The organism is Pantoea sp. T14, assembly GCF_036663535.1.
Taxonomy (GTDB): Bacteria; Pseudomonadota; Gammaproteobacteria; order Enterobacterales; family Enterobacteriaceae; genus Pantoea; species Pantoea phytostimulans.
The window spans coordinates 228242-311073 of record NZ_JAWUEB010000022.1 but is presented as its reverse complement, the minus strand read 5'-3'; the positions used below and the strand labels follow the sequence as shown (position 1 = coordinate 311073).

82 protein-coding genes and 5 pseudogenes (1 of these 87 cut by a window edge) are annotated in these 82832 nt (G+C 48.0%); 36 read left to right on the top strand and 51 right to left on the bottom strand.

Annotated features, from left to right (window positions below; all coding sequences use genetic code 11):
* Positions 1-703: 703 nt before the first annotated feature.
* The 3 genes from SC127_RS11005 to SC127_RS10995 all read left to right on the top strand — a co-directional run bounded on the left by SC127_RS11005 (position 704) and on the right by SC127_RS10995 (position 3857).
* Positions 704-1102 (top strand): DUF3757 domain-containing protein, encoded by a 399-nt coding sequence (locus SC127_RS11005; RefSeq protein WP_332626389.1) that lies wholly within the window; start codon positions 704-706, stop codon positions 1100-1102.
* A gap of 870 nt (positions 1103-1972) precedes the next feature.
* Positions 1973-3022, top strand: coding sequence for a tyrosine-type recombinase/integrase (locus tag SC127_RS11000; protein WP_332626387.1), 1050 nt, complete (start codon positions 1973-1975; stop codon positions 3020-3022).
* Positions 3023-3455: 433 nt separating this feature from the next.
* Complete coding sequence (locus tag SC127_RS10995) at positions 3456-3857, top strand: H-NS family histone-like protein (RefSeq protein ID WP_215844846.1); 402 nt, start codon at positions 3456-3458, stop codon at positions 3855-3857.
* Positions 3858-3955: 98 nt separating this feature from the next.
* Here the strand turns inward: SC127_RS10995 and SC127_RS10990 are convergent, their stop codons facing one another.
* A complete protein-coding gene (locus tag SC127_RS10990) occupies positions 3956-4447 on the bottom strand; it encodes a DMT family transporter (RefSeq protein ID WP_243079666.1) in 492 nt (163 codons plus the stop codon).
* A 9-nt stretch (positions 4448-4456) separates the two neighbouring features.
* Positions 4457-4891 carry a DMT family transporter gene (locus SC127_RS10985; protein ID WP_215844847.1) on the bottom strand — a complete coding sequence of 145 codons (435 nt, stop codon included), beginning with the start codon at positions 4889-4891 and terminating at the stop codon, positions 4457-4459.
* A gap of 97 nt (positions 4892-4988) precedes the next feature.
* Between SC127_RS10985 and SC127_RS10980 the strand changes: the two genes are divergently transcribed.
* Entirely contained in the window at positions 4989-5924 is a 936-nt protein-coding gene (locus tag SC127_RS10980; protein WP_332626383.1) for a LysR family transcriptional regulator, read from the top strand.
* 133 nt (positions 5925-6057) lie between these two features.
* Here the strand turns inward: SC127_RS10980 and SC127_RS10975 are convergent, their stop codons facing one another.
* Together SC127_RS10975 and SC127_RS10970 are read right to left on the bottom strand one after the other, a co-directional pair.
* Positions 6058-6273, bottom strand: coding sequence for a YdgH/BhsA/McbA-like domain containing protein (locus tag SC127_RS10975; protein ID WP_215844848.1), 216 nt, complete (start codon positions 6271-6273; stop codon positions 6058-6060).
* A gap of 207 nt (positions 6274-6480) precedes the next feature.
* The gene (locus SC127_RS10970; RefSeq protein WP_332626381.1) at positions 6481-6870 is read right to left on the bottom strand and encodes a RidA family protein; all 390 of its coding nucleotides are present in this window, start codon (positions 6868-6870) and stop codon (positions 6481-6483) included.
* Between the two features lie 130 nt (positions 6871-7000).
* On the opposite strand from SC127_RS10970, the gene SC127_RS10965 reads away from it, so the two are divergent.
* A complete protein-coding gene (locus tag SC127_RS10965) occupies positions 7001-7588 on the top strand; it encodes a TetR/AcrR family transcriptional regulator (RefSeq protein WP_332626378.1) in 588 nt (195 codons plus the stop codon).
* Positions 7589-7687: 99 nt separating this feature from the next.
* Here SC127_RS10965 and SC127_RS10960 read toward each other — a convergent pair whose 3' ends face one another.
* Entirely contained in the window at positions 7688-7897 is a 210-nt protein-coding gene (locus tag SC127_RS10960; RefSeq protein WP_215844851.1) for a DUF1471 domain-containing protein, read from the bottom strand.
* Between the two features lie 817 nt (positions 7898-8714).
* Between SC127_RS10960 and SC127_RS10955 the strand changes: the two genes are divergently transcribed.
* On the top strand, positions 8715-10241 hold the full coding sequence (locus SC127_RS10955) for a recombinase family protein (RefSeq protein ID WP_332626376.1): 1527 nt from the start codon (positions 8715-8717) through the stop codon (positions 10239-10241).
* Between the two features lie 1523 nt (positions 10242-11764).
* On the opposite strand, the gene SC127_RS10950 is transcribed toward SC127_RS10955, so the two are convergent.
* The gene (locus SC127_RS10950; protein ID WP_332626374.1) at positions 11765-12142 is read right to left on the bottom strand and encodes a RidA family protein; all 378 of its coding nucleotides are present in this window, start codon (positions 12140-12142) and stop codon (positions 11765-11767) included.
* Positions 12143-12339: 197 nt separating this feature from the next.
* Positions 12340-13251, bottom strand: a complete 912-nt coding sequence (locus SC127_RS10945) for a LysR family transcriptional regulator (protein ID WP_332626372.1) — start codon at positions 13249-13251, stop codon at positions 12340-12342.
* A gap of 115 nt (positions 13252-13366) precedes the next feature.
* Here SC127_RS10945 and argC point away from each other — a divergent pair, with 115 nt between their 5' ends.
* Positions 13367-14287 carry an N-acetyl-gamma-glutamyl-phosphate reductase gene (gene argC, locus SC127_RS10940; protein ID WP_252515133.1) on the top strand — a complete coding sequence of 307 codons (921 nt, stop codon included), beginning with the start codon at positions 13367-13369 and terminating at the stop codon, positions 14285-14287.
* A 257-nt stretch (positions 14288-14544) separates the two neighbouring features.
* On the opposite strand, the gene SC127_RS10935 is transcribed toward argC, so the two are convergent.
* Positions 14545-15126, bottom strand: a complete 582-nt coding sequence (locus SC127_RS10935) for a hypothetical protein (protein WP_215844992.1) — start codon at positions 15124-15126, stop codon at positions 14545-14547.
* Positions 15127-15722: 596 nt separating this feature from the next.
* Here SC127_RS10935 and SC127_RS10930 point away from each other — a divergent pair.
* Positions 15723-16196, top strand: a complete 474-nt coding sequence (locus SC127_RS10930) for a hypothetical protein (RefSeq protein WP_332626369.1) — start codon at positions 15723-15725, stop codon at positions 16194-16196.
* 192 nt (positions 16197-16388) lie between these two features.
* Here the strand turns inward: SC127_RS10930 and SC127_RS10925 are convergent, their stop codons facing one another.
* Positions 16389-16694, bottom strand: a complete 306-nt coding sequence (locus SC127_RS10925; protein WP_332626367.1) for a hypothetical protein — start codon at positions 16692-16694, stop codon at positions 16389-16391.
* 246 nt (positions 16695-16940) lie between these two features.
* Entirely contained in the window at positions 16941-17360 is a 420-nt protein-coding gene (locus tag SC127_RS10920) for a hypothetical protein (RefSeq protein ID WP_332626365.1), read from the bottom strand.
* A 1473-nt stretch (positions 17361-18833) separates the two neighbouring features.
* Here SC127_RS10920 and SC127_RS10915 point away from each other — a divergent pair.
* Together SC127_RS10915 and SC127_RS10910 are read left to right on the top strand one after the other, a co-directional pair.
* The gene (locus SC127_RS10915) at positions 18834-19268 is read left to right on the top strand and encodes a hypothetical protein (RefSeq protein ID WP_332626363.1); all 435 of its coding nucleotides are present in this window, start codon (positions 18834-18836) and stop codon (positions 19266-19268) included.
* Between the two features lie 46 nt (positions 19269-19314).
* A pseudogene (locus SC127_RS10910) lies at positions 19315-19604 on the top strand (mechanosensitive ion channel domain-containing protein); the annotation flags it as partial.
* A 422-nt stretch (positions 19605-20026) separates the two neighbouring features.
* On the opposite strand, the gene SC127_RS10905 reads toward SC127_RS10910, so the two are convergent.
* A complete protein-coding gene (locus SC127_RS10905) occupies positions 20027-21310 on the bottom strand; it encodes a globin domain-containing protein (protein WP_031377865.1) in 1284 nt (427 codons plus the stop codon).
* A gap of 888 nt (positions 21311-22198) precedes the next feature.
* Here SC127_RS10905 and SC127_RS10900 point away from each other — a divergent pair.
* Positions 22199-22465, top strand: coding sequence for a hypothetical protein (locus SC127_RS10900; RefSeq protein WP_176035893.1), 267 nt, complete (start codon positions 22199-22201; stop codon positions 22463-22465).
* Positions 22466-22506: 41 nt separating this feature from the next.
* Here the strand turns inward: SC127_RS10900 and SC127_RS10895 are convergent, their stop codons facing one another.
* Together SC127_RS10895 and SC127_RS10890 are read right to left on the bottom strand one after the other, a co-directional pair.
* Positions 22507-22749 carry a hypothetical protein gene (locus SC127_RS10895; RefSeq protein ID WP_332626359.1) on the bottom strand — a complete coding sequence of 81 codons (243 nt, stop codon included), beginning with the start codon at positions 22747-22749 and terminating at the stop codon, positions 22507-22509.
* A gap of 133 nt (positions 22750-22882) precedes the next feature.
* Positions 22883-23881, bottom strand: a pseudogene (locus tag SC127_RS10890) (YsnF/AvaK domain-containing protein); the annotation flags it as partial.
* Between the two features lie 722 nt (positions 23882-24603).
* On the opposite strand from SC127_RS10890, the gene SC127_RS10885 reads away from it, so the two are divergent.
* Positions 24604-24822: a hypothetical protein gene (locus SC127_RS10885; protein WP_069729344.1), complete on the top strand. Its 219-nt coding sequence runs from the start codon at positions 24604-24606 to the stop codon at positions 24820-24822.
* Between the two features lie 435 nt (positions 24823-25257).
* Here the strand turns inward: SC127_RS10885 and SC127_RS10880 are convergent, their stop codons facing one another.
* The 3 genes from SC127_RS10880 to SC127_RS10870 form a co-directional block, all read right to left on the bottom strand.
* Positions 25258-26034 carry a hypothetical protein gene (locus SC127_RS10880; RefSeq protein WP_332626352.1) on the bottom strand — a complete coding sequence of 259 codons (777 nt, stop codon included), beginning with the start codon at positions 26032-26034 and terminating at the stop codon, positions 25258-25260.
* Positions 26035-26358: 324 nt separating this feature from the next.
* Complete coding sequence (locus SC127_RS10875) at positions 26359-27321, bottom strand: DNA-processing protein DprA (RefSeq protein WP_332626350.1); 963 nt, start codon at positions 27319-27321, stop codon at positions 26359-26361.
* A gap of 3 nt (positions 27322-27324) precedes the next feature.
* A complete protein-coding gene (locus tag SC127_RS10870) occupies positions 27325-28263 on the bottom strand; it encodes a phosphoribosyltransferase (protein ID WP_332626348.1) in 939 nt (312 codons plus the stop codon).
* A 678-nt stretch (positions 28264-28941) separates the two neighbouring features.
* On the opposite strand from SC127_RS10870, the gene SC127_RS10865 reads away from it, so the two are divergent.
* Positions 28942-29463: a hypothetical protein gene (locus tag SC127_RS10865; RefSeq protein WP_332626346.1), complete on the top strand. Its 522-nt coding sequence runs from the start codon at positions 28942-28944 to the stop codon at positions 29461-29463.
* 402 nt (positions 29464-29865) lie between these two features.
* A complete protein-coding gene (locus SC127_RS10860; protein WP_332626344.1) occupies positions 29866-30609 on the top strand; it encodes a hypothetical protein in 744 nt (247 codons plus the stop codon).
* A 116-nt stretch (positions 30610-30725) separates the two neighbouring features.
* Here the strand turns inward: SC127_RS10860 and SC127_RS10855 are convergent, their stop codons facing one another.
* On the bottom strand, positions 30726-31328 hold the full coding sequence (locus tag SC127_RS10855; protein ID WP_332626342.1) for a site-specific integrase: 603 nt from the start codon (positions 31326-31328) through the stop codon (positions 30726-30728).
* A gap of 205 nt (positions 31329-31533) precedes the next feature.
* Between SC127_RS10855 and SC127_RS10850 the strand changes: the two genes are divergently transcribed.
* Entirely contained in the window at positions 31534-32271 is a 738-nt protein-coding gene (locus SC127_RS10850; protein ID WP_332626339.1) for an N-acyl homoserine lactonase family protein, read from the top strand.
* A 291-nt stretch (positions 32272-32562) separates the two neighbouring features.
* Here the strand turns inward: SC127_RS10850 and SC127_RS10845 are convergent, their stop codons facing one another.
* Positions 32563-32943 (bottom strand): GNAT family N-acetyltransferase, encoded by a 381-nt coding sequence (locus SC127_RS10845; RefSeq protein WP_332626337.1) that lies wholly within the window; start codon positions 32941-32943, stop codon positions 32563-32565.
* A gap of 275 nt (positions 32944-33218) precedes the next feature.
* On the opposite strand from SC127_RS10845, the gene SC127_RS10840 reads away from it, so the two are divergent.
* On the top strand, positions 33219-34115 hold the full coding sequence (locus SC127_RS10840; RefSeq protein ID WP_332626335.1) for a PhzF family phenazine biosynthesis protein: 897 nt from the start codon (positions 33219-33221) through the stop codon (positions 34113-34115).
* A 199-nt stretch (positions 34116-34314) separates the two neighbouring features.
* On the top strand, positions 34315-34959 hold the full coding sequence (locus SC127_RS10835) for a LysE family translocator (RefSeq protein ID WP_332626333.1): 645 nt from the start codon (positions 34315-34317) through the stop codon (positions 34957-34959).
* Positions 34960-35482: 523 nt separating this feature from the next.
* Here the strand turns inward: SC127_RS10835 and SC127_RS10830 are convergent.
* Complete coding sequence (locus tag SC127_RS10830) at positions 35483-36121, bottom strand: LysE family translocator (protein WP_332626331.1); 639 nt, start codon at positions 36119-36121, stop codon at positions 35483-35485.
* 268 nt (positions 36122-36389) lie between these two features.
* On the opposite strand from SC127_RS10830, the gene SC127_RS10825 reads away from it, so the two are divergent.
* Entirely contained in the window at positions 36390-36668 is a 279-nt protein-coding gene (locus SC127_RS10825) for a putative quinol monooxygenase (protein WP_332626329.1), read from the top strand.
* Positions 36669-36913: 245 nt separating this feature from the next.
* On the opposite strand, the gene SC127_RS10820 is transcribed toward SC127_RS10825, so the two are convergent.
* The 5 genes from SC127_RS10820 to SC127_RS10800 all read right to left on the bottom strand — a co-directional run bounded on the left by SC127_RS10820 (position 36914) and on the right by SC127_RS10800 (position 42247).
* Positions 36914-37711: a hypothetical protein gene (locus SC127_RS10820; protein ID WP_332626327.1), complete on the bottom strand. Its 798-nt coding sequence runs from the start codon at positions 37709-37711 to the stop codon at positions 36914-36916.
* A gap of 22 nt (positions 37712-37733) precedes the next feature.
* Complete coding sequence (locus SC127_RS10815; RefSeq protein ID WP_332626325.1) at positions 37734-38924, bottom strand: OmpP1/FadL family transporter; 1191 nt, start codon at positions 38922-38924, stop codon at positions 37734-37736.
* A 32-nt stretch (positions 38925-38956) separates the two neighbouring features.
* Positions 38957-39250 carry a YicS family protein gene (locus SC127_RS10810; RefSeq protein WP_332626323.1) on the bottom strand — a complete coding sequence of 98 codons (294 nt, stop codon included), beginning with the start codon at positions 39248-39250 and terminating at the stop codon, positions 38957-38959.
* Between the two features lie 165 nt (positions 39251-39415).
* Positions 39416-40207: a hypothetical protein gene (locus SC127_RS10805; RefSeq protein WP_332626322.1), complete on the bottom strand. Its 792-nt coding sequence runs from the start codon at positions 40205-40207 to the stop codon at positions 39416-39418.
* Positions 40208-40276: 69 nt separating this feature from the next.
* On the bottom strand, positions 40277-42247 hold the full coding sequence (locus SC127_RS10800) for an alkyl/aryl-sulfatase (RefSeq protein ID WP_332626432.1): 1971 nt from the start codon (positions 42245-42247) through the stop codon (positions 40277-40279).
* Between the two features lie 937 nt (positions 42248-43184).
* On the opposite strand from SC127_RS10800, the gene SC127_RS10795 reads away from it, so the two are divergent.
* A complete protein-coding gene (locus SC127_RS10795; RefSeq protein WP_332626320.1) occupies positions 43185-43562 on the top strand; it encodes a hypothetical protein in 378 nt (125 codons plus the stop codon).
* Positions 43563-43924: 362 nt separating this feature from the next.
* On the opposite strand, the gene SC127_RS10790 is transcribed toward SC127_RS10795, so the two are convergent.
* The 9 genes and pseudogenes from SC127_RS10790 to SC127_RS10750 form a co-directional block, all read right to left on the bottom strand.
* Complete coding sequence (locus SC127_RS10790) at positions 43925-44509, bottom strand: recombinase family protein (protein ID WP_332626318.1); 585 nt, start codon at positions 44507-44509, stop codon at positions 43925-43927.
* Positions 44510-44819: 310 nt separating this feature from the next.
* Positions 44820-45176, bottom strand: coding sequence for a DUF6404 family protein (locus tag SC127_RS10785; RefSeq protein WP_332626316.1), 357 nt, complete (start codon positions 45174-45176; stop codon positions 44820-44822).
* 75 nt (positions 45177-45251) lie between these two features.
* Positions 45252-45764: a hypothetical protein gene (locus SC127_RS10780; RefSeq protein WP_332626314.1), complete on the bottom strand. Its 513-nt coding sequence runs from the start codon at positions 45762-45764 to the stop codon at positions 45252-45254.
* Between the two features lie 5 nt (positions 45765-45769).
* A complete protein-coding gene (locus tag SC127_RS10775) occupies positions 45770-46396 on the bottom strand; it encodes a conjugative transfer relaxase/helicase TraI domain-containing protein (protein ID WP_332626312.1) in 627 nt (208 codons plus the stop codon).
* Between the two features lie 5 nt (positions 46397-46401).
* Positions 46402-47331, bottom strand: a pseudogene (locus SC127_RS10770) (ATP-binding protein); the annotation flags it as partial.
* Positions 47332-48532: pseudogene (locus tag SC127_RS10765) on the bottom strand (TerB N-terminal domain-containing protein); the annotation flags it as partial.
* Between the two features lie 421 nt (positions 48533-48953).
* The gene (locus SC127_RS10760; RefSeq protein WP_071668522.1) at positions 48954-49253 is read right to left on the bottom strand and encodes an XRE family transcriptional regulator; all 300 of its coding nucleotides are present in this window, start codon (positions 49251-49253) and stop codon (positions 48954-48956) included.
* The gene (locus SC127_RS10755; protein ID WP_332626306.1) at positions 49250-49609 is read right to left on the bottom strand and encodes a type II toxin-antitoxin system RelE/ParE family toxin; all 360 of its coding nucleotides are present in this window, start codon (positions 49607-49609) and stop codon (positions 49250-49252) included. The genes SC127_RS10760 and SC127_RS10755 overlap by 4 nt, the downstream gene beginning before the upstream one ends.
* A gap of 361 nt (positions 49610-49970) precedes the next feature.
* Positions 49971-50708 carry a helix-turn-helix transcriptional regulator gene (locus SC127_RS10750; RefSeq protein ID WP_332626304.1) on the bottom strand — a complete coding sequence of 246 codons (738 nt, stop codon included), beginning with the start codon at positions 50706-50708 and terminating at the stop codon, positions 49971-49973.
* A gap of 194 nt (positions 50709-50902) precedes the next feature.
* On the opposite strand from SC127_RS10750, the gene SC127_RS10745 reads away from it, so the two are divergent.
* From SC127_RS10745 to SC127_RS10730, 4 genes are all read left to right on the top strand, one after another.
* Positions 50903-51202: a VOC family protein gene (locus SC127_RS10745; RefSeq protein WP_332626430.1), complete on the top strand. Its 300-nt coding sequence runs from the start codon at positions 50903-50905 to the stop codon at positions 51200-51202.
* 810 nt (positions 51203-52012) lie between these two features.
* Positions 52013-52198, top strand: a complete 186-nt coding sequence (locus SC127_RS10740) for a general stress protein (protein ID WP_332626428.1) — start codon at positions 52013-52015, stop codon at positions 52196-52198.
* A 794-nt stretch (positions 52199-52992) separates the two neighbouring features.
* Entirely contained in the window at positions 52993-53544 is a 552-nt protein-coding gene (locus tag SC127_RS10735; protein WP_332626302.1) for a diguanylate cyclase, read from the top strand.
* Complete coding sequence (locus SC127_RS10730) at positions 53519-53758, top strand: hypothetical protein (protein ID WP_332626434.1); 240 nt, start codon at positions 53519-53521, stop codon at positions 53756-53758. The genes SC127_RS10735 and SC127_RS10730 overlap by 26 nt, the downstream gene beginning before the upstream one ends.
* Before the next feature lie 287 nt (positions 53759-54045).
* On the opposite strand, the gene SC127_RS10725 is transcribed toward SC127_RS10730, so the two are convergent.
* Both SC127_RS10725 and SC127_RS10720 read right to left on the bottom strand, forming a co-directional pair.
* Entirely contained in the window at positions 54046-54219 is a 174-nt protein-coding gene (locus SC127_RS10725) for a hypothetical protein (RefSeq protein WP_332626300.1), read from the bottom strand.
* Between the two features lie 110 nt (positions 54220-54329).
* Entirely contained in the window at positions 54330-54611 is a 282-nt protein-coding gene (locus SC127_RS10720; RefSeq protein ID WP_332626298.1) for a chromate resistance protein ChrB domain-containing protein, read from the bottom strand.
* A 276-nt stretch (positions 54612-54887) separates the two neighbouring features.
* On the opposite strand from SC127_RS10720, the pseudogene SC127_RS10715 reads away from it, so the two are divergent.
* Positions 54888-55064 (top strand): annotated as a pseudogene (locus tag SC127_RS10715) (metal-sensing transcriptional repressor); the annotation flags it as partial.
* A gap of 34 nt (positions 55065-55098) precedes the next feature.
* Complete coding sequence (locus tag SC127_RS10710) at positions 55099-55449, top strand: DUF3147 family protein (protein ID WP_332626295.1); 351 nt, start codon at positions 55099-55101, stop codon at positions 55447-55449.
* Positions 55450-55980: 531 nt separating this feature from the next.
* Here SC127_RS10710 and SC127_RS10705 read toward each other — a convergent pair.
* Complete coding sequence (locus SC127_RS10705) at positions 55981-56463, bottom strand: cold-shock protein (protein WP_332626293.1); 483 nt, start codon at positions 56461-56463, stop codon at positions 55981-55983.
* Positions 56464-56765: 302 nt separating this feature from the next.
* Positions 56766-57011, bottom strand: coding sequence for a YmjA family protein (locus SC127_RS10700; RefSeq protein ID WP_215844911.1), 246 nt, complete (start codon positions 57009-57011; stop codon positions 56766-56768).
* 277 nt (positions 57012-57288) lie between these two features.
* Between SC127_RS10700 and SC127_RS10695 the strand changes: the two genes are divergently transcribed.
* Entirely contained in the window at positions 57289-57987 is a 699-nt protein-coding gene (locus tag SC127_RS10695) for an RluA family pseudouridine synthase (RefSeq protein ID WP_332626290.1), read from the top strand.
* A gap of 117 nt (positions 57988-58104) precedes the next feature.
* Here SC127_RS10695 and SC127_RS10690 read toward each other — a convergent pair whose 3' ends face one another.
* The 3 genes from SC127_RS10690 to SC127_RS10680 form a co-directional block, all read right to left on the bottom strand.
* Positions 58105-58644, bottom strand: coding sequence for a DUF2058 domain-containing protein (locus SC127_RS10690; RefSeq protein ID WP_215844913.1), 540 nt, complete (start codon positions 58642-58644; stop codon positions 58105-58107).
* Positions 58645-58917: 273 nt separating this feature from the next.
* Positions 58918-59442: a VOC family protein gene (locus tag SC127_RS10685; RefSeq protein WP_243079627.1), complete on the bottom strand. Its 525-nt coding sequence runs from the start codon at positions 59440-59442 to the stop codon at positions 58918-58920.
* Positions 59443-59484: 42 nt separating this feature from the next.
* Positions 59485-60051: an NADPH-dependent FMN reductase gene (locus SC127_RS10680; protein ID WP_332626287.1), complete on the bottom strand. Its 567-nt coding sequence runs from the start codon at positions 60049-60051 to the stop codon at positions 59485-59487.
* Between the two features lie 127 nt (positions 60052-60178).
* Here SC127_RS10680 and SC127_RS10675 point away from each other — a divergent pair, with 127 nt between their 5' ends.
* The gene (locus SC127_RS10675; RefSeq protein WP_332626286.1) at positions 60179-61108 is read left to right on the top strand and encodes a LysR family transcriptional regulator; all 930 of its coding nucleotides are present in this window, start codon (positions 60179-60181) and stop codon (positions 61106-61108) included.
* A gap of 161 nt (positions 61109-61269) precedes the next feature.
* Entirely contained in the window at positions 61270-62439 is a 1170-nt protein-coding gene (locus tag SC127_RS10670) for an MFS transporter (RefSeq protein WP_332626284.1), read from the top strand.
* A gap of 711 nt (positions 62440-63150) precedes the next feature.
* Here the strand turns inward: SC127_RS10670 and SC127_RS10660 are convergent.
* Positions 63151-64434, bottom strand: coding sequence for a DUF1173 family protein (locus tag SC127_RS10660; RefSeq protein ID WP_332626282.1), 1284 nt, complete (start codon positions 64432-64434; stop codon positions 63151-63153).
* Between the two features lie 168 nt (positions 64435-64602).
* On the opposite strand from SC127_RS10660, the gene SC127_RS10655 reads away from it, so the two are divergent.
* A complete protein-coding gene (locus SC127_RS10655) occupies positions 64603-65349 on the top strand; it encodes an HNH endonuclease (protein WP_332626280.1) in 747 nt (248 codons plus the stop codon).
* Between the two features lie 915 nt (positions 65350-66264).
* Positions 66265-67623: an esterase-like activity of phytase family protein gene (locus tag SC127_RS10650; protein WP_332626276.1), complete on the top strand. Its 1359-nt coding sequence runs from the start codon at positions 66265-66267 to the stop codon at positions 67621-67623.
* A gap of 292 nt (positions 67624-67915) precedes the next feature.
* Here SC127_RS10650 and SC127_RS10645 read toward each other — a convergent pair whose 3' ends face one another.
* Positions 67916-68827: a LysR family transcriptional regulator gene (locus SC127_RS10645; protein ID WP_243079621.1), complete on the bottom strand. Its 912-nt coding sequence runs from the start codon at positions 68825-68827 to the stop codon at positions 67916-67918.
* A 165-nt stretch (positions 68828-68992) separates the two neighbouring features.
* Here SC127_RS10645 and SC127_RS10640 point away from each other — a divergent pair, with 165 nt between their 5' ends.
* Both SC127_RS10640 and SC127_RS10635 read left to right on the top strand, forming a co-directional pair.
* Complete coding sequence (locus SC127_RS10640) at positions 68993-69691, top strand: glutathione S-transferase family protein (protein ID WP_332626273.1); 699 nt, start codon at positions 68993-68995, stop codon at positions 69689-69691.
* 202 nt (positions 69692-69893) lie between these two features.
* Positions 69894-70265 (top strand): DUF427 domain-containing protein, encoded by a 372-nt coding sequence (locus SC127_RS10635; RefSeq protein WP_332626271.1) that lies wholly within the window; start codon positions 69894-69896, stop codon positions 70263-70265.
* Positions 70266-70472: 207 nt separating this feature from the next.
* Here SC127_RS10635 and SC127_RS10630 read toward each other — a convergent pair whose 3' ends face one another.
* Positions 70473-71204 carry a 2-phosphosulfolactate phosphatase gene (locus tag SC127_RS10630; protein WP_332626269.1) on the bottom strand — a complete coding sequence of 244 codons (732 nt, stop codon included), beginning with the start codon at positions 71202-71204 and terminating at the stop codon, positions 70473-70475.
* Positions 71205-71481: 277 nt separating this feature from the next.
* Positions 71482-72624: a zinc-dependent alcohol dehydrogenase family protein gene (locus tag SC127_RS10625; protein ID WP_442955744.1), complete on the bottom strand. Its 1143-nt coding sequence runs from the start codon at positions 72622-72624 to the stop codon at positions 71482-71484.
* Positions 72625-72667: 43 nt separating this feature from the next.
* Here SC127_RS10625 and SC127_RS10620 point away from each other — a divergent pair, with 43 nt between their 5' ends.
* Positions 72668-73573, top strand: a complete 906-nt coding sequence (locus SC127_RS10620; RefSeq protein ID WP_243079616.1) for a LysR family transcriptional regulator — start codon at positions 72668-72670, stop codon at positions 73571-73573.
* Positions 73574-73816: 243 nt separating this feature from the next.
* On the opposite strand, the gene SC127_RS10615 is transcribed toward SC127_RS10620, so the two are convergent.
* The 3 genes from SC127_RS10615 to SC127_RS10605 all read right to left on the bottom strand — a co-directional run bounded on the left by SC127_RS10615 (position 73817) and on the right by SC127_RS10605 (position 76943).
* On the bottom strand, positions 73817-74932 hold the full coding sequence (locus SC127_RS10615; RefSeq protein WP_332626267.1) for a serine hydrolase domain-containing protein: 1116 nt from the start codon (positions 74930-74932) through the stop codon (positions 73817-73819).
* A 127-nt stretch (positions 74933-75059) separates the two neighbouring features.
* On the bottom strand, positions 75060-76034 hold the full coding sequence (locus SC127_RS10610; RefSeq protein ID WP_332626265.1) for a GlxA family transcriptional regulator: 975 nt from the start codon (positions 76032-76034) through the stop codon (positions 75060-75062).
* 129 nt (positions 76035-76163) lie between these two features.
* The gene (locus tag SC127_RS10605) at positions 76164-76943 is read right to left on the bottom strand and encodes an MBL fold metallo-hydrolase (protein ID WP_332626263.1); all 780 of its coding nucleotides are present in this window, start codon (positions 76941-76943) and stop codon (positions 76164-76166) included.
* A gap of 606 nt (positions 76944-77549) precedes the next feature.
* On the opposite strand from SC127_RS10605, the gene SC127_RS10600 reads away from it, so the two are divergent.
* Positions 77550-78452 carry an alpha/beta fold hydrolase gene (locus SC127_RS10600; RefSeq protein ID WP_332626261.1) on the top strand — a complete coding sequence of 301 codons (903 nt, stop codon included), beginning with the start codon at positions 77550-77552 and terminating at the stop codon, positions 78450-78452.
* Positions 78453-78761: 309 nt separating this feature from the next.
* On the top strand, positions 78762-79421 hold the full coding sequence (locus SC127_RS10595) for an NAD(P)-binding oxidoreductase (protein ID WP_332626259.1): 660 nt from the start codon (positions 78762-78764) through the stop codon (positions 79419-79421).
* Between the two features lie 242 nt (positions 79422-79663).
* Here the strand turns inward: SC127_RS10595 and SC127_RS10590 are convergent, their stop codons facing one another.
* From SC127_RS10590 to SC127_RS10580, 3 genes are all read right to left on the bottom strand, one after another.
* Positions 79664-80251: a TetR/AcrR family transcriptional regulator gene (locus SC127_RS10590; protein WP_332626258.1), complete on the bottom strand. Its 588-nt coding sequence runs from the start codon at positions 80249-80251 to the stop codon at positions 79664-79666.
* Positions 80248-80844, bottom strand: a complete 597-nt coding sequence (locus SC127_RS10585; protein ID WP_243079610.1) for an NAD(P)H-dependent oxidoreductase — start codon at positions 80842-80844, stop codon at positions 80248-80250. Before SC127_RS10585 ends, SC127_RS10590 begins: the two co-directional genes overlap by 4 nt.
* A gap of 144 nt (positions 80845-80988) precedes the next feature.
* Positions 80989-81621, bottom strand: a complete 633-nt coding sequence (locus tag SC127_RS10580) for a TetR/AcrR family transcriptional regulator (protein WP_332626256.1) — start codon at positions 81619-81621, stop codon at positions 80989-80991.
* Between the two features lie 78 nt (positions 81622-81699).
* Between SC127_RS10580 and SC127_RS10575 the strand changes: the two genes are divergently transcribed.
* Entirely contained in the window at positions 81700-82425 is a 726-nt protein-coding gene (locus tag SC127_RS10575) for an SDR family oxidoreductase (RefSeq protein WP_243079608.1), read from the top strand.
* Positions 82426-82667: 242 nt separating this feature from the next.
* On the opposite strand, the gene SC127_RS10570 is transcribed toward SC127_RS10575, so the two are convergent.
* Positions 82668-82832, bottom strand: the final stretch of a protein-coding gene (locus tag SC127_RS10570; protein WP_332626254.1) for a hypothetical protein. The gene runs 894 nt beyond the window's last position; only the last 165 of its 1059 coding nucleotides appear in the window; its start codon lies off the right edge, out of view — the gene reads right to left on this strand; its stop codon occupies positions 82668-82670.

Sequence of the window (82832 nt, the reverse complement as noted above, 5' to 3'; positions counted from 1 at the left end):
CGCGGCTCTGACGTGCCCGTCGCCGGAGACAACGCCTTCTGGGGCGCGCTCGGCTGCAGCTGCTTTGCGTTTTAATCGCTAAGGTTTTATCAACAGCCTCGCATTGATGCGGGGCTTTTTATTGCCTTGAGTTAATGAACATCGTCATAGAGGGAAGAGTAAGTAAACGCTGCCATCATTTTTATTTGCTCATTGCTCTGCATCCAATTTAGATCAGAGAAGGTTTTATTCTGTCATTCCCTTTAATAATTAACGCTAAATTATTTTCAGTGGCAAAAACAGTGAGTGATAACATTACTATCGAAACAGACACCCAACTCAGCCGTTTTAAAGCATGCACGATAACAATGAATAGTTGTTAATGGGCCCGATTGATACTGTGCATACCACCAATAATGGCCGCGGTTAATAACGCCACTAACATTGCAACACCAGATATTAAAAATGCGACAACCTTCATACGTATTGGAATCAATGCAGTGAATTTACAAATCCGGGCATAGGACATCACTCTCTCGCCCGGACCACAATATATTTAAAGCCCGGGATTTTATTGCGAAACGCCTCGCATTGAATGAATTTTAAGTCTATAAAACCTAATGCTGACTTGTGCCAGCCAATATCGGGGGATATAAAAGGGAGGAATTTAAAAATAAGGAGCATTTGTAATGAAGAATTTAATAGCGTTAACAATTGCTGTAGCGTGCGTGAGTTTTTCAGCGGTATCTCAGGCAGCGGAGCATTGCCCCGAATAAAGGAAATTGATGAGATTGGCAGTGGCGTCTACCGTGCTGATGGGCAAAAAGGGGAATGGACCGGCGTTTTGCAGGGAATTGTCGCGGACAAAGTGCCCATCGACTCGTTTCAGATGGCTCTTGCTATTCAGGAGAATGAATCATCCCCCATTAGATTACAGTACTGCACTTATAATGTTGGCGCTGATAAGACGCTTGATATGCGTTTTATTAGCAAAAATGAACAAGCATTTTTTATCCAGCCCGACGGAAACACCTGGAAAAAGGAAAACGGGCCTTTTGGGCTAATTTATAATATCTGTGAGAAAACCTTACCGGAAAATTGTAAGTTTATTGTTTATCTATAAGTGTTAATCGCTAACATAAATTTAGAAAGAAACCTGATGCAGTTTTACTGATTTTAATCTGAGATTATATTCGATTTTTCGGCACATTCCGTAACTGGGACGTGCCTTTTTCCAGCGAATGCTTCCGGCAAAAGCGCTACACGCCTCTTAATTTATCGCGAAGAACGCTAACAGTGACAGGCATGAAAAAGTTATTTAAACCTCACAACAAATACCCCAGCATCAATATTAACAAACAAACTTTTTTCATTTAAATTAATACACGATTTTATGTAAAAATAGCAGGCATACGTTCATTTGAGACTGAGTCTCTATTTAATGTGTAGCAGTTATAAATATAACCTATCTCTCAATTGTTCTTATTTTTATAGTACCGCTTTCTGCGTTAGCCGATAAATTCCTGCAATCACTGTTGCGCTGATATGCCAGAAGTCATCCATTATCATTTTGAAATTGAGTTACTGTTAGCTTTAAACCCTTGCTTCTGATGCATCTCAATATATCGGCCGCACCAAAATCTACATTATGAGCCTTAGAATTAACTCGTGCAGGCCTCTCGCCTGCTGGCTTCTTACTGTTGTCTTTGATCCAACACGAATCGCTATCATGTACAGTTCTAACTTTACATAATTAGTGTTATGTAAAGTTAGGATCCATGTTAGATCCCCGGTATGATGAGCACTTTTAGCGAGATCTAACAGAAAGACGAATAAAACAATGTATTTGCGCTGTTCTGAATTTGAATCTGTAGGGTAAATATCAGACACAAAATGACAGCGCTACGTGAATTCTGGCGGGTTATCCCCCTGCGGTTTCTTCAGAATTCACGTAGCGCGATCACCTTATAAATTGATTATATAACGAGCAAATATGCGTGAAACTGTTCAAAAAACGGACCTCATTATCTCCTTTCAGGCGGATGAAGATATTTCTGCGCGACTGAGAGAATTTGTTCAAGACAAGGATGCCTTTTCATCCAATACCTGGTCTCAGTTGATGAGTGTGATGGCGGTCTGCTGGCGCTGGTCAAAAGAACATCAACGTAGCTTTTTACCGATGCTTTCAAGCGATCTTCGTGACTACCTTTCCTGGCTACAGGCCTCCGGGCGAGCTTCGACCACCATTTCAACACATGCATCCTTGATCTCGATGTTACACCGTAACGCCGGAATCACACCGCCTAACGTTTCTCCACTGATTTACCGCGTGATGAAAAAGATAAATCGCACGGCAGTGGTGTCTGGAGAGCGAACGGGCCAAGCCGTACCGTTCCGGCTTTCTGATTTAAACAAAATTGATCACTGCTGGGCTGGCTCCTCCCGCCTGCAAGAATTGCGTAACCTTGCCTTTCTTCACGTGGCCTACAGCACGCTGCTCCGCATCAGTGAACTGGCGCGCATCAAAGTGGGCGATATTTCGCGCGCCGAGGATGGCCGAATCATTTTGGACGTTTCACATACCAAGACCATCGTCCAGACGGGCGGACTGACTAAAGCGCTTAGCACCTTTTCCACTCGCCGGCTGGATGAATGGATTGACGCTGCCGGGCTCAGCAATGAGCCAGATGTATTCCTTTTTTGTAGGGTGCACCGCTCAAATAAAGCGCTTCCGTCGCCCGACCAGTTATTGAGCCGACCGGCCATTGAGGAGATTTTTAGAAAAGCCTGGCAGGTTGCGGGAAATGAAAAGCCTCTGAGAGCGAACAAAAACCGCTACCGCAACTGGAGTGGGCACAGCGCGCGCGTAGGCGCAGCCCAAGATATGACCCGCAAAGGTTATCCGGTTGCTCAGATTATGCAGGAAGGCACGTGGAAAAAGCCTGAAACCCTGATGCGTTATATTCGTAATGTGGATGCGCACAGTGGCGCTATGGTGGATCTGATGGAGCAATCCGCACGTCCACGTGATGAGACAGATTAATCGGCTATCAGATAAGGTGCCCCTTATTGATCGGTAAGCACTCAACACTGCAGAAAACTTATCCACAGAAAATGTGAACAGCCTGTGCATGAATGGGTATGGTTTTAGCCCGTGGTGGGTGTTTCCCTTTTTTCACTCTTCCCATTTATTCGATAATTTACGTGATATCAAAGGGCTATATGGCTCTGAGTATTCTTTCCCTTCAGCCCTGTTGCGGCTCTTTATCGTAATAAGCCAATCAAGCATGAATCGTGACCGGCGCTGTAGGGCATTTTGACAAAATGCAGAGGCCTGTCAGCTCGATTAGCTAACATTGCTTTACTTTCAATCGATTAGCCACCGCAGACTTTATAATTCAGGTTTATCAATGTTACCCTTACCACTTACAGTGAATTCTTGCTGTTGTTCCATTTGAGTATTTGAGGAAGTATCTATGAGTGAAAGTCTGAGCAGCCTGAAAAATATCCGTACGCTACGGGCACATGCGCGCAATATGTCTGTTGATGTACTGGAAGAGATGCTGCAAAAGTTGGATATGGTTGTGGCCGAGCGCCGCGATGAACTGAAAGCCTCAGAAGCTGAAGAGCGCGAGAAGGCAGAGAAGTTGGCGATGTACCGTGAGCTGCTTCAGGAAGATGGCATTAGCGTGGAAGAGCTGTTGAGCGGAATGCAATCAACCAGCGTGGGAAAAACGAAACGCGCCCCCCGGCCGGCTAAATACAAATACACCGACGAGAACGGTGAAGTAAAACACTGGACCGGCCAAGGCCGTACTCCTTCTCCAATCAAAACCGCGATTGAAAACGGCCAGTTGCTTGATGATTTCCTGCTGTAATTTGCAGTAACTGAAAACGGATTAACGAATAAGCTATTCCGTTAATCCGTAAGTTGCAGGTTATTGCTGAACACTAAAAATCTTCAGGTTCACTTCTCTTAGCGATGTGCCGATGCTTTTTTTAGTTTTTTGACCGCAGGTGTTGCACTGCTTTTACTGCTTGAATAGATGAAGAACAGTGCAATACCCAAGCAGATCACTGCACCCAGGCGTGTAGCAGAAAAATGAATCGCTTCATTCCCTAACCAGCCAAAATTATCGATAAGCATGCTCATCGCCAGTTGACCAAAGATAACGGCGACCGTAGCAACCGCTGAACCGATACGTTGCACGGCCAGCACCATAATCACGATATAAGGTACGCCACATAAGGCGCCAAGCAGTTGCCATTTAGGCACATCCATCAAGGTGAGCGTCTGCTTGGGTTCAAAAAAGAAAATCAGCAGTGCAGTTACTAATGCACCCAGTGCGAAGGTCAAAAATGCACTCCGAAACACACCCACTTTGCTTCCCAACTGCCCATTAATCGCGGCCTGAATACTCAGTACGGCGCCACCAACAACAGCCAGAACGATCATTAAAATAGTCATTTGTTAATCTCAGCCTTTAGCCACAAGAACAAGGGCAGCAATAATGAAAATAAGCGCGATAATACGTTTGCTGTCAATTTTGCGATGAGCAGTACCGAACAAACCGTAATGGTCAATCACCAGACTTTTGAAAACCTGTCCAGCAAGAATGCCGATCATCGTCATGGCGATACCAATAGTGGGAACCGCAACAGTCAGGATGACCACGTAAATGGGTCCCAATATGCCGCCCAACAAAGTCCAGGAAGGTTGGGCAAAAAAGGATGGGCTATTACGTGGGCTGAAAAACAGCATCAGCAAAAACGTCAGCGCAGCACCGACGCCGAAAATACTGAACGTCGCCCATAAGTCCCCTACTTCGCTTCCCAGTGGCCCTAATAAACCGGCTTCTACGGACAATCCCATCCCGCCAGCAACAACAAGTAATATAAATAAAAGCTGCATCAAACAGTCTCCAGTGGTTTAGGCGGCGGATCATAGTGCAGCTTCCAATAATGAAAAACGGTATAATTCGGGAAACACCTTTGCAGGAATCGAGATAATGTATGATCCCAGCGCCATCAATTTTCGGACACTGTTATTTTTTATTGGTGTTTTTGAAGCGCAAAGCTTCTCTGTTGTCGCCAGGCGCGAGGGTGTTTCAGCATCCATGATTTCACGCGTTATTCTTCAATTAGAGGACAGGCTGGGTCAGCAACTTTTTTATCGAAACACGCGGGCGGTTATTCCGACAGAAGCCGGTAAGTTATTTGTAGAGTACGCCCGCACTATCACTGAGCAACTCAGCGAAGCCCAAAGAGAACTGCTGGACCGCTCGCTTGAGCCAGCCGGATTGATCAAGATAAATGCGCCGGTATTTTTCGGCCAACGCCACATAGCTCCCTGGCTGACGGCGCTTTCCGTTCGCTATCCGCGTTTGCTCATTGAGCTGACGCAAACCGATGACTATATCGATCCTCACAGAGATGCATCCGATCTCATTTTCAGGATTGGCACTCTGACCGACTCATCTTTTCACGCGCGGATATTTGGCACTCAGCATTATCATTTGGTTGCCTCTCCCGGCTATATCAAAAATCATGGCAAGCCGGAAAAGCCGGTTGAATTGGCTCAGCACAAATGTCTGGTCTACAGAGGTTCATCCGGCCCGAATCGGTGGCTGTTCCGTGAACCCGACAACAGCTGGATTCATTATCCGGTTTCGGCGTTACTCATCTCTAATAATGCTGAATCTTTGCTGACTGCGGCACTAGGGGGAATGGGCATGGTGCTGTTTCCAGACTGGCTGATTGGCGACAGCATTAAAAAAGGGGAGTTGGTCAGAGTAATGACGAATTTCGAGGCAGCAATTAAAACGGAGCCACAACATATTGCTGCCATTTACCCTAACGCTCGCCACCCTCCGCTCAACGTCCGGGCAGTGATCGATTACTTTGTCGAGGTTTACGGTTCGCCACTTTACTGGCAGTTCGATTAAAGCCTGGCTGAAAATATTGCAACCTTTGCTGGGCTGTCGCGATCGCATCAGCAACCCTTTTATAAAGTGAGCAGATGCAAAAAAGGCCGCCCACTGGGCGACCTCTTCCGGCACTTCCTTATGCGACCATACGTTATTTGTACAGTTCTGCGGTCATATGCACGCGGTTATTGGTGTTAGCTTCGGTAATTTTATACTGCGCACCCTGCTGCTCTGCCTGGGCGGCGATTTTTGCTTCTGCACCGTCCAGCGTTGATGAGGTAACAGACACGCTCTGAGCGAAGCTACCAAATGAGATCAGCGACAGAGCGGTTACAGCGGCAAGTGATAATGTTTTAATGGTTTTCATGGTCATATTCCTTCATTTATGGTGAGGAGGTTGTTTGCCTCCGATGGGAATAATAATAACTATAGTTACCATTAGCATATTAACAATACGTGCTGGTATTGTGATCATGCTAACTATCACGGCGATAGGAAACAACAATATTGATATGTGCACCGCTACTTTAGGTTCAGCGAAAACTTTATCTCGTCTGTATGTCGGCCTGTCATTTTAGGGAATGCGCGCAATAACTTTGATTTCAAAATCAAAGCCAGCGAGCCAGTTCACTCCCACGGCGGTCCAGTTGGGATAAGGTGCTTGAGGGAAAATTTCCGCTTTGATTTCCATAACCGATGGAAACTGCTTTTCAGGATCGGTATGAAAAGTGGTTACATCAACCAGATCATCTAATCCGCATCCTGCGGTAGCCAAGGTTTCCTTTAGATGAGTAAAAGCGAGTCTTACCTGCGCAGCAAAGTCAGGTTCCGGTGATCCATCATTGCGACTGCCTACCTGCCCGGATACGAAGAGCAGGTCGCCAGAGCGTATCGCGGCAGAGTAGCCATATTGTTCATACAAATTATGGCGATTGGCTGGGAAAACAGTTTCGCGCTTGATCATGATTCACCTTTACAGTAATCGGTTTGGTTGAACACATATAAGTGGTTTAAGATACATCACGTATATGAAATTAGTTGCATACGGTGCGTATGTCAAATGTGTGCGCACTGTTTAGTGCTTTGAGGAAAACATGGCAACCAAACGTCGTGCAGAAGCAATGGAAGAAAATCGCAAAAAGCTGATCGCTGCTGCACGTAAAGCCTTTGCTGAAAAAGGATTTGCCGCCGCTTCGATGGATGAATTGACCGCAAGCGTGGGCCTGACCCGCGGCGCGCTTTATCATAATTTTAATGATAAGCGCGGCCTGCTGGCTGCGGTGGTGGCTCAGGTTGACAGTGAAATAGCGCAGCGTGCGAAAGAAATTGCGAAAGAAGCAGAAGAGGGTTGGGATCAATTACTGGCTGAAGGTGTAGCTTATATCCAGATGGCACTCGATCCCGAAGTACAACGCATTGTGCTGCTGGATGGCCCTGCATTTTTAGGTGATCCATCGCACTGGCCAAGCCAGAATGCCTGCCTTGAGGCAACAAGAGCCACGGTTGCAGAGATGATAAATAAGGGCGTACTCAAAACTGTAGATGCGGATGCAGCTGCACGTTTGCTCAGCGGCACGGCTCTGAATGCGGCCTTGTGGGTGGCGGCAAGTGATAACCCGCAAGAAAGGCTACCAAAAGCTATCGAAACATTTACGCTTATGGCAGGCGGGCTACGCGCTTAACTGAGATGACATACCTCTTTGTCAGTTTCATTACGCGGCGGCTACAAACGTAAAAAAAGGCCGCCTGATAGGCAGCCTTTTCGGTAGGTCATGGCAAAATTATTTAATCAGCTCGGCAGAAATATAGGCGCCATTATCCACGCGGGCTCCGGTAATTTTATATGACGCGCCGGCCTTATGAGCCTGAGCCGCAATTTTGGCTTCAGCACTGTCCAGGGTAGAAGCAGAAGCGGTAACGCTCTGCGCAAAGCTGCCGAAAGAAACCAGTGTAAGGGCCGCAACTGCAACAAATGTTTTGATGGATTTCATGGTCATTTCCTTGGGTAATTAAAGTGAATGTGAGACGTTTTGTCTCGATGTGAAAAGGATATGCCCTTCACGCCCCAAGGAACAGCGGATATACTTGCTGAAATAAATCAAAAAATTTGAATATGAAAAAAGATACGTAATCTTATACTTACTTTTCATTGCTGCTGGAGTTGCAAGCGAATCTGGCAGCAATCCCTTCAACTAAACGCCCATCATTATCCAATGATCCAACACCTTTTAAAGGCTCGCGCTTCATTAAGTCTTTCAAAGAACAGTGAAACATCCCAATACAATGGCCTTAAGTTAACTCACATGCCACGCTGATTTCAATGTTACACCGTAACGTCAGACTGAAGCTTCCTAACTCTTCACCACTCGTTTTCCAGACGATAAAGAAGATAAACCGCATGGCCGTCACGCGGGCGGGCGCGCCGGGAAGACCTTTCCCTTCCGGCTGTCCGATCTGCTGGCTTTGAATGCGCAGTGGTCAAACTCCGTAAGGCTTCAGGAACCTGCTGCAACGCGGCGAAAGAGCGCTGCGGGCATCTCACGGCAGTGCCGTCTGGCCAACTCCGGCTGATGTAATGATTAGCGTTGGTGCTGCAAATGAATAATAAGAGTTTCCTCCTTTAAATCTAAAATTCGAAATGTCTGTCACTAAACAACTGCTAGTTACTAAACAACTGCTAAACGCTTTTCACAAACAGGCTGCCGAAATTATTTCTATTTTAATACCGTGCTGCGAGGCAGCGAGCAGAAGCGGAGACGGATACCTGTTAAAAGTTCTGCTCTCACCACATTGATAAGGGAGTTATGAGTGAAAAACGCAATCGCTTACCTTCGTTTCTCATCTCCCCAGCAGGTCCACGGGGACTCCTTCAGGCGTCAGCAGAAGATGATTGCCGAATGGCTTTCGGCACATCCTGACTATTTCCTTAACCCCGTAACTTACGAAGACCTGGGTCTCAGTGCATTTCGAGGAGTTCATGCAGCCCGCGGCGCATTCTCAGTATTCATGGAAGCCGTGGAACTCGGGCATATTCTGAGCGGTTCTGTACTATTGGTGGAAAGTCTGGACAGACTCTCAAGAGAGAAAATCGGAGATGCTACAGAGCGGCTCAGGGCTATTCTAAAAGCTGGCATTGACGTGGTAACGCTGAGTGATGGAGCGCATTATACCTCTGATTCTCTCAATGACCCTTTTTTGGTAATTAAAGCCGTCCTTATTGCACAGCGCGCCAATGAGGAGAGCGAAATCAAATCCAGGCGGATGCAGTCGGCCTGGGCAGCTAAGCGTAAGTTGGCTGTTGATGCCGGCGCGGTGATGACTACCCGCTGCCCCGCCTGGCTCACGGTCAGATCGGACAGAAGCGGTTTTGACGTCAATAATGAGCTTGCTGATACCATCCGCTACATTTATATGCTTAGGCTTAAAGAGTACTCTTATGGAAAAATAAGGTTAATCCTTAATCAGGAAAACAGAAAAAATCTCAAAGGTGTAAAGGGAGCGTGGAGTTCCAGCTCAGTTGACCAGCTTCTGAATAAGAAATCAGTTACCGGCATCCTTGTGCCCTCCCGTTACAACACCTGCAAAGGGATTGAGGAGTTGCCCGGCTATTATCCGGCCATAATTGGGGCTGATGTTTTCAGAGACGTTCAGCTGATGAGAACCGAATCAGAAAGCAAACTCCGCTCGAAAGATAATCCCCTTTACATCAACTTATTCAAATCAGTGATGATCTGTAAAAACTGCGGTCACCATATTGTACTGTCATCACTGGTTGAGAAAAAATACGGCTATTACGTCTGTACTATGCGCAGAGAAAAACGCTGCACGGCCAGTGCAATTAACCGGGAACCCGTTGACAAATTTCTCACTCAGGGTCTGTTGCACAGCCTTGAATATTTAATAGGGGAATCCCCTAGGAAAGTCTCCATCGAAGATCTCCTCAACCGGCACGTTGAGCTCTCCATGAGAATGAATAATATACTTGAAGCGGTTGAAGTAGCGCCGGACGTAAAGGAACTAACCGTGCGGGCAAGAGATATGGCAAAGCAGCTTCGGGAAGCAGAAACAGACATCGACCGCTTTCGGAGCCGGCCCGCAATTAAGACTAAAGCACTTCGGGAGTTTAATCTGGCCCTCTGGGCCGAGCGCAAAGAATGTCAGGCTGTTGTGAAGCATCTGGTGAAGCAAATCGTTCTTGATACCGGGCATAAGTGTTGCGACATCTGGCTCATGAACGGTATCAGAATTCTAAACTATCCGCTTGATCGCAGGACTGACGCGGGATCCCTTGTCAGCGCCATGATGTATATGCAGGACAACATGCTTATTCTTTAAGCGCTGAAAAATCCGATGAAGACCGCGTATCCGGTAAAGAAATATGGCCGATGGATTACTTTATCTGACAACCACTCAGGTAAGACGTAAACCTGTATTTACGTGGTAAGCTTCCTGTGACACTGATATTACCGTCAGTAATACGATTTTTCAGACCCCTATCTGCGGTCCTGAAACGATATTGTTTGTCAGTTTACCCGCACATTTGTCAGTCAGCACACCGTCTTTCCTTCTGGCTTCTATATAAGTCCAGCGCTGTACTTGTGATCATCCTGCAGTGTCAATCCTTATTCAGGCGAGTTACCAGAGAAGAATGACGGGGTTGCTTTCAGCTTTGCGAAAGAATCGCTTCACGTTACGCGTGAGCTGCCTGTAAAAAACCGGGTCAGGTTAACACGCTCAACTTCATTGAATGACGAAACGGTATGACTACTGTGGAAGTGACCTGTATGGAGGCGTTAACCCGAACGACATGTAACTCAGACGCCTCATGGCGCCGTTAGCCCGCCCTGCCAGACGCCGTCGGCCTTTCAACAGCTGATATGCCAGACTATCGCAGACTAACAGAAGACAATGCGGCTGACACTGACAGCGACACCGAAGTCAGTAGTTGCGCCATTCATTATCAGCAACTGCAGTACCGTCTCTGCGGGCCGGACGGCGGGGGCTGTTCAGTGGGGGCAACCGGGCTTCAGGTACGGCGCGGGGCTGGGTTGAGAGGAGCGATGGGTTTCAGAGACGTGTCAGGGAGGGGCTTTGAGGGTAAGGTGGAGTGTTGGATGTTAGCTAGAGAATTACTGGATGATGTAACTACAGACGATAAGACAGCACTGCTGTGTTAAACGCTGACGTACAGTGGTATCTGTTGGGAAAGTTGCACTCGCTTTTTTTTGCCGGGCATTATTTCTGCCCGGTAAAGCCGCCTTTTATTTATAACAAGGCGAGAATAAAAAGTATGGCAGATGTAAAGTTTAATTATGATGAACAGGCAATCATGGCTTCTGCCCGAAAGAAAGGTTCAGTGTCCGTCCCGTAACCACAATGGTCTGATAAATGGGGTCCGCTTGGAAAACGGAAATTATCCTACGCTAAGCGCGTTATTTGTTCTTGATTCAATCGACGGTTCGCACCTGCAAAACGTTACGCAGTCATGCAGTATATAGCCTCGGCACCGAGACTATATACTGCATGCCCTAAGGACGACTAATCAGAGACATTTAAGTTATGACATTCACACGCATGACAAATAAGTGATGACATTAGGGGCTTTCAGGGGGGATTTACCCTGTGACATTTGGGTATACTTTAATGTCATAGACAGGCTTCAGCAAAAGCGGAAAAACAGTTAAGGAAGTCAATAAAAATTTTGTTGGCGAAAATTTTGAATGGTCTTACGGCAGTGGATTAGTAAGTAGTCAGCTAACGTCCGCTATGAGCGAGAAGCGGAAGTTATTTCTTAGAGAAGGTTTGATAAAACGGCGTTAGAGCCGAACAGTTGTCACTATCCGGCTATGAGCAATGAATCAAAGGCCGAATATAGCCTCAATTTCTATCGAGAGGTCAGGTGAGAACAGGCGGCTGACTTCTACGAGCGAGCTGGCAGGCAAGTCATCGCCGTAATTTCGGTACAGCACTTTGCGTAGCCCGTTTATCTCCTCAAAAGAGGTGATGAATATAGTCACTTTGATTAGTGCTGAAAAATCTATCTCTTCTACGCTGGCAATTTTCCTGATTTGGCTGAATATTTCTTCGGCCTGCTCAACAATGCCTTCATGTTGTGCCGCTGTGCCAAACGCGGTCAGGCCGGAAATATAGAGCGTGTTGCCATGCTTTACTGAATGGACGTAAGGAGCCTTAACTTCACCCAACTCAGGGTAATTCTTTCTTACCAGATTACTCATGTCGATGGCCTATTTGAGAAGAAACAAGACGCAACTTTAACATTCGACTGTGAATGCTCAACGTCCATTGGCGTATCTTAAAGTAAGCAACGTCCGCTTTTGGCACAGAGCCGCCTGCCGTGGCCCCATGTCCGCTATGAGCGAGAAGCGGACGTTACTATCAGCATTCCGTGTGAATCAATGGGAAGCAGGTCACACTATCTATAATTTTGATTTAACCTGGTGTTCCCTGCAAATGCACTCAAGACATTAAGCAGTTGTTGTACTGAAAGGTCGTTTTCACTATCTCGACAGGCTATTCCTAACTCTCTCCACAACGCAGGTTGTAATGGACGAATGGTAAAGCGCTCACCATTGTAAAATGATGCATAAGATTCAAGAGGTAACAACGTGGCTCCATAATCCGCGGTTACCAGGCTCTTAATCGCATCATTGTAATCAAGTTTAATACGAGGTGTCGGACAATGGCCGCTTAATGCAAACCAGCTGTTTATGAGTTGTGATAAATGGGTGCCAGAGCCATTAAGAATCAGAGGTTTCTCAATAATCCAGTCAGGTGTCACTTCATCCGGGACTTTCCATTTTGAGGGCAGAAAAGCGACAACAGGATCACGGCTCCATGCATTAATTCGCAGACCGTTGACCCGAGTTTGTGGTAAGGCCACGATGCCTATATCCAGTGAACCAGTCTTTAGCTGTTCAAGGGTTTGTTGAGAGGTAAGTACACTAATTTGTACATCAATATGGGGATGAGACTGAGCAAGTATCTTAATCGCTTGAGGAAGGAGATGTGCGATTGCTCCGGTAGATGCACCGAGTCTGACCCTTCCTGTTAGCCCCTGAGCTTGACGAGAAATGTCATCTAGCGCAAAAGCCGCATCGGCAAGTAATTTTTGCGCATGCCTGACCAGATTTTCTCCAATTGCTGTCGGTCTGATTTTACCTCGAGCTCGTGACAGTAATTTAGTCCCGACACGGCTTTCGAGTTCAGAAATATGCAGGCTGACTGTCGGAGGCGACAGATGCAGGCGCTGAGCTGCCTCAACAAAGGAGCCCGTATCGGCAATAGTAATCAGTGTACGTAGTTGATCAAGATTAATTTCACGCATGCAAATACATCAGAAAAAATGAATTTGACATTAATGTAATTCAACTTTACCCACACTTAAACCTGAAACATCATCAGTGCTCTGACATACATATTTCAAGTTTCAGGAGATGACAATGACACATGTTTTCATTGATGGAGAGCAGGGCACAACAGGACTGCAAATACACGAGCGCTTGCGCCACCGTTCTGATATTACATTAATGACCTTGCCTCCCTCGCAGCGTAAAGACAAACGTCTTCGTGAGGATATGCTGAACAGTTGCGATATCGCGATCCTGTGTCTTCCCGATGAGGCCGCACGTGAAGCTATAGCGTTAATCAATAATCCTCAGGTACGGGTGATTGATGCCAGCTCAGCACACAGGGTTTCAAATGGATGGACATATGGTTTCCCTGAAATGAGAGCGGATCAACCTGACAGAATCAGGGAGGCTAAACGGGTGACGAATCCTGGGTGCTACCCAACAGGCGCAATAGGACTGCTTTTGCCTTTGATCAGTGACGGCCTGGTATCTGCGGATTATCCTGTTTCAATTCACGCAGTGTCAGGTTATTCAGGAGGAGGAAGAGCGGCAATAGATTTCTACGAAGGAAATAATGCAGAGGCCGCTTCTTTCCAGGTTTATGGTTTAGGGCTCAAACACAAACACGTGCCAGAAATCACACGTTACGCGCATCTCACATTTGCGCCCTTCTTTATGCCTTCTTATGGTGCGTATCGTCAGGGAATAGTACTGAAAGTCCCATTACATCAACGAATGCTTGCTGGAGGAGCTGATGCAGCGATGGTGCATAACTGCCTCTCTCAGCATTACGCCAACAGTAAGTATGTAAAGATAACGCAGCATATCAATTCAGGGGAAGCAGAACGTATAAACCCCGAATCTCTTAACGGGACTGACAACATGGAGCTCGGTGTGTATTCAAATCCTGACAATGGTCAAATATTGCTGACAGCAGTATTCGATAATTTGGGCAAAGGGGCATCGGGAGCTGCGGTTCAAAATTTAAACCTTATGACTGGCGTTGTATAAAGTGGCCAATGTCCGCTTTGAGCGATCAACAGACATTGATAACAGCGCTCTGTGTTAATTAACCGGGGGTGGTCAATTGGTTAATTTGACCCATCCTGACGTAGTCAAAATTTGTGTATGGCACTGAAGCGCTCAAAACGCTGACGAACTAAATCTACGCAATATTTCGAAAAAGCCCTAAAAATCGTCAAATCTGAAAATGTTTAGGGCATTCCCTTTTAAGTTGAATAGTAAAAGAGCAGGTCCAGATGCTTTAATCAATATCTTGAGAGGGAGTATGTCAATGTTGTCGCGTCAAAACCTATGATCATAACATTCACGTTACCCAGTCGCAGTTGCTGCTGACTTGGTGGAATAGCAAATGTCGTTGCATTTGGAGGCAGATACGAAGTATGTCCTTCAGGAGCATTTAACGTTGTGACTGTTCCCGTGGTGTTGGTCTGATAGCTACCTGAACCATAATAATTGCTGCCTGACATCCGACCATATGTATTGCCATTAGTGTAGCTCTGCGCATTGATGGTGGATGTCGACATGCCATAGCGACTCATGGTTGATTCGTTCGAGCGTGTTTCCATTTCAACCACAGCAAATCCCAGATATCCGTTTTGCTGAATTCCTAGATAACGTAATTCACTAAAACCCCTGTCAACTTTACCGCCAAACACATCGGCGTGACCAAAGGCGTTCGGCAAGTCAGAAGATTTATCAGTTTTGAAAACTTCACCACCTACATATGTTTTGAGAGGAGTGTTGGTCGGTTGTTCTAACGACTCATAGTTTTTTATGGAACTGCATCCTGATAGAAATATTGCTACTAGTAGCCATCCCTTACGCATGTTTTTCTCCTGATGCATTTAGCCATCAGATAATACTGAAATATTGAAATTTATCGATTGTTACAATAATTGATTATTTCGTGCCGTTATTTTTGTGGGTTTTCACTTTTGCTTGATAGCGTTTGGCGTTATCAATTTCCGCTACTGGCACAAAGCAGACAGGTGCTGGTCGATCGGGAAACGGACGTTCGGCATGCGTTCTGCCTAGTGAAAGTAATGCCAATTCATGGAGTAAGCACGTAGCCGCTCGTATTGTCGGCCCTACTCCCAGATGATTATCGCTGAGGTTTGGCCTAGCAATTAAGTGCGGTCCACTTCCGTCATTTCTGCTGTCTCAAGCCGTTCATCTATACTGACTCTTGCCGTGGTCATTTGCATAGGAGGCCGCGCCGCAGTCAACATTTTCATTCTGCTGACACAGTCAGACGCGTACCGGCTGCAAAAATCCTTATGGCATTGCAAGAGGCAACCCAGCGCAAAGGAAAAGCGTTTAAATGACGTGACCGTGTAAATGCAATAATTAAACAGATTGTTCCTGGTTTATATCCCAATAAAGCCTAAAGAATAAAAACTTTTATTTATCCGGAAGATAACTAATGAAAATAACCGAGTTTGTCTATTCCGCCTTAATTGGACTTGTCGCCAGCTGCCGTTCCATGACGCCGATGGCGGCTCTCGCTGCAGCACGTGTTGCCGGGCGCGACACATCGGGCAGTCTCCTGCTGCTGGACCGTCCGCTATTCAAATACGGCGCGTTAGCGATGGGTGTAGGTGAACTATTTGGCGACAAGATGAAATCCGCGCCAGACCGCACCGTGTTGTTGGGCTTATCAGCACGCGTGGCCAGCGCAGGGATTGCGGGCGCCGCGTTGGCACCCAGCGGAGAAGAAAAAACCGGGGCAGTGATCGCTATCTCTGCCGCTGTGCCACTTGCCTATGCCACGCTTGCGGCACGCAAAAAGGCCATGGCAGGGATGGGGCAGACCAAGAGTGGCCTGATCGAAGATACGCTCATCGTCGCTATCGGAACAGCAGTTGTCTTCTTCGCCACGCGCCCAAATCGTAGTTAAACGCACTCAGGCTTCAAAGGATGATCCCGGCGAGCCATCATGAAAAGGTCGGTGACGGCGTCTGGTACAGCGCGGACTGACTCCCAGGCTGATGTCCGCTATGAGCGAGAAGCGGACGTTGTGTCAGGAGTAGTAATGAAAGAGAAGCGTCTGGATTAAACCTGACACTTCACTGTTACTCAAAAAGGTGCATTAGGTTTTGTTATTACTTTTTTTATTTGACTCAGATGTGAACAGATAATCGAATAATGTGGCTGGTTTATATGAATTACTTTCTTCTGATTTATTTAGACTCACAAAGTAATCCAGTAACATCGAGGCCGTCATCCCGGCCCCGGACTGCATGTCAGCCACGCTGAAGTCCTTATCCTGTACTACGTCATTACCTTCTAACCTGAATCCATTTTTTTTGCCGGTTTCTGTGACGGTGAACACTCCATCTTTACTGATAAAATCCGGTTCTTCAGTTTTAAACGTTACTTCGCTGGCTGTAATCAAAATGTAGTTATTTTGTCCCTGACTTACGTAAGACGAGAATTGAGATGTCTGGTTCGTAATATTATTACCAGTGTTATTAACGACGGACTCCAGCTACTCAAAATTAGCGGTATGGCTAAATGAATAGCCGGGATCGAGTTCGTATTTCAAAAAAGCGGGGTCAAGGCCGGAACTGGAAAGATTGCCGCTGTTGAGAATACGGGAAGCAGTCGCAGCATCCTTTTCCGTGAACTCTACAGTCTGTACTCACCCGCTGTTATCGTAAATTTTGCCGTCATTATAATTCCCTTCAACACTACCAAATTTTCTGTAATTTCCTAAGTCACGTGCTAAATCATCTACATAGCGCAGATCAGTGCCTTGTGCCTGTGCCTGTGCATAGAGGTCTGACAGCGCATTAAGATCGCTCTTCGTGAGGAAGTTAGATGCATCCATGTCCTGCGTATTCTTAGTCAACTGCGTCTGCACCTGAGGAAGAGTGGTTGTGTTGCCAAACAGGCGTGACATCATCAGTCCCTGCCCGCTGATCGTCGCCTGGCTTGAAGAGGCTGACTGCGCTGCCGTAGCGCTGCTGTCTGTTGCAGGCTGGGGGCTGGAAGTTTTAGCAACATTTCCAGAAGTATTCTGTACATAGCTATAAGCACTGGTTGATGTATTGACGTTCATAGTTGGGTTCTCTCCGGCCTAAACATGAATCATTCCGTGATTACTACTGATGTCTATAGCTACAGGTAACGGCAGTGAGAGTAAAAGCTTTAGCAAGAGTGATGTTTAAGATTCCCCACTATTAACTACATCAAAATGGCACAACGTCCGCTTTTGGCACAAAGCGGACATTGAGTGAATGTCATCATTCGATTGTCACTGACTTAAAGGTCAACCTAAATATCAGGGGTGCTTTCAACAAGATGATATAGCCGGAATTTTATATGCATTACAGCGCTACTTTCTTATTGTCATCAGTTTAGTAGCAGTTATGCGGCATAACCTAAAAGTCACTTTCAGCAAAACCAGTAATGGTCTAAAAGGCATAACATTAATGGCAGCGACAGTCGGGCATACCCTAATGTCACATACGGGTGCGTAAAAAGAATGTTCTAACTTTCAGAATCCAAGGAAATTAAAATTTGCGGGGAAAATTCCTAATTTGAAGATATTCGCTACACGCCTGATTTTACTGAAGACCACTGCGGGAAAGCCTGAACGTTTTGCCCTGGTGTTGGCCGTCCGGCTTCCCCGCAACCGCTATACATAGTATCGGCAGCAGATGATAAAGCTATACCTGAAGCATCCTTTCTTTTGCTTTGTAAACAAAGTTGCTTATGCTAACTGGCGCCGGCGGCTGTGAGCGGAGAATTGGCCTGGCATTGTGAAATGTTAAGCAAACGACAGAAGAACCGCTCAGTAAATTTTTCCGGTTATCCAAAAAATTGCAGCTTCTAAATTACTGAAAGACTTTGCGTATTATTAAACTAAATATTCGATTTATATTATGCTGAGCGATCAAGGATATTAATGGATTTATCTTATTTTTACCGGAAACCAAACCAGTTAAATAATTCTTATCTTTCAGGCGGATGGGAGCATTAATATATATAATACTTCTGGGAGATCTGACGTAAAGTAAGATTTAAGCTTGTTATTCCATTAGTTAGCGGTAATCATTCCCTCAGGCATAGCAAACGGAATTGAAGAAAATGAAGACTGGCTTTAAAGCTGGCAATTATTAGCTGAATACCCTGGCATTTTAGGGAATGCCTGAAATTTTACTAAAATAAAAAGTGCGTAAAAAATAATCGTCTTTTCTGACGTACTGGAAAATGTAAAGTTGCAGTTATAGCATTTGACAATCATTTTCTACAAAAGTGTGCTTCTGGTTTTTTAAATTCCTAAGGAACTATCGACTCACTTTAAAGTGATTCGTAAGCCAGCAAGAAATTACAGCTCCTGAAATATTGTGTCTTTTACGATCACAGGGCGTGGCACTACTAATTTTAGTGGGTTGGTTAATTGCCTGACTATGTGTAGTATGGAATGCGTCAAAAAATAAGATTTTATTGCTGCACCAGGGAAATCAACGCACTACCAAATTAATCTTTTTATATTCAAGGTTACACACAGAACTTAAAGGAAATAACGGTGATAAAGTCGTATTATTACTATGCCTGTATTGATCCTTTTTTAGGGATAACCGTGCATTGCAAGGGTTGTAAAAAGCTGCGGCAAGAAGGACAAATATTCCTGGGCTCGTTTTATGAATATCATCAGGCTGTGGCCGCGGCTAAACGCCGTTACAGTGATATCAGCCAATGCCTTGACTGCTTAAAAGGGAAGCACAGCATCCCTGGACCGATAGTTATGGTTGAAGCTGTTAAACCGAAAGCCAGACAGGAAGCCATTACCGTTAAGCCGCGTATCTGTGCTGCACCACCTTTAACGGTTAAACCTGAGAGCGAGCCTGTCAGGATGCGTCAAAAACCTGAGGCGCGTCTCTCCCTTGTGCCTGTTCCTGAGTTGAGGGCTAAAAGTAACGTTCACCGCGTACCCAGAAAGCACTCGCCGGGCAACTACTGACAACTTAACTCCTCTCAGGCTCTGCTCTCATATTAAAATTGCTCTTGCCGTTCTGCCAGGTGCAGATTCGCTGGCGTTTGAAGATAAGCGCTTTCTTCGGCCTGACGCTAACACCAGGCTCTGCCGGCGTGATGAACCACGCCATGAGTGAACTGGTTCTGACCTGTTCCCGTGCGCTACGTACAGGCGAGGTGATAAGGATTGCCGATCATGAGGGTGTGGTCAGCGGGTGGGTATGCTGGCAACCAAAATCCTGCCCGAGAGAACTATGAGGTGACGGTTCCCAATGCCGTGGTGGTCAGTGGCCGAGTGGTAACGCACATGAAGAAACGGCCGTCAGCTTAACGGTAACATTGTGGCATTAGTCCCTTTCCCCGTTGTGACGCAAGCTGTTCGAACAGCAAATCAAAGAAAAACAGGTCAGCATCCTGTTTAGCTTCTGACGGCAGGGGTGGTCAGTCGGCGAGCATAACCATTTCAAATATGCATTGTGGTGAAGTCCCGTTACCGGACACCTGCCGTGCTGCTCCAGACGACGCCTTTAAGCCCAGGAAGAACCTTCGCAGAAATACAGAAAGTTTTGTATGTTCAGAAAGCAACGCTGCAAACGGGACTTCTGGCCTGAGCCCGGATGACGGAGGAGCAGCAAAGCCAGCAAAACAGCTGCTGGCTTCGGGTTCTGTACGTTTAACGAAAAGCGGTTAAGAGAGCTAAAGTAAATACGGAAAAGGACGTTTAATACCGTCATAAAGACGGACCTACAGATGCAGCCCGCCAGTCCCGAAAGCTTCACTGAATATCTTCTCCTCCGGCACGCCCAGACTGATCAAAGAGCGATATTGTTCCTGCATAAACGGAACCGGTCCGCATAAATAGTAATCAGCCTCTGCGGGCAGATATGCCGCCGGAAGAGCGTTTAAATCGAGCCTTCCCTTCACCTGATAATCTTTACCGGGGACCTCATCTTCTTTTACATTTTCATAGGCAATAAAAACGTGAAGATTATCATTCTGGCTGGCTAAGTTTTTCAGTTCCTTACGCAATGCATGCACTTCAGAACTGCGCGCCGCATGAATAAAGTATATTTCTTTTTTCAGCGCCCGGTATTCTCTGGTTCCGGCATTTATGCCTTCACGTAATGCCGGTTTAAAGTTTGGATCGGCATGCTCTGCAAGCAAATGATTAACCATAGAAATCATCGGCGTCAGCCCGACGCCTGCGCTGATGAGTACGTTGTTCGTATCCGGGTTCAGCAGATAAAAATTTCCTGCCGGGGCGCTGAGTTCAACAACGCTGCCCTTATCAACGCTATTATGCAACGTGGAGGAGACATAGCCCGGATCCTGCCCTTCCGTGCGGGCATCCTCTCGTTTAACAGATATCCGAAGGTAATTATCCGCCGGGCTGCTGGATAAACTGTACTGGCGCGGTTGCTTAATGCCCAGCGCCGGAACCAGCACCCGTAAGGTTATATACTGGCCGGGTTTATAAGCCGGAAGCGGCTGTGCGTCCTGTGGAACCAGATAAAAAGAAGTGATTTCTTCACTTTCTTTTACTTTTTTGTCCACGATAAAGTTTCGCCATCCTGTCCAGCTGCCCGGAGACTGTTTACGCTCATCGTAAAGCTGATTTTCTGTTGAAATAAAAATGTCAGCGAGCTGTTTATATGCCGCACCCCAGGCTGTTATCAGTTCATCATCCATGGGGATGCTGAGTACTTCACTTATTGAATGCAGTAAATTTTCGCCAACAATATCATAGTCCGGCGACTGGATATTCAGGCTGACGTGTTTATTGCAAATGAGCTCAATAACCGGTAACAGCACTGCCGGATTGTCTATATTTTCGGCGTAGGCCAGCACGGCTCCCGCCAGAGCTTTTGCCTGCGCACCGCTGCGCTGATGGCCCATATTGAAGGTTTCTTTCAGCCCGGGATTATTTTTTAACATACGCTTATAAAAATAGTCCGTTAAAGCCTCACCGTTTTCTTTCAGTACGGGTACCGTTGCCTTGACCAGGTCTTTCTGTTTTTCATTTAACATGCCTGCCTCACATTTTTATCAGCCGCTTATAAAGACTCAAAGAAAACCAGACACCCCTCCCGGGTCAGTTTTCAATACCAACCTAAATATAGACCCTGTAGATACTCCTGGCCTTTAGCGGCTTTACAGACCGGCTTACCGGCAGAAAACCAGCCCCTGAGGCTGGTCTGAGTCATTGCGGACCGGATACCGAAAACCAGGCGAAGCCGTTGATAAAAAGTTAACGGCAGATAAGGCTCGCATTAACCTGCTCTGGACTGCCTTTTCACACAGGTCAGCCTCCGCCATAACAGGAGCCAGTAATCTGTCGGAGCAAAACAGGTTGTGTTTGCATCTTTCAAACTGAAACGGTGAAAGAATATCCGGGTGGGTCAGTGAGAGATTACCGGACCCGCGCTCAGACGTGTAAGCGGAGGCACCCTACGGAGCGGAGTCAGCTTTTAATAAGAAGCGGTGCAGAGAATAAGCCTGCGCGACATCACGGGTTAAGCCACAGGGATAACAGCCGAAATCAGGCTGAGCCGTTTTCCCTGTACGGGACTGACAGGATTTTCATCGTTACTTTCTGTCGCAATGCATTAAAGCGCAACGTGGCATTCACGCTGATTAACGCATTTTTAGCATGATCCGAACGAAAGATAAATAATCCTTCAGATTAACTGATGTAATCCGTTTTTTTATTTCAGTGAGTTTGAAAAACGAGTCAGTTACAGGCTGGATAAGTGCGCTTTGCTATTACTGATATCATATAAACCACTGATAAAAAGTCTTAATCCGGACAATAACAAAAGAGAATAAAATCACGGCGGGTTTATATAAATTAAACTAATGATTTTTATTTGCTTGTGTCATTATAAAGCTCAGCTTATAAGCTCTGGGACTATAATAATGAAAAATATGTACTATATAAGCATTTCAAAAGTAGCAAACAACCATGTTGTCCATAACGGTACGTGTATACATGTCAGAAATCATGCAGAGGACATGATTTTGCTGGGAGAATTTGGTCAGTTATTTCTGGCTCTGGGCATCGCCAGAAATAACTTTAAATCAGTAACGCCCTGCGAAGAGTGCCTGATCCCCAAACGTGCGGCCACTTGTCTCGCGAAAAAGCCATCAGCACCTGCCCGGCTTTTTCCTCTGGAAAAGCCTTAATTAGCGGAGAGGCAATTTTCCTGAAAATGCTTTCGCTGTTTTTATTTCAGGCCATCAACAGAGATTAATAAAAGAAGCGAAGCCATGGGGCCTGCAAATGCTCTGTAAAAGTTACCGGATTTTTTTACAGGTGAAAGCCCGCGCTGACTGTATAATTTTCCGGTAATCTGGAGCGATTCAGGCAGGAAAACTTCATTTATTTCCTCAGGCAAAAGCAGAGCTGACAAATAATCACTGTAACCAGTTTCTGGCACTTTCAGGTTTGTAATATCCGCTTCTGCCATAAAGCCGCCATTGAGCAGGTTTTCAGGGGCTACTGTGAGCGGAAAGCACGCACAGTAGCCGGCAGTTAACAGGTGAAAAAAGCCCGCATTCCGGGATGCGGGCCTGAACGGTGGTTATCGCCAGGGAAATAAATTACGGCTTTTTGAACTTGTCTTCGACTTTCTCTTTGGCTTCCGCAATTTTATCACCTGCCTTGTCGGCTAAGCTTTCTTTGTGCTCCGGGTGATCCGTGCGATTATTATCTGACGTGACGTCATACTCTCTGGCATTACCTGAGCGGGATGCTTCAGACAATGTCCCGGCATCAGGAGCTAAGTCTGAGGCCTGCACGGTGTCTGCATGATCGATATCCACTTCCTGACGGCGCACTGAATCACTGACCGTCTCCACCCGATCGCTTTCATCTTTACGTACCACCACTTCTTCTTTGATGTGCGCCGTTTTGTTAATGACGGGTTGTTCATGGGTTTCAGCAACTTCTACCGTTTTTTCTGACCAGTCAACGCTGTCCGGCGAGCCGGTTTCACTGAGCGGGCGATGGAAAATTTCGGCGTGCTGCTCGCGCAAGGAGATATTTTCCGAAACGCGATCGGTAACGGTATAGCGGCGGACACGGGTAGAGCCCTCACTGACCAGTCGCTTACCGACTTCCAGTCGTTCTTCAGCCAGGCGAAGCACGTCTTCCTCGCTTTCATCACCGGTCAGTGATGTCCGTACTGCATCCGTGCCGGTCTGGTTACTTTTGCCACCCGGAGGCGAAGTAAGCTCATCATCAGTCGTGTAATCAGCGGGGGCCGCTGCGCTGCGCCCTGTAAGCTCCTCATGCGCATCCAGAATACCCAGCGCGCGCGGGGCCTCATCCTCATCGGCACGAAGCGACAGAACCACCCCGCCAGTTCGCAGCGCATCTTCGTAAACTTCTTCCTGGTCTTCCTCAAGGGTGTTGCCAAACAGGCGTTGCCAGAAACCGGGATGACGCGCTTCATGCCCCTCAGAACGGAGGCGTTCGCCTGAGATAATATCAATATCATCATCGCTGAAGCCGGCCTTAATCAGGTTACGCTTCGCACCTTCCGCCAGAGTTAAGGTACTGAACATCGTTACGATTGTTTCATGAGCCATGGGTCTCTCCTGGGTGACAGTTCAGATGTGTTATATCCTGCAACGGTTGTATATACGTACCTTTTACCAGGTCTCGCGGGCATAACCCTTTAAGCGGGCTGCGGGCCGGCGTGCTTTTAGCCGGGTCTTATGCCCGACCCGGGCGACAGAAAATATGTTCCCCTGCCAATTTTCCGGCGAAATCACTGGCACGTACACAAACAAGCCTGGCATAACCTGGAGAAACTGACGGAAAGTGCCGGGTGAAGAGGCCGTGATGAGAAAAATGACGCAAACCCATGCGGCTCGTCATAAATTCGTAAGCAAAAGCTGGCGGTTTCTGGGAAATGACAGCGTTTTAAACAGACGGGGTAACAACACAAGATGAATCTGCCCGCGCCTGGTTTCGCGTAGCCCTGCTGAATAGTGCTGCAGGAAAAGGAATAATGGCCTTTTTTAAAAAGGAGTTTCATCAGCACCTCGCAGACTTCTTCTGGCTCGCCGGCAAGGCAGGGAAACCAGCCCTGCAGCGCTTACTGGCCGGAAACTGATGGCGAAGGGCTGAAACTGCGCAGCCGGAATACGCCTCGCTTGCAAACAAGGACTCTTTAACCAGAATCTACAGCTGCACAGAAAGCATGAAATGTGCACCTGCGAGAAATCCTTGTCACTTTTGCCCGCTGCTTATTTGCGGGCTTTTTTCGTCTTCACTCACAAGGACAAAGAGCGGCCGGACAGATAACGGAGCATTCATGACAGTGAAATCAGCAGACTATGTAAATAACGGCGGTAAGCATTATGCGAATGATGACACGCAGTTCAGTGTCTCAGGCCATCAGCAGGCGAAACCGGAGCTGGAAGAAAAAATCTGGTCGCTGTTTGGTGAACCTGAAGCCGCGGCGGATAAAAAAGAGCAGGAAGCCATTCGTGAAAAAATCTGGCAGCTGACTGAAGACAACAGTGAGAAATAATCTGGCTGGCGCGGAATAAAACCATAGTCAGGTTAAATCTATATTAAACAAAGAATTAATGAACCTAACGCAGACATTACGGTCTACAGTTAATGCGGAGGTCTCCTCTGTAACGAATTTTAACCCGCCCTGTGCGGGTATTTTTTTGCCCGCAATCCGCAACAAAAGAATAAACAGCCAACGCATCGCACCTGCCGATTCCCCGGCAGCGTCGGGTCGTGAGCACTGTTGCGCTTACCGGCTGGGGTCTGATGGCAACGGCAGTTGTCAGCCAGAATCTGGTCCGGTGGGCGATGCTGTAGCCTCAAATGAGGGAGAGATAAGCGAAAATGAGCGGATGTCTGAAGTTTTTACAAGCTAATTAATACAGGGAAGGTCCGCTATGAGCGAAAAGCGGACACAGAATTAGAACCTGAAACTACATCTTTTAAATTATTATTTACGCTTAATAAATTTAACTACTGGCGTTGCATCAATAATTAGTGATTTAAACTCTGGGAATATTAGCTCTCCATCATCAAAGCATTCGAAAAGAAAACGAATCTCCTTTTCATGGCTGAATTGTTGCGGCTTCAAGTACCGATAATTATTAAATAATTTATCTAAAAAACCAGGGCTTCTTGCTTCAGGGTTAAAGTTGCTTATTTCTACATGACGAGTGCTGTATATAACCTGCTGAACCTTTAGCTGGCAGGTGAATTTCTCAAGCCGCGAGAGGCTCTTCGGATTACCGCTTTCTAGCATGTCCTGCCGAAGCTTTGATTCCACCTGCTGCCTGATAAGTTCACCAATCTGCTCCAGACAAGACTCTTCGAAATACCAATAGTCATCATAGGATTCAAAAAGAGTACTGGCTTCTTCATGCGCATTCAGTCGAGACATGCAGAACGCTAGACAGTTCCGTCCGTGCCAGAGGTGACGGCTTTTCATCTGTCCAATGTGCATTCCTCCTTTAATGACGCTGCTCTGCCGCATACCTGACCACATGGTTATCTCAGTATCGTTGAGCATTCCTGCTCCGGACTGAAGCGCCTCAAATAACGCCATAGGAATATCCGCGTTTTTTAAATCAACCGTGAAACCAAAAGTTGCCTCTCCCTCATCAGCTATTTCTTCAATTTCTGTTTGGCGATATTCATCTATGCTCCCAATCCTTATCGTACGTCCATTTAAAGGGTTGAACCCGGAATGACAACTCTTGACTATATACATTTATCATCCTTTGTTAATTTTGTTGTTAATAATTAGCTGCGCCGGTCGATATTAACTATTTTTCACTCTTGTATTAAGTAACCGACTGCAGAGTTAAAAATTAACATACTGACTATTAAAATATCTGCTTTTGGCACAAAGCAGACATGCGCGCGGGGTAAGGTCCGCTTTGAGCGAAAAGCGGAGGTTCTCATTTGTCATGACCGTTGGGATATATAACTAAAATTTACATGATAATCGTTTGGGAGTAGGTTAGTACCAGATAACTGAAATTAGGCATTAGATCGGATTTGTTAAAGGTATATATCTGACTGCCTATAGTTCTTAGTCAAAGAAAGAGACTTGTTTTTTATTGTCTTCCACGCTTAATAAATTATATATTTCATTTGATTTTAATTTTTTCGCGCCATTGGTTAACAATTGGATAAACCCTGAATAAAAAGCAGCATCCTCACTACTTATAGATTTGTAGTCTATGACATAAAGCTTTTTCATATTATGTAGTGCGCTCATTGCTGCGTGCATAGTTCCTCCATCTACAGTGGTTTGTAAAACAATGGTTTTATCTGAAATGGCGCTTTGTAATCTATCCCTTTCAACTAAAGTATATTTAGTTACACGTTCGCCGATCATAAGCTCAGACAGAAGAATACCACCCTTATCAACGATCAGTTCGGCTAGCTTTGTACTTGTAGAAGGGTAAATTTTATCGATACCTTGTGGCAAAATAGCAGTTGTTTTTGCTTCTTTAGATACTGCAACCGAATGGACTATTTCGTCACATCCTTTGGCTAAACCGCTTATGATATTAAAATTATTATCCGAAAGAAATCCTGCTATATACTCTGCGGCTTTTTTTGTTTGAATTGTAGGGTTTCTTGAGCCAATAACAGTAGCATTTTTGCTATAGCTTAAACAATCAACATTTCCTTTGTAGAAGATAACAGTAGGGGCAATATTACCCCCGCTTTTATTCTTTATGTTTTTTAATGACGCGGGGAAATTAACGTCATTATAACCAAGAGGAATGACACCACTACGATAACCTATATCAATTTTTCTTTCTATTTCACTGTGTAGCTTAGCGCATCTCTCTCTGCTTTTCAGAAAATCTAAAGTTTCCAACTTAATGGGCTTCATTTCTGAAACGCTTAAAAAGAAGTCAACTATGTCAACTACAGATTCATAACGGTCATCTTTATCCTGTCCAATAAGTTTTAAAACTGTCTGGTTTCCTAGATAAGGGACTGATTTTAAAAATAAAATATTTGAAGCGCTTAATCCCATAATTTAGTCCTCAATCACAGCACTTTTTCTTCCAAGCATGCCCATTTTGATTCCATACTGATCATAAGTTTTACCGAGAAAAATAGCTGACACGACATTTGCTCCGTTAGTTATTAATTTATATTCCATGGCTCGGAGAGTTTTCCCAGTGGTAAAAATATCATCAAATATTATTATTTTCTTATTTTCTACTATTTCTTTAGGAAAATAGATGTGAGATAACTCACTGCCGGCAGTAATCTTCTCAATGTGTTTTGCTTTCCTATCCCAAAGATAGGATACGTGCTGGAAAAAATTCATCATTCCACAAGCCTTACAAACCTCTTCGCTGAAACGTGCATATCTTCTTTTATACTTTGTCTGTGTAGAGGCGGGAAGGCATATAAATACTGTTTCCTTTAGTGAGTCCTTGCTAAAACTATTTAACAAAACTGCTGCTATCTCTTTATGAATATTACTTGTCCTCTCATTCAATAATCCATCTTTAAAATCATAAATAATTTTTCTGTTTTCTTTGTTTTTTTCAGAGATGTCATTGTATTTCAATGGGTAATAATTGTGTAAGAAATAACATGGTAAGCCATTAGAATCAAAAATATCGAAAGAAACAAACTTTTTATCGAAGATGCTGAGTATCTCTTCAAGAGCAACCATTTGCCTTTCTTTTACTGCGAGTGGGGATTCTATTTCTTTTTCTGTGTTGGGTAATGTGACTTTTGAAAGATCATTAATTCCCTTAAGTACATGGTTGCCTTCTTTTTTTAGAGTATTTTCGAATGATATTAAGGATGCTTTTTTTATTGTGTATTCATTCGGATCGATTTTCTTTGATTGAATTCTAGGAGTGCTTTTCTTGATGTCATCAACTGAATTGCTCTTAAAAAATGTTTCATAAATATATGATACAAAAACTATACCAATAATGAACAAAATTATTGTCATGGTGTTTTCCTTTGCTGTGATTTTAAATTTATCTAAAATACTATCAATTTTTTATTTGAGGATTTTTAACATTTTTTCATGTAGTAGTCACTAATTTTAATCTTCGTAAAACTCCTAAATCGTTCCCCCAGTTAATTAACTACGCAAAGTGTCAGAACGGTCCGTTTCTGGCACTTTGCGGACGTTTATATCAACAGCGTGATGGCTCCTACGGCTCGCCGGCCTTGCCGGGTCGTCAAGCCTCACTCCGCTTACCGGCAGAGCCGGTAAGCTCTGCCGAATCCATTCGGGGTTTGGGCTTGGCGGCTACGTTCTAATGGCAAAGGCCTAGTTAGTCTCAGAAGCTTGCTTACAGCCTGCTATGAATGAGGAGACAAAGTCGGCATTTTTTCACGTTTCTAGGGCCCTTGCCGATAACAGGTTTAAACTTCCAACAGCAAGGAACATATGATGTCGCATTTAAAAAAAAGCCCTCCGGCTGCTATCAGTGCCGATGATGTACGCCGCAGGTGTTGGAGCAGCCACGCGGCAAGATATGGAACGGTTAGGGGCCGACCAGCCGTCGGAAAAGAAAAGCTTGAGGCTGTTTATTTGACAGCTTTAAAACCGATTAACAGATAACATCAATAGCTTCAAGATATTTTTGAACAATACTTAGTAATCAAATAGGATGTTAATATGTTCTTCTTTAGAAAAATATTATTTGTCTCTATGTTGCTCTTGCCTGCGTCAACATTAGCTGGTGTGTGGGATACTTATTATAGTAAAGATGAAATGCGTGGAACCACGCAGAGATTTATTCAATTGCCATCAAACAATACAGTTGAACTTAATTATCCTTATAATGGCGGAACTCAAGCACTACTTTCCATTTATTCAGAGAAGGAGAAACTGAAAGACGGCGCAAAACCAGAGCTGCTCAAGCCGGCATCTGCCTATTTGCGTATAAGTCAAGGGCAGTTTTATTGTGAGGATTCTGAATATTGTTATATGTCAGCTAAATTCGATGATGGAGAAATCGAACGATACAAAATCGAGGAAATACCAGGACAGCCAGCAGGTTATATTTATATTTTTGATAATTTTAGTTCATTTCTTGAGAAAGTAAAAAAACACAAGAGCCTTACGCTGGAGATCTTCATATATAATTGTGGGAATAAGCAGTTTCAGTTTGATATAGATAGGTTTCCAGGTGGTTAGTCTAAATTATTGAAGCTAGTTTAATGATTTTTTAAAGGGTGCTGGGATGAAATTTCAGTTTTCATCGGTGTTATCTGCTCTCTGTTAATAAAATCATCTTGATATTTCTGACGTCCGCTTCTGGCACTAAGCGGACCTGCGCTCTGGAAGGTCCGCTATGAGCGAAAAGCGGAAGTTCGCAATCGTTCCCACAACAAATGAGGTAATTATTAACATCGGTTTGTGTTAATGAGCGGGGAACAGGTCATCACCCCAACAGATAATTCCCTAATTTGACTGTAACAAATGCCTGCTAGCGTGGACCTCCAGGGATGCTTAAGCTCGATTGACTGTTTCATTAAACAGTTAATGGGTAAGCCATCGCAATTTTTAGCTTTTAGTCCGCAGAAAAGGATTATTGGGATGATTTTTACTGACGATAAGATGCTGGGGTACGGTAGTGCTCAACGGGCATTTTCAGAAGGCGACGAAATTTCTCTGGATGCCAATTACCGGCGCGCTCACCTTCCTTTGGTTAATCCGTCACACCCTGATGTTATAGCCATTGATGAAGACTACTGTATGGGTACTTATACCACTAAACGCAATTCTCTAGTGTTGCCTGTCAGCGATGAGCGTCTGCGCGAGACGGCTATTTTTATCGGGCTTGAAAAGGCACTGCGCAACGCATCTTTTTCCGGGAAGATAGCCTGGGATCTACTGGATAAGCGGAAAAAGCTGCTACATGCAACTATAAGTAGCGGGTTGAGTGATGATTGCACGGAGCATGTCACGAAAGCCCTTCAGTCATTTTTAAATACTCCTCCCTGTAAGAAATACAGGCTTGGCGGAATTTTCATTGGGCCGGTTAACACGGGAAGACTGTATTTAAAAGTATATCCGGAAGCAAACGGTGCGGGACACATCTTCGGGGAGATACAGTCACTGCTTGGGCTTAAGCAAACGAAGTTCTTTCTTGTTGGATATTTTAACCTGACAGACCATCTCGACCAGCATCAAACGCAGGAACTTTCTACTATCCTAGACCGCTTTCGTAATGAAACGCTTTGGGAAGATGACATCAGGGAGTTGTGGCTCATTTCAACGCAAGATGATTTAGTATTGAGTGGTACAATAACAAAAAAGATTGTCAGATCTGAAAACTAGCGTTTAAGTCCCATCTGTTCATTCCGCCTGAAGTGACCTGCTTCCTGAATATGACCAGCTCAGATGCCCTCAGCGTCCGCATTTGGCACAGGGCTGCTGTTACAGCCCTGCTAAACTCAGACCTCAATGGACTCAGATATCTCCAGAGCATCATCGACTTCAATACCCAGATAGCGGACCGTGCTTTCGAGTTTTTTGTGTCCTAACAGTAACTGAATCACCCGCAGGTTCTTAGTTTTTTTGTAGATCAGATATGGCTTGGTCCTGCGCATAGAATGCGTACTGTACAATGAAGCATCAAGACCGAGCTTTTCAATCCATCCATGGAATATACGGTTGTATTGTCTGGTTGAGATATGCCGGTAAGAACCGACACGAGACTGGAAAAGATAGTCAGTGCTACGCAGGTGAGCCACCTTGATCCATGCTGCTACTGCCTCTCTGGTTCCTTTAGTCAGTTCAAACTGAACAGGACTACCTGTCTTTTGCTGCAGCACATTCGCTCGACCCGAAACCGCATGGCCATATGCCACGTCAGATACTTTCAACTTCACCAGATCACTGGCCCGAAGCTTACTGTCCAGAGCCATGTTAAACAGAGCCAAATCGCGTACTTTTCCTTCCAGCTCAAGTCTGATACGAATTCCCCAGATATGAGATATCTGAAGCGGTCGTTTTTGGCCGATGATACGGCTTTTGCTCCAGGGGGGCGTATTCATAATCAATCTCCAGTGATTAAGGAGGTGTGATTATGATTGCCTCGTATGAGCGAAAAGCTGATGTAACCCCTCTGGTCAATGAGCCCCCGGAAGCGACTCAATCACCTATGGCGAAGCAACATGTTGGGAGAGCCGCCAAAACTTTCCCTTCATAGGGATATTCTTCTATTTTTTTAGCATGCATTTGAAAATAAGAGAGAATGGCATGCGCCTTTATATGCTTTATCTGGGTACGATGCAGCCGGGTAACATTCCTGTGCCAGGATATTTAATTCAGACAAGCGAAGGAATAAATATCCTTGTAGATACCGGCTGGCCTCGTTCCTTTGTAGATACGCCTGCAAATCCGCCCGGTCTGACAGTTGAAATCAGACCCGAAGATACAGTTGAAGCTCGTCTTGAGGCTATCGGCGTGAATCCAGCCGATATCAGATACCTCATATGCACTCATCTTGATGAAGACCATTCCGGCAATCATGATTTATTCAGCAATGCAGAGCTCATCATTCAGAAAGAACATTACGAACTGGCCAGAAACGGGCATCCCCGCTTCAATGCAAATCGGGATTCATGGGGCCATCCGTCACTCCGGTATCGCCTGATTGAAGGTGATTATGAGCTTTTACCGGGCATCGTACTGCTTGAAACCAGTGGGCATGTTCCTGGTCACCAGTCTCTTTTAGTGCGGCTTTCTGAAACAGGAACCGTTTTGCTTGCCGCTGACGCTGTTATGCATCACTCACTGGCAAATGCGGGTACACGCCAGATGTTTGTCACCGATATGGAGGATGAACCGGGTATCAGGCGGAGTACGCAAAAAATTGCAGACCTGGCTGAAAGCGAAAATGCGGCGTTCGTGGTTTACGGCATGACACTGAGCAGTGGGCTTCGTTACGTCTTTCGCCGGCTTTTTATGAATAATTTTAAGGCCATGCTCTGCTAACTGTTCATTGATGCCCTTACATTTTTAATGTCAGCTTCTGACACAAGACTGTCCGCTAAGAGCGAGAAACGGACGTGCCCCGTTCACGTCCGGGCGATGCACCGTACTTGTTGGTAATTTGCAGAACTACCCGGATTGAACATAACATCCGTGTTGTGCATCGTGGTCTGGAGGCTGCGGTTCCAGACACGCGAGTCGTCTGAACGCATAAGACAGCTGCTAGGGCACGCGCTTAAGCATGTGGATTGCTAAGCCGCCGTTTCGTTCTTCAGTGCGTTCAACTTCATAACCTCATGATGCGTAGAGGCGAAGGTTCACTTCAAACAGCGAGTTCGTATAGAGTCGGACGACATTTAAACCGGCTTGAACGGCCAGTTGCTCTGCGTGGGCCACCATCTTTCTTCCGTATCCGCGCTTCTGGAAACGCGGGGCAACGGCGACGTTTTCAATCAGGATATCGTCCTTGCGCTGAATTGTTTCCACGAGCGCGGCCAAAACTGCGCCAGAGAACAAAAGATCGACTCTGTTATCCTGGATGAACGCGGCGTGATCTGCCTTCATCGGAAGAGGTTCCCGGCCAATCACGGGTACCCACTTGGCGTAAGCCATTCTTGTGAGTTCCGTAACGGCCCCGGCATCGCTAATCGTTGCAATTCGCATCGTCTCGATCATGGTATTACCATAATATCTGTTGCGAGCTCCTCAGAAACGCGCTGAGCGCGTTTCTGAGCTAAAAACTCCAGATAACTGTTCCACAACATTTTCCATGTTTGCACATCATTCTTTTTCAATGTCCGGATAAGCATAAATTCATCTCTAAAATTTTTTTAAAATTAACCCTGTACAAAGCATAAGTATCTGTAGCTAATATATATAGTGCGTTAAAAAAATAACAGAGATATTGAATAGTTACTCATTTTTATAGAATGTAAATTCAGGATAGGCTGATGAAAAGACGCTATGTGATTGCAGATGTTTTTACTGATAAACCTTTTAGCGGTAATCCGGTTGCAGTCGTTCTGGATGCCGAGGGACTGACCACTGAGCAAATGCAGTTGCTTGCCGTTGAGTTTGGCTACAGCGAAACGACCTTTGTATTGTCTCCTGAAGATTCCTCAAATACTGCTCAGGTCCGTATTTTTACACCGTCTCGTGAAATTCCTTTCGCCGGTCATCCCAATGTGGGGACTGCTTTCGTACTGGCAAGTCATGCCACACGGAATGGAGGACCACTGCCTGAGACTCTGCTTTTCGAAGAGGCCGCCGGGCTGGTGCCGGTCAGGCTCATTAGAGAGAATGAGGCTGTCACCGGTGCAGAGCTTCTTGTGCCAGAAGCATTATCATGCCGCTCAGAAGTCAGCCCGGAAAAGGTAGCTGCCTGCCTGTCTCTGGAAACCAGTGATGTTCGTACAGAAATACATATGCCTCTCGTCGCCTCGGTTGGCCTGCCTTTTCTGATAGTCGAGCTCGCAACCCGGCATGCGCTTCGCCGTTGCGTACCTAATTTACAGGGTTTCCGGGCTGTTCTGCCTCTCGACGGTGCGGTTTCTGTTTATGCCTATACGCTGGAAACGGCTCCTGAAGACCAGTGTGATTTGCAGGCTCGCATGTTTACTCCTCGAATGACCGAAGATCCGGCGACAGGCAGTGCGACAGCGGCAGTTACGGCCCTGCTGGCAAAGCTTCGCAATGAAAAAGTGCTTTCGCTCCGAATAAGCCAGGGCGTGGATATGGGACGGGCCAGCATGTTGTATTCAGGCTATGACGGCACGTCAGAAATACCGTCCGTCCGGGTGGGCGGAAAAAGCGTTATTGTAATGGAGGGGGCATTTAACCTGCACTGAGACGCGCTTATACGGTCCGCTATGAGCAAACAGCGGACGTTAAGTGTTACGCAGCATTTCAACTGAGAGTTAGTTCGTGGATGCAGAAAATAAAATATTAATTATGCCAGTGAGGAGAGGCTAACAAAATTATTGAGCTGGAAAATGAAGTGTTATACGGTTGGATTAATATTAAATTTCAAGGACATCTGAGGTCGCCATGCTGGATATTACCAATTTTGGACTCTTTGCCTTTTCAGTTTTTTTGCTTTCTGTAACTCCCGGACCGGATATGGCTTATGTGATTGGGCAAAGCGTTGCTAACGGCCGTCGCGCCGGTATTGTCTCAGCATCTGGAGTGGCGTTAGGAAGTTGCACACATGCGATTGCAAGCACTTTGGGGCTGACTGCCCTCATCACCGCCTCTCCTGTTATGTTTACCGCGATTAAATACATTGGAGCGAGCTATCTGATGTTTCTGGGTGGAAAAATGTTGTTAGGAACATTCATAAGCAAAAAGGACCGCGGAGATGCTGCCCCCCAAAACACCAGGAAGGTAAGTGCCTACATGCTACTGTCCAGGGGGTTTATCACTACATTAACTAATCCCAAAGTGCTCCTTTTCTTTATTTCATTTTTCCCTCAGTTTGTTACACCGGAAGGCGAACAACATGCGGCATCCTTTCTGCTACTGGGACTAACATATGCGTTTATAGCTTTTTTGACCGATGTGACATTTGCCATATTAGCTGGCAGCACGGCTGGAGCTGTTGCAGGTAATCGAAAGCTACAAAATTTACTGGATAGAATTGTGGGTGCTACATTCATTGCATTGGGCGTAAGGCTAGCCTTAACCCGCCGGTAAAAATATTTTCATCATTTTAAATATAACACCCCTGTTGCGCATGCCAGCAAAAAGCCCGCCAGTAGCGGGATGCACGTTTTTAGCTGCGTCTGGAAAGCACAAAAAAACGGCGCATTAAGCGCCGTCAGAAACAAAAATCTGCTTTTCAGTAATCAAAGGTCCTCTGGTGAGGGCTTAATATTTATCGGCTTCGCGCAGTGAACATTCAGTAATAAAATTAATTATTGCATCTAAAATACCACTTTTTTGTTCACTCATGAATGAAACACGACCAGATTTACCCTCCAGGCTTCTGCAAGAGGCAAAAAAAACCCCGCCATCTAAAGCGGGGTGAATCAGGGGTGAGATTCAGAACGGCTCACTGTGACCGGAACCAGCAGGAACCGTCACCCTTTGAGTCTGGTAAGGAATGTTCCGCCGCACAAGCGAAGCCAGCTGCCGCCCTTTTCGCGCCGGACCCTGCCAGCCTGGCGAATTTAACATAACAGTGCTGTCACGACCCTCCCAGATTCCTGAAATTGAACTAAAGATAAGAATAAACGGAAGAGATCATTAAGCCTGATGCGAAACATAAAAACACTATACCGCCGGCTTTATTCAGCACCCCGAAAAAGCGCCCGGACGTCATTTTGTTTTTAACCATATGCGCGAAAAGTCCGTAAAGAAAATGGATAAAAAATACCAGAATGCAAAAAGTAGCTGACAGCAAGGCAAACTGAGGTACAAAAGCTTTCTCTGCATTAATAAACTGAGGAAATAACGCCATAAAGAAAACGATGGGTTTGGGGTTAAGTAATGTAACGATCAGCCCCTGATGAAACCTTCGTCTGGCCGACGGCATAATCATCCTGGCCTGAGAATCAGTATCTTTCCCCAGAGTACGGGGGACAGAACGGAATAGTTTAACTCCCAGGTAGGCCAGATACAGCGAGCCTGCCAATTTGACAGTTAACAGAGCCAGCTGAGAGGTCGTGATAATAATTCCTACACTGCTGGCAGCCACTACAGAAATTACACCCATGCCGGTAGCCACTCCCACAATACCGGCTGTGGCGCTACGAAGGCTGTAATTCAGTGTATTTGTCAGGGTCAACAGTATGCCAGGTCCGGGACTGGCAATGGTCAGGCTTGCGATAAGAATATAAAGGTATACCTGTTGCATTAAATACATCCTGTAAATGGTTAGGGCTAACTCATACCCAGGATGAGTCAGCACAAGAATTCAGTTCTAACTGACTGCAATGAATAACATTTTTTTAACACAAGGTACAGGGCTACCATTTACCATAACGTTTCTGTAACGCCCCGGTTGGGAAGAATAAAACACGGCTACGTGGCGCTATGAGTAATTAACGATTTATTTACCCCGACTATTTAATTTAGGTTTATCATTGGGAAAAACAGGTAATCCTTTATAAAAGAAAAGGAAAATGATGATTAAACTTATAGGCCGTTTGGTGTGCAAAACTGCAGATGAGGCGGAGCTTGTTCGCCAGTATCTTCCTGGACATAAGGAACTGACAAGGGAGGAAACAGGATGCGTGTCATTTGAGGTCACGGAAACGGCGGATCCTCTGATCTGGAAAGTCGAAGAGCTTTTTACAAACCAGGCTACCTTTGATGCTCATCAGAAAAGAACCAGAGCTTCAGTCTGGGGGAGAGAAACTAGCGCGATCACCCGAGAGTACGAAATCTCAGAGGTTGAATAGCGGCACTACTGAATACCTTTCTCAAAGGGCCGCCTCTGGCGGCTTTTTATGTCAGCCCCTACAGCCAAAGTTAACATAGCGACAACGTCCGATTTTGGCACAAAGCAGACTAAGGCAGGCGCACGGTCCGCTATAAGCGAGATGCGGACATTGTGCCTCAACAATTAATTCCGGGCTGAAACGGCTCACTAAATTTAAAAAGTTTTTTGACTTTAGGCTGAGGTCCTAATCATTCAGCTAACCTGTTAATCAAACTGCCAGGTGTACGAAATAAGAAAGCGCGTGTCCGGGTCGTCCAGGTACGTATTGTTGTCCATGATAAACGTCAGCAGGTTAACGGAACTGTGTTCATCAAACCGGTAACCCATTCCCAGCCCGCCAAAGTATCCACGGTAGTTTTCACCCTCATCATTTTTCGACCCGTACGAGCCTGCCGCAAAGCCGAGTACCGTAATGTCGGGCGTCAGTGGCCGGAGCGTGAACGCGCCCAGATAGCCGCTGCTGCCGGAGGTTGTGATGGTGCTGAAACCGTATTCAGAAGGGATACCATCAGCAAACTCTGGCGCTTTGCAGTCAGCCGGGTTACCGGTACTGCAGCCCGTTATCTCACCGGTGTTGTAGGTGTACCCGGCCATCGGGAATATCTGGAAGCCTGCCGGTTCAATGCCAAAATAGCTGAGCGGGACGAACGTGCCGACGGAATAGTTGGTCTGGGTGGCCCCGTTGGTGTACTCGTTTTTGCCAAAGTTAAAGTTAATAATCCCTACCGGAAACAGCCACGAGCCGCCAACCCGCCACTCGCTGGCATCACTGTTAACCCTCGCGTTCAGCTTCTTTGCCTTATCCAGCGCAACCGAGCCGGAAAAAGAGAGGTTGCTGTCGTCCATGTCATAGGTGTCCGACCACGAGACGCCCACCTTAGTGGTCACCTTTGTCGGGTCATCATCCAGCTTCCCGCGCGCCTCTTTTACCGTTGCTGCCTGCACCATGCCGTTCAGGAGAAAAAGCATGACGCCGGCAGTGCCACATCCGAAAGTTCTCATAAGCCCTCCCGGGGCGTCATTATCAGAAGGTATGGCTGTAATTCATACTGAAGAAGTACAAATTGGGATCGCGGTATTCCCCACTGAGCAGCGGTGAGGCAACGGCGGACGACGACATGTTCAGGTACTCAAACGCCGCGCCGACGTTGCTCGATGGCGTAAGCTGGTACTGTGCTCCGACGCCAAACCGCCACGCGTCGCCGGAGGGCATCGTCATAGCGGTGTCATCCTGATTTTTATAAAAGCTGCTGTCATAGGCGATGCCGGTATTGAGACGCCAGCTCTCATCCGGCCGGAACTGCAGCCCCAGCGCCGTATGCCAGGTATCCCGCAGGCGGCTGGTGCGTTCAGCCTGCTGTCCGGCCACGTAAATCTGATTGCCTCCGTACACGCTCCAGTCCTGCCAGCCCAGGTCACCCATGACGGACCAGCGGTCATTCAGGTCGTGCACCACGCTCAGCATGAGCTGCGCCGGCGTATTAACCTGGGCGGAAAGCGGAAGGGCATATTCAACGTTACTGAGCTGCGGGAAGCGCGCCATGGCATCAATACTGAAGTGGTATTCAGTTTTACTGGTATACGTCAGGCCGACGCGGGTTGCGCGGGTCACGTCAAACAGTAACCCGGTGCGAAAGTTCAGCGCCCAGTCATGATCGCTGGCTTTTTCGTCCCGGTCGTCCACGCTTCGGGTCAGGGACAGAAACCCGTAGTTAATCCCTGCGCCCACGCCCCATGACAGCCGGTCGTTTATCTGCCAGGCCACTGCCGGACTCAGCGTCAGGGCGAGCAGCGTACTCTTTTTAATTAAACGCTCGCCTGCCCAGTTGCCAAAATCCAGTCCCAGCCCGTAGTTGCCGTACAGCCCGATGCCGGCAGAAATATCTTCATTCAGGCGCTGATGATAAAAAACGCTCGCGCCGGGAAACCAGCCGATAGTGTTGCCGGGACTGTTGCCTCTGAGCGCGGCATCATCATCCAGCGTGTAGGGCGTGTCACCGTACAGCGCCTGCAGCCCGCCTGTCAGCATCCGGTCAGGCAGTCGCGTCAGGCCGGCGGGGTTGGTCACCAGCGTGGAGGCATCCTGCGCGCGGGCAGCCTGGCCGGCTCCGGCAAGGCCGGTATCCTCAGTGGCAATTTCGTACAGGTACAGACCGCTGGCCTGGGATGAAGCGGAAAGTAAAAGTGCGGCAAACAGGCCCGACATTCGCGGCATAGCGCCTCCGGAAGATTATGGCTGTGGCAGGCCTATTTCATGTCGGGACACTGGAGCTGCTCTACAGACTCAGTATAAACCTGCTGGTTGCCCATTGAGAGCGCGTCTGCTGCAGCCAGAATCAGGGCATGGCTGCTTTCATTACTGAGGAACACTGACCGGATTTTTTCATCGGAAATACTGTTCCCCAGCGTGCAGTGTGTCCGCAGGTCAGTGATAATCTTCTGCTCCTTCAGCGCGTACTCCAGATTTTCGTACGCCGCTGCCGCTGCCGGCAACGCTGATACAAGCAACAGAGAGGCGATGGCTGCTGTAACTGTGTTCATGTTCTGGCTCCGCTAAACCATGGAATACCGTCTGACTGCTGACAGAACATCAAACCTGCCAGCTGATTCAGCTCCGTAATGTTCAGAAATCGCTCCGGCTGACAGTTCCGGAGCAGCCCACTGGCCAGGTATCAGGTAACAGGATTTTTATCTGGTATCCGTTTATCAGTTCAGGAACTGCAGGTTAAGGCCGGCGAAAATCTGCCAGCGCGGCTGTCCCGGCCCGTCGTCAGCGACGGATGCCTGCGGCTCAATGAAGAAGTTATATACCGTTTTGCCCTGCCTGATGACCTGGCCCACGCCCAGCCCCAGCGGAACGCCGTAACTGTCATTCTGGAAGTTGTAATTCCAGATAGGCGCAGCGCGCAGGTAAGTCCCGCCGCCCAGCTGATAAAAAACGAACGGCTGAAAAGCGCCCACGTTTACGTCACTGCGGTCACCTTCACCGGCAAAGCTGTGCTGCCAGGACGCCAGATAGCCGTACTGAATTTTGGGCGAACTGGCGTTGAACAGGACGTTAACCAGCCCGGCGGACCATTTTTCGCTACCGAGAGCACTCTCCGTCGCGGTGGGCGCGGTAATTTGCGGGCCAAAACCAAAACTTACTGCCGGGTTGCCGGTATCAATCAGATAAGCGGTAAAAAGGTTCAGGTCGCCCAGCCCGGTCTGGTGCCCCCCGGTGGGCGGAGAAGGATAGGTGTTCACGGGCAGGGAGGCGCGCAGCAGCCACTTGCTTTCGCCCAGCGAAAAGGGCTGCGCATAGCGGAACCAGAACTGGTTCGCGTCTTTGTTACTTTCGCTGACGTCACCGATGTAATAGTTCTGCATGTTAAATGCAGTCATGTTCGCCAGCGGGTTGTTGGCCTGTGCCGCGTCTGCCGGCGGGTCTGCCGCAAAAGCATTGCCGGCAAGGGTGGAAAAAAGCAGACAGGCGGCGGTGTTCTTGGCAGTCTTCATCGGCTGTTCCCCGAAAAACGTAGTCCCGGAAATAACAAAGCCGGTAGCGAAACGCTACCGGCTGCGGGTTTACGGCGTCACCATGTTGAACCAGAAGTCGAACTTATCCATGTAGCCCAGCAGTTCATTCACCTTACCGGCATCACCGGTAATTTTTACCTCGCCTTTATCCTGCGCCTGCTTCAGCGTTTCCTCTTTCAGAATGACCTTGTTAAGAGTTTCACGTGACAGGGTAAGAGTGGCGTCGGCGTTCTGCGCTTCCGAGTTTGCGGTGTGATTAAGCACGCCATTTTCCAGTTCCAGTTTGTACTTACCGCCGTCACCGCCAAAATCAACGTTCAGCACGGCTTTCGCATTCGCGGCCTTCTCGCCGTTAATGTGCAGCGCCAGGTAGTCAAAGAACATTTCCGGCGTCATGGCGCGAACAGTATCCGGACTCGCGGTGTTTGGCGTCGGCAGCTGTTTCACGCCGTTACGCAGCTCCTGCGCACCGGTCAGATAGAAGTTACGCCACGGGCCGGACTCGGCCTGATACCCCATCTGCTCCAGCGCATCCGCCTCCAGACTGCGTGCGGCCTTGTTGTCCGGGTCGGCAAACACAACCTTACTGACAACCTGCGCCACCCAACGGTAATTTCCTTTGTCATAATCGGCTTTCGCCTTCTGCAGGATGCTGTCAGCGCCACCCATGTACTCCACGTATTTCTTCGCGGCATCTTCAGGCGGAAGCTCATCAAGCGTCGCCGGATTGCCGTCAAACCATCCGAGGTACAGCACGTAGGTCGCCTTCACGTCATGACTGACCGAGCCGTAGTAGCCGCGGTTCGCCCACATAGTGGCAAGGGACGGCGGCAGCTTAAACTGTGCGGCAATCTCATCGCGGGTCAGACCCTCGTTGGCCATGCGCAGCGTCTGGTCATTAATGTAGCGATACAGGTCGCGCTGGCTCTTCATCAGTTTGTTAACATTGTCATTTCCCCAGGTCGGCCAGTGATGCTGAGCCATCAGCACCTCAGCCTTGTCACCCCAAAGGTTGATGGCGTCATTGATGTACTTAGACCAGGGGAGCGGTTCGCGAATTTTGGCACCGCGCAAGGAATAGGTGTTATGCAGCGTGTGGGTCACGTCTTCTGCCGTCTGAATGACCTTTTTCTCTTCGATAAACCACAGCATCTCTGCCGGCGCTTCGGAGCCAGGCGCCATCATGAAGTCATAAGTTAAACCGTCTATAACGTGCTTTTCACCCGTTTTCGTCACGTAATCAGTTGGCGCAATCAGCGTGACCGTGCCCGCTGAGGTGGTGGTGCCCAGTCCGGCACCGACCTGGCCTTTCGGGTCTGCCCTGAGCAGATTGCCGTACATATAGCTGGCGCGCCGGCTCATGACGTTACCCGCCATGATGTTTTCTGAAACAGCGGATTCCATAAAGCCCGCCGGCGCATAGATTTTTACCTTGCCGGCTTTGACATCTGCCTCATCCACTACGCCGCGAACACCGCCGTAGTGGTCAACGTGACTGTGGGTATAGATAACCGCCACGACAGGTTTTTTGCCGCGATTTTTAAAATAAAGATCCATGCCGACCTTCGCCGTCTCGGCGGAAACCAGCGGATCGACAACGGTGATGCCTTCCTTGCCCTCAATGATAGTCATGTTGGACAGATCAAGATTGCGGACTTGATAGATACCGTCAGTGACTTCAAACAGGCCGCTGATATTGATCAGCTGTGACTGACGCCACAGGCTAGGGTTAACGGTGTCGGGCGCTTTTTCACCCTCTTTTATGAATGCGTACTGTTTAGGGTCCCAGATAACGTTACCCGATTCCCCTTTGATAACGGTATCGGGTAAAGCCGCAATGAAACCTTTATGAGCATCCTCAAAGTCAGCTTTATTATCGAACGGCAGTTGCTGATAAAGCGCATCGTTGGCCTGTTTAGTCGCGGGCGCTGCGTCTTTTTGGCTGGCATCAGCGTAAACGTGAAGCGAGGTCAGGAACCCGCAAAGGGCAAGGCAGTGGACAAGTGGCTTGAGTTTCATCATTCCCTCTTGGGCATCTGTGAATGAATTAATATATGAAGCAAAGAAACCTGCCAGGTCCTGCCCGGAACTCTGACAGGCCTGTATGGAAAAATGGATGAGTTGCTTACATTTCGATATAACTGTAGGAAAAATACTTACATTTACCAGTTTGAGTTATGTCAATTGCGAAGCAGCAGCACATTTTGAATGTGCTCTTAATTAAAAAAATCAAAGCTAAACGCTACGGTATAAAGAATGGTGTTGGTTAAAAAGCTTTATTAATAAGCAGTTGGGAGTAAATTTACAGGGCAATTAAGGCCAGCCATAACTACAGAATAAATCCCGTTAAAGTATCGGTTCAGGGATCAGGTCATCTACAACCTGAGAACATGTGACTGCGAATGAACTGAATATGCAGTGGAATAACATTGCAGATTTAAACGTTTGCCCATCGCAAAAACTGAAGAGGCAGTTATGCTTGCGATGCAAACCACTGATATGACTGTTAACAGTTCAGGAAACAAGCATTCAGGTTTCGGTTAATCAATATTATGGGCATATTTCCGGATGAACATAATTTTTCAAAAGTGTGTCATCCGGATAGCAAATGCATATTTTGTTTGTTACAGGACAAATTACACATAACAAAAAATTCAAATTTAATTTGATCTGAATCAAGAAAGTTACCGACTCTTCCTTCTGTTAATTAATCCAGCTTAAAGAAAAGTCATGCGTAATGTTTTATGTTAAGTGCATGAGGCACTGTATGTTTACACATGCATTAAGTTTAAAATCACTGACTCCATTTGCTTACAGTGTGAACTATCAGGTAACAAAAATCTTTCAAGGTTGTTAAAGAAAATAAAGCTGTTTTTTTAGTAATTTTTTACTTTTCAAATCTTACAGCCTGTTCATATTGATATAAATTACACCTCCCACTGACCGAGGAGGCAATATGGAATGGTTTTTACTGGAGACGCTTATCAGTCCCGAAACAAACACATCTTTTTCATTGATTAAGAATCATAACAAAGTGTGTCGTATTATCTGGCATGAGTACGATGAGGACCTGACTCCGGGGAAATATATTCTCTTGAGCAAGGGTAAGTTTATGTTTGAAGGCAGAGAAACAATTAAACTTATCAGGATGTTAAACATAAATTTTTATACGAAAACCGCCTGGGACTCTCTTAAAGCCTATACGGGATGCGAGAAGTTTTTGAAAAAAGGCCAATGTAGTTATGCGCACCGGTGTGCAATTAAGACTTGCCCAAGACAACTTCATCAAAATGGTATGCCTGAGCGCAGCGATAATAATCTGCATCTACATTAACGTTTGATAATTGAGTTGTAATTTTGCTCATGATTATCAGATGCAATATAACCCCTGCCAGTTTGGTTATAATTTACTGCGAATGATCAGGGGCTTTGTTTAGATGATACAGTTATTTGTATTATTTTTTTAGTCTATCCTTCCGGAATAACCGCGTCATGGTTTAACCGGACTGTTTGCCCCTTCTACTTTACCGAATGCCGCAGGGACGGAACGTGGGCTGGTTCTGCTTTTAAACGTAATGTGCCATTCCGGATAATTGACCTGCCACCCGTAAACCAACATAGCATGATGTTCGCAACGTCCATTTTTGGCACAAAGCGGACGGTCAAAGTCGGTAGCGTCTGAAGCCGTTTCTGTATTCAGGATTGTTGCTGTCCTGCTTTTACCCTGAGTATGGTTTGCCGGGTCGTATTAAATTCCCGCGCAATGGCGCTGGTACTTATCCCGCCTTTTAGACGTTCTGTAACTACACGTTTTTGTTCCTCGCTCAGGACAGGCGGACGACCAAAACGTTTACCTGAAGCTTTAGCCCGGGCAATACCTGCATGGGTGCGCTCAAGAAGTAAGTCTCGTTCGAACTCAGCGACAGCAGAAATAACCTGCATGGTCATTTTTCCAGCCGGACTGGTGAGATCTACACCGCCTAACGCCAGACAGTGAACGCGAATTTCTGATGTGGCGAGCAGTTCAACAGTTTTCCTGATATCCATAGCGTTACGTCCCAGGCGGTCCAGCTTTGTAACGATGAGGACGTCACCATTTTCCATTCGATCAAGCAGCCGCATAAATCCGGGGCGTTCTCCGGCGGCGACTGATCCGCTGATATATTCCTCGATTAAACGCTGCGGTCTGATGGCAAAACCTGCTGCCTCGATTTCTCTGCGCTGGTTTTCGGTGTTCTGCTCAAGTGTGGACACCCGGCAATAGGCAAAAACTCGTGACATAGTGTTACTTTCCGTACGAAATGGGTGTACTTATTATAAAGCATGTACGAAACAAAATTCACTTACTTTCGGACAGCAGTTGTGCAACGTGTCCGAAACCGACCATTTCAGTACGGGGCCATTTTTTTACGCGATACAGTGGACAGTTGCCTATATAAAAACAGGCTTAGTGAAGGATGTTTTTCGTTTTCCAGACGGCACTTAACAAATACTTCGTAGGTCGTGAGCATGCAGGATTTTTAATCCGGGACGCGAGGGACCGGCCAACCGCAGGGCGGCAGGCCGTTAACAGCACATCAGTAAGGCGGGATTAAAGTTGTTCCCAGTCCGGCAGGTCTTTTGCTTTCCGGCGTGAACGGAAAACGGCTGCCATGCAGAGCCCAAATAACAGACCGGCAACCAGCGCTGTTATCACGCTGGCCAGTGGGCTGTACCCCCGGGGACGCCAGGTGACAAACCACATGCAGCATCCCCAGAACACGGCATAATAAACACCGAGAAAGCACACATTGCTGGCAAAGCTGGAGAAGAGTGCGGGGGTTTTCTTTATACCCATCCACCACAGCAGCCGGTAGGTGGCCGGGATACGCTGGCTTTTACGCAGGCCTTTCTCAGACATCAGCGCAAAGGCCTTTTCTGTTTTTCGCTTAAATTCTGCATCTTTCACTCAGTAAACCTCCTTTTAAACCGTACAGCACACGTCATCACCATACGCATCAGTAGCAGAATCGCAACCCTTTGTTCAGTCAGGTTTTCCGGTAACCAGCACGTTTATCAGGCCTGCATCCGAATACGCATAGCGCAGCAACTGAAGGCCGCAAAAGAACACCGCCGTGTTCAGAAAGGGCAGCAGCCACAGGCTCATGTTGTGCATCGCCATGCCGGCCAGCGGCGGCATGATAAGGGCGCTTACGCCCGTCGCCATGAATACGGCGGTGAGGTTGCGTCCGCGCACGAAGCGTCCTTTTTCACGCTTCATCAGCTGTGAGTGCAGCAGCAGGGTCACCGGCATCATGTCCGGGCGGGTCTTCACTTCCCGGATGCGCGCCGTTTCGGCGTCTGTCAGATTGTGCGTGTCGGAGAAATCCTGAATAAACGCGTTCACTACGCTCTGGACGACTTCACTGCAGCGGGGTTCACCGCCCCCCTTGCTCCAGCGGCGAAGCAGCGCGCCTTTTGTCCTGAATTCAGGCAGCCAGGCCATCAGCATCATCAGGGAAACGGCCACAGTGGCCGCAATCAGCAATAATGTCATAGGGGCTACTCTAGGGTTTTTTGAGGTTTATGGCCAAACTCCGGCTCAGGTTCACTACGTTCGTGGCGCATCACGTTCACTTCATCATTCATCATCACGGCCCGGTCTTCCCGCTCTGGCGACAGGTCATAGTCACGGTAATCAAACGCCTCAACTTCACGCATTTCTTCCAGCGCCGCCTCAAGCGAGGCCTCGCGTTCACCGTCCCTGTCGTCCGGCGTGCTCCGTGCTTCTTCGTGCTCAACAGGCTCCGGCTCTTTCTCCTCCTGTCCCAGCGCAGCCTTAACGGCTTTCTCCAGCGCCTCGGCTTCACGACGGTCCAGCTCTTCCCCACCGGATGCCGCTGCGGTTGCAGACGTCGCAGCGCGGCTGCTTTCCGGGCGTTCACTATGGTCAGCAGCGAGCACGACAGGGCTTTCCGGGTTGTCCTTCATCAGCTGCAGCGCCTCCGCGACATCCGCGGCTTCCAGCACCTTTCCGTGCTTTTCCCCTCGCTGCAGAACGATGCGCTCACCGTCCGCTGCCCCTTCATAGTGGGCGGCTGAAAAGTCTACCTCTCCGCTGGAGGGTGACACCGGAACGTGCCAGTTCCCGCGCTGCCGGCCGTGCTCGTTGATAACCGGCCACAGCATTTCCGGCGTTTTTCGGCCAGACGGGATTGCAGCGCCTCATAACTGTAAAGACCTTTGCGCGGGTCAAAGAGGAATTCGGGCGTACCGCCTAGGATAAACCCAAGATTTTCAGCAGAGCCCTGCAGACAGTCATTCAGGATACGCAGGATTTGCTCATAATTTGCCGTTCTCGCCTGCGTGTTGTTCAGCTTGTAGAGGTTCACCATCTCATCCAGACTGACCAGAAGTCCGGCATAGCCCGCCTGACGGACAAAGAGGCTCATCAGCTTAAGCGCATCATTGAATGAGGCGTCTGAAATAATCGTGCGGACGTCCAGATCGTTTCGGGCATCTGTTTTCGTCGTGTATTCACCCCGCAGCCAGCGAATGGCATTGGATTTCAGCACCTCATTATCCTGTTCATGCCCGCGCCAGAAAGCTTCAATAACTTTTGCAAAATCATATCCACCAACCATCTCGGTCAAAGCTTCCAGGCGTTTGTGGATCACCGCAGAAACGGCAGAGCCGTCAGCATCTGCCTCTTTTCTCGCCTCCGTTACGAAGCGCTCCACGACGCTCAGAAGCGCATTACCATCCGGCTTATTCCGGGTGGACATATTTTTCATCAGCTCAGAGTAAAGATTACGCGCCTGTCCTCCCGATGAATGGATACGTCTGTCAGGGGAGAGGTCGGCGCTGACTGTGACCAGTTTTTTCTCCAGTGCTATGGAGCGCACAACACTCAGAAAAAAGGTCTTTCCCGAACCATATTCGCCGATGATTAATCTGAAACTCGCGCCACCGTCGGCTACCCTCTCAATATCCTGATGGAGCGCCGTTATTTCATTCATGCGTCCAACCTGGATATGCTGGATGCCGATTCTTGGCGTCACACCTGACTTCAGTGACTGAATAATGGCATCACGCTCTTTGGCTCTTATACGTGCTCCTGACATTTAGGCTTCCTCTAATTCTTCGGCGATTTCCTGGTCTACCCATATATCATCTTCTGCATCGTCCAGCACTGGCGCATCGACCATTGCAAACGACCAGTCATTAATAACTTCAAGCGCTCCGCCCAGCATCAGCCCAAACTGTCCACACAGTTCGGTGGCTTCCTTGCGGGGCCACTGTTCTTTTTTTCTGAGCTTTTTGTAAAGCTGACTGTGTGCGTGGTCCAGGCTGTCCGTCTGTGGCTGTTGATCGGTTGCGCCCTCGTGCAGCTCTGTTTCGTCTTCTGTAAAAATCGTGCTGAGCAATTTGCGCACGTCATCCGTAGCCGATTCATGCCGGGCCAGCACATTGGCATCAAGTGTAAACTCCTGCGGAGCCGCAGTTTTATGTACGAAGGCCTGTGTCTGGGGTTGGCCGGTCGCAGAATGCTGATGGATAATGCCGGAGAGCGTGGAGGGGTTGAGCCCCAGACCTGAATAAATTTTTTCCAGCTGTCTGATTTCGGCAGCCTCGATGCGGCCATCCGAGCAGGCTACGCTCACGATAAATTGGCCGACGGCTGCCTTTTCAGCAGAATTCAGTAACGCCAGCCTGTTTTTCATTCCCGTCATGTTGGTCGGCGTGTGAAGCTGCCAGGTAAGATATGCATGCAGGGAGCGCTTTTCATCTTCGTTAAAAAGTGCATTGTGATCGATAGCGTTTTCCTGCATCCACCGCCTTTGCAAGTGAGAGCTTAAACATCATGCCATTGCTCAATCCAGCCTGGGTGCCAGAAGCGGCGGAGAGTTTAATCTCTGGTCGCAAGATGGTCATAGCTTCAAGGAGCTGATATGAGTAGTGGCGGAATGAGCGGTTATCAAAAAATACCGATCTTAACCGTTCAACCTCTGAAAACAGCGAGCGGAACTCAGCGTCAGAGATATTTTCATCTCTGCTGTCCACAAGGGCCCTCCTCTCCAGGCCATAGAGGTATATAAAAACATAACCGACAGGACATGACGCATCACATCGGTCACTTGCCAGCCAGCTGAGATATGCGCCGCGAGACTCAGGGGAAAGGGAACTATATTCAGGCCAGTAACCCAGTGAACTGTCTTCGTAATGATAGGAAACTCGCTGAGTCTTAAGAGTGGCGTCTATCAGTGAGGCCTCACTGCCATCGTTATAATTTCCGCTGAGGCTTTGCCCCGGCGGCTTCATACGCTGTCCGAAATACAGGATAACTGTGCGGAGATAAAAACTGCGAACTTCCGATGTTCGCTCATAGCGGACTGTAAGCAAGCTGCAGAGTTTAACTTGGCCGCTTTTGCCATCAGACCCAGCCGGAATCCCCTGGCGCCGCTTCTGACGTTTGACGGAGCTTAATGACTCTGGCAGTTAGTGCAGTAAGGTTAATGACCCGACCCTATCGGGGAGTCAGAGGGAGCCATTCGGATGTTGATGCTTTTGACCACCACAGGAAGGAAACCGGAGGAGCAGCTGCCGCACAGCAGTAGTAAGTGAAGAAAGCAGACCGTGAGACAGCGCTTTGGAGAGAGGAAGCGCTGGCGAAATAACCGGTACGTCAGCCCCTGCTTTTCCGGGGAAAAGCCGTATCGCCGGGCGACCCTACTTACCGGTGCAGTTAGAGTGTGAAATCGACGTGCTCGCCACCGGGCATATTGACACCGATAGTTAGCTGGCCGCCGAGCGCTTCAACGTATCGTTTGAGCGTCGCGATTTTCAGATCCTCGCCGCGTCCTTCAATAGCCGCAACGGAAGGTTGTGCTATCCCCATAGCTTCTGCCTGCTGCTTCTGCGTTTTAGCCAGCGCCTCGCGAAGTTTATACAGCTGAGAATCAAGCCGCATTTCTGCGACTTTATCATTTACCTGAGTCAGTTCTTCGGGCGTCAAATCAGCCATCAGATCATCCAGCGTTTTCATTTTCCACTCCGTTTGAGTTGGTCCAGGTGTCGGTGATACTCGCTTTCAGCCGTTTTAATCATAGTTTTGTAGAAACGCTTTTCGTCAGCGCCTTCTTTGTTACCCGCGCATAGGATGATGGCTTTGCGCAGCGGGTCGAAAACAAAGAATCCTCTTACAGGTCGGCCATTGCTTTGAACTCTGAGTTCTTTCATGTTTGGGGTCTTTGAGCCGTACAGCGTATCGACATGCGGCCGTCCGAGATGAGGGCCTTCCTGCTTCAGAAGATTCAGTGCGGCAATCACATCCAGCTGCATTGCTTTGTCCTGCTCTTTCAGCCATTCAGCGAACAAATCCGTGGTTTCAATAATCCACACAGGCTCACCTTTATAAATTACAATCTATATAGCATATATATTACAGTCTATATTTTCAACGCTATTCGCTATCAGTTTGGCAGGTAATGCCTGACTTTATCGCTGTAGGGATCTGTTACTGTTCTGAACAGATCAGAGCCGCCTTACTACCCAGTCCAGCTGGCGTGAAAACCTCATGCGTCATTGCCGGCCTTGCCCTCAGCAGCCGAATCTTTTTGTGGCCACTGAACGCGCATTCGAACCGTCTATTTTTAGGGAGCTTCCGACAAACTGATTATATCCATGTGAGGTTAACGTCTGCTCTTCGCTCTCGTTAACTGGCCACCGAGCGCTTCAACATATCGTTTAAGTGTTGCAGCCATTACTCTCTTTCAATTGAAGTTTTAACAACATGGTTAACTTTATTTCTGTGCTGCAAATGCGCTGCTTCACGCCATTCTTTCCATTGTGCTCTGAGCAATTTTCTACCTGAACCTATCGGTTCATCCAGTAAAACAATCTTTACCAATCTGTCGGCACGAAAATGTCGGAAACCCCTTTTCTTTTCGCACCAGGCAATGAGAAGACAATGAGCCAGGTCATATCCAAGGACAATGGGCCAAACGATTCTGCTGGAGAATTCGCCATCGGCGGAACGGTACTCAAGTGGCAGTTTTTTACCGCAGCGTATTGCGGCTCTGAATAACCGCGTATCGGTTTTATAGCTGCCTGATTCTTCAGGTTTAATAGCGTCCGCCGATTGATTTAAAAATCCCAGTAATTTTTCAGGTAACACGGATGATATTTTCGACAAAACATCTTTTGCGTTGTTCCCGAGTGTGGCATCCGGCAGGTGTTGCACCAGTTCAACGCCAAGAAATACCGCCTCAAGTTCCTCGTCGCTGAATATCAAGGGTGGCATATCGTAATATGCGCTGAGCCTGTAACCAGTACCGGCCTCCCCCTCAACAGGAACACGTTGTCCTGCCAGGTCAGCAATATCCCGATAAATCGTTCGCTTAGATACCTCAAGTTCCTCCGCAAGCCTTGCTGCGGTTACCGGAAAATTTGACCGTCTGAGTATCTGGATGATTTGGAAAAGTCGATCTGCACGTCGCATTTTTTTGTACTTGTTGCCACCACGCTGTCCGCAGGCTTGAACGATGATACTCCAGCAAGCTGCGCTTCTCGCAGCAAAGAGGAAAGTACCATTAAGTTAGTATCAATGCGCCTTATTGTACAAGACATCAAAAAAGCTGTTGAATTTTATGAGCTGGTTATCAGGCTGAATGGCTTGCCCCTGTCTTTGCTGAAATCATCACCTCAGTACCAGTACCAGTACCAGTACTAGCCATAGGGAGCGTAGAAACGGTCGTTTTCTTCAAAGAAAATTGTGCACAGCCGGCTTCCAATCAGTCAGCTATTCTCGAATTTATGGTGGATGATATTGATAAGGAATTTTTCAGATTAAAAGAATTTGGCAATGAGTTTTTCCATGAACCGAAAAATATGCCTTGGGGAAACAGGACAATGCAGATCCGCGATCCTGAAGGTACATTGATTTCATTTTTCACACCGGTAACTGATACGGCAATTAATCGCTTTAAACGGTAACGGGCATGTCCAAAAAGTTAAATGACGGGATGATAATACTTTTCATTTTTGTCACTTTGACCTGCGATCATTTGGAATGAAATCCAAATGTATCAGCAATGGCTTTATTATTACCGAAAAGCTATTGCTGTATAAAATAGCGACATCTCCGCTATTCGCTCTTATAAGCCGGACATCATCACATCTCCTTAATAACTGGAGATTGCTTATGACTACAATGCTCCCTTATTATCGGCCAAAAACGCCCGCTACAGATATTTCCTGTCTGGGCAATTCGTATCCGGCTCGGGCTGAAAGAGAAAAAACGCAATATTCCTGTTTCTGGCAAAGACAATTTTGGGGTCTGATATCCGCTTTTCGCTCATAACAGACAAGGGGCATCCAGTTCCCGTGAGTATTGTGCCAGAAGCGGATGCGTGTGCTTTCAGCAAACGCAAACGGTAAGCCGATGCATTTCTCGGTTAAATAAAACGCCTGACTGGGGTTGTCACAGGCATCCCTGAGGCCAAAACAGCAGCCGGCTAATTTGCATGAGAGCCCATTTATTTTTTAGGCTTTAAATCTGGCAAAATACCGGACTACTTAATAATAACTAACCTAAACTCCTCATGTTCCCGCCATTACGGCGGGATTTTTTTTGGCGAATTGTCTTTCATGGCAGTGCTCCGCTGTTAGATCACCGGTTGTGTGGGTGCGGTATCTTTTGCTGCCAGTGGCTTCGATTATAATATTTATCTGTTTAAATCTAACTTCTCAGATAAAAACGCTACGCTCAATGATGTGATGACTCACATTTTCCCGGGAGGGGCTATGGCAGAACACCGTGGTGGGGCAGGAAACTTTGCGGAGAACCCGGAACGGGCCGCTGAGGCGGGCAGAAAAGGCGGGCAGGCCAGTGGGGGAAACTTTAAAAACAGCCCTGAGCGTGCCAGTGAGGCCGGACGAAAAGGCGGTCTGATCAGCCGGAAGGGGCGCCCGGCGGGGTCTGCTTCCTGAGCTGCATTTTTCATAAACCAGTAAAAAGCCCGCCTCCGGCGGGTTTTTTACTCATGAAAACTGTGCCCTCGCCTCATCCGAAACTGAGAACTACACTTAATTTGGTGTCAGAACGCTGACCATTTTACCTTTTTCCAACATCATTTGAGGCCAGCCGGCGCAGTCGGGCTGAGCACCTGGTAAAGCCGGGGCGCCGGAGGGGGCCATCAGCGTGTTAAAGCATTTGACCTTTGCTGACAGACACCCGGGGGACACAGCTGCAGCACAGCAGGAATACCAGCAGCAGAAAGCAAAGAAAGGAAACCGTGTGACTACGTCCCGGAGAGGGAAAGCGAAAGCAGTAGCTTCTGTCCCTTTCTGAACGGCGTAGGAAAACGCGGTAACCGGAAGAAAACTGCGTTGAGATTCTTGTCTCTTGCCTGAGGCCTGAAACCGTAGTTCATCCTCCCTTGCCAGTTTGCGTACATGCTGTGTGATTTTCTTTTTAGGTGGATGAGTCAGTTAATTACATTAATCTTTAGTTAAACAAAGCTATTTATTTCAGTTGGCCATGCAAGTGTATGAGTGAGAATTAAAAATCATCATTCAGACAGGCTTCGATATAAAGAGGATGAAATGTCTGATAGCCTCGCAGAAGCAAAACTGAGAATGACGCGGTTGCAGGTTGTCAAAAGCCAGGCCAAAGTACAGTGCTTTCTGTTTATTTATGAAGAAACGGTAAATAACGTGTTCCAGAATTGTTGGGTATAGCCAGCAATGGCTATGCTTTACCTTCGATATGCAGGGAAAATGTGATGTATCATTCCGATCCACAGATGCTGCTGCTGCTGTATTTCGTTCTGCCTGTATGGCTTATTGCCGGATTTGCCGACTGGCTTTGCCACAGGGCAACGGATATAGAAACGACTACCGGACTCAAAGAAACTTACATTCATATCTTAATGTTTTTAGAGATGGGCTTGCCTTTACTTTCAGCCCTCTTTCTGGACGTTAACGCGTTGGTTATTGCGTTCATGATTGTGTTGTTCTTTTGTCATGAGGCCACGGCCTTATGGGATGTCAGCTATGCAGTGACCGCAAGGCGAGTTTCCCCGGTTGAGCAACACGTTCACAGCTTCCTTGAAATGGTCCCCCTTATGGCCTTATTGCTGGTCATCTCACGGCACTGGCCGCAGTTTCTGGCGTTGTTTGGTTTCGGGGAAGAACCTGCCCGGTTTGAACTGAAACAGAGAGCAGACCCTTTGCCGACCGGTTATATTGTTGCCGTCCTTATGGGGATTTTTCTCCTGGAAGTGCTGCCTTATCTTGAGGAATATTGGCGTGGAAGAAAAGCCAGGAAAGGCTGATAAGGTGCAGGTTAAACAGGAGAGCAAAATACCTTTATGGGCGATTCAGGGTTTCCTCTTTTACAGACTGAATTTATTACGGCGATTTTATGTTGTTGCAGGCGCAATCCAGCAATGGCCATATGAATCTTACACCGGTGAAAAGCCGAAAAGATGCATCACGAGCCCCATCATTGCTACTGCAGCAATGACATGGGTGACGTTCCACTTATAGAGGAAAAGCGCCACGGCGGAAGTAACAGCAATAATAGCTGCCCTGACATCAATGCCGCCTTCTGCGCCTGCGGACCAGATGATATGCCAGATATAACATATCGCCAGGTTAAGAAATAACGCTCGTCCTGCGCCATGAGCCCGTTTTCGCCGTAGAGTTTTCCGGTGCTATGCGCCTACCAATGAATTCGGTTACGACTGCAAAAATAACAATCGGCGGGAACGATACGTTGACGGCAAAGACGGCGATAATTGCCGCCGCCGCGATGGCCCTGTGTGCATCATTTTTTAGTGCGGGGAGTCGATGCAGTGTGCAACCTGAAGCACAATGGCCGCCACAGCAGATTTGATACCGTAAATTATGCCGGACACTACGGCAGCATTTCCCCAGGCAACACAGATCCATGCAAGCGCAATGAGAAGCAGCAGCGAGGGCAGTATGAACAGCAGGTGTGCCAGCACAGCGCTTCACGTTTTACGCATCTGCCAGCCAATATAGGTTGTCAGTTGCTACGCCTGCGGGCCAGGCAACACCATACTGAAATTCAGCGCATGCAGAAAACGCCGTTCGACTATCCTGCGCCGGTTTTCGGCTTCTTCTGCCTCGGCTGAATGCCGCCCACACCGAGATAGTGCATCAGTTGCCCGAGGGCATTCAGTGCCTCCTGCTCAAGGCCGAAGCGGGTGACGAATACTTCAAACATCACCCGCATGTCTATGTGAATGAAAAGCACGCCGTCAAAATCATACTCAATGGCATCGGGAAGAGAGGCATTTGCATTTTCAAGCCAGAAAAACCAGGCTTCGTCATCAATGAATCGCTGGATAAGCCAGGCGCTTGCGTGTCTCTGCACTTCGCTGGAGAAAAAATCAGCCTGCTAAATTCGCGACGCAGTTTCCTGAGCGGCTTAAGCTGGATGGCTGCGGTATCGCTGGTCAGTCTGTTTATGCAGACCATCAGGTTTTGCAGAAACGCGCCGTACTGTTTTAGGCGGTCAAACAGCGGACGAAGCGCATCTTCTTCTGTAGAATCTGCGGCAAACTTGTAGGCTGAGCCACCTTCGTCGCGTATCTTCCTCCCTGTCTGAACGAAAGTCGCATACCCGCTTTAACGTGAGGAATCAGGCACAGGATGCTTAAAGGTGTTGCAGCAGGTAATGGCTGTCCGGGAAGCAATCAACAGGCTGATGAGTGAGTTGTTGGAAGACCCTATTAGGGGACACCTGATGGGTGAATCCGCCACGCCGAAAGACCGAGAAAACGTCCTTAAAGATAGCGTGGCGGTTATCCGCGCTTCTATGAAATAAGCAATGAGCCGGATTACCGCAGAAAGGGGAACAAATGCTCTGGATCATAATAAAATACGCCATTACCGCTGGTATGGTGGTTCTGATTTCTGAAGTGGCAAAACGCAGCGACAGGCTTGGAGGGATGCTGGCCGCCCTGCCTCTGGTTACGGTCCTGGTGCTGGTGTGGATGAAGCTTGAGGGGCAGACGCAGGAAAAGATTGCCAACCACGCCTGGTATACTTTCTGGTACGTAGTGCCGACGCTGCCGATGTTTCTCGCCTTTCCATTTTTGTATCAGCGTTTTGGTTTCTGGCTCACCCTGGCGATATGCTGCGTAATGACAATTCTGCTGTTTGCGGCCTGGGCCGTTATATTGCGTCGCTTTGGCATTGAGCTGATGTAAAGTTACTCGCCTCCTTTCCTGCCAGACCCTTCACACTTTCAGCAATGACTGCGTCAGCATTAATCTCGTAGTCTGGTGAGCTGATTTCATCATGCGTGCGACGCGCCATTACAGGAAGACATTTCAGGCTTACGTTTGAGGTGTAGACATTTCCAACTCAAGGGCAGTTGCTAACGTTAAATGGTGCTCTAACCAAAACCATTAATAGAATGATGTAACTAAATTGGCACAACTATCACTTACCGTATCGATAAAAAATTCATTATTCTGCAACCCACCAGCAGGGTTCCGCATTGATGGCAGGAAAACGTATTACAAGCAAACTATGCGCAAGCAGTACGCAATCCATTGTTGAGTAAACATCATCACTCAACCTGATAAAAGCATTAGCCCTGCTTTTACAGGATAAGGTCTGGTTGCTGGCGTAATGGTGTCAATGAGCCGTAGATCATGTGCAAAGCTCAGTAAGCAAGGCCGAAATCCTGCTTATTAATGGCGCAGGATTTCGGCCTGAATTTAGCCCAAAGTCTTTCAGACCTTGAGCATTTTCACTGTGGTATCCACGTCAATCTCATCTTCCGAGAAAATGAGTGTCGTTCCCTGAAAAGTGGTGATCGCCAGTTTTTTCAGTGAGCGCATTTCACCCGCTTTAGCGGATGTTTTCGGCCTGATACTGCCCATCAGTAAACCCACAGACAGTACCGGATTTTCTTTATCAATGCGGGTATCGGCTGGGACTTCTTCGCTGTAAACCAGGTAAGATTTGATTGATGTGAGCTTGATGCGCTCGCCAGCGATATAGATGTATTTGCTTTCCGGTGCGACTTTCACAGCATAAGCTGACAAGCCTTTGTTATTTGTGGTGGGTTCAAAAGTCACCGACGCATCTTTCTTAATCAACTCCGGGTTAGCGACCTTAATCACATGAAAATAACGGTTATCACCGTTTTCATCTTTGATAAATCCAAAACCTTTATCTTGAAACCAGGTTGTGATCGTTCCGTTCATCGCCATTACCGCCTACTTATTCGTTTATCTACTCAATTTTTTTCAGCGTGCAGTGTAAAACACAATGCGTGCTCAGACTATGTCTTCAGTTTAAGTCTGGACGATAAATTTCTGCTATGCGAGTAGACAGTCAGAAGAAGGCGTAAGCGACGCCAACTGAAACGCTGAAGAGGCGACAAGAGAGAAGTGAAGGGACCTTATTAGGCTGCGCGCTCGGCGCAGCCGGAAACCATTTGGACATACGTCGGAGCAGGTAAGCGGACACAACCCACTCACTTTGTATCCTTCTCAAACGACGCCAATAAGCGCTACTCATTGCCCCATTGATTCAGGAACGTAGCGATATCATCAATACGCATCTCGTCGATACCCGCTTCAACGGCTATCTCTTTCTGGGTATCTTCACTGATCTCTTCGTTATTCATTAAGCGGGTGATCAGCTGCTGAAAATAGCGCGCCAGTGCATCGCGTTCTGAATCGCTTACCGGCTTTGCAGCTTCCGTAGAATACTCATCTACGATGTCATAGTATTTTAATGGTACTTCATTGTTCATAAGTCATTCCCAGAGTGAGTACGTATGGCAATTGCTGCCTGCATCCTATGGCCTGAATAATAACATTATGATTTTGTTTTTTCTGCTCGCCATGCATAACTCAGCGTGAAATTAACACCGTTTTGCTTATACCGCCAACAGAGTAAATAGCGAAATATCTGGCGCCGTCATTACTGTGACAGGGTGTTCTCAAACGCTCTATTAGACTAACAGCCAGAGTCGTCAGTCGGCTTAAATTTCGTTATCATCCGCTCCCCTTTTCCATGCGGAGAGCCTGATGTCTAAGATTATCGATACCTTTATTGCCCCGCCGTGCCATGAAAAGATTGAGATTCTCTACCAAGACGATCATCTGGTGCTTATCAATAAACCTGCCGGGCTGCTCAGCCTTTCGGGGAAAAATCCGCAAAATCTCGATTCTGTGCATCATCGGCTGGTACAGATATTCCCCGGCTGCACTCTGGTCCATCGCCTTGATTTTGGTACGTCCGGGTTGATGGTGATTGCCCGCAACAAGGCCATCAATGCCGCTCTCTGCCAGCAGTTCAGTCAGCGCTGTGTGACCAAGGTGTACAGCGCACTGCTTTGCGGACATACAGACAATGACGAAGGAGTGATAGACGCTGCGATTGCCAAAGACCCTGCGCTGTTTCCGCTGATGACGATTTGCGCAATTCACGGCAAGCCTGGTCGCTCTCGCTATCGGGTCGTTGAGCGCTTTTATCATGAGTTGGACAATGGGATGTCTCTGCCGTTAACGCGTGTGGCGCTAACCCCGGAGACCGGGCGTACCCATCAACTCCGCATTCACTGCCAGCAGTTTGGCCACCCTATTTTGGGTTGTGACCTGTATGGTGGTCGCCTGCTGCCCGGTACTGAACAGACGCCGCGGCTGATGCTACACGCCACCGAGTTGCATTTTGTTCATCCCATCAGCAAAGAGTGGATCAAAGCCCGTAACGCCTGCCCGTTCTGAATGCGAATGAATCAATGACGATGTTTCCGCAAAGTTACCCGATGTGATGCTAAAGACCCTGCGGGGAGGCTAAATCAGAGGCTTTTGAACGTGAGATCTGGCCTCTGTAACCGATGATTACCACATTAGATCATCGGGCACTTTAAAATCAGCATAGGGATCTTCTTCATCCTGCTCTTCCTGACTGAGGGCGCTGTTTAATACAATACTGTTCGCATCTCGCTGCGCAATTTTATCGGCTACGCTCGAGGGGATAATCGCGTATTCACTCTCGCTACTGTTATCAACAACCAAACGAGCAATGGCGAGACGCCCACTAATCAGCTGAGCTTGCGTCATCTTATCCACAACTATTTTTTTAATTAAATTACCGTCTGTGAAGTTAAAACCAATATCCCCTTTTGAAATGTCGATTCTGTTCATTTCAATGAGTTGCTTCACCTGAGCTTTATATTCTTTAGATAAAGCGGCTTGTTTTTGTTGTTCGCTTAGCTGTTTGTCACGTTCTAGCTGTGCTTTTTTATTTTCTTCAACCGCTTCTCTTGCCGCACGGGCCTGAACGCGTGATTTTTTAGCTGTTCTTTGGACTTTATCCATTTTTTTGCTGGTTACTAATCCAGCTTTAAGCATCTGCTCTTGTAAGGTAAGTTTTGTCATCTTTGTTTCTAAACCAGTTGAATAATTTGCGGGATTATACCTGTAATTTTTGCGGCTATACCAGATCGCAAGCGCTTATCACGATGTGGCTTGAGTTTGAAAGGGTCTAACAGCGCTGGCGTGACCTGTTATCAGGCTTAGACAACCGCTCTGTTAATAATGCCCGTTTATGGCAGGAAGCAGACAGCAAAGGAGTCGTTCTCTGTCCGCTATGAGCAAAGAGCGGACATTCTGTCCTTACGGATACGCCTGCCTAGGCGCACCCAATCACATTCAAGGCTTCCAGCGGCGCAGAGAAGTATGATCTTCATAAGGCAATCTTGTTGGCAGGGATATCAGCTCAATGACGCTGCCCCACGGCGTGCGGCCGTAACAGAAGAAGTTATTGTCTCCGACCTCAGTCGGAAACATCAGCGGCTGAGGAGAGGTAAACATTTTCCCGCCGGCACGTTCAAACAGGCTGATGGCTTCATTGATATCATCAACGTATACGGCGAAATGCTGTAACCCGTAGTCGCTTGGCCGCACAGGCTGATTCTGCTCTGGCCCTTTCATTTCAAAAAGCTCAAGCCCCGGCCCGTGCTTCAGCGTCATCATTCTGACTGTGGTGATACATGTTCCCGGGAACAGATTAAGGATGTTTTCCGTATCTTCCCCTTTCACGTCGTCGTCCGATTGTGAAACGGAGTCATAGATAACTTCTGCACCAAAGGCTTCTTCGAAGAAGCGGGTCGCCTCATCAATATCAGAAACGGTGATGCCAACGTGGTCCATACCGCGAATAGTTTCGGTAGACATAATTTTCTCCCAAGGGGTTTACGGATAAGAGTGATGGGATGATCAGCCCTGGTTGGCCGTCATTTTTGCAAGTGCAGCGAGCTGAGCTGATATCAGGCTGCGGGTGTCAGCATCCGTTATGCTGTCATTTTCGGGATCCAGTCTTGAAGGGGCCTGACCGATCATGACTTCAGGCTTGTTAAGAACCCTTCCGTCCAGAAAGACCAGAATCTGGCGCAGGTGATACTGGGCCCTTGCACCGCCTATCGCCCCGGGTGACGCCGTCAGTATGGCAACAGGCTTGCCGGCAACTGGGGTGTCCGGCAGGCGGGAAAGCCAGTCCAGCGCATTTTTCAGGGCGCCCGGGACGGAGTAGTTATATTCAGGCGTGACGATAATCAGCGCATCCGCTGCCGATATTGCTTTTCCCATTGCCACCACCGCATCGGGGAAGCCATGCGCCTGAAGGTCTGCATCATAGTGCGGTATCTCTCCTACAGAGCCGAGTGCGCTAATCTCCACATGTGTGGGTGCAAGTAAGGCAAGATTGCGCGCCACAATGGCGTTAAAAGATGCTTTGCGAAGGCTACCCAGAAGAGACACAAATTTGAGTGGTTTTTCATATGACATGGCTGTTCCCTGTAATTAAAAAATGGATTATCCGGCGGTTGCCGGTGCTTTATTTACTGATAGCGATAAGCCTGGTATAGAATTACACATCGATAAACGCACTATGAGTCGTCACTGAGTCAACTTTATGTCTACCGGACTTTCAGCAGAATCCCTGCGGGGAATTACCAATTTTGTCATTACGGCGAAATCGAGCAGCTTCACTGAGGCCGCGGAGCAGTTGGGCATTACCAAATCGGCCGTAGGTAAAAGTGTGGCACGGCTTGAGGAGAGACTGGGAACGCGTCTTTTTCACCGATCAACGCGTAAACTGAGCCTGACGAGTGATGGAGAGGCTTACCTGACCAGTTGCCTCTCGGCGCTTGAAATTCTCGACTCTGCCGAGAATACGCTCAGCAGACGTCAGGAAAATCCCGCTGGGACGGTCCGTATTGATATGCCTGCGTCTTTCGGACGGAATCTGATGATGCCGGTATTAATCGAGATAATGACCCGCTACCCGGCCCTGCGGCTGGCGCTAACTTTCAATGACCGTCTTATTGACCCGGTGGAGGAAGGCGTTGACCTGGTTCTGCGACTGGGAGAGCTACAGAGTACCGATGAGCTGATCGCCCGTCGGCTGAGCCGGCAGCGGCTTATCCTGTGCGCCTCTCCAGCCTATCTTGAACAGAACGGGCTGCCTGCCGATATGGAGGATTTGAAAAGCCACTACTGCATTATGGGCTACCGTCGGGGCGCCCCCCTTGCCTGGCGGCTGCGAAAGGCCGGGGAGCGTGAAGTGAAATATATATCCCCCACAGCACATCAGATAAGCGACGGAGATGCCATGATTCAGGCCTGTCTGGCTGGCGTGGGGCTAGCGCAGTTTCCTGAGTCTATGGTTAACAGCCATATCGCCGCAGGCAACCTGATTTCCGTGATGGCAGATCATGCCCCCATCCCGGTTGAGTTGAACGTCATCTGGCCCCGAACAAGGCACCTCATACCCAGAGTTCGCCTAATCGTTGACGCACTGCTGAAAAAGGCCGGAGAAGGCTATTTCGGTTCGCTTAGGTAGACTTTTTGTCGTCACTGAGGAGATACCAGGGCCGTTTATCGCCTTTTAGCAAACTTATATCCTTATCGTCCCGCTGCTTTAATTGCCTTACGGGCTGAAACCTTCCCGTCTGCCGGAGCAGTTAAAACGTAAAACATAATGTTACTTACAGGATATTTGTTATGCCATTAGCTCTATGGGCGCTGGCGATAGGTACATTCGGTATCGGAACAACTGAATTCATCATTGCCGGGCTGCTCCCCGTCATTGCCGTTGATTTTAACGTCACCATCCCCGTTGCCGGCTACCTGGCGACCTCATATGCGCTGGGGGTCTTCGTCGGCGCACCGGCCCTGATTATTCTGGGTTCAAAAGTCCCGCGTAAAGCCATGCTGGTTTTCCTGATGCTGCTCTTCGTGGCAGGTAACCTGGTGACGGCGTTTGCCCCGACACTTGGCATTGCCATACTGGGCAGAATTATTACCTCGATGACGCACGGCGCTTTCTTTGGCCTTGGTTCGATTATTGCAGCAGATATGGTTGCACCGTCTAAGCGCGTGAGGGCCATTGCGTTCATGTTTATGGGGCTGACCGTAGCAAACCTTATAGGCGTACCCGCAGGTACCTGGATAGGTCAACACCTCTCCTGGCGTGATGCCTTTATGGCCATAGCCGTGATAGGGGTCATTACGGTTATCAGTATCGGAATGCTCATCCCGCACCAGCCAAAACCCCATAACCAGAGATTTGCGCATGAGTTTAACGCCTTCAGAAACGTCAACGTGCTGCTGGCAATGGGAATTACTGTTTTCGGGCCGGGGGCATTTTTTACATCAATTACCTACATCGCGCCAATGATGACGGAGCTGGCAGGATATAGTGAAAGCAGCCTCGCGTGGCTGATGCTGCTGTTCGGACTGGGATTGTTTACGGGAAACCAGCTTGGTGGCCGTTATGCCGATCGCGCTCTTATGCCGATGCTCTACATCACGCTGGCTGCTCAGGCCGTCGTGTTACTGGTATTTAACTTTACGGCGCACAGCCAGGTTATGTCAGTTCTCTGCATTTTCCTGATGGCTGCGTTTGGATTTGCGACAGTTTCACCTATCCAGAAACTGGTGATGGATAAAGCACGGGCAGCGGGTGCCCCCACGCTGGCCGCTGCGGTTAATATCGGTCTTTTCAACCTCGGTAATGCCGTAGGAGCCTGGCTGGGTGGCGCAGTGATTGCTGCGGGATTCGGTCTGCAATCGCCAAATTGGGCAGGCGCTATATTGTCTGTCATTGCACTGATACTTGCGGTGTTGTCCGGTCTTACGGATAAAACCGGGCACGCTGCAGAGATGAATTAGACGGTATTTTGACTGGCCAGTGAGAAAGTCATCTGAATCATTCACTGGCTATAACAGTTAACGCAAAAATTATTCGCACTTCACTTAACCGGTTAACTAACGTCCGCTCCTGACACAAAGCGGACGGTCAAAGTCGGTAGCGTCTGAAGCCGTTTCAGTATTCAGGATTGTTGCTGCCCTGCTTGTATCCTGATTATGGTTTGTCGGATTGTATTAAATTCACGTGCAATGGCGCTGGCACTTACCCCGGTATTAAGACGTTCTGTAACTACATATCAACCTTAGCGGGGATTACGTCTGGTGAACAAACCTCAAATTGGGACAGGCTAAATACCGCGCATTACGCTCAGTGGATAGTAGTCTGTATAGAAAACAGGCTTAGCGTAGGATATTTTCCGTTTTCCAGGCAGCCCCTTTTAGGTTGATTTAAAAGTAACTTTACCTGTTAAATCACAGAATGTATTTCTGACTCCCTTAGCCAGTGTTACGGCTAAGGTCGGCCTGGTCATTACAGACTCCTGTGAACGCTGATTTTTGTTCATGTCTGTCCTGCACCCGGACCTTGTAGAGGCCGTGCACAACTCTCACTGGAAAGAAGTTCTTTTAAGCCGCCTGGTCGGCTACAACCGTAATTAAATAAGAGAATGCGGGCAATGTGAGGGCTTTTGCCCTCTTCTGGCTATCGGACATTTCAGGCCTTGTATCGACTGACTACTTCTGAAGAGCCTTATGTTTACGTATTTTGGCTGGTGGAAATACAGGGATCATTGCCGTATCTGGCGAGTTATATGCATCCCAGTACCACCAGCCTGCTGTACCATAGCGGGAATTATAGATCGCCATCTTCTGGTTCTTCCTGATGACATACTCAGGCGTACCCATACCAAACACTTCCATCGGCAGATGGTTTGTTTCAGTATCCAGCAAATGAAAATCAGCAAACACATCATCTTCTTCGGAATCGTATCGAAGAGGTTTCATAAAGCTTCGTTCTTCAGCAGCCAGCTTTTCCTCGATAATTCCTTCCAGTGAGGAATCCAGTGGTATCCACCGGGAACTGACGTACATCAAAGCCATCCTCAGCACCTTTGCCTCTCTGCCTACAGGTACGTCAGTCAGGGCAATAAGGATAACCCGCTCTCCTCGTTTCCAGGCTGCATGTTCTGAGGGATGCCGTCTGAGGGTTTCTTGCCAGGTTCCGGCATCAGTTTCAAGTTTCGGTAGACCAGCAAAATCTCTGACGGGTACGTGTGTGTTTGCAACTTCGCGTTCTTCATTCCACCCGGCCAGTGAGGTAATGACGACAAGCCTCTTTTTTGCAGATGCCGCTGAAGCCAGTTTATCGCTGTTTGCCTCAGCCTGCGGTGTCGCGTTTTGAGCACCGATCAGCAAAACATCGCTCAACCGGGTGCGACCGGCACGTACGCGGCCTGCTGCCTGTTCCAGCCAGCCATGAACCGAGCCGGTGAATCGTTTATTCTTCATTGCAGGATACCAGACGTTAAGTCCCACCTCCGTCCAAAGAAGGCTCAACAGCCCCAGCAGTTTCATAACCGACTGTGTCTTTCCCCCCGCCTGATTACCAGGAGGTCCGTCTCCTCTTGGTTGCCGATCAACGGGGTTCTCGCCATCAAGGGAAACGGCAAGCTGTACTCTCAGTGTGCCATCGATCTCCTCTTCCACTACTCCCTCTGTATAGCTTTGTTGTCCACTAATCGAGGCTGATGAGTACCAGACACATTCCGGGAAATGCTCAATGCCACTGTTGCTGAACCGGCTGAGATGATATCTGCCAGATTCTCTTCGCAGCCGGATTGCAAACCTGCGGTCACCCGTGCCCGGACAGCAGCACTGCACGAGTGGATCATGACCGTGATGTTGTTTCAGAACGGATTGCCATGATCTGACGAATTTCTCTTCTGTCTGAAATCCCACGCTGTAAGACTTCGTTTCCCCACTACGGGTAATATTAATTTGGTACCGGTTCTTTTTCACGGTCGCCCCCTGTCGTTTTTAACTAACTTATCAGCTCCGATAAAACAGACCAGTCATAACATGAGGTAAAACAGCACTGTCCTGCCAGTTTTCTGAGCCCCTCCCCTGAATTATCTGTAAAAGGCGCGCATCCATTGCCGATAGTACTTAATCACACCAGGAGGATTCATGAGCTTACCGGAACTCAAGAAAGGAACGACAATATATGCCCTGCTTAAAGAGGCGGGTATGGAACTACAAGACTGGCCCCACGCAAACTATCCTCGCCAGAACATGAGATGGGCATGGATTGAGGGCGATATCGTTGTCATGAATATCTGGATGCATAAAGTGGAGTCGCCTGCCGCACCGGAAGGCAGCTATGTCACCCGGTACATATCCCGTGGTCAGGGTCATGTTGGCGAAGAGACAGACAGAATTTACCAGGCCGTTATCGAGCGAAACCTTCCCGTTCAGGTCATCCTGCATAAAGAAAAAAACAGTAACCTGCGAGTTCTGGACAGCGTCCAGTGGAGTGCGGAATATGAACCGTCAACGGGTGAGATCACACTGACCAGAGGCAAACCGGTTAGGTACATCGATCAGAAAGGATCGGTAGACAGCACATCTGATTCCGAAGAATCACCAGCGGTTAAGCGAAGCAGGAAGTTGCGTGAGATGGCTATGGTCAGAAGCAGCGGCACGTGTGAGCTCTGTGGGAAAAAAGGATTCCGTACGCGCAACGGCGCAATCTTTGCGGAAGTGCATCACATTGTGGCCTTAAAAGATGAGGGGCCTGATGAGCTGTCTAATCTGATCGTACTTTGCCCGGATGACCATCGCAGGGCTCACCACGGTGATGATGCGGTTGAATTACAGCAGGCGTTTGTGAAAATAAGGAATACGAAAAACGGCGTGATGGCTACAGGCAGTTAGTTGTTTTTTTAACGGTGAGGGATGCTCAGCTGACGCCTTATTAAGCAGCAACTGCTTCCCCCACCCAATCATATTTATCAGCACCTGAAAAATATGAGCAAAAAGCGTCGTAATTATCTTTCTAAACGACTCGCAGTTGTTGATGCAGCGCCTCTGGAATGTGATGGCTTCAGCTTGATGGTTGCATCGTCACTGGAGCATGCAGGATGGTCGTATCAACGCTATGCCGGGATGATGTTCGATCAGGAAAGCCGTAGATCTACTCTAGGGGACCCGCCTGAAAAGCGGAAAACACCCTGCGTCAAGCTCATTTCTTAAGCAGGCATGACGGGCTGCTTTAAGCGAAAAGCGGAACATAAAGGGGGATGTTAGGTAGCCTAGCGTCGAAAATATCATAAGGATGTGTTTCCAATGAAAGTGAGCAATTGCCAGACTTGTGGCCAGCCAATGAGTACAGTACCAGAAACACTGAATTTTGATTGTGGTGGCGACTGTTTAAGTTGCATGGCTTGGCATGGTGATCCAGATGCAATTGATGCTGTTGAGAGACTTACGGGCGAGAAGGTTGATGTCCGTTCATGTAACGTTAAAATTCAGTTATGAGCAAAAAGCGGACGTTACCGGTTCAGGGAAAAGACGCCACCAGGCTGAACATCTTTAGCTACCTTGCCAGGCGACGCCTGTCTCAGTGAACTTCCTGCCTTAGGCATTACGGGCCAGTGTCCGCATCAATGTCACCCCCTTTGTCCTGGAATTTTGACCATAATATCTAAACATACAGGTTCATTCTCTCACCATCCACCTTCTTAACGGTGAAGAAATCAACCTGTTAGCAGCCAATGTTTCCCGGAGATTTCATTTTTCTGTCATTTTTGTTCTTTATGCTGTTAGCTTCCCTACATGGATATTAACAATATGAAAATGAAAGCTATTTCTCTGGTTATTGGCTGTGCGCTCTCTTCATCAACGCTCGCGGCGCAGCCGCAGGTCGAGCGCTATATCGTCAGTTTTCCCGAAGGTACGCGTGTAAGCTACAACGGCGCGTTTGCCAGCGCGTTTCCAAATGGTTTGCCGGTGGGGATCGGCTCCGGTTTGCTGTTTACCGGCAAGCAGGGGGATGCGCTCACCTTCGCAACCGTCACCGATCGTGGGCCGAATGCTGACTCGCCTGATGTGGGTAAGAGAGAGGCAAAAATTTTCGTCACGCCAGAGTTCGCCCCGCTGCTGATGAATATTCGGGTGCAGAACGGCAAAGCGGAGGCCACGGACGCCCGACCGTTGCATGACGATAAGGGCAATATTAACGGATTGCCGCTGCAGGATGGCGTCATCGGATCAACCAATGAAATCGCGCTAAGCGATACGTTGAAAGTGCTGCATGGCGATAACCGCGGTCTGGATACGGAAGGTATTACGCCGGACGGCAAAGGAGGGTATTGGCTGTGCGATGAGTATGGTCCGTTCCTGATTAACGTTGATGCGCGCGGCAAGATCCTGACAATTCACGGGCCGCAGGCAGCAGAGGGAGAGAAATCGATCGCGGGCGGTCTGCCGAACGTTCTCAAATGGCGTCAGCCAAATCGTGGATTTGAAGGGCTCACCCGCATGCCGGACGGGCGTATCATCGCCGCGGTGCAGAGCACGCTGGATATCAACGGTAAAAGTAAAAAGCAGGCGCGCTTTACCCGCCTGGTGAGCTTCGATCCGGCGACCGGGAAAACCGCGATGTATGGTTACCCTATCGACAGCGCCGCTTACGCTAAAAACAGCGACGCAAAAATTGGCGATATCGTGGCGCTCGACAATCAGCATATCCTGCTGATTGAACAAGGCAGCGACAAAGACGATGCGATGCGCAATCTTATCTATAAGGTGGATCTTAGCCCGGCTACCGAGCTTGCAGCGTTCGATAAGCCTGGCGAGTATCCGGAGTTTGACGACGAGAAAGCGCTGGCGCAGCGCGGCATTAAGCTCGCCGCTAAAACGCTGGTGGTCGATTTACGTCAACTCGGCTGGCAGCAGGAGAAGGCCGAAGGTCTGGCGCTGATCGACAATAAAACGCTGGCGGTCACCAATGACAATGACTTCGGCGTGAGAACGGTCATGCAAAATCCGGTTGAAGGTAAGAAGCGTAAGGATTATCGGGTGACCGAACAGGGGACGCTTACGGTAGATGATAAGCCGGTTGCAACGACTATCGGCGTAAAGCCGCTGAAGAAACCTGAGTCGGACAGCGAATTGTGGATTGTTACGCTGGCGGCACCGCTGAAATAAACACTCTCCTCACCCCAGGCTGCGCCCCTTAATTGCATCACTTTTTGTAAAAGAGCCGGATGCAGCCCAGTTTTGCCATCGACAGATCATTCCTCGGCGTCTGGTCACAGCGGGCTACGGGCCAGACATCGTCCGCTATGAGTCAGAAGCGGCGAGGTAGGGAATGGTAAAGCGCCCCCTGAAAACATTGTGATTTCGCGTTTTTATACAGCCTGGGCCGCCAGCAGACGCTGAGAGAATGGCTGATCGTGCTAAAAAAGCTGCGACTTCGATATCGAGCGCATCCTGTAAGTTACGATTTCACTGCAGATCGCAAGAACTCTACAAATGCGCGTACTCGCGCTGATAGATGACGATTCTGGGGGTAAAGAATCGAAAACGGGCGAGAGCGGCCTCCGTATTTTTGAAGGACCTCTACAAGGTCTCCACGCCTTAAAGCGTCTCCCACGGCAAAGCGATAGGTTTGATAAAGGCCTCCGCCCGCGTTAACCCAAGCGACAGCCCCTAACGCATCATTAAGTACACGCATCCGGCTCGTTATCTGTTTCTCGATTGAAGTACCTGACTCATCGGTGAACAGCCACTGCAGCGGGCGCCCTGTATTCGGTGATATATACTGGATGCAATCGTGTTGATTGAGGTCATCAATACGGTATGGTTCACCTTTTTTTGCAAGGTATGTCGGCGTTCCGAATACCCCAAGCGAGGCGTCCTCAAGCTTGAAGGCGACAAGACGCGAATCTTGCAGAACGCCTAGCCTAATTGCCAGGTCAAAGCCCTCTTCAACAAAGTCGATTATTTTGTCCGAGATACTAATCTCGATATCGATCTGCGGATAAAGCTCAGTGAACTTGGGCATTAAGGGTAAAAGGCGAAACGTGCCGTAAGCAGCACTGACGCTAATGCGTAGCGGTCCGCTTGGGACGGTTTGTGAACCCGTGATCGCTCGCTCAGCCTCGGCGATCTGCTCAAGCGCCAGATGACATTCTTTCCAATAGAGCTCGCCCTCAGCTGTAAGCTTTACGGCGCGGGTGGTCCGCAAAAAAAGACGTACTCCGAGGCGCTGCTCGAGCCGACTGATCGACCGACTGACTGCGGCCGGCGTCAAACCGAGAATCTCAGCCGCACTGGTGAAGCTGCCGGTCTCCGCTGCTCTACAGAACTGTTCAATGCTGCCAAGTTGAAGTGGGTTACCCGCTGCCATATTGATTACCATTTGTAATAAATGAATTGATTATTACATGGTTTATCAACAAGGAACAACGCATTAAGGTACATCTACTGCTACAGCATCAACGCGACAAGGCCGCGCTACTCAAGCAGTGCACGGTTTTGGCCTACACCTCGACATACTTTTAGGAGCTACACTATGACCAGCAAACTGAACGTTTTCACTTCGCCTTCGGCTTTCCCTAACCCACAGCGCCTGCGCCTGTTCATGCATGAAAAAGGGATCGCTGATCAGTTCCAGGAGACTGTTTACGACATGACGCCGGTTGGCGAACAGCGTGGATGGCGTCACTTGAAAATGAATGCCTGGGGTGAGACGCCGACCCTCGAGCTTGCTGACGGTAGCTATATCTCCGAAACTGCAGCTGTCGTCCGTTATTTGGACCAGTCCTACCCCGGCCGCAAGATCATGGGGGAGACACCGCTGGAACAGGGCTTGGACAACATGTGGGATAACCGCATTTGGGTTCACATCCTGTATCGAATCGTCACGGCTTTCCACGTTCTGCATACCGGTCTCGGTTTCAAACTCGAACTGACGAAGAACGAAGCCTGGGGCGAACATTGCCGCAAAGAAGCATTGGCCCATGCTGCACTGGTCAACAAACATCTTTCGGACGGACGCCAATGGCTGCTGGGGGGCGACGAGCCTACTTTCGCCGACATTACGCTGGCAACCGCGATCGCGTTCTCGAAGTTCCCGGTGAATGCTACGCCGCTGGACGAACGATTCGAGTTCCTGGACGCCTACTGGCAGCGCTGGCAGCAGCGTCCAAGTTTCCAGGCGGCATATGCAGACCGTAGCAGCGGTATCCCTGAGCTCGATAACAAGGCGTGATCTAACTTTAAAGTCGCGCGAAATCCAACCGTGGATTTCGCGCAATAGAAGAGGTCTACTTAGAGGCGGTAGCGAGCAGGCGTGGTAATCTGCTTCCGCCGAGGGTAGTCGGTTCAGTGAGATTAAAGCTAACGTCTAAAGCGTTGCGCGGCAGGTGTATAACCCGCTGCGCTTCTTCTGTCATTTTACGGATGTGTAACGTATGAACAAACCTATAAAACTGCCTGGGCTGGACCATCCGATCACGATTACGCCCGAATTTCGCCGCGTTACAGTGACGCTGGGCGGAACGGCCATCGCGGACACCACCCGAGCGCTATGCCTGAAGGAAGCAAGCTACCCGGCAGTCCTATACATCCCGCGCGACGATGTTCGCATGGAGCAGCTCGAGCGTACCGACCATGCAACGTATTGCCCTTACAAAGGGGACTGCGCTTACTACAGCATTCCAGTGGGTGGAGAACGTAGCGTGAACGCCGTATGGACTTATGAACACCCGTTTCCTGGAGCAGCACAAATAGCCTCTTACCTGGCGTTCTATCCTAACCGGGTTGACGCTATCAACGTCGCTTAGGGCGCGACAGAGCTTATTTGCTCCTTCAGAAACCCGAACCTTGACGCGCTTCACTCCTTGTACCGTCGGTTGATTTACATGTCCGCTTTTGGCACAGAGCGGATATGCGGCAGGGCAAGGTCTGCTAAGAGCGAAAAGCGGGCATTGGCTTTCCAAACATTATTCAGGCAATCCTGAATTCTGGCTCAGCGTAGCTGGATTAAAGACTCATGCACCTGGTGCATAAAAATTGCCATATAACTGGCACGCCCGCTTAGCTGCATCTGTTTCAAGGCAGAGTTCGACATCCTTACTGAATCCGCGCTGTTGAAGTTCACAGGCTGAGGAACATTTATAAAGAGGAAGCAGATTTTGCTGCTGATAAAACTGCCAGGCTGCAACCGCCGCCTGTGCTTCTGGTGAGCAGTTTCCGCGCCCCATCACATCGATAATGCCGCCAGCTGCTACGTAATCTTCGACACAGGGACGGATGCTGCCATCAGGCCATCGCTCTCCACAGGGAATGATCAGTATACGTTTAAAAATGCCACATGCATTCGCAGTTGCAGACATGTTCCTGAGACAACCACTGAAAACAGGAACCCCGGTATCCCGCGCCCGGAAAGAAAGGGTCGATCCGTTAGGGGATGGCAGGACAAGCCTTTCGCCATCGCTTATGTTTTGAACAGAAACGGGCGACAGGCTGTAACCATCACCGCTGAATCTTCTCTTCGGGCTGGCTACCTTCGCGCCGATTTTCATACCATATTCGTTTGCGGATTCATCTTTCCACGGATAGGGGTAAATGCGGGCACCTTTTTCAACAGCCAGGCTCACACAGGTGGAAAAGGACATAACGTCGACTATTACGGCGCAGTCTGCTTTTTCGGCTAAGTAATCTACAGCCGCCTGGCCCCATTCAAGGCGAACCTCGAACCCATCCTGGCTAAACCATTCCATTATTTTCTCTCGGTTAAAGTTTTTCTGTGAGTCGAATTTAACATAGCTATGTTGAGCTTCGTTTCTTTAAAACCCTAACTAACAAATGTCCGCTTTTGGCACATAGCAGTAGTGATAGGCAAAAAAGTGTTATAAGCAAGGAGCGGACATTTAGATTATGTTCAGGAGCACGATTAAAAGCATTGTTAAAGCGATTTAAACGCTTATGGCTAGTGAGTTCGAATGAATCGGGCATTCAATGACAACTGCCCGATTTTGGTAAAGTCAAAAATCGTTATCAGCCATCAATCTTGATGACGATTTTGCCAAATGCTCCACGAGAAAGGTGCTCAAAAGCTTCTACCGCCTCGTTAAAACGGTAAACCTGTTCAATTACGGGTTTGATTTGATGTTTATTGAGGAATGGGTTCATCCGATCAAAAGAGGAACGTGGAGCAACCGCAATGCCCCTGATTGTCGTCTGGCGGAAAATTAACGGCATCAAATCAAGTTGTGCTGTCTGGCCAGTAAGAAAACCTACCTGAGCAATCGTTCCGGCAACTTTTGTCGCAGCGATCGACTGGTTGATACCATTGCCACCGGCGACTTCCACCGTTACGTCAGCTCCCTTACCTTCAGTCAGTTCGAGAACTTTGCTTTCCCAATCAGGATATTTTTTATAGTTAATCCCCTCATCTGCCCCCAAGGATTTAATGCGATCGAGGTTAGCATCGTTACTGGACGTTGCAATGACGCGGGCGCCATATGCATGCGCTATTTGAGCAGCAAAAACGGAGACGCCGCCAGTTCCCTGTACCAGAACGGTTTGTCCGGGCTGCAAGTTACCAATATCCATTAGCGAGTACCATGCCGTCAGTGCAGCGATAGGAAGCGTTGAGGCTTCCTCATCTGTCATGCTGTCAGGGGCTTTTACTGCGCTATCCTCATGCAGAATCATGTATTCAGCCAGCGCTCCCGGTAACGGCATTCCAATACACCAGGCAGGTTCATCGGCAGCAGGTTCGCCATCTAACCAGCGGGAATAGAGATGTGAGTTAACGCGATCGCCTGTAGTGAAACGGGTCACACCTTCACCTGTAGCAACAACGGTTCCTGTCGCATCAGAGACAGGGATAAGTGGCTTTGGAACAAGATGAGGTTCATAGAAGCCCTCCACGATTGCCTTGTCCCTAAAATTAAGCGAAACCGCGCCTACTTTAACCAAAAGTTCACCCGGCCCTGGTGTAGGCGTCTCAACCTCTTCAAGCTTTAAGTTTTCAACACCAAAGTCTTTCAATAACCATGCTTTCATTTCTTTCATTTCCCATAGGTTTGCATTAGATAGGGCAATGATAAGAAAGACGGGCAGGGGTAAAAAGCCGCATAAAAGATTTTCAGTGTTACTGCAGGAGAAACAATCCGGATGGAATATAATCCGCATTATCACAATTTCGGTTGGAAAATAACTGCGGAGTTGAAAAATTATGCGCTCAAATATGCTTGAGTTGATGGATATTTTTGTTCAGGTCGTTGAATTGCATAGCTTCACCCGGGCCGCTGATGCTCTGCAATTGCATCGGCCTGCGGTTAGTAAGGCTGTACAGCAGCTGGAAGATACGCTGGGCGTTAAACTACTGCACCGCACAACACGCAGCCTGAGTGTAACGGCTGAAGGAGAGGAAATTTATCAGCGAGCTAAAACGCTTCTGACCGATGTCAACGACATGATGGCCTCTTATTCTCCAGGTCAGCCTCCTCGCGGGCAGCTTCGTATTGATGCCCCGTTGGCTCTAATACATAGCATTCTGATACCGGGTCTAAGCGAGTTTCAGGCTTTGTATCCACAGATTGAAATAGTATTGACGGCTTCAGATCGACTGACTGATCTGATTACAGAGGGCGTCGACTGCGTTATTCGACTCGGTGAACTGGCTGATTCAAGTTTTATTTCGCGTCGTATGGGCGACCTTCAGATGGTCACCTGTGCAGCACCGTCCTATCTGGAAAAATATGGCACGCCTCTAACGCCGGATGAACTTGATCATCATAAAGCCGTTTATTTTTTCAGTGAACACAGCCGGGATGTACAGGAATGGAAATTTGTCATGAACGGAGAGATTGTTTCACGGCGTCCAGGATACAGTATGCGGGTTAATAATTCAGATGTTCTTCTGTCCTGCGGTCTGTCGGGCCTCGGTATGCTCCACGCATTACGTACTGCATTAGAACCTTACATCGAAACCGGCAGGCTGACGGAAATTTTATCTGATTATGCAACGGTGACTAAACCGGTTTCCATCCTCTACCCTGACCGGCGCTATCTCCCCCCTAAGGTTCGGGTTTTTATCGAATGGTTCTCTGAATTATTTAAAAAGTACCATCAGCGTTAACGGCAGCGATTAACATCTGCACTGGCAGTAAATGCTGAGCATTTTTTTAGATATGGAAAACGTAATGCATGCAGTCATTCGGTTCAGAAAACGGAAACGTCATAGCCACGGCTGTAAATAACAACCTGGATACGATTATAAATATGATGCCGATATGGAGTCGGGCTTTTCGCGAGGCGCTGCTCTTAGTAAGCAAAATAGATCAGATCACGCCAAAGTTCAGACGTAAAGTGATTGTTATTTTCAATAATAAGAACATATTTCCTGTGCCAGTTTACCCACTTCTGCGTTTTTGAAAATTGTACTTGCACAGTGAGCATCAGGACTAGCATGCATTGATCCAACATTGGTGAGTATGGCAAGTGCACAGTTTGTTTTTTCATACCACCATACGCAGGCGCTGGCACCAAGAACGTTTCCACCGTGACCTATGGCTGTGCCGTAATCAGTATCCATTCTAAATAAACTTAATCCCATTTCAGCATTATCGGCTGGCATCCACTGTTGCATTTCTTTCATGGTTTTGGGATTGAGCAATTTACCGTTTTTGAGCGCCAAAATAAAATTAACAACATCCTGTGCAGTAGAAACGATCCCTCCGGCCGCCCACTCTACAGAGAGATTGATCGCGGAAACATCCAGAATATTGTTAGGCTCAATCTTAAAATAGTCTGAAACTCCGGCTTTTTTAATAAAATGAGGATCCAGCCTGTGGAATCTTTTGGAAGAATACTGATTTTCTAAAGAGGCAACCGATTCAAGAGAGGTGCTTTTCAGCAAAAGCGGATTAATAATTCTTTTATATAACTCCTCTTCGAGGCTATTAGAAGTAAGTTTTTCGATCAACAAACCTAATAAAGTGAAATTACTATTAGAATAATGAAATGCTTCTCCTGGAGCACACAGCGGTTTTTTACCCCGGATATAGTCGAGGTTTTCCTGTGGCAGCCAAATCTTTTCCGGTTTGACCCTCTTACCGCGAGCATCATGAATCCATGAGTGCTGATCTTCCCAGCTGGGTATACCTGAATAATGCGAGAGTAAATGCCTTACAGTCACGCTTTCTGCATTTGCGACGTCTGCAAGGACATTTTTGTCCAGCCAAGTAGATATAGGTTCATCGAGAGTGAGATAATTTTCCTCGTTTAACTGGAGAATTAACACTGCAACAAAAATTTTGGTTATGCTGCCAATACCAAAAATCATTTCTGACTTTTTTTTATTTTTAGCATCAGCATAACCCGCTCCATGCTGCCATATTATTTTATCTCCTTTGCCAATAGCCATAGTAAGGCCCGGAAAGGTTTTCAATGCCATCTGATTAAGCAGATTTATTAACGCAATTTCACAAGGACTCATTCTCTCCATTCCTTTATTTTATCTATTATTTTATCTATTCCACTGCGTACAGTAATTTTAAGCCACCAGCAGGGAAATACCGTTCGTCAGCGAATCAATTTAATCACCCCCGCTTTCTTAACTGCTCTCACATCCTTTTGTGATCAACATACTCAGGCCCTCGAAATGCCCGGCGCCATTCGCTTGGGCTGACACTGAATCTCGCTTTAAAACTCTGGCGAAAAGAGATGGGCGACTGAAAACCAGCCATTTCAGACACGCTTTCAATACTGCTATCCGTTGTTTCCAGCAGTTCCTGGCTTCTTTGAAGGCGCTCCGCGTTCAGCCATTCTCCGAGTGTCGTTCCGGTTGCCTTGGAAAAATGACGCGTCAGCGTTCTCCGGCTCATATTGACAAATCCAGCCAGAGAGTCGAGATCGTGCGGCTTGTCCAGATTGCGACGCAGGTATTCAATCAGCTCGTTGATTTTGCTGTCTCGCGTCGAGGCCGGGACCGGGCGTTCAATAAACTGGGCCTGCCCGCCCTCCCGGTAAGGTGGCACAACCATTCTTCTTGCAACGCGGTTGGCAATTGCAGAACCGTAATGGTTACGAATGATATTCAGACAGCAGTCAATACCGGCCGCCGTACCTGCAGAGGTAATAAGACGTTCGTCGCTGGTATAAAGCGAGTTGCTGTCAAGATGAACGGCAGGAAATCGTTTGATGAAGTCCTTTTCATATTCCCAGTGTGTTGCAGCACGGTGCTGATTAAGTAAGCCTGAATAGGCCAATACGTAAGTGCCTAAACAAAGACCCACCACCTCAGCGCCACGCTGCCATGCGCTTATCAGCTTATCCAACAGAGCCTGCGAGGGTTTTTCATCAGGATTATGCCAGTAAGGCACAATGATGATGTCTGCAACGTCAAGCTGCTCAAGTCCGTGCTCTACGTTGATGGACAGCCCAATATCAGAGAGCACTACACCGGGTTTTTCGGCACAGATTTCCAAATGAAATAAGTCTGGCTGCGGCATCGACTGCCCAAAAAGAATACAAGGTACTGAAAAGTGAAACGGGCTAAATCCAGCCGTGGCGATCACGGCAACCGTCAGAGCAGACATGAAAGTCACCTTACCGTAAAGAATAACTACCGGCTTACCGGCAGATAAATCACTGATAGTTTAGTTTAAAGAGGGGAACAGATAGCACTGCGTGAGTGTATGCTCCCCTCAACCGGGCGGAAAGCGCTATTAGAAAGCCATTGTCTCACCGTCTGCCGGAATAAGAACTTTATCCTGAATGCCGTGTTCAAGCGAAAACTCGCGCAACTCAGCGCGGGTGAGAAGACAGTGATTTATTGATTCCATGTGCGAGGCCACGACGGTCGCAGTTGGCAACATCTTAAGCGTGCGCAATGTGTCTTCTTTGCCCATGATAATCGGTCCGTAAAGATCGTTAACAGCATAGCCAGTGTTAAGCACCACAACCTCCGGCTGGAAACGCTGCAAGCTTCTTACATAAGGTTTAACCCAGACGGTATCACCTGCAATATAGAGCGTTTTCTCATCATGATGTGTGAAGACCAACCCACACGCATCGCCAAGCAAATCGCCCCACAGCGCATCGGCATACAATTCGTTACTGCCGTGCTGACCATCGGTTTTATAAATAGTCAGCCCATCGACAAAATGATTTTCTTCTTTCAGAACACGCACATTAAGAAAACCCTGCGAGCTAACCAGCGCTGCGTCACTCTCGTTCTGCGTATAAACAAGCATGTTTTTAGGTACTGCCTGCTGCGCCGCTTCGTCCCAGTGGTCGGTATGTGTATGTGTCAGGATAACAGCATCCACAGACAGTAAACTCTCAACATTAACCGGCAAGGAAACCATAGGGTTGCGAAGATGGGGTCGTGCATTCCCGGCAAAGCCATCCCAGGCTTCTTTCTCTGCCAGCATCGGGTCGATAAGGAACTTTTTACCGGCATATTCCAGCACAAGCGTAGCATTGCGAATTTGTGTTAATTTCATTGATTACCCCAGTGATTAATCAGATTCAGGCTCAGCCCTGTATGTGTTGTGGTACCGCAGCTGCCTGCGAGATGGCTTACTCTAAGAGGAAGAAGGGAGGATACGTGACAGGCTCTCAGGCCATTAGTCGATGAAATCGGGTCAATATCAGTGGTCCGTTTTTGCCGTGCATTTGTAAACAAGCAGCAGGCTATACAAGGTGATTCGTGTTATTCCTGAATCAATGGCAGCGATTGCGGTCAACGATCATGAAGGCTTAACAGAGCAAGGGAAAAGCTTGCGTTGAGTTAAATTGATTAATTTATCCTCAGTAAATATCTATTGATCACTCAGAAGAAAAATCTTCTTGCCTAAAGGCAGCTTCTTAGCTAATCATTTAGGAAATGATTATTCTATAAATAGATTGTGATAGTCCATGCCAGAATCGTTTGCAGTAAAAATTCGTGGTCGGGTACGGCTTTTCAATAAATATTGATTTTTAAATCAAGGAATTATGCTGCTTTCCTTTGCGGGTTACTCAGCAGTGAAAGAGATCCATACAAATTTGTTTGCTTTGAAAAAGCGATGACTCACCCACTAACCATTTACATACATCCGGAATTAATAATGCAAAAATTTGATATGCCCTCTGCGCCTAAAGGATTCGAGCACAAATTTGTGCGCGTCAATGATTTGAGATTCCATTACGTTGATGGGGGCGCGAATACGTCTGAAACTATCGTTCTACTCGCCGGCTTCCCGGAATCTTGGTATGCGTGGAGGCATGTTATGCCCACGCTCGGTGAGCAGTTTCGCGTGTTAGCGATTGATTTACCCGGACAGGGAGACAGCGACAAACCTGTAGATGGCTATGATACACAGACCGTTGCAGAACGCCTTCATGATGCTATCGCCTCGCTAGGTCTGGATAACTATCATCTTGTCGCTCACGATGTGGGTGCCTGGGTCGCTTTTCCCTATGCATTAACTTTCGGTAGCGAAGTTAGTTCCTTGGTTTTAATGGATGCAGGCATACCCGGCGTCACAATGCCGGAGTTTCTTCCCACTTCTTCTGATAAATCATGGAAAACATGGCACTTTTCATTTAATGCTCTGCCAGATCTTCCCGAAATTCTTTTACAGGGACGGGAGCGTGAATATCTCGCCTGGTTTTTCCACGAGAAGACCGTCAATCCTCATTGCTACTCTGAAGAAACGTTAAATGAATATGTTCGTATTTTCAGTGCGCCAGGCGGTATGCGAGCAGGATTGAGTTTTTATCGGGCGGCCGCAATGTCTACGTCTCAGAATAAATTATTGCTGAGCACAAATAAGCTGACCATGCCGGTACTCGGATTAAGTGCGGACCAGGGATCGATTCCGGATATCGCAGCTGCGGTAAGACCCTACGCAACAAATATCAGAGGCGATTTGATTAAGAATTGCGGGCACTTTCAGCCAGAAGAGCAGCCGCAGGCAGTAACAAATGCTGTTCTTAAATTCATTGAAGACGTTAAAGCGCATGACTAATTAACACATTATGCAAAAGCTGAGGCAGATTATGTGGGCGGTTACGAGGCGGTATTAAGGCATTTTTTTGATCAGCCTGCGCATTGCTGTCCCGGTCGCAGACGACGATAAGGCATTGTTCCGAACTGACAACAGACGAAATAAAGCAGGCTGCTGCCAGGACACGGGCACCTGCAAACCGAGATGCGCTCAACAATCATTTCATGGCAGCCAGCTGCCCGTTCAGCCATGATTATGTTGTTGCCTGCAACCGTGCCCTAACTCCCTAAATGCACCGTTGCTCCCAAGAATCATTGAAGAGAGGTATTGATGGCTAACGTATTTATCATTGGTGGTGCTGGGAACATAGGTTATCGCCTGTCATCCCTGCTCGCAAAAAAAGGGCACACTGCTCGCCCGCTTTATCGCAAAGATGACCAAGAGCCGTCGTTGCGCCAGATTGGTGCCGAACCGGTCAAAGGCGACCTGACGAAACTGGATACCGGATCACTTGCATCGCTGATGGCAGGAAGCGAAATTGTGGTTTTTTCAGCCGGTGCAGGGGGAAAAGGCGGAGAGGAAATGACGAATGCTATTGATGGCGAGGGGTTAAAAACCGCCGTTGCCGCTGCAAGCCAGGCCGGGATCACGCGCTTTTTGCTGGTCTCCGCATTCCCGGAAGCCGCCAGAGGAAAAGGCCTTCCGGCTAGCTTTGAAAATTACATGCGCGTCAAAAAGATGGCAGACGTCGCGCTTGCGGAAAGTGAACTGGATTGGGTGATTTTACGGCCCGGAACGCTGACTGATGAGAAAGGTAGCGGACTTGTTCGTGCCGGCCTGGCGATCCCCTATGGCGATATTTCCCGTGATGATGTCGCGATGACACTGCTGGAAATCATAGAGCAGCCAGATGTCAGCCGCATCATTATTGAACTGACGGGTGGAAGTGTACCCGTGCGTGAAGCTATACAGCGGATGGCAGCGCGATAAAATGTGCCTTCCGGTTGCCACCAGCAAGTATCAGTCTGCTCCTGCCCGGAGCAGACTGACGGGTTGGCAGCGCCCTTTTAAAGCAGCTTGCTAAGCTCGCTATTGTCATTTTCATTGCTACCAAGTGCAGCAATTCGCGAACCGATCCGGTTTGATAAACCCTCATTGGGGCTTCAGTTCCCACATTGAGCGATCACTGAATGAGATCAGGGATGCTGCTGCGCTTTGGGGGGTTTAACGCATTAGCGATATCGCTCTACCAAATTAATGATCAGTAAAGTCAGCTCCTGAAGACCTTCCTGTTGAAGAATATCGCCACAGACAACCGCATTTGAAATGGCGTCCGCCGCACCCAGCATTCCCCACAAACTTGATTGTGGGATGCCGGCTGGTTTAACAAACTCAGCAAACCAGTTGCGAAATTTTTCCATAAAGTCGCGCTGATATTTGAGCTTGATTTCAGCAAGTTCTGGCGTGCTATCCAATGCTGACAGCACATCAGGGATTTCACGCCCTTGCGTCAGCACGCAATCAACATAGCGTGATGCCACTACAGCTGCCTTCTCTTCCAGGCTGTTGTCCGCAGCAGCCATTGCGGCATCGATAATCGCAGTCTGTCGCACATCAAAATCTTCATAAAGGGCTACCAGCAAGCCTTGCCGTGACTTGAAATGGTCATAAACCACTGGCTTACTCACACCCGCTTCAATGGCCAGGCGTCCCAACGCTAACGCATCAGTGCCTTCAAGGCGCACGAGATTCCACCCTACGGTAAGTAACTGTTGTCGCCTTGCCTGATAAGTCATGCGCTGACGAGGAGCCTGGATCATGCGGGTTCCTTTTGTTCAAAAAGCCGCTCGCCAAGGTTATATGCCAGAGCGTAATGTGAGTCAGGAAAGTTTTTATCCGACGCTAACAGTAATTCACTGGTCACTACCGGCGCACCGCAATAGCCAAAAATTCCGTGGTCAATTTGCGTGCGCATACTGCCGAAATAACCGTGGCGAACATAGGTACGCTGGCTCGCTGCGCCCACCGCAATCAGATGCACCTGTAAATGTTCAAGCTTCTTGATAACATTCTGGCCCGTATCGTCGTACGCCCAGCCTTGTGTAAACACTCTATCAATCCATCCTTTTAGCAGGGCTGGAAATGACCACCAGTAGATTGGATAAACCAGTATCAGTGCATTCGCGCGATCTACGCGCACCTGTTCGGCAATGACGTCAGCAGGTGAAGCTAACTTGCCCTTAAATTGGTCGAAATCCGCTTGATTGAAACGAGGATCAAACTGTTCAGCTGCTAAATCAGCATGCTCAACGGTGTAATTGCCGCTGGCAACAACGCCTTTGGCCAAGTGTGATGCCACCGTTTGGGTATGTGAATTGCGATCAGGATGGGCAGTAACGATCAGTGCGTGCATGTCGGCAATCTCCGTTAAGGCATTACCTACTAGTAGTAACCTACGATTGGTAGGTTGTCAAACCGCGTCTCAAACAGCAAAGGCTAAATAAACGCTGTTTTTCTTTTATCCCCGACAGGCTTGATGTAAAGCAGCAGCGTTTATTTAGGGCAATTTCGCCCTATTCAGATAGGTACAGAACATTATTATCAGCTGTTCCTGCAACTGACTGTTGAGAAGCTCTGGCCGATTGCGGTCAAAAAAAGTCCGCACGGTTCCAAAAAGCACGTTCAATAAGGTCACGTTGAGAGAGGAAAGGTTCTGAAATTTCGCATCCGATGCTGAAGCAAGCATCCCTTCACTCGCTACCTCAATGCGCCGACACATGCTTTCAACAATATCACTCACGTCGATTTCAGCAGCTGCGCGATAAAGTGCGCAGGTAACGTCATAACGTTCTGTTTTAATGTTGATGTATTCACTGATAACGCCCTGAACCATTTGGGTATACGGGGCGCCCTGCAACGTCTCACATACTTTTTCAATTCGTCCGGCGAGATGGTCTAAATAGTGATCGTTCAATGCAAAGAACAGCGCCTGCTTGTTAGGAAAATATTGGTAAAGCGAACCCACCGACACCCCTGCCCGCTCGGCTACTCGCGTAGTGGTCAATTGCGAGGTTCCAGTACTCAGTAAAACCTGAATAGTGGCTTCGAGAATAACGTCGACAGTAGCAGCTGATCTTCTCTGGCGCGGTGATCTACGCGGGTTATAGGTGGACAGGGTTTTCAACGTCATACGCGAATTCTTTTTAGTGAAGGATTCTTCATATTATAGAGGACACCCTCTTCACTAATAAATCTAAAGGAGTAAGCGATGACCGTTTCACTTGCGCTGGTCACGGGCGGCAACAAAGGTATCGGCTACGAAATCGCGAAACAGCTGGCGCTGGCGGGTACCAAGGTATTACTTGGGGCTCGCAATTCAGCCCGCGGGCAGGCGGCGGCTAATACATTGATGAACGAAGGACTTGATGTTTCATTCCTTCAAATTGATATTTGCGACGGTGAAAACATCGCTGCGGCGGCGGAACACATCGAAAATGCATACGGTCGTCTGGACATTCTGGTTAACAATGCCGGCATTGCAGATGCCCGTGATGGTTTACCGGGTAGCACTTCGCCAGACACAGTACGTCATGTACTTGAAACCAATTTTATCGGACCGCTGGCTGTTACCCAGGCGATGTTGCCTTTGCTGCGTAAGTCATCAGCCGGGCGTATTGTGAATATCTCAAGTAGTCTTGGTTCGCTTACGCTGAATAATGATAAAGAGTCACCGTTTTATAATGTGAAACTTATAGGCTATAACACGTCAAAAGCTGCACTTAACATGCTGACTATTCAGCTCAACGCAGAACTGAAAGATACCGCGATAACGGCTGTCTCGGTTTGCCCCGGATTAGTTAATACTGATTTAAGCGGGCATTTGGGCGACCGCACGCCCCATGAAGCAGCGGCTTTCCCGGTCCGTCTAGCTTTGCAGACGGCACCAAATAATGATGCCGCGTTTCAGAATGAAGCTGTCGTGCTGCCCTTGTAACTCTCTGACTGTATCCGTGATGCTTTTCCGTATTAATCACCGCTCACAAGTCTTTAGCTTTCCACATCTATGGATAACAGGAAAATCTGCTGCTACCCAACGGTAGTTGGGAAATATCGCTATGATATTCACCTGGTTTGAGGCAGTTCAGATCGGGCAAAAGGCTCCTTACGGAGCCTCATAGCATAAAGTGTATTAAAAGCGGTTTTGAAAAGAGACTAATGTGCGCATCAACCGATGCCTTATTTTAGCCGGTAACGTGCGATTTTATTATTGCGGAACGAACTTACCCACATCTCATTATCGACCTCTAACCCGGTGGTCGCAGCTGCATAGGTATCCATTTTTACACCATCGACGAGCACACGAAGCGTCGTCAGGTTTGTTGGATCAACTTCAATTATTTT

Excerpts from the sequence above, each read along its gene's own strand:
- SC127_RS11000 (WP_332626387.1), top strand. The coding sequence starts at position 1,973 with ATGCGTGAAACTGTTCAAAAAACGGACCTCATTATCTCCTTTCAGGCG.
- SC127_RS10995 (WP_215844846.1), top strand. The coding sequence starts at position 3,456 with ATGAGTGAAAGTCTGAGCAGCCTGAAAAATATCCGTACGCTACGGGCA.
- SC127_RS10990 (WP_243079666.1), bottom strand. The coding sequence starts at position 4,447 with ATGACTATTTTAATGATCGTTCTGGCTGTTGTTGGTGGCGCCGTACTG.
- SC127_RS10985 (WP_215844847.1), bottom strand. The coding sequence starts at position 4,891 with ATGCAGCTTTTATTTATATTACTTGTTGTTGCTGGCGGGATGGGATTG.
- SC127_RS10980 (WP_332626383.1), top strand. The coding sequence starts at position 4,989 with ATGTATGATCCCAGCGCCATCAATTTTCGGACACTGTTATTTTTTATT.
- SC127_RS10975 (WP_215844848.1), bottom strand. The coding sequence starts at position 6,273 with ATGAAAACCATTAAAACATTATCACTTGCCGCTGTAACCGCTCTGTCG.
- SC127_RS10970 (WP_332626381.1), bottom strand. The coding sequence starts at position 6,870 with ATGATCAAGCGCGAAACTGTTTTCCCAGCCAATCGCCATAATTTGTAT.
- SC127_RS10965 (WP_332626378.1), top strand. The coding sequence starts at position 7,001 with ATGGCAACCAAACGTCGTGCAGAAGCAATGGAAGAAAATCGCAAAAAG.
- SC127_RS10960 (WP_215844851.1), bottom strand. The coding sequence starts at position 7,897 with ATGAAATCCATCAAAACATTTGTTGCAGTTGCGGCCCTTACACTGGTT.
- SC127_RS10950 (WP_332626374.1), bottom strand. The coding sequence starts at position 12,142 with ATGAGTAATCTGGTAAGAAAGAATTACCCTGAGTTGGGTGAAGTTAAG.
- SC127_RS10945 (WP_332626372.1), bottom strand. The coding sequence starts at position 13,251 with ATGCGTGAAATTAATCTTGATCAACTACGTACACTGATTACTATTGCC.
- argC (WP_252515133.1), top strand. The coding sequence starts at position 13,367 with ATGACACATGTTTTCATTGATGGAGAGCAGGGCACAACAGGACTGCAA.
- SC127_RS10935 (WP_215844992.1), bottom strand. The coding sequence starts at position 15,126 with ATGCGTAAGGGATGGCTACTAGTAGCAATATTTCTATCAGGATGCAGT.
- SC127_RS10930 (WP_332626369.1), top strand. The coding sequence starts at position 15,723 with ATGAAAATAACCGAGTTTGTCTATTCCGCCTTAATTGGACTTGTCGCC.
- SC127_RS10920 (WP_332626365.1), bottom strand. The coding sequence starts at position 17,360 with ATGAACGTCAATACATCAACCAGTGCTTATAGCTATGTACAGAATACT.
- SC127_RS10905 (WP_031377865.1), bottom strand. The coding sequence starts at position 21,310 with ATGTTAAATGAAAAACAGAAAGACCTGGTCAAGGCAACGGTACCCGTA.
- SC127_RS10900 (WP_176035893.1), top strand. The coding sequence starts at position 22,199 with ATGAAAAATATGTACTATATAAGCATTTCAAAAGTAGCAAACAACCAT.
- SC127_RS10895 (WP_332626359.1), bottom strand. The coding sequence starts at position 22,749 with ATGGCAGAAGCGGATATTACAAACCTGAAAGTGCCAGAAACTGGTTAC.
- SC127_RS10885 (WP_069729344.1), top strand. The coding sequence starts at position 24,604 with ATGACAGTGAAATCAGCAGACTATGTAAATAACGGCGGTAAGCATTAT.
- SC127_RS10880 (WP_332626352.1), bottom strand. The coding sequence starts at position 26,034 with ATGTATATAGTCAAGAGTTGTCATTCCGGGTTCAACCCTTTAAATGGA.
- SC127_RS10875 (WP_332626350.1), bottom strand. The coding sequence starts at position 27,321 with ATGGGATTAAGCGCTTCAAATATTTTATTTTTAAAATCAGTCCCTTAT.
- SC127_RS10870 (WP_332626348.1), bottom strand. The coding sequence starts at position 28,263 with ATGACAATAATTTTGTTCATTATTGGTATAGTTTTTGTATCATATATT.
- SC127_RS10865 (WP_332626346.1), top strand. The coding sequence starts at position 28,942 with ATGTTCTTCTTTAGAAAAATATTATTTGTCTCTATGTTGCTCTTGCCT.
- SC127_RS10860 (WP_332626344.1), top strand. The coding sequence starts at position 29,866 with ATGATTTTTACTGACGATAAGATGCTGGGGTACGGTAGTGCTCAACGG.
- SC127_RS10855 (WP_332626342.1), bottom strand. The coding sequence starts at position 31,328 with ATGAATACGCCCCCCTGGAGCAAAAGCCGTATCATCGGCCAAAAACGA.
- SC127_RS10850 (WP_332626339.1), top strand. The coding sequence starts at position 31,534 with ATGCGCCTTTATATGCTTTATCTGGGTACGATGCAGCCGGGTAACATT.
- SC127_RS10845 (WP_332626337.1), bottom strand. The coding sequence starts at position 32,943 with ATGATCGAGACGATGCGAATTGCAACGATTAGCGATGCCGGGGCCGTT.
- SC127_RS10840 (WP_332626335.1), top strand. The coding sequence starts at position 33,219 with ATGAAAAGACGCTATGTGATTGCAGATGTTTTTACTGATAAACCTTTT.
- SC127_RS10835 (WP_332626333.1), top strand. The coding sequence starts at position 34,315 with ATGCTGGATATTACCAATTTTGGACTCTTTGCCTTTTCAGTTTTTTTG.
- SC127_RS10830 (WP_332626331.1), bottom strand. The coding sequence starts at position 36,121 with ATGCAACAGGTATACCTTTATATTCTTATCGCAAGCCTGACCATTGCC.
- SC127_RS10825 (WP_332626329.1), top strand. The coding sequence starts at position 36,390 with ATGATGATTAAACTTATAGGCCGTTTGGTGTGCAAAACTGCAGATGAG.
- SC127_RS10820 (WP_332626327.1), bottom strand. The coding sequence starts at position 37,711 with ATGAGAACTTTCGGATGTGGCACTGCCGGCGTCATGCTTTTTCTCCTG.
- SC127_RS10815 (WP_332626325.1), bottom strand. The coding sequence starts at position 38,924 with ATGCCGCGAATGTCGGGCCTGTTTGCCGCACTTTTACTTTCCGCTTCA.
- SC127_RS10810 (WP_332626323.1), bottom strand. The coding sequence starts at position 39,250 with ATGAACACAGTTACAGCAGCCATCGCCTCTCTGTTGCTTGTATCAGCG.
- SC127_RS10805 (WP_332626322.1), bottom strand. The coding sequence starts at position 40,207 with ATGAAGACTGCCAAGAACACCGCCGCCTGTCTGCTTTTTTCCACCCTT.
- SC127_RS10800 (WP_332626432.1), bottom strand. The coding sequence starts at position 42,247 with ATGAAACTCAAGCCACTTGTCCACTGCCTTGCCCTTTGCGGGTTCCTG.
- SC127_RS10795 (WP_332626320.1), top strand. The coding sequence starts at position 43,185 with ATGGAATGGTTTTTACTGGAGACGCTTATCAGTCCCGAAACAAACACA.
- SC127_RS10790 (WP_332626318.1), bottom strand. The coding sequence starts at position 44,509 with ATGTCACGAGTTTTTGCCTATTGCCGGGTGTCCACACTTGAGCAGAAC.
- SC127_RS10780 (WP_332626314.1), bottom strand. The coding sequence starts at position 45,764 with ATGACATTATTGCTGATTGCGGCCACTGTGGCCGTTTCCCTGATGATG.
- SC127_RS10775 (WP_332626312.1), bottom strand. The coding sequence starts at position 46,396 with ATGCTGTGGCCGGTTATCAACGAGCACGGCCGGCAGCGCGGGAACTGG.
- SC127_RS10760 (WP_071668522.1), bottom strand. The coding sequence starts at position 49,253 with ATGAAAACGCTGGATGATCTGATGGCTGATTTGACGCCCGAAGAACTG.
- SC127_RS10750 (WP_332626304.1), bottom strand. The coding sequence starts at position 50,708 with ATGCGACGTGCAGATCGACTTTTCCAAATCATCCAGATACTCAGACGG.
- SC127_RS10740 (WP_332626428.1), top strand. The coding sequence starts at position 52,013 with ATGGCAGAACACCGTGGTGGGGCAGGAAACTTTGCGGAGAACCCGGAA.
- SC127_RS10735 (WP_332626302.1), top strand. The coding sequence starts at position 52,993 with ATGTATCATTCCGATCCACAGATGCTGCTGCTGCTGTATTTCGTTCTG.
- SC127_RS10710 (WP_332626295.1), top strand. The coding sequence starts at position 55,099 with ATGCTCTGGATCATAATAAAATACGCCATTACCGCTGGTATGGTGGTT.
- SC127_RS10705 (WP_332626293.1), bottom strand. The coding sequence starts at position 56,463 with ATGGCGATGAACGGAACGATCACAACCTGGTTTCAAGATAAAGGTTTT.
- SC127_RS10700 (WP_215844911.1), bottom strand. The coding sequence starts at position 57,011 with ATGAACAATGAAGTACCATTAAAATACTATGACATCGTAGATGAGTAT.
- SC127_RS10695 (WP_332626290.1), top strand. The coding sequence starts at position 57,289 with ATGTCTAAGATTATCGATACCTTTATTGCCCCGCCGTGCCATGAAAAG.
- SC127_RS10690 (WP_215844913.1), bottom strand. The coding sequence starts at position 58,644 with ATGACAAAACTTACCTTACAAGAGCAGATGCTTAAAGCTGGATTAGTA.
- SC127_RS10685 (WP_243079627.1), bottom strand. The coding sequence starts at position 59,442 with ATGTCTACCGAAACTATTCGCGGTATGGACCACGTTGGCATCACCGTT.
- SC127_RS10680 (WP_332626287.1), bottom strand. The coding sequence starts at position 60,051 with ATGTCATATGAAAAACCACTCAAATTTGTGTCTCTTCTGGGTAGCCTT.
- SC127_RS10675 (WP_332626286.1), top strand. The coding sequence starts at position 60,179 with ATGTCTACCGGACTTTCAGCAGAATCCCTGCGGGGAATTACCAATTTT.
- SC127_RS10670 (WP_332626284.1), top strand. The coding sequence starts at position 61,270 with ATGCCATTAGCTCTATGGGCGCTGGCGATAGGTACATTCGGTATCGGA.
- SC127_RS10655 (WP_332626280.1), top strand. The coding sequence starts at position 64,603 with ATGAGCTTACCGGAACTCAAGAAAGGAACGACAATATATGCCCTGCTT.
- SC127_RS10650 (WP_332626276.1), top strand. The coding sequence starts at position 66,265 with ATGAAAATGAAAGCTATTTCTCTGGTTATTGGCTGTGCGCTCTCTTCA.
- SC127_RS10645 (WP_243079621.1), bottom strand. The coding sequence starts at position 68,827 with ATGGCAGCGGGTAACCCACTTCAACTTGGCAGCATTGAACAGTTCTGT.
- SC127_RS10640 (WP_332626273.1), top strand. The coding sequence starts at position 68,993 with ATGACCAGCAAACTGAACGTTTTCACTTCGCCTTCGGCTTTCCCTAAC.
- SC127_RS10635 (WP_332626271.1), top strand. The coding sequence starts at position 69,894 with ATGAACAAACCTATAAAACTGCCTGGGCTGGACCATCCGATCACGATT.
- SC127_RS10630 (WP_332626269.1), bottom strand. The coding sequence starts at position 71,204 with ATGGAATGGTTTAGCCAGGATGGGTTCGAGGTTCGCCTTGAATGGGGC.
- SC127_RS10625 (WP_442955744.1), bottom strand. The coding sequence starts at position 72,624 with ATGCGGATTATATTCCATCCGGATTGTTTCTCCTGCAGTAACACTGAA.
- SC127_RS10620 (WP_243079616.1), top strand. The coding sequence starts at position 72,668 with ATGCGCTCAAATATGCTTGAGTTGATGGATATTTTTGTTCAGGTCGTT.
- SC127_RS10615 (WP_332626267.1), bottom strand. The coding sequence starts at position 74,932 with ATGAGTCCTTGTGAAATTGCGTTAATAAATCTGCTTAATCAGATGGCA.
- SC127_RS10610 (WP_332626265.1), bottom strand. The coding sequence starts at position 76,034 with ATGTCTGCTCTGACGGTTGCCGTGATCGCCACGGCTGGATTTAGCCCG.
- SC127_RS10605 (WP_332626263.1), bottom strand. The coding sequence starts at position 76,943 with ATGAAATTAACACAAATTCGCAATGCTACGCTTGTGCTGGAATATGCC.
- SC127_RS10600 (WP_332626261.1), top strand. The coding sequence starts at position 77,550 with ATGCAAAAATTTGATATGCCCTCTGCGCCTAAAGGATTCGAGCACAAA.
- SC127_RS10595 (WP_332626259.1), top strand. The coding sequence starts at position 78,762 with ATGGCTAACGTATTTATCATTGGTGGTGCTGGGAACATAGGTTATCGC.
- SC127_RS10590 (WP_332626258.1), bottom strand. The coding sequence starts at position 80,251 with ATGATCCAGGCTCCTCGTCAGCGCATGACTTATCAGGCAAGGCGACAA.
- SC127_RS10585 (WP_243079610.1), bottom strand. The coding sequence starts at position 80,844 with ATGCACGCACTGATCGTTACTGCCCATCCTGATCGCAATTCACATACC.
- SC127_RS10580 (WP_332626256.1), bottom strand. The coding sequence starts at position 81,621 with ATGACGTTGAAAACCCTGTCCACCTATAACCCGCGTAGATCACCGCGC.
- SC127_RS10575 (WP_243079608.1), top strand. The coding sequence starts at position 81,700 with ATGACCGTTTCACTTGCGCTGGTCACGGGCGGCAACAAAGGTATCGGC.